Genomic DNA, 114613 nt, shown 5'->3' with positions numbered 1-114613 from the left:
CGGTCAGGTCGACGCGGATCACTTCGTCCCACTGCTCCCAGGTCATCTTCATCATCGTCGCATCGCGGGTGATACCGGCGTTGTTGACCAGGATATCGACCGGACCATGCTCGGCCTCGATCTTGGCGACCGCATCGATGCTCTGCTGATGGTCGCCGACATCCCACTTCTGTACCGCGATGCCGGTCCGGTCGGAAAAGGCGCTCGCTGCATCGTCGTTGCCGCCATAGCTGGCGATCACATGGGCACCCGCATTCTTGAGTGCCAGGCTGATCGCCTCGCCAATCCCACGTGTGCCGCCTGTAACGATTGCGATTCTGCCCATCCATACTCTCCTGTGTTGCCCATGAATCAGGGCTTTCAGGGTCACACTAGGTAGGCGGGGCAATCTAGACAAGGTGACGCTTGCGAAAAGCGAGGAGCCATTACTGAGCCAGAACACCCGTCATTCCCGCGAACGCGGGAATCCCGCTTTTCGTCCAAGGTCTGCGAATGAGCGAGACCCCCGCTTTCGCGGGGGTGACGGCGACGAAGGCATCGCAAAACTCAACGAAAAAGGGCGGCACCATCGGTACCGCCCTTGTTTCTCGTACTCTTGAGTCGCGTTTACTTGGCGCGCAGGCGCACCGGCAGGAACTGCGGCTGTCCCGCACGACGCTGGACGCGCAGCAGCACGGCCTCGCGGTTGGCGGCGCGGGCTTCGGCGATGATCCGGTCGACATCTGCGGGGGCAACGACCGGACGGTTGTTGATCGACAGAATGACATCGCCGCGGCGGATGCCCTTTGTCGCGGCATCGCCCGATGGATCGACCGCAGCCACGACGACACCCTTGAGTTCGGGGGGCACCCCGATCTGTCGCGCGATCTGCGGAGTGAGCTGGGTCAGCGCCATGCCGAGGCCCTGACGCGTCGCCTGTTCGCTATCCTGCTGGTCCTGGTCGGAGAAGTCCTCTGCAGCTTCGGGATTGAAGTTCTGCGCGGCGATTTCGTCCTCACTCGGACGGCGACCGACCGTGGCAGTCACGGTCACGCGCTCGCCGTTGCGGATCAAAACAACCGGAATTCTGCTACCCGGAGCGATATTGGCAACGATGAACGATAGTGTCTGGTCAGGGGTAACATCCTTGCCGTCGATTGTGACGACCACGTCTCCGGCTCGGATCCCGGCCTTTTCTGCAGCTTCACCCGGCTCGACGCGCTGTACGAATTCACCGCGCCGCTTGGGCAAGCCCAGCGATGCTGCCAAATCGTCCGTCAGCGGGTTGATGCCGATGCCCAGATAGCCGCGCTCAATCGCCGTGCCGCTGCGCAGCTTCTCAACGATCGGAGCGGCGACCTCTGCGGGGATCGCAAAGCCGATGCCGACACTGCCGCCAGTGGGCGAGATGATCGCGTTGTTGATGCCGATGACGTTGCCGTTGAGATCGAACATCGGGCCGCCCGAGTTGCCCCGGTTGATCGCAGCATCGGTCTGCAGATAGCGGTCATAGGCGCCGCCCTGGCCGGTGTTGCGATAGACCGCCGAGATGATCCCGGAGGTGACCGTACCGCCCAGGCCGAAGGGATTGCCGATGGCGAGAATCCAGTCGCCAACCCGTGTCTTGGTCGAATCACCAAAGCGCACGAACGGGAAGGGCTTGGTGCCCGAGATCTTGAGCACGGCCAGATCCGACTGGGGATCGCGGCCGATCAGACGCGCGGGGAATTCGGTACCGTCGGGCATCGTCACGGTGATTGATTCGACCGAAGCGTTGCCGTCGGCGGCAACGACGTGATTGTTGGTCACCACATAGCCATCTGCCGAGATGATGAAGCCCGAGCCCAGCGATTGCGCCTCACGCGTGCCGCCACCGCCGGCGCCGCCCTCAGGTGCACCGAACAGGCCGCCGAACGGGGTTCCGGCAAACGGATTGTTGGGAACGCGCACCCGCTGGCGGGTCGAGATGTTGACCACTGCTGGTTGCAGCTGTTCGGTCAGGTCGGCAAAGCTCATCGGCGCGCCGGCGCGGGGGGCGGCGGCCATCATCGCGCTCTGGTCGTTCTGGGCAACCTGCGCGCCCAAAGGCTGACCAGTGGCAAGCACGACGGCGCTGCCACCGATCAAAAGGGCTGATGTCACTGCATAAGCGTATCGCACGTGTGATTCCTCTTCATGTCTAAAGACGCGTCCACCGGCTTCCCCAGCGCGCAGAAAATGCGCAAAACCATGGCGATCCCGGTTTGCAATCTCCGCCTGAACGCAGATTGAATGATGCGGCCCCTTTCAGGGCCACACAGGTTTAGCGATTTCCCCGACCCTGAAATTCGCGCAGATAGTCATTGTTGGGCGACAGGATGATCGAGGTTTCACCCGATCCACCCAAGAACGTCCGCTCATAACTCTGCATGGCACGATAGAATTCATAGAACGATGCATCCTTGCCGAAGCTGTTAGCATAGGTACGCGATGCAGATGCATCGGCCTCCGCACGGATGATTTGTGCATTTTTCTGGCCCTGCGCCGTGATGGTCCGTGCCTCCTGCTCGCGCGCGGTGCGCATCCGCTGGAACGCGCTCTGCAGCGGCGTGCCCTGTGGTAGGTCGGCGCGCTTGATCTGCACATCGACGATCTGCGCACCGTATTGCGAAGCAATCCGGTCAAGTCCCGCCTGGATGCGGTCCATGATGCCGCCACGTTCGGGGCTGAGCAGCGCGGCAAACTGGCGTTTGCCGAGCTCGTTGCGCAACGCCGATCCCAGGATCGGGCGCAGTTCGGCCGCGACGCGCTCGACGCTTCCGGCAGACACATACATCCGTTCGGGATCGACGATCCGGAAGCGGGCATAGGCATCGACTTCAAGCCGCAGCTGATCGGTGGAGAGCACCTGCTGCTGTTCCATTTCGACCGCAATCACGCGCTTATCGACCCAGACGATCTGCTCGGCAAACGGGATCCGCGCGATCAGGCCTGCGCCGGTCTGGCCGAACTCTTCGTTTTCGCGATAGACGTTGAAGGTACGGACCGGCTGGCCGAAGCGGACGATTACGGCCTGCTTGGTTTCGGGGACCACCGCGACAGAACTGGTCAGCGCGATCAGAACCAGCGCGATCAGGCCGAGCAGCAGCATCGGGCGTTGTATCATCGTTCCCATCAGCGGGCCTCCCCTGCGGCAGGCGCAGGTGGCGTAGGCGTTGCCTGTGCCCGCTTGCGCAGCTCCGGCAGCGGCAGATAGGGCGTCACGTTGCCCGGTTCGATGATCGTCTTGTCAAGCTTGGACAGTACCCGCTCCATGGTTTCATAATACATACGCCGACGCGTCACATCGGGCGCCATGCGGTATTCTTCGTAGACCTTGTCGAACGCGGCAGCTTCGCCCTGCGCCGCTGCGGTCAGCTGCTGGGCATAGGCGCGCGCTTCGTTGAGGAAGGTCTGCGCTTCCTGCTGCGCGGCGGACACCGCCTTGAACGCCTCGTTCACGGCTTCGGGCGGATCGGCCTTCTTGATCGCCACACCCTGCACCTGAATGCCCGACCGGTACGAATCGAGCAGCTCCTTCATCCGCTGTTCGACCTTCTGCTCGACCTCGATACGGCCGGGGCCGATCGCATCATCGAGCGTCACTTCGGCCACGCTCGCGCGCATTGCGGCCTCAGCGGCCTCACGGATCGTCGCTTCGGGATCTGCGAGCTGGAACAGGTACAAGGTTGGATCGTTGATTGTCCAACGCACCGAATACGCCAAATCGACCAGATTCTGGTCACCGGTGAGGATCAGGTTTTCCTGCGTGCCTGCTGCGGGGATATCGATCGTGCGGATATTCTGCACATCGACCACCTGGAACGATTCCATCGGCGAAGGCAAGGTCATCGCGATACCCGGCTCGAGTGTTCGCGAATATGACCCGAGGAACGAGACAACGCCGCGCTCTTGTGGGCCAACCCGGTGGATACTGGTCAGAAGCAGCCAGAGCACCAGCACCAAGCCGATCGCGATAGGCACATAGCTTTTGCCATTGGGGCGCCGGGGCAGGCCGCCGAAGCCGCCGCCGCCGCTGCCGCCGCGGCGCTTGAACAGCTCTTCGATATTGGAAGGTTTGCGGCCGCCAGCCGGGCCTGCGCCTGCAGGTTGCCACGGATTGCGCGGGCCACCGCCGTTGCTTCCGTTGTCGCCGCCATTGCTCCCGGTGCCGGATCCGGAATCGCCCGGAGTGCCCGAACCTCCCGATCCACCGCCCCAAGGGCTGTTGTTGGCCATAGTCAAAATGTTGGAAAACCAGCCGGTCAGTCTTGTCATACATCCTTTATAAGACGTGACTCCGATAAAAACAGGGGTTTCATGCGCATCTGTTTTGATGAACCGTGCATTTCGTCTAGGCAGAGCGAGGGCTTGCCGGATGATGGTGCGCCGCATTATGCGCTGGGGCGAGTATGGCAGAGCTGATCGAGATTGAAACCGCTGCAGCCGCAGCAAGCGAAGGCAGGGCGAGCGGTGTGCGGCTGCGCGAGGGCGGTCTGGTGTCGCTGGTGCTTGATGTAGCAGGGCTCGATGGGCTGGCGCGCGACCGGATGGAGATCGCGCTCAAGGGCGCAGTGCTCGCGCTGGAGGGCGTGACCAAGGTCCAGGTGGCGATGACCGCAGAGCGCCGCCCACCTCGTTTGATCGCGATCGGCTCGGGCAAGGGCGGGGTGGGCAAATCCACCTTCTCGGCCAATCTGGCGGTTGCGATGCACCGCGCGGGACGCAAGGTCGGGCTGGTCGATGCGGATATCTATGGCCCCTCGCAGCCCCGGTTGTTCGATTGCGAGGACGTCAAGCCCAGCGCGCGCGGCGAGAAGCTGGTGCCGGTGTCCAATGACTACGGCGTGCCGCTGCTTTCGATGGGCCATATCGTACCTCAGGGTCAGGCGATCGCGTGGCGCGGGCCGATGGCGGGCAAGGCGCTCGACCAGCTGATCAACGCGCACTGGGGCGATGTCACCGACATCATCGTCGATCTGCCGCCCGGAACCGGCGATGTGCAGCTGTCGATGCTGCAGAAGCACAAGCCGGCAGGAGCAGTGATCGTGTCGACACCGCAGGATCTGGCGCTGATGGACGCGGTCCGCGCGATCAGCCTGTTCGAACAGGGCAGCGTGCCGATCATCGGCCTGATCGAGAACATGGCGGGCTATGTCTGCCCGCATTGCGGCGAGCTGTCCGATCCGTTCGGTATCGGCGGAGCAGAGGCTGCGGCCAAATCGATGAGCATCCCGTTCTTGGGCCGTGTCCCGCTCAACATGACGATCCGCCGGTCGAGCGATGCAGGCGTGCCGCCTGCCTCGGGCGAGGGGCTGATATCGGACGGTTTCGCCGCGATCGCCGCACGGATTTCCACGTGGATCGACAACCGCTTTGGTGCCCAGTCCAGCCCCCAGTCCAGCCCCCCGTCCGGCACGCATTCGGGCGGGACAGGCTAACAATATGGTGCAGATCACGCGGCGCGGCCTGCTGATCACTGCGGCCGCGGGTACTGGGCTGACGGTTGCCTGGGCGCTGTGGCCCCGGCGATATGACAATCCGCCCGCGTTGGTGGGGCAAGAGGCGGTGTTCGGCGCATATCTGCGGATTGCGGCGAACGGCACGGTGATCGTCAGCAATCCGCATTGCGAGATGGGGCAGGGGGTCGGCACCGTGCTTGCACAGATCGTCGCCGAAGAGTTGGGCGCCGACTGGCGCACCATCGCGCTTGAGCCCGCGCCGCCGGCACCCGTGTTTGCCAACACCGCGCTGGCGAGTGAATGGGCGCCGTTGCTGCTGCCTCCGGCACCCGCGCTCACGCCCGATGCCAACGACATCCTGATCCGACGCTGGGCCGCGATGCGCGATTTCGTGGTGACCGCCGGCGATACCGAAATCACCGCCTATGAGCCCGGTTATCGCGCTGCCGCTGCGACCGCGCGCTCGCTGCTGTGCCAGGCGGCGGCAGATCGCTGGGGCACGACGGTCGAGGAAACTGATACCCGCGACGGCTTTGTCGTATGGGGCAATGAAAAAGTGCGGTTTGCCGATCTCGCCGCCGAGGCGGTCGATTATCCGGTGCCCGATCCCGCTCCGCTCCGCCCCACGCTGCCGGGCAACATCCGCGTCGAACCGATCGGCGATGCTCCGCCGTTTGCGCGGCTCGACCTGCCCGGCAAGGTCGATGGTAGCGCCACCTTTGCAGGCGATGTGCGCTTGCCCGACATGGTCTACGCCGCAATCCGCCAGGGACCGGTCGATTCGATCGCGCTGGTCAGCGTCGATCGCAAACCTGCAGACGGCGTCACCGGGCTGATCGACATCGTGACAGGCGGTGACTGGGTGGCAGCAGCGGCAACCAGCTGGTGGGCGGCCGACAAGGCGGTCAATCTTTTGCGCCCGCGCTTCCGCCATGGCGCCAGTCGCCGCAGCGGCGATCAGGTCGCCGAACTGCTTGACCAGGCAATCGCGCAAGGGACCGGCTATCGGCTGATGGCGCGTGGCGACACCGATACGAGCTTTGCATCATCCAAAGGCATAGCGGCGGTCTATGCGATCGCCGCCGCGCCGCATGGAACGATCGAGACAGGTGCAGTCACCGCGCGCTTTGCCGACAACCGGCTTGAATTGTGGGTGGCGAGCCAGGCTCCGGCTGCGGCGCGGCGGCGCGCGGCCCAGGCGCTGGATATCGCAATCGCCAATGTGCAGATCTACCCGATGCCCGCAGGCGGCTCGTTCGACCGCAGGCTCGATGACGACCTGGTTGCGCCCGCCGCGATCCTGGCGCGCGACTTGCGCCGCCCGGTGCAGCTGACCCGCTCGCGCCAGGAAGAAGCGGTGCGCGATCCGGTCCGCACACCCGCCAGCGCAAGGCTGGCTGCGGTGATCGATGCACAGGCCAATATCGCGGCGCTCTCGGTCAAGATCGCCTGCCCGCCCACCGCGCGCGAATCGGCGCAGCGATTGTTCAATGATTCGCATGGTCTAACGGCGATCGCCGATACCGCAGGCGAGGCCGATCTGATGGCGGTCGAAGGCGCGATGGTGCCTTACGATATCGCCAACCTTGCGATCGATCATTATCCGGTGCGGATCGATATCCCCACCGGGCGCTGGCGTGGCAATGGCGCGAGCTATGGCGTGTTCGTCACCGAATCGTTCGTCGATGAGCTCGCGGCGCAGGCCCGCCGGGAACCCCTGTCGTACCGGGTACAGATGCTGGGGCAGAACATCCGCCTCGCAAACTGCCTGACCCGGGTGGCGGGGCTGGCCGAATGGGACGGCGGCCTCGACAAAAGCGGCCAGGGCGTTGCCTGCTGCTCATGGAACGGCGCGCATATCGCGGTCATCGCCAGCGCCTCGCGCGGCAGCGGAGGTGGTGGCAGCGGAAGCGCCGGTGACGGTGGGCGCGGCGGCTTTCGGGTCGAGCGTTTATCAGCGGTTGTCGACGCCGGACGCATCATCAATCAAGACATAGCCTTGCAACAGATCGAAGGTGGCATGATATTCGGCCTTGCGATGGCGATGGGGTGCGCCACCGGCTGGTCCGATGGCTATCCCGATGTCCGAACCTTAAGAGCCCTTTCCCTGCCACAACTGGCCGACATACCGGAGATCCGCGTGGACTTTATCGAGAGCCAGGAGCCGCCTGCGGGCCTTGGCGAGATCGGCGTGCCTGCCGTTGCCCCTGCGATTGCCAATGCACTTGCCTCTGCCACCGGCTTGCGCTTCCGCCAGCTTCCCTTGCTGTCAGGTGGCCTGTGAGCGATATCGACATCTCCCGGTCGGGCATGGAACCACCCGTCGATCACCCGCCGATCCTGAAACCGCGGATCGGCGTGCTGCTGATCAACCTAGGGACTCCGGCCGCCCCCACCACCAAGGCGGTACGCGATTATCTGGGCGAGTTCCTCTCCGACAAGCGCGTCGTCGAAATCCCCGCGATCGTCTGGCAGCCTCTGCTGCGCGGCGTCATCCTCAACACCCGCCCGCAGAAATCCGCAGCCGCCTATGCCGAGGTGTGGACCGATCAGGGATCGCCGCTGGCGGTCTATTCCAAGCGGCAGTCCGAGGCGCTGAAGGGGCGGCTGGGCGATGCGGTGCTGGTCGATTACGCCATGCGCTATGGCCAGCCCTCGATCGAATCACGGCTGACCGCGATGAAGGAGGCGGGCTGCGACCGCATCCTGCTCGCGCCGCTATATCCGCAATATTCGGGTGCGACCACCGGCACCGCCAACGACAAGGCATTCGAGGTGCTGCAAGCGATGCGCTGGCAGCCTGCAATCCGCACGCTGCCGCCGTATCACGACGACCCCGCGCATATCGATGCGCTCAAGCGCAACATTGAGCACGCGGTCGCCTCGCTCGATTTCGTGCCCGACAAGATCGTCACCAGCTTTCACGGCATGCCGCTGCGCACGCTGCATCTGGGCGATCCCTATCATTGCCAGTGCCGCAAGACCGCGCGGCTGCTGTCCGAGGCGATGGGGCAGGAGCTCGTCGTCTCGTTCCAGTCGCGCTTTGGCCGTGCCAAATGGCTCGAGCCTGCGACCGACGACACGCTCGAGGCTTTGGGCAAGGCCGGCGTCAAGAAAATCGCGGTCGTCGCGCCGGGCTTCTCGGTCGATTGCCTCGAGACGCTGGAAGAGCTCGCCATCCAGGGCCGCGAGCAGTTCGAGGACGCCGGCGGAGAGAAGTTCGCCTACCTGCCATGCCTCAATGCCAGCGGCGAGGGCATGGACATGCTCGAGACCTTGGTGCGGCGCGAACTGGGCGGGTGGATCTGAGGCGCGGGCCGCTTCTGTTGCATGTGTCACCCAGACCCGCTCAGCCTGAGCCTGTCGAAGGCCACGGGAAATCGTCAGCCGCAAAAACCCGTCGCTTTCCGGCGAAAGCCGGAATCCAGGCCGACCACAGTATGATCTGACTCCTGGACCCCGGCTTTCGCCGGAGAGCGGTGTCGTGATTGGGGGATAAATTCGCGCGGGGCCTTCGACAGGCTCAGGCTGAGCGGAGGTGGGACAGCGGGTCATCAATCTAATTCCCCCCCCCACAGTTTACATCACCCCTCCCTCGACTTGCCCCTCCTCTCGCGGCATACACCGGCGAACACCAACAGCGGGGGAGCCAGCCATGTCCGATATCTTTCTTGGCCTGGGCGGCGGGGAGAAGCAGACGCTGGTGCTGGCCCGTGCCAACCGGCACGGCATGGTCGCAGGCGCGACCGGAACTGGCAAGACGGTGACGCTGCAGGGCATCGCCGAGAGCTTTTCCGCCAAGGGCGTTCCTGTCTTCGTTGCCGATGTGAAGGGCGATCTGGCAGGGATCGCGATGGCGGGCTCGCCCACCCATAAGGCGCATGACAAATTGGTCGCGCGCGCAACAGAGATCGGGCTCGAAGGCTTTGCCTATTCCGATAACCCTGCGATCTTCTGGGACCTGTACGGCGAGCAGGGCCACCCGATCCGCACCACGATCAGCGAGATGGGGCCATTGCTGCTCGCCCGGCTGATGGGATTGAACGACACGCAGGAAGGCGTGCTCAATATCGCCTTCCGCTTTGCGGATGAACAGGGCCTGCTGCTGCTCGATCTGGCCGATCTGCAATCGGTGCTGGCCTACACCGCCGAGAATGCGCGCGAGCTGTCGGCGCGGTTCGGCAATGTTACCAAGGCCAGCGTCGGCACCATCCAGCGACAATTGCTTCAGCTCGAAAGCCAGGGCGCAGCCCAATTTTTCGGCGAACCTGCGCTCGAGATCGACGATTTCCTGTGCTGCGACGACCAGGGACGCGGAATCATCAACGTGCTCGCGGCCGACAAATTGATGCAGAGTCCCAAATTATACGCCACCTTCCTGCTGTGGCTGCTGTCCGAGCTGTTCGAGACGCTTCCCGAGGTTGGCGACCCTGACAAGCCCAAGCTCGTCTTCTTCTTCGACGAGGCGCACCTGCTGTTCGACGATGTGCCCAAGGCGCTGGAGGAGAAGATCGAGCAGGTCGTCCGTTTGATCCGCTCCAAGGGCGTGGGCGTCTATTTCGTGACGCAAAACCCGATCGATATTCCCGAAAAGGTCGCGGGCCAGCTCGGCAACCGGGTGCAGCATGCACTGCGCGCGTTCACCCCGCGCGACCAGAAGGCGATTCGCGCCGCTGCGGATACCTTCCGGATCAATCCCGATCTCGACGTCGAGACCGCGATCACCGAGTTGAAGACGGGCGAAGCTCTGGTCTCGACATTGCTCGAGGACGGATCGCCATCGATCACCCAGCGCACGCTGATCAAGCCGCCGCGCTCGCGGCTGGGGCCGCTGACCCCCAAGGAGCGCGCGATCATCCAGTCGATCTCGCCTTATGATGGCAAATACGACACGCGGATCGAGCGCGAATCGGCAATGGAGGTGCTGGTGCAGAAAGCCGCGGATGCTGCTGCGGTGGCGCAGGAAGTCGAGGCCAAGGGCAAGGCCGAGGTCGCCAGGCAGCCGCGCAAGACGACATCGATCTGGGCCAAGGCGGGCAATGCGGCAGCCGGGGCGGCGGCCGCCTCAGCCGGCGCGGTGCTGGCAGGCGCGCTGACCGGAAAGAAGAGCCGCGCCAAGCCCGGCGCCAGCGCGGCGAGTGCAGCGGCTGGAACGGTTGCAACCGAGATCGGCAAGGCGTTCGGATTTCCTGGGCTGGGGCGATTCGCGCGCAATCTGTTGGGCGGGTTGATGCGGTAGAGGGGAGAAAGGCTGGTTCACGCGAAAACGCGAAGGCGCGAAGGGTCTTTTCGCGGCTCACTGTTCTCCGGCGAAAGCCGGAGCCCAGGAGTTAGGTAGCGCATTCTCGCCTCTGGGCTCCGGCTTTCGCCGGAGAACGGAAATCTCCGCGCCTTCGCGCCTTCGGGTGACACCCATACTGGCGGGGCGGAATACTCAAACGCTTTGGATATAATCCCTCAGCGCGGCGGCCTCGCCTTCGATTTTGTCGATCCGGTATTTTACCAAATCACCGATCGAGACAAAGCCGACCAGGACGTCACCATCGATTACGGGCAAATGGCGGATGCGGCGCCGGGACATCAGCGACAATGCCGACATCACCTGGGTATCGGGGGACACCGTAATCGCGGGTGCGGTCATCGCTTTTTCGACCGGCTGGTCAAGAATATCGGGGCCATCGGAATGCAGCCGATAAACCAGATCGCGCTCGGAAAAGATGCCGACGACCTCGCCATCGCGAACGATCGGCAGCGCACCGATGCGTTTTTCCGCCAGCAGGTTGGCGGCATCGCGCACGGTGGCACTGCAAGTGCATTGATGCACCGCGCCATCGCGTCCGGATAGAATATTGGCAATCGTCATGGCATGCGCCCTCCTAAGCGAGGCTCGGCCCCTTATGGTGTGGCGGCGCAGGGATTTTGAACGCCGCCATGGCGACTCAAGCCTGACGATGGTCCCACGAAATGCTTGGAAAGAAAAGGCATCTCGACCTATATCATTATACATGCCGCGCTTTTCCAATCTCGACGATCCCGATTACGCCCGCTTTGCCTGGGCCCGCTATTGGCGGGTGATGGGCTGGATGGCCGCCGCCACATCGCTTGCGGTGGTCAGCATTTTGGGCGTGCTGTTCCTGCTGCACGGCACGGTCTCGATCCATCTGTATATCGCTGCTGCTTTGGGGATCGGCTTTACCATGCTGCTCACCGCCGCGCTGATGGGGCTGGTGTTCCTTTCCAGCGGAACCGGGCATGACGAATCGATAGACGACGCGCTCGATCCCGACGCTCCGTAATTTCCGCATTGGGGGGTAATGCCATGAACGCGTCTGCTGATCGCCTGACTGAATGCCGCGACCCGGTGCTGCGGGTGGTGCCTGCGCCGGCGGACATCAACTCCAACGGCCATATCTTTGGCGGCTGGGTGCTGGCTCAGATGGATATTGCCGGCGGCATCGTCGCCAGCCGCGAGGTGCAGGGGCCCTGCGCCACCGTCGCGATCGAGACGATGCAGTTCCTCGCGCCGATCCTGCTGCGTGACATCATTTCGGTCTATGCCGAGGTCGAGCGGGTGGGCCGGACCTCGATCGCGATCCGGCTCGACGTGATCGCCACCCGCGATCGCGGCGAACAGGAGGTGCGCGTCACCAGCGGACTGTTCACCTTCGTCGCGCTCGACGACAACCACCGCCCAAGACCGATCGTGCGTCAGGCAACGCTGGTTTGATTGCAGCCCGTTCTCCGGCGTAAGCCGGCGCCTAGGGGCAGGATTGCGCTGTAGCCGCTGTGGATTCCGGCTTTCGCCGGAAAACGGTCAGGCTTCCGCCAGACTTCCCAACAGGTTCCCCACCGTCTGGATCAGCAGGGCGATGTCGGTGTCGCGCGACAGGCGGTGGTCGCCATCCTTGATCAGCAGCAGTTGGACGTCAGCGCTGCGCAGCTGTTTCTGCGTTTCCAGCGCATATTGCCACGGCACATCGGCATCGTTCTGCCCCTGGATCAGCCGCACCGGACAATCGATCGCGATCTCGCCGATCAGCACGCGGTTGCCCTCACCCGACTGCCAGAACTTGCGTGTCGTCACCATCGGTTCGGGGCCGTAGTCGCTGGGCTTTTCCAGCCGACCTTCGGTCAGCAGCGTTATCTTCTCTTCCTGACTGAAGCCCCACATCGTGAAATCGGGCGCAGCGGCGATGCCGGCGATGCCTGCCACCCGCTTGGGCCGGGCGAGTGCGACCAACAGCGCCAGCCAGCCGCCCATCGATGATCCGATCAGCAGAACAGGGCCGTCAACCACGGTATCGATCAATGCCAGTGCATCGTCGCGCCAGTCGGCCAGTCCCTGATCCTCGAAACCACCGCCACTGGCACCACAACCGGCGTAATCGAAGCGCAGCATCGCGAGACCTTCGCGTTCGGCCCAGCCATCAAGCGCGAGCGCCTTTGTACCCGTCATGTCGCTGGCATAGCCGGGCAGAAACACCATCGTCGGAGCAGAAGCACGTGCCTCGCTCGCGCGGCGATGATGATAGACGATCCGCGGCCGATCGGCGCGATCGAGGAAGCTGGTGTTGTGCTGGTTCATGCCGGGCGGCTTAGCCCAGCGCGGCGCTATTCGCCATAGCCCAGCAGGAAGCTATCTACGGCGGCGGCGAAGCGTTCGGGCTGATCGAGCATGATGAAATGGCGGCTGGCGTCGATGCGTTTCAGGCTCACCCGGTTCAGCCCCGCATACGCGTTAGCATAGAGTGCATCGACATAGTCCACCGGCCCCACCACCGAGTCATAGGGGTACAGCACAGTGACCTGCGTGGTGATCCTGCCCAGGTCCGGACGGATATCGGTGAGCAGCACATCATGGAACGCCTGCGCGGTGACACGATGATCAGCGGTGGCGCTCCACGCCATCACCTGCCTGCGCCCGGCCTCGGTTGCCGACATCGTGGCGAGCGTCGGGTCGGCGGGATCTTGCGCGCGCGGTCCGGCAGCGAGCGCCGCCTTGAGCAGTGCATCGGCCTGCGGACGCACCGCATCGACCGTCGCCATCGGCGAGAAGATCAGGCCGATAAACGGCAGGCTGTCCTCGATCAGCACCCGGCCCAGCAGGTCGGGATACCGCGCGGCGATCATCGCGGCGGTCAGACCACCCATCGAGTGGCCGATCACCGCCGGCCTTTTCAGCCCCGCTTCGCGGATGTAGTCGGCAACATCCTCGACGAACGGCTCGAGCACAGGGCCGCTGGCATTGGCTCCCGGATCATCGCCAAAGCCCCGGACCTGGACCAGATGCAGGCGGTAGCGCCCTTGGAGCTGCTCGACCGTCCGGTCCCAGACTGCGCGCGGGCTGGCCAGGCCCGGGATCAGGATGACATCGGGGCCAGTGCCGACGACGGTATCGGTAAACCGTGTCCGATCAACCTGCGCGGATGACGGTGCGGCCGCGCCAGTGCCAGGGGACTGCATCGGATTGGCGAGGGCAGGCGGGTTCAGTGCAGCAGCAAGGGTTGCCGCCACAAGGGCAGCACGCAGCAATTTCTTCATGACAGTCTCCCAGGGTTCAACAACAGGGGCGGGCGCGCGCCGCCGTCATCAATCACGCAGAAAAATCGCCTCGATCGGCAGGTCGAACAGGTCGGCGATTCGGAACGCCAGCGGCAGCGAGGGGTCGTATTTCCCGGTCTCGATCGCGTTGATGCTCTGCCGCGAGATCGCCAGCGCATTGGCAAGGTCGCCCTGCGTCCAGTCCCGCTCGGCGCGCAGCACCTTAAGCCGGTTTTTCATGCGCGCCACCGCACGATCGGCGTGGCAATCCCCAGCATCGCAAACCAGATGGCCCCCATCCATTGCGGGCCGTCGGTGACGACACCAAAGACCTTCAGGAACTGCCAGACTGTCACGATGGCGAGCGTGAGAGCGGTGGCAAGCAGCGTCTGCTTGACGAACAGCAGCCGCTGGTACTCGTCGTCGATCTCGACCAGCAGCCGGAAGATCGCCCAGAACACCCCGACGATGGGAAAGGCACTGATCAAGGCCAGCCCGATCAGCGTCGCCTGGGCGTGGTCGGCCCCGTTGCGGGCGAACAGCAGGCTGCCGGTGAGGATCGCCATGTACGATCCCATGAACAGCATCAACCGCAGGGTATAGCGCCGCATGTAACCGGGCATTCTCTTACGCGGTGTCATTTTAGCGGTCGCTTGCCAGGTGGCAGCTGTCCTGGTCACCGAAGGCGGAGCGGTTGACGATCTGGCCGACCACCAGGCCGACGCACCACATCGGGAAGACATAGAAGATCGCCATCCTTGGGATATCGGCGGCGTACAGCTCCAATATGCCCCACACGCTGGTGACCGCCAGAGTAATGGCTGTGGCGACCAGAAACTTGCGGACCTCGAGCATCCGCAGATATTCATCGTCGAGTTCGATCAGCAGCCGCCCCATCGCCCAGAGCCAACCCAGCACGGCAAGGCCTGGCACCAGAGCCAGGGCGATGGTGAGCACGCTGGCCGGAGCGTTATCCGGGATCATCGCGGTCGCCAGCATGATCGAGGCGAGATACACGAAGGTGATCGGGATGAACCGGCGGATATAGCGCCGCATCGCGGGATGATCCTTGGCGCGCATCGTTCAGCAGGCCTTGCTGCGCAGGCACCGGCCACGCCGCGCGACCGACATCACCGCGAGGATGGGAAGGCCCGTAAACAACGCCTGCGCAGTGCCGTCGGAGATCAGGTCGGCCACGTTCAGCACGGCCACGCCCAAAATGGCAACAGCCCAGCACAGGGCATGGTGATAAGCATTCATGGTCAAGCTCCCTTGATTCGATGTAAAGGAACATTGTCTTCTTCAAGATCAGATGTCAAGCGTCCTTGATAAAAGGATTGGCGTGCTTGTCGCCCAGTTTGCTTCTGCACTCCCGCTTGCGGGAGGGGCAGGTTCAGCTTGCTGAACCGGGGTGGGCCTCGAATTGCCTGCGGCTCAGGCCCACCCCGGCTTCGCCTTCGGCTCAGCCACCACTCCCGCAAGCGGGAGGGGAGAGGGGATTGCACCCGCCCTAGTGACTCGCCCGCCAACCCCCGCTATACCCGGCCCATGGCGAGCATCCGCACCACCCTTGCGACTACCACCACTCCGGGCGACCGGGGGCGGGCAGACGCGGGCTGACTTTCGCGATTGCCAGCCACCCGTGTGCGGGTGGCTTTGGCGTCGGCTCCTCGCACTTCCTCTCATCACCGGCGCTGAAACTTGGCCCCTTTTGGGCTGCGCCGGATTGTGCCATGGCGCAGGAACAAGCGACAAGAAAGACACACGATATGTCCCAGCTTCTGAAGATCAGCCTGCCCGACGGCTCGGTGCGCGAAATGCCGCAAGGATCGACCCCGGCAGATGTGGCTGCCGCGATCGGCCCCGGCCTTGCCAAGGCTGCCATCGCCGCGCGTGTCGATGGCGAGCTGCGCGATATCATGCGGCCGTTCGAGGGGGATGCGCAGCTGGCGCTGGTCACCGCGCGCGACGAGGCTGATGCGCTCGAGCTGGCGCGGCACGACTTTGCACATATTCTCGCCGAAGCGGTGCAGAGCCTGTTTCCTGGCACGCAGATCACCTTCGGCCCCTCGACCGACGATGGCTTCTATTACGACTTTGCGCCTGCCGAACGCCCGTTCACCGACGAGGATCTGCCCGCGATCGAGGCCGAGATGCGCCGCATCATCGCCGCCGATCTGCCGCTCGTGCGCGAGGTGTGGAGCCGCAGCGACCTGATCGAACGCTGGCAGGCGGCAGGCGAAAGCTTCAAGGCCGAATGGGCCGCCGAGCTTCCCGATGACGAAGAGCTGACGGTGTACTGGTCGGGCGAGCCCGGACGTCCCGGTGCGTGGATGGACATGTGCCGCGGCCCGCATCTGGCCTCGACCGGCAAGCTCGACCCCAATGCGTTCAAGCTGACCCGCGTGTCGGGCGCGTACTGGCGCGGCGACCAGCGCAACCCGCAATTGTCGCGGATCTATGGCACCGGATGGCTCAACAAGAAGCAGCTCGATGCGCATCTGGTGCGGCTGGAAGAAGCGGCGAAGCGCGACCACCGCAAGATCGGCGCGGAGATGGACCTGTTCCACCTTCAGGCCGAGGCACACGGATCGGTGTTCTGGCACCCGCGCGGCTTCGTGATCTATCGCGCGCTCGAGGCGTACATGCGCCGCCGTCTGGATGCAGCTGGCTATCTTGAGGTCAAGACCCCGCAGGTGATGGATGCGCGTCAGTGGGAGCAATCGGGCCACTGGGGCAAGTATCGCGAGAACATGTTCGTCATCCCCGACGAGGTGCCCAACACCGAGGACGAGGGCCCGGTGGTGTCGAACGATGCCGCATGGATGGCCTTAAAGCCGATGAACTGCCCCGCGCACGTGCTGATCTTCCGCCAGGGGATCAAGAGCTATCGCGACCTGCCGCTCAGGCTCGCCGAAATGGGCTGCTGCCATCGCAACGAGCCGCACGGCGCGCTGCACGGGCTGATGCGGGTACGCCAGTTCACCCAGGACGATGCGCACATCTTCTGCCGCGAGGACCAATTGGTCGACGAGATCAGCAAATTCTGCGACCTGCTTGATGTGGTCTACAAGGATCTGGGCTTTGGCGATTATGCGATCAAGCTCGCACTGCGCCCCGAAAAGCGGTTCGGCACCGATGAAATGTGGGACTGGTCCGAGCAATCAATGCGCGATGCGGTTGCCGCAACTGGCCGCAACACCGAAGAATGGGGCTGGGAAGAGCTGCCGGGCGAAGGCGCGTTCTATGCGCCCAAGCTCGAGTTCCACTTGACCGACGCGATCGGCCGCACCTGGCAGGTCGGCACGATCCAGACCGACACCGTGCTGCCCGAACGGCTCGATGCGAGCTATATCGCCGAGGACGGCAACCGCCACCGCCCGGTCATGCTGCACCGTGCGATCCTCGGCAGCTACGAGCGATTTATCGGCATCCTGATCGAGCATTATGCCGGCAAGTTCCCGCTGTGGCTCGCGCCGGTGCAGGCGGTGGTTGCAACGATCGTCTCGGACGCGGACGATTATGCGCGCGAGGTTGTTGCGGCGCTGCAGGCGGCAGGGATCCGGGTCGAGGAGGATCTGCGCAACGAGAAGATCAACTACAAGGTGCGCGAGCATTCGGTCGGCCGGGTGCCCAATATCTTGGTCGTCGGCAAGCAGGAGGCCGAAAAGCGCACCGTCGCATTGCGCCGCCTGGGCCAGCAGCAACAGCAGTTCCTGTCGCTCGACGAGGTCGTGGCGATGCTCAAGAACGAGGCGCTGCCGCCCGACCTGAAGGGCTGATCCGTCCGGTCATTCGACGGACTCGAAAGGCCCCCTGTTCCCGAATCGGAACAGGGGGCCTTTTTTGTGCGCCGGGTCTGCCCGGCAACCCAAAGAGAAAGGGCGCGGTGGTCGAAACCACCGCGCCCCATGTGTTTCCCCGTGAAGGATAAATGATCAAAATTTGACGCGAACACCGAACCGGATACCCCACAGCGAACCATTGAGCTGGGTTGGGATGGTCGGCTCACGGAAGGTTGCACCAGCGTTATTGCTATAGAGCAACTGGGTGCAGGGCTGCGACAGATTGGCGGTGCTAGCAGCGTCGCCTGGTGTCTGCAGACAAGTAACGTTGGCTACCGAAACACTGCCTCCGACCTGGCGCAGGGTACCCCAGTCCTTGTCGATGAAGTTCAGCACGTTTTCCATTTCAGCGGAAAGTTCGACTTTGCCGCCGAAAAAGAGCGGAAGCTCTTGACGGATGGCAATATCGACCTTGTGGAACCAGGGGCTCGAAGCAATGTTCTTCGGAGCGATTTGTCCCTGGAAATCGTTCAGCTTGGTATTCTGAACGAACCGCTGGAAGCTATCAAAGTCAAAGTTTGCTGCATAAAGTACGCTGGGATCAGCAGTCCGGCTGCTTACATTGGGTACATAAGCCAGGAAGCGCGAGTTGCTGCCCAAGACACCGAAGACATTCGAACGCACGTTGTTGTTCGCAACGGGATCGGTGACGGTATAGCTGAAGCGACGACCAGAACGACCATTGTAGAACAATTCGAAGCGGGTGTTGTTGTCTCCGAACAACTGGTTGTCGAAGCCAAAGTTGAACCGCACCGCATTGTCACGCTGGAAATCAGATGTGCCATATGCCGAGATGTTGGGGTCGAAGTTTACAGATCCGGTGTAGTTCGAGAATGCCACCGAAGAGTTGCCCGGGTTGCCGTCCTTCACGCGCGAGAAGGTGTAGGCACCGTTCATGAAGAAGCCGGAGCCCCAACGCTTGGAGAAGCGCGCAACGGCGTTCCAGCTGTAACCCCGATCAGCGTTCGTGAGCAGGATATCGAAGTTGTTGCTCGCCTGGACGCCGGGCAGCAGATTGTAGCGAGGGCGGCCATCGGGAAGTGTCCCGTTGGCTACACTGCGAAGATCTGTCCATTCCAGCGCGTCGCGAACCCTCGACCAGATGACGTCAGCTCCAAAGTTCCATCCGTCGCCAAGGCCACCAAGGTCGGCTTCATAGTCAACCGAGCCCGAGACACGCCATTGAGAAATAGGATTGAAGTTTGGATCAAGCGCGTTGGTACGGGCGTTTGAAGCACCGCCTGTCTGCAGACCAGCCAACAGCTGCTGCGGGACGCCGGTCCCACCAGAGACACCATTCAGGCTTGCTGCTGCCAGTGCCTGTACCTGGGGAGCGCTAAGGCCGCTCAAGCCACCAACCGTAAACGTGCCATTAGCCTGACGGGTAACGGTCGCCGTTCCGAGCAGCGGACCAGGAAGCGAATAGTTGTTCGAAATCCAGACGTTGGGGTTACCGCCACCAAAGATACCAGCAGAACCGCGGATCTTCAAACGGTCGGTCGGCTTCCAGTTCACGCCAAAGCGCGGCTGGAACAAGCTGCGACCATTAAGGGTCGATGTGTTGGGAAAGCCGTAACGTGCCAGAAAATCGCTGTTTGCAAACGGACGATCGGGCGTGTCGAACAGGTCATAACGCATGCCAGCAACCACGGTCAGGTTGTCTGCCAGATCGATCGTGTCCATGATCCCAAAGGTCCAGCTGTTGTTCTGGAATTCTGCGGCAACAGTATCAAGACCGCCGCGCAGCGGTGTGGAGATCGACAGCTGGTTGGCGTTGCGTGCCTCAAGATCGGCGATCGAGTCAAAGTAGAACACACCAGAAACACCCTGCGCGAACAGGTTGCGAATGTCCTGACGCCGACGCTCGGCGATCAGCTTGACTGTGTGATTGTTCAAGTTGAGCGTGGCCTGGAATTCCACTGCAAGCGATTGCGCGTCAAGCTCGTTTGCCTGGCGGCTAAAGTCTGGGCCGAAGCGCAGCTGCCGGGTTCCTGCCGAACATGCCGTCGGAATACCCACCGAAGTAGGGTCGAGGCAGACGAGGAATTCACCAAAATCGCGGTTTCCACCGACGGGTTCCTGCAGACGGACATAATCTGCATAGGATACGCGCAGCTGGGTCGAGAAATTGTCGCTCCACTGGTTGTTCGACTGGATGATGCCGAAGTGGTTCGTGGACCCCAGCGTGTAGTTGTTCGACAGCAGGAAAAAGGTTGGGCTTGTTGCGTTGATCGCTCCCACACCGGTCTGGCCCGCAAGCGCGCGGCTTTCATTCCAGATATAGGTTGCGGTGATACGGTGACCGTCAGCGACGTTCCAGTCGAGCTTCGTGACCAACTTGTCATCGCTTTCAACGATGGAGTCCGCCACGCCCAATGTGTCGAAGTTGTAGACGCTCTGTGCAATGCCGCTGATCTGAGCGATCTGGGCATCGGTAATGCCAAGCTGCGACGGCTGCACATCTGCGGGTACAGTTTCGCGGGTGCGCTCATAGGTTACAGCGAAGAACAGCTTGTCCTTGATGATAGGACCGCTGGCTTGCGCGGTGTAAATTTGAGACTCAAACGAGCCGGTCCGGGTCAGATCGTCCGCGCGAGAACCGCGCAGGCTCTGATCCTGATAAAGCGCGCCACCCAGGAAGCTGAAGCGGTTGCTGCCCGACTTCAACTGCGCATTAATCGCGCCGCCCTGGAAGAAGCCTTGCTGAATATCGACGGGTGCAACCTCGACCGAGAATTCTCCGATCGCGTCGAGCGGAACCGGGCCGCGGGTTGATACCAGGCCGCCTGCTTCCAGGCCAAAGGGATCGCCGAACGCAACGCCATCGACGGTGAAGCGGTTAAACCGGTTGTTCTGACCTGCAATGCTGATCGAGTTGTTGGTTGGATCGAGGTTGACCAGGGGGTCGCGGGCGGCAAGATTGCGGATATCGCGGTTGACGTTGGCAACACCCAAAATGTCGCGCGCTGTCAGCACGGTGCCTGCACCCGAATCGAGATCACGCGCAGCGCTCACCGACGATGCAGTCACAACGATGACCGACTGCGACTGAAGTGCCACGGGAACCCGGAAGGCTTGGCCAGCCTGAAGGAAGATATCGGTCACCGACGATTGTTCGAAGCCCGAAGCGTTGACTTCAACGGTGAAAGGACCACCCAGGCGGAGGCCGGAGGTGCTGAAGTTTCCTTGAGCATCGGTGGTGGTCGACGCGACCGTACCCGACGGCGTGTGGATCACGCGGACTTCTGCGCCTGCAAGCGGAGTGCCATCACCGGTGACGGAACCGCGGACCGACGAAGTCGTTTCCTGGGCATGGGCCGGAGCCGCCATGACGGTGGCAAGCGAAAGCGCGGCTGCGCTGGCTGCCAAATAATAACGAATTTGCATGTGTCTGTTCCCCGTTTTTGCCGCCCCGTAGACACCGGCGGCGTTCAGATTGAAGTCATCCCGTTGAGATGACCTGCGCACTAGGGGGCCCTAAGGACAGAAAAGCGAAACCGATGTGAAGGATATATGACACATTTAAGTCGGCATATGACATGAAACGGGTAACCGATTTTCGTATGACCTAAGCTACGGAAATAAAACAGAAAGATAGAGCCTTGTCACAAGCCTGTCGGCTTTGTTCAGCCAGTCATTTCCCGCAGTTTAGGACGTTTTGTTCGCAACTGCGGCATAAATGACACGCCGGCCAACGCGCGGTAACCGGAATATGACACAAGGCAGGTGAGATGATGCGCCGCCGTTCGACTCGAGTGTCGGACAATAGGAAGGATCGATCCCTGCGCTCATGAAAAAGGGCACGAAGGTTAACCCGCGCCCTTTTTTGTGTCTCGTTCGTCTGTTCCTGGCTGCCTGTTTTTGACGGTCTTGCCCTGGCAGCCTGTCAGGCCGGTGGGATCAGGCAGCGTCGCCCGCGCCGACCTTGTCCTTGGCGGCAAACACCTGGATCGGGTCCTTGCGGCCCTCGACCACGTCCTTGTCGACGACGATCTCGGCGACGCCCTTCATGCCGGGCAGTTCGAACATGGTATCAAGCAGCATCGCCTCGACGATCGAGCGCAGGCCGCGCGCGCCGGTCTTGCGCTCGATCGCCTTCTTGGCGATCGCCTCAAGAGCGTCCTCGGTGAAGCTGAGCTCGACATCCTCAAGTTCGAACAGCTTCTGATACTGCTTGATCAGCGCGTTCTTGGGCTCCTTGAGGATCTTGACCAAGGCGTTGATATCCAGGTCCTCAAGCGTCGCAATGACCGGCAGGCGGCCGACGAACTCGGGGATCAGGCCGAACTTGAGCAGATCCTCGGGCTCGGTCTTGGTCAGCATCTCGCCGGTCTTGCGTTCCTCGGGAGCGGCGACGTGCGCGCCGAAGCCGATCGACTTGCCCTGCAGACGGTCACCAATGATCTTTTCCAGACCCGCAAACGCCCCGCCGCAAATGAACAGGATGTTGGTGGTGTCGACCTGCAGGAATTCCTGCTGCGGATGCTTGCGCCCACCTTGCGGCGGAACGCTCGCGGTGGTGCCTTCCATCAGCTTGAGCAACGCCTGCTGTACACCTTCGCCCGAGACGTCGCGGGTGATCGAGGGGTTCTCGGCCTTGCGGCTGATCTTGTCGATCTCATCGATATAGACGATGCCGCGCTGCGCCTTCTCGACATTATAGTCGGATGCCTGGAGCAGCTTGAGGATGATGTTCTCGACATCCTCGCCGACATAGCCCGCCTCGGTCAGCGTAGTTGCATCAGCCATGGTGAAGGGCACGTCGAACGTCTTGGCAAGCGTCTGCGCGAGCAAGGTCTTGCCACAGCCGGTAGGGCCGACGAGCAGGATGTTCGACTTGGCGAGTTCGACCTCGCCGCCACCTTTGCCCGAATGGTTGAGCCGCTTGTAATGGTTGTGCACCGCGACCGATAGCACCCGCTTGGCGCGGTTCTGACCGATCACATAATCGTTGAGGACATCGCAGATTTCCTGCGGAGTCGGAACGCCGCCATCCTTCTTGCCGGCCAGGCCAGCCTTGGATTCCTCGCGGATGATGTCGTTGCACAGTTCTACGCACTCGTCGCAGATGAACACGGTGGGCCCGGCAATCAGCTTGCGGACTTCATGCTGCGATTTTCCGCAGAAAGAGCAATACAGGGTGCTCTTCGAATCGGAACCGCTCAGCTTGGTCATAGCTCTTCCTTCTGTTCCGGCGCCTGGGTGCCCGGAACGTGACGTTTCAGCCTAATGCCAAAAACGCAGAATTCAACACGCAACACCGACCAGACGGGCCGGTGTTGCGTCTAAACTTGCACACGTAAAGGCACAGTCGCACCCTGATATAGGATACGAAACCTGTTAATTCCCTGAATCTTCGGTCGGCGAGGGCCGCTTTTCCATCACATGATCGACCAGGCCGAATTCCTTGGCCTCGTGCGCCTCAAGGAACGTATCGCGGTCCATTGCCTTTTCGATGGTCGCCAGATCCTTGCCGGTGAACTGCACGTACAGGTCGTTCATGCGCTTGCGAATCCGCAGAATCTCGCGCGCCTGAATCTCGATGTCCGATGCCATGCCGCGTGCGCCGCCCGAGGGCTGGTGGACCATGATCCGCGCATTCGACAGCGCGGTGCGCATGCCGGGTTCGCCCGCGGCGAGCAGGAAGCTGCCCATCGATGCGGCCTGGCCGATGCACACGGTGGCCACGCGCGGGCGGATGTACTGCATGGTATCGTAGATCGCCATCCCTGCGGTCACCACGCCGCCGGGCGAGTTGATGTACATCGAGATATCCTTTTTGGGATTCTCCGATTCGAGGAACAGCAATTGCGCCACGATCAGCGAGGCCATGTTGTCCTCGACCTCGCCGGTGACGAACACGATACGCTCGCGCAGCAACCGCGAGAAAATGTCAAAGCTGCGCTCTCCGCGGTTCGACTGCTCGATGACAATCGGAACCAAAGCATCGCGGACGGTATCGAACATAAACGGGCCTTCTTTCTGCTCTTGTATATCAGCCGTCTAAATCGGCCTGTTTGTGCAAGAGTTCAAGCCCCGATGGCGGCGCGGTGGAATATTGAGAGTGGGCCCCTCTCCCCTACCGCCTGCGGGAGGGGTGGACACGCCGCAGGCGGGGCCGGGGTGGGCCTGAATCCAGGGTGGTGCCTTTTCAGGCCCACCCCCGGTCCGGCGAGCCGGGCCTGCCCCTCCCGCAAGCGGGAGGGGAGAGGCAAAGCGTCAGGCCTTCTTGGCAGCAGCCTTCTTCGGAGCGGCCTTCTTGACGGCAGGCTTGGCTTCGGCAGCTTCTGCTGCAGGCTCTTCGGTCTTGGCGGCAGCTTTCTTGGCCGGCGCCTTTTTGGCGGGCTTTTCAGCAGCTTCCGGAGCAGCTTCGGCTTCGGGCGCAGCTTCGGCGTCCGCGTCCTTCTTTACCGCTGCCTTCTTGGGAGCGGCCTTCTTGGCCTTGGGCTTATCGTCGTGCGCGTGATCGTGATCATGGTCGCAATCGGGGCCATGGACGTGACCGCCGCCGGTGCCGACATTGGCCCCAACGTTGGCATCGTCTTCGGCTTCGATCGCAGCTTCGAGTTCCTCGCGGGTCACCTTGCGCTCGGTGATCGTCGCCTTGTCGAACAGGAAGTCGACGACCTTGTCTTCATACAGCGGCGCGCGCAGCTGGGCTGCAGCCATCGGGTCCTTCTGGATGTACTCGGCAAAGCGCTGGCGGTCTTCCTGGCGGTACTGCTGCGCGGCCTGTGCGACCAGCATCTGCATTTCCTGGGCGGACACCTCGACGCCGTTCGACTGGCCGATCTCGGAGAGCAACAGGCCCAGGCGGACGCGGCGGACAGCGATCGAGCGATACTCCTCGCGGTCGCCTTCCATCTCGGCGCGCGCGGCCTCGACGTCTTCTTCCTGTGCGGCTTCCTGCTGGAGCTGCGCCCAGATCTGTTCGAATTCAGCCTCGACCATCGAGGGCGGAACTTCGAAATCATGGTTTGCTGCCAGCTGGTCGAGCAGGCGGCGCTTCATGTGGGTGCGGGTCAGGCCGTTCAGTTCCTGCTCCAGCTGGCCCTTGATCAGGCCGGTCAGCTGCTCGAGGCTTTCGAGGCCAAGCGACTTGGCGAAATCATCGTCGAGCTTGGTTTCGGCAGGCTTCTTCACTTCGCCCACGACGATGTCGAAGGTCGCGTCCTTGCCGGCCAGGTCCTTGGCGCCGTATTCGGCGGGGAAGGTCACGTTGATCACGGCTTCGTCATTGGCCTTGAGGCCGACGAGCTGGTCTTCGAAGCCGGGGATCAGCTGGCCCGATCCGATGACGACGGCCATGCCCTCGCCCTTGCCGCCTTCAAAAGGAACGCCATCGACCTTGCCTTCGAAATCGATCAGAACCTGATCGCCGTCCTTGGCCTTGTAGCTCTTGGCGGCGGTCTCATAGCTCTTCTGGCCATCGGCTATGCGCTGCAGCGCTTCGGTCACGGCAGCGTCGCCGGGCTCGACGGTCAGGCGCTCGAGCGTGATCTGATCGATCGCGGGCGCAGGAACCTGGGGCAGCACTTCGAGCGACATCGTCACTTCGGCGTCCTTGCCGGCCTCATAATCTTCGGCCAGATCGATCGAAGGCTGGATCGCGGGGCGCAGGCCGTTTTCGCGGATCGCCTTGTCGACGCTTTCCTGGATTGACGAATTCAGCGCATCGGCATGAATCGATTCGCCGTGCATCTTGCGAATCAGATTGGCGGGCACCTTGCCGGGGCGGAACCCGGGCATGCGCACCTGCGGCGCAATCTTTTTCACTTCTGCGTCCACCCGCGCTTCCAGATCCTTGGCAGCGATGGTGATGGTATAGGCCCGCTTGAGGCCTTCGTTCAGCGTCTCGACAATCTGCATCGGCTTAAACTCTTGTCTTTCCATGTTTTGAAAGGGTGATCGTTCCCTTTCCCGGCCATCGGAACGATGGTGCGGGCGAAGGGACTTGAACCCCCACATCTTTCGATACCAGAACCTAAATCTGGCGCGTCTACCAGTTTCGCCACGCCCGCGACGCGGTAATCAAGCGCGTGCGTCTAAAGAAGGTTGCCGCAAAGGGCAAGGGGGGCAAATCCGCAGTTTAGCACGATCCAGCCGCATCGGACATGCAACCGCGTGCCCCGCGCGGCGTTGGATTGCTGAAAGGAACTATCTCATGGCCACACGTCCCGAAGATCCTGCCATTCCCGATCCTGACACGATCGAGCCGCAATCCCCTCCCGAAGTTCCGATCAGCGAGCCGCCGATGGAGGACCCTGATCTTCAACCACCCGGGCTTGATCCGCTGCAGCCTGACATCATCGAACCGGGCCGCGGCCCCGACGAGATGCCCGCCCAGATGAGCTGATTGCAGCAAAAGCCCCGGCACAATAATTGACGACCGCGAAACAGACCCCCGCCTTGCACGAGCACGGCGGGGGTTTTGGCACGTTCAGATCAGGGTTTGGGCGCGTCCTGTGGTAGCACCACGAACGACCATGCCTTGTCCTTGACCAGATATTTCGCCGCCAGCGCCTGCATTCTTTCAGGCGTGGTCACGGTATAGTCGGGAAGGATAGTCCGCAGCGCAGATATGCGACGCGGGTCGCGAGTCGCGCCCTGCAACTGGTTGAGCCAGAAGTTGTTGCCCGTGCTTGCACGCGAAACCAATTGACGCAGCGGCTCTGTGGCGCGCGCCAGTTCATCGGCGCTCACCGGAGTCTCGGCCAGATCGGCGGCGATCGCGTTGGCGATGTCGAAGAACTTGCCGACATTCTCGGGCGCAAGCTGACCGATGACCCCGACATAGCCGCCCTTGTCGAACGCCAGCGGCCAGTTGTTGAGCACCTGCGGCGCATAGCTTGCGCCCGCCTGCGCGCGCAGCTGGTCGAACAGGCGGCTGTTGAAGATTGCGGTCAGGATCTCGAGCTGGCGGCTTTCCTGCACGTTGGTGATGCCGCCACCGGTTGGCCAGCCAAGGAACGCTGCGGCCTGGTCGGGTGCACCTTCATGCCGGACCACCACGGGTTCGGCAGTCGGGGCAGGGAACGACATCGTGTCGGGTCCGCTGACCACGGGTACGGCATCGCGCCGCGGCAGCGCTCCAAACGTCTTTTCCAGCGCCGCCAATGCTTCGGGCTTGTCGAAATCACCGAACAGCAGCACTTCGATCGGTCCCTGCGCCAGCAGGGGTTCCCAGGTCGCGCGGAACGCTTCGGGGGTCAGCGCAGCAGCTTCCTGGGGGCTTGGCACCTTCCAGCGCGGATCGCGGTCGCGGGTCAGATAGCTCAGGTCGCGCTCGAGCACCGTCTGCGGTGACATCGAGAAGCTGCGATAGGCAAGCTCGGTTCCCGCCTTGGCGCGGCGGACCGGGTTGGGGTCCCAGCGCGGCTCGGCGAGCTTGGCTGCGAACAGCTTGAGCTGGTCGGCAAGATCGCTGCGGCGCGTATCGGCCGAGAAGGCAAACGCATCGTTCTCGATCTCGAAGCCGAAGCCGATGCGGCGGCCGTTGGTCAGCCGATCAAGCCCTTCCTGGCCGATCTCGCCGACACCGCTTGCCACCAATGCGGCCTGGCCGGACCAGACCAAAGAAGGCTGGTCTGCCGGAAACGCCTGGTAGCCGTTGCCAAAGCGGACCTTGACCATGATCTTGGAGACTTCGGCATCGTTGGGATAAAGGATCGCCTTCACCCCGTTCGAAAGCTCGACCATTTCGATACCCAGCAGCCGGATGTCGGTGGTTGAGGTCACCGTCCCGGGCGCACCCAGATCGGGCAGGTCGTCAAAGGTCACCGCTGCTGCTGCCAGACGGGCAGTTGCATCCGCAGTCACGTCCCGGGTCAAAGCCGTGTTCAGCAGCGTCGTTGCATCGGGCACAGCCTCGGGCGAAATCAGGATCGCGCGGGTCGTGACCCCGGTGAACAGCCGCCGGGTCGATTCGAGCAGACGCTCGGGCGTGTACATATCCTTCATGTCTCGAAACACTTCGAGCGCGGTTTCGGGTGCAGCGATGGTCTCGCGGATATCGACCGCACCGATGACGTCGTCGGCCTGCTTGGACCCCGCTTCGGTCTCGGCGCTTTCGACTCGGACCGCAAGCGCGGCATCGAACTCGGCCATTTCGCGAGCGATTTCCTCGGGCGTGGGCGCAGTGGTCGTGGCGTCGGCCAGTACCCCGCGGACATCGGCGAGCGCGGCCTGCCAATCGTTGCCGATCGGAACGATCGAGACAAAGGTGCCATCGACCGAGCGGCTGACGTCTTCGGCATTGACCTGCGCCTGCAGGAAGCTGCCGCCGCCGCGTGCGCGGCCTTCGAGCCGGCGGTTGATCAATTGGGTCGCGACCAGATCGATCAGCAATTGCTGGTTGTAGGCGATGGTGTCGTTGACCGGCTTCCAAGGCCGCAGGATCCCCATGCTGACCAGATAGGGAAAGCCCGGCTCGACCACTGCCTGTGCCACCGGCTTGGATACATCGGGTTCACCGAAGCCCGGATAAGGTGCCTGCTTGCCGCCGAGCTTCCAGTCGCCGTAATGCGTCTTGATCGATGCCTCGAGCGTTGCCGGATCGACATCGCCCGCGATCACGATCACGGTGTTCTCGGGTCGGTACCAGCGTTGGTGGAACGCGCGCACGGCCTCTGATGTCGCAGCGTTCAGCGTCTCGGGCTTGCCGATCGGCGAGCGTTCAGCAAGCTTTTGTCCGGCAAAGAACAGCTGGCGGGTCGCGTCACCGACGCGCACCTGCGCGCCAGACCGTTCGCGCAGCTCGGCCATCACCACCGGGACTTCCGCAGTCACTGCCTCCTTGGTCAAACCGGGTTCGCGGATCATGCCCGAAAGGATCTTCATGCTCTCGTCGAGCCCGGCCGGGGTCGCGGCGGGCAGATCGAGCTTGTACACGGTGTGCGTCGGGGTCGTCTCGGCGTTGCTGTCGCTGCCGAAGCTGGCGCCCAGCCGCTGCCAGATGCGGATCGCCTCGCCATCGGGGACATATTTCGATCCGCGGAACGTCAGATGCTCGAGCAGATGGGCAAAACCCTGTTCGGGGTCGGCTTCCATCATCGATCCGGCATCGATGCGGACCCGGATCGAAACCTGACCCGGCGGCACGCCGTTGCGGCGCACCGCATAGCGCACGCCATTGCTCAATTCGCCAAAGGTCCAGGCCTTGTCGACCGGGACATTGCTGCCCTTGTACAGCCAGGGGGTCTTTTCGCCTGCTTCCAGATTGGGCGGGCGCAGCGGCTTGCCGTTTTCGTCCTTGCCACTGGCGGCAGGCTCGCCCGGCAACTGGGCAAGCGACGGAACGGTGAGAAGCAGGGAGAGGGCCGCAAGAGCCGCGGCCGCGCGCGCTGGGCGCATCAGGGGAAAGGTCATGCAGCGATGTATAGGCAGCGCAATTCTGACTGACCAGTGAATATGCGGCACGCAGGGCATGCATTCCCGCCCAAATGAAAGCCGCTGGCGGCCCGGCTGAAAGAAAAACTGCCTTGCGAAGGCGTGGTCGCTGCCCCAGATAACCAGCCATGCTGATAGAAACCGAAACCACCCCGAACCCTGCCACGCTGAAGTTCCTTCCGGGCCGCAAGGTCATGGATATGGGCACTCGCGACTTTGCCTCTCCCGAAGAGGCAGCGGCCTCGCCGCTGGCAGAAGCTATATTTGGCTTTGGCGATGTGACGGGGGTTTTCTTCGGCCACAACTTCATTTCGGTGACCGCAGGCCCGGGCGCAGACTGGTCCGGCCTCAAGCCCGATATCCTTTCGGTGCTACTCGACCATTTTTCAGCCGAGATGCCGTTGTTCCGCGCTGCCAGTGCAGCGGGAATCGCGGTTCCGGCCGAAGACGCCGATTGGCCGACCAATCCCGAAGACGAAGACATAGTTGCTCAGATCAAGGAACTGATCGAGACCCGCGTCCGTCCAGCGGTCGCCAACGATGGCGGCGACATCCTCTATCGCGGGTTCGACAAGGGCGTGGTCTATCTGCAGATGCAGGGCGCGTGTTCGGGCTGCCCTTCGTCGAGTGCAACGCTCAAGCACGGCATCGAATCGCTGCTCAAGCATTATGTGCCCGAAGTGATCGAGGTCCGCGCCGCCTGAAGCTTCTGGCTCCGGCCAAGACTACCTATTTGTATCGACACAAGGATTTCATCACGATGACCGCTCCTCTGGATGATGGCGCGCTGGACCAGCTGTTCCGCACCGCGCGCACCTATAACGGCTATACCGACAAGCCCGTTGCGACCGAACAGCTGAACGGCATCTGGGACCTGATGAAGATGGGCCCAACCTCGGCAAACATGCTGCCGGCGCGGCTGGTCTGGTGTGTATCGGACGAGGCCAAGCAGAAGCTTGCTGGCTGCGCGATGGATTCGAACGCCAGCAAGATCATCGCAGCACCTGTCTCGGTGGTGATCGGCATGGACATGGAATTCTACGAACTGCTGCCCGAGCTTTTCCCGCACACCGATGCGCGCAGCTGGTTCACCGGCGAGGGCAAGGAGCAGTTCCGTCGTGATTCCGCCCTGCGCAACTCGTCGTTGCAGGGCGCCTATTTCATCCTCGCGGCACGCGCATTGGGGCTCGATACCGGGCCGATGTCGGGCTTTAATAACGATGCCGTGGATGCTGCGTTTTTTGCCGACCAGCCGAATGTGAAATCGAACTTTATCTCGACGCTGGGCTATGGTGACCGCTCGACGGTGTATGAACGCGGTCCGCGCCCCGGTTTTGACCGCTTCAACACAATCGTCTAGCGCGGATCGGGTATGACGCCCGAACACGACACCCTGCTGGTCATCGACACCGCGACCGAAGCCTGTTCGGTCGCCCTGTTTGCGCGAGGAGCGCTTGTTGCATCCGATCATGCTGTGATGGGCCGGGGGCATGCCGAGCGGCTGGTCCCGATGATCGCGCGGTTGCCAGGCAGAGGCCGCGCCGCTTCAATCCTGGTCAATTGCGGGCCCGGCAGCTTTACCGGCGTGCGCGTCGGGCTGGCGGCTGCGCGTGCGCTCGCGCTGGCCTGGAACGTTCCGGTCAGCGGCTATTCCACGCATGATCTGATCGCTGCGATGGCGCTGGACGCCATGCCCGATATGCCCGGTGTCGATGTCGTGATGACCGGGGGGCATGGTGAGTATTTCGTCCAGTCCTTCGATGCTGCCCGCCAGCCTGCCACAGCTCTCACCTCGCTGGCCCCCGACGCGGCCGCGAATATCTGCGTCCAGGCGCTTGTCGCCGGGTCGATGGCGCAAGCGCTGGTGGCTGCGCGTGGCCATGGCACCGCATTGGCGCTGCTGCCCGATGCGCGCAAAGCGCTGCTGCTCGCACCGTCCGCCCGCGCTCTGCCTGCCGACCCGGTCTATGGACGAGGGGCTGATGCCAAGCCCATGGCGGTTCCAACGCCTGCCAAAGCACACGCGCCTGGCTGACGCGATGACCGGGGATCGTTTCCTGTCTGAACCCCGCCGGCCGTTGCAGCTGATTTCGGGAATGGCTGCCGAAGATGCGCTTGGTCCGGTCATGCAGGTCATGCAGACCGCGTTCGATCCGATGTACGGCGAGGCGTGGAACCACAGCCAGACAAGGTCGATGCTGGCGATCCCGCTGACCCATACGATCATCGCTGAAATGCCGTTGACCACCGATGCTAGCGCTTCGGGAGATCCTGTTGGATTTTCAATGTCGCGGCGCGTGGGGGATGAGGAAGAACTGCTGTTGATTGCAGTGATACCACGATGGCGTCATTCTGGGGCGGGTTCTTCGCTCCTGACCCAAGTTATTGATAATGCGGTGGATGCCGGGGTAAGGCGGATCCTTCTCGAGATGCGAAGCAATAATCCTGCCAGTCGTCTTTACCATAAATTTGGGTTCAGGCAGATCGGCCTGCGCAAAAATTACTATAAAGGGCTAGACTCTCAGTTTTACGATGCTCTGACACTGGAGTTGATATTATAAATAACTTGCATAAAGATTAGTAAGAGATCACCCTGCATTTTGTCGTTCACTGCCACTGACTGGCAACAATGACGTTGACGCCCGCAGGCTGTTCTTGCATACCGCGCACGTTCGGCCAAAGTGCCGGATTATGGGTCGTTAATCAAAACATAGAAACGGGATCACGCAACATGGCGGACACAGATTTTGAAATGCACGAGACGCTGATTACGCTGACAGCGGATATTGTTGCCGCGCATGTCAGCAACAACAGCGTTGCCGTATCGGACATTCCCACCCTGATCGAAAATGTACATCGCGCGCTCAACGGCCTTTCGCCGACTGAAGCCGTCGCCGAAGTCGAGCGCCCCGAACCTGCAGTTTCGGTGCGGGCTTCGATCAAGCCCGACTATATCGTCTGCCTAGAAGACGGTAAAAAGCTCAAGATGCTCAAGCGCCATCTGATGACGCATTACAACATGACCCCCGACGAGTATCGCGCGCGCTGGAACCTTCCTGCCGATTACCCGATGGTCGCTCCCAATTACGCCGCGACCCGTCGTGAACTGGCCAAGAAGATCGGCTTGGGCCGCAAGCCGGGCAAGCGTCCGGTAAAATAAACTGGTTTTACCGCATTGCCTCGGCGGGCGGTTGCAATTGTTGCGATGTACGATAAATTGGCTGGCAGGCGCGGCACTGACCGCGCTGGCCAGCCAGCGTGCTGCATTTGCGCGCAGCTTGGCTGGCATAAACCAGCAACGGCATTCAAAGGGGCAGCATGCGCCAGAAAATAGACTTGGAGGCGCTGTGCGCTGACCGAGGCCTGCGGATCACAGATCAGCGGCGCGTCATCGCCCGTGTTCTGTCGGAAGCTGATGATCATCCCGACGTCGAGCGTCTGCACGAACGTGCCTCGGCGATCGACCCGCGTATTTCGATCGCCACCGTCTATCGCACGGTGCGGTTGTTCGAAGAGGCGGGTATCCTCGACCGGCATGATTTCGGCGATGGGCGCGCGCGCTACGAAGCCGCGCCCGAGGCACATCATGACCATCTGATCGATGTCGAAACCGGCAAGGTCATCGAATTTGTCGATCCCGAGCTTGAGGCATTGCAGAAGCTGATCGCCGAAAAGCTGGGCTATCGGTTGGTCGATCACCGCATGGAGCTGTACGGCGTTTCGATCGATCGCAAAGACGGATAGCACATGAGCGAGGCTGTCGCGCCGCCGCCCCCAGATCAGGCCGTGTCGCCCGCGTCGCCACCCCCGCTTTACCCCGACACGCCCGATATGGCGCATTTGCACTGGCGCGATCCCGGCGTGATCGGGCGGGTACGGCTGGCGGCGCGTGCGGGCATCATCGTGCTTGCCTTAGTGTTATGCGTACCGCTCTATTACATCTGGCGTGTGCTCAGGCTGTCCAATCCGTGGCCCAAATTGTTCCTGCGGCTGGTGGGCCGGGCCTGCGGCGCGCGGGTGCGTATCGTCGGCACACCGCTCAAGCGGGATGTTTTCTATATCTCCAACCACTTGAGCTGGCTCGATATTCCGGTTATCGCGGGGCGCAACGGCAGCAGTTTCGTCGCGCAGGATGGTATCAAGAGCTGGCCAGTGGTCGGCTGGCTGTGCAAGCTCAACAACACCGTTTTCGTGTCGCGCGGCAACCGCATGGGCATCGCCGGGCAGATCAACGAACTACGCGATGCGTTGAGCGAGACCTGGGCAATCACGATCTTTCCCGAAGGCACCACCAGCGATGGCAGCGGGCTGCTGCCGTTCAAGTCGCCGCTGCTGCAGGTGCTCGATCCGCCACCGCCCGGCGTGATGGTGCAGCCGATGTATCTGGATTATGGCACGACTGCGCACGACATCGCCTGGGTGGGGGAAGAGACCGCGCCCAACAACGCGCTCAGACTATTTACCCGCAAGGGCAACTTCGATGTGACGCTGCATTTTCTTGAGCCGTTCAGCCCTGCCGATGTCCCGGGTCGCAAGGCGATCGCAGCCGAAGCGCGCGCGCGGATCGAGTCGGCGCTTTCTGCTTCCTTGGGCCGCGTTCCGGCTGTATAGCCGGTCGCATCCATGAACCAAACCACAGACACTCTTGTCCCCACGTCTTCCGCCCCCGATGCGGAGGGCGGACCCCGCCGCTATTTCGTCACCTCGTTCGGGTGTCAGATGAACGTCTATGATGGCGAACGGATGGGCGAGATGCTGGCTGCGCAGGGGATGGAACAGGCCGACGCGCGCGAAGACGCCGATCTGGTGATCCTCAACACCTGCCATATCCGCGAAAAGGCGGTGGCGCGGGTGTATTCGGATATCGGCAGACTGCGTCGCGAGGACGGCAGCAAGCCGATGATCGCGGTCGCCGGCTGCGTTGCGCAAGCCGAAGGCGAAGAAATCGCCCGGCGCGCGCCCAGCGTCGACATCGTGGTCGGCCCGCAGGCCTATCACCGGCTGCCGCAACTGATCGAGCAGGCGCGTCTCAACCCCAGTGGCAGCAGAACAGCAGCGATCGATACCGATATGCCCGCCGCCACCAAGTTCGGCGCGCTGCCTGCCCGCGCACGCCAGCCCCGCCCCTCGGCATTTCTGACCGTCCAGGAAGGCTGCGACAAGTTCTGCACCTATTGCGTCGTGCCCTATACCCGCGGCGCAGAAATCAGCCGTCCGTTCACCGATCTGGTCGAGGAGGCCAAGGCCCTGGTCGATGGCGGGGTCAGGGAAATCACGCTGCTTGGCCAGAACGTCAACGCCTGGATGGGGGATGACGACAAGGGTCGCAGCCGGGGGCTGGAGGGGCTGATCGCGACGCTGGCGGATATCGCCGGACTTGAGCGGATCCGCTACACCACCAGCCACCCCAATGACATGACCGACGCGCTGATCGCCGCGCATGCCGAAATTCCCCAGCTGATGCCGTATCTGCATCTGCCGGTGCAATCGGGCAGCGACCGCATCTTGAAGGCAATGAACCGCAGCCACGATGCGGCGAGCTATCTTGCGGTCATCGACAAGGTGCGTGCGGCCAAGCCCGATATCGCCTTGTCGGGCGACTTTATCGTCGGCTTTCCCGGCGAGAGCGAAGCGGACTTTCAGGCGACGCTCGATATCGTGCGCGCCGCCAACTACGCCCAGGCCTATAGCTTCAAATATTCGCCGCGCCCCGGCACGCCCGCTGCCGATATGGAGGATCAGATCAGCCCTGAGATCATGGATGAACGGTTGCAGCGCCTGCAGGAATTGCTGGGTGCACAGCAGCATGCCTTCAACGCGGCCACGGTCGGCAAGCGCACCCGAGTGCTGCTCGAGCGGCAGGGGCGCAAACCGGGCCAGCTGATCGGCAAGTCGCCCTGGCTGCAATCGGTGCACGTCATCGATCCGGCTGCAAAGCTTGGTGACCTGATCGATGTCGAGATCATGTCTGCCGGGCCCAACAGCCTGGAAGGCGCAGCCCTCGCACTGGTGACCGCCTGATGGCGCGCAAGCAGGGCGGCGGCAGCGGCGGCGATCGCCGCAGCAGCGATGGCGGTAAGTTCCGCGGCAAGCCCGAGCCGCAGAGCACCAAGCTTTCGCCGGTCTATGGCACCGATTTTCCGTTCAACCGGCCCGAGCCCGCCAACAAGGCACGGATCGGGGTCGAGTTCGATGAGCCGACATTGCTCGGGCCATTGTTCGGCCAGTTCGACAAGAATCTGGTCGCGATCGAAAACCGGCTGGGTGTTTATATCGCTGCGCGCGGCAACCGTATACAGATCGAGGGCGAGGCAGAAAGCGCCGCGCGCGCCCGCGACGTTCTGGTGGGGCTGCACAAAAGGATAGAACAGGGTTTGGATATCGATGAAGGCGCGGTCGAGGCGTTGATCAGCATGTCGGCGGAGCCGACGCTGGAGGGCATCGTGCGCAGCGATGTCGCACAGCCGCCCGGCATCATGATCCGCACCCGCAAGAAGACCATCGTACCGCGCTCGGCGACTCAGACCGCGTATATGCAGTCTCTGGTGCGCGATGACATTATCTTCGCATTGGGCCCGGCAGGTACCGGCAAGACCTATCTGGCGGTCGCGCAGGCGGTCAGCCAGCTGATCACCGGGAGCGTCAACCGGCTGATCCTGTCACGCCCTGCGGTCGAGGCGGGCGAGCGACTGGGCTTTCTGCCTGGCGACATGAAGGAAAAGGTCGATCCGTACCTGCGCCCGCTCTACGACGCGCTGTACGACACATTGCCGGCCGAACAGGTCGAGCGGCGGATCGCCAGCGGCGAGATCGAGATCGCCCCGCTGGCGTTCATGCGCGGGCGTACGCTGGGCGACAGCTTCATCATCCTCGATGAAGCGCAGAACACCACGCCAGCGCAGATGAAGATGTTCCTCACCCGCTTTGGCATGAACAGCCGGATGGTGATCTGCGGTGACCCCAAGCAGGTCGATCTTCCCGGTGGCGTCGGCGCTTCAGGGCTAGCCGACGCGGTGGGCAAGCTCGAGGGCGTCGATGGCATCGGCACGGTGCGCTTTACCGCCGCCGATGTGGTCCGCCACCCGATCGTCGGGCGAATCGTGGAGGCCTATGAGGGCAAGGATGCTTGATTGTTCTCCGGCGAAAGCCGGAGTCCAGGGGCGAAATTGTCCTGCATACGCTCTGGTTTCCGGCTTTCGCCGGAAAGCGGGTCAGGAATTTGGGCAGACATGATTGAAACCGACGTCTCGACCGATCCGCTCTGGCCCGACGACACGGATTGGGAAGCGTTGGCCGCGCGCGCTGTCGATGCAGCCCTGGCGGTCAGCCCCTACGGTTCGTGGGCCAATGCCCGGTTCACGGTCTCGATCAGCGTCCATTTCGGCAGCGATGACGAGGTGCAGGCGCTCAACCGCAGTTTTCGTGACAAGGACAAGTCCACCAACGTGCTGTCGTTCCCGATGGTCGAACCCGACATGCTGGCTGCGCTCGCGAACACCGATGACGGTGAGGTGCTGCTTGGCGACATCATGCTCGCCTACCAGACGTGCATTGCCGAAGCAGCAGAAAAGGGCATCGATGTCGCCGCCCATGCCACCCATCTGCTCGCGCACGGCACGCTGCACCTTGTCGGCTATGACCATATCGACGAGGCGGCTGCGGTGCACATGGAAGAGCTCGAAGTGAAAGCCCTTGCCAATTTGGGGTTAGACAATCCATATTGACGCCGCGTAATGGCATCGGGCTTTTCCACTACATCCAGCAGCGGGGTTAAGATACAGCCAGTCATGGCAGACGGTGACAGTAATGGCGGCGCCAAAGCGTCCGCAAGCGACGAGGGCACGGGACGAATTTGGCGGGGTCTGAAGGCCCTGCTGTTTGGAGAAACCCACGATCAGTCGCTGCGCGCCCAGCTCGAAGAAGCGATCGACGAGCATGAGGATGATGACGATAGCGACGCGTCTTCCGGCAAGGGAGACCTGTCCCGCGTCGAGCGCGAGATGCTGCGCAACCTGCTGCACTTCAGCGAGCACGATGTCGATGACGTCGCGGTGCCGCGAATGAACATCATCGCAATCGACAAGGACGCCAGCTTCGATGCGCTGGTGCAGATCTTCGCCGAGCACGGCCACAGCCGGGTTCCGGTCTATGACGGCTCGCTCGATCACATCGTCGGCATGGTCCACATCAAGGACGTCTTCCCGATCATCGCTACCGATGGCCCGCGCCCCGAAACATGGGACAATCTGATCCGCCAGCCACGCTTTGTTCCCGAAACCATGGGCGTGCTCGATCTGCTCGCCGAAATGCGCCAGACGCGCACCCATCTGGCGATCGTCATCGACGAATATTCGGGCACCGAAGGCCTGGTGACGATCGAGGATCTGGTCGAGGAAATCGTCGGCGATATCGAGGACGAGCACGACGACGAGCCCGAAACGCTGTTCACCCAGTGCGAGGATGGCAGCTGGGACGCCGATGCCCGCGCCGAGCTGGACGATGTCGCCAAGCTGATCGACGCGGCGCTGGGCGAAATCGACGAGGATGTCGATACGCTGGGTGGCCTTGCGTTCATCCTGGCAGGCGAAGTTCCTGCAGCCGGGCGCATCCTCGATCACGCCAGCGGCTGGCGGCTCGAAATCGTCGATGGCGATGACCGGCGCGTCACCCGGATCCGGCTGTTGCCTCCGGCCGAACCGATCGCCGCGCAGGCTTGACCGGGCGCACCGCGCACCCGCTCTGCACACTCTGGCTTTTCCGCGCCGGCGCGCCTAAGGCGGGCCCATCATGGAAATTTCCGATCTTCGCATTGCGCTGTTCAGCGGCAATTACAATTATGTGCGCGATGGCGCGAATCAGGCGCTGAATCGGCTCGTCGGCTGGTTGCTCGAACACGGCGCAAAGGTGCGCGTCTATTCTCCCACCACCAAGACACCCGCGTTCGAGCCTGCCGGCGATCTGGTCAGCCTGCCCTCGATCGCGATTCCCGGACGCAGCGAATACCGCGCGACCACCATCCTGCCGCCGGCGATCAAGAAGGACCTCAATCGGTTCGCGCCCAATATCGTGCATGTCTCCAGCCCCGACAGCGCCGGCCACAGCGCGGTGCGCTGGGCGAAAAAGCATGACCTGCCAATCCTGGGGTCGGTGCACACCCGGTTCGAGACCTATCCGCGCTATTACAACATGGCGTTTCTCGAGCCGGTGCTCGAGGCGATCCTGCGGCGGTTGTATCGCAAGTGCGATGCCATCGTCGCGCCGTCGGATTCGATGGCGCAGGTGCTGCGCGAACAGCGGATGAGCTATGACGTCGGCATCTGGTCGCGCGGCGTCGACAAGCACATCTTCAACCCCCAGGTCCGCGATATGGACTGGCGGCGCAGCCTGGGGCTGACCGACGACGTTCCCGTGATCGGCTTTCTTGGCCGGCTGGTGATGGAAAAGGGGCTCGATGTGTTCTCCGACACCATCGACCGGCTGATCCGCCGCCAGATTCCGCACCAGGTGCTGGTGGTGGGCGAGGGGCCCGCGCGCGGCTGGTTCGAATCGCGGCTGCCCGGCGCGGTGTTCGCTGGCTTTCAGGGTGGGGCCGACCTTGGCCGCGCGGTCGCCAGCATGGATATGTTCTTCAACCCCTCGATCACCGAGACCTTCGGCAACGTGACGCTCGAGGCCATGGCATGCGGACTTCCCGTGGTCGCTGCGCGCGCCACCGGAAGCGAAAGCTTGGTCGAACATGGCGTCACCGGCCAATTGGTCCGCCCCGGTGCGACGGTCGAATTTGCCGATGCGCTTCAGGCCTATTGCGGCGACCCCGCACTTCGCCATACGCATGGGGTTGCAGGGATCAGGCGCAGCGAGAAATACAGCTGGGACCGGATCAACGGCGGACTGGCCGCGACGTACATCCGGCTGATTCGCCAGCGTCAGGCGGGCACCGGCGGCGTGCCGTACCGCGCCATCCGCTAAAAAATCCGGCCCCCGGAGCTACCGAGGGCCGGAACAGCCATCACACCGCGTCGAGCGCCTGTTCGAAGTCTGCGATCAGATCGTCGGGGTCTTCGACGCCGATCGAGATTCGCACCAGATTGTCGGTGATGCCCAGCGCCGCCTTGCGCGCATCGGGCACCGACAGATGGGTCATCGCTGCAGGATGGCTGGCGAGCGTCTCGGTTCCGCCCAGGCTCACTGCCAGCTTGGCGATCACCATCGCATCGAGAAAGCGGAAGCTCTCCGCCTCACCGCCCTTGATGAACAGCGAGAAGGTCGATCCCGCGCCCGAGCAATGCCGGTCGAAGATATCCTGCTGGCGCGCATCGTGGATCATGCCCAGATAGCCCAGCCCTTCGACCTTGGGATGCTGCGCCAGAAATTCGCAGACCTTGGCGGCGTTTTCGCCCGCACGGTTCATTCGCAGTTCGACCGTCTCGAGGCTGCGCATTAGCATCCACGCGGTGTTGGGATCGCAGATCGTGCCGATGGTGTTGCGCAGCGCGCGCACCGGGTCCATCCATCTCTTGGGGCCGGACAGTCCGCCTGCGACCAGATCGCTGTGCCCGCCAACATATTTGGTCAGGCTGTAGACCACGATGTCCGCGCCATGGTGCAGCGGCTGCTGCCACAAAGGCCCCAGGAAGGTGTTGTCGATCGCGATCGGGGTGGGGGTCTCACCGCCCAGCACGGCATCGCGCGATGCTGCCACCGCCTCGATATCGACCAGCGCGTTGGTCGGGTTGGCGGGGCTTTCCAGATAGATCATCGCGACCCGGCCGCCCTGCTTGGCCGCCATGTCCTTGGCCTGTTCGAGCACCATGTCGATTTCCTCTCGGGTCGCGCCTGCGGGGAAATCGAGATAGGTGATACCGAAGCGCGAGAGGATGCGCGCGATCATCGTTTCGGTCGCGGCATAGAGCGGGCCCGAATGGACGATGACATCATTGTTGCTGCAATAGGCGAGCAACAGCGTGGCGATCGCCGACATGCCGCTCGAAAACACCAGCGAATCCTCGGCATCGTCCCAAATGCTGAGGCGATCCTCGAGAATCTCCTGGTTGGGGCCGTTGAAGCGCGAATAGACCAAGCCTTCCGCGCCGCCGGGGCGCTTGCCGGTCAGACCTTCGAAATGGCGCTTGCCCGCCGCCGCATTCTCGAACGCGAAGGTCGAGGTGAGGAAGATCGGCGCCTTCAGCGAACCTTCGGAGAGCACGGGGTCGAAGCCATGACCCATCATCAAGGTGGCGGGCTTGAGCTTCCGTCCGCCCAGAGTCGCCACTTTCGGCTTGGGTTTGCGGCGCGGGGTGGGGGTGGTGATCGGCTTGACAGGGGTGTCGGTCATGGTTGGGTTCCTGCAGTCTGGGCGGGGCTGTTGCCCGTCCCTTGTTATGCTCCCATCATGCCGCACCGCTCAATTGATTACAAAGGAAACCATCCAGATCGTGCCGACCATGAGCGGAACGCCCGCGATATCGAGCATCAGCCCGGCCTTGAGCTGACGCGGCAGCGATATGTTACCACTCGCCCAGGCGATCGCGTTGGGGCCGGTGCCCGATGGCAGCATGAAGCCCCAGCTCGCCGCCATGGCGACCGGCATCGCCAGCAGCACCGGATCGACACCCAGCGTCACGATCAGGCTGGCGACGACGGGCATCACTCCGCTCGCGGTCGCTACGTTGCTGGCGAACTCGGTGACCAACACGACCAGAGCGGTCAAGGCGAGCGCGATAACGATCAGCGGAACGCCCGCGAGCGGCTCGAGCGCGGTGCCGATCCAGCCATCCAGCCCCGATGCGCCGATCCCCGCCGCCAGCGCGAGCCCACCGCCGAACATCATGATCACGTCCCACGGCGCGCGGTTTGCCTCCTTCCACACCAGCATCGGGCGGCCAGTGCCATCGGGCATGATGAACAGGATTATACCCGCGATCACCGCGATGCTGCCGTCGGTCAGCGCGCCTGCGGGCAGCATGTCGCTGAACCAGGGCTGCAGGATCCACGCGATCACGACCAATGCGATCACCGGTACCAGCCGCCGCTCGGGCACGCTCCACTGGTCCTGTCGCGCGATCGCGCTGCGCGCGGCATCGACATCGAAGGGGTGGCTGGCAAGCTTTTGCACCCGCGCCAGGATATAGGCGCTGATCGGGATGCCCAGGATGACGATCGGCATGCCATAGGCCGCCCATTCGGCAAAACCGATCTGCAGGCCCGTGGTCTTCTCCAGCAGCCCTGCGGCGATCGCGTTGGTGGGCGATCCGACCAATGTGCCCAGCCCGCCGACCGAGGCGGCAAAGGCGATCCCCATCATCAGTGCGCCGGGAAGGCCGTCGCTCTCACCTTCGGCCACTCCGCCTGCCAGCAGCACCGCGCTGGCAATCGGCACCATGATCAGTGTGGTCGAGGTGTTCGAGATCAGCAGCGAGAGCGTCGCGGTGGCGATCATGAACGCGAACAGCAATTGCGCCGAGGTGTGCCCCGATCGGTTGACGATCGCGAGCGCGAGGCGCTTGTGTAGCCCCACCCGCTCGATCGCCAGCGCAAGGAACGCCCCGCCGAGGATCAGAAACAGGATCGGCGAGTAATATTCCGCCGCGATGGCATTGGCGCTCATCACCCCGGTGAGCGGCAGGACGACGAAGGGCAGCAATGCGGTGACAGTCAGGGGCACCACCTGCGTCATCCACCATGTCGCCATCCACCACACGAGGCCCGCGGTGCTCCAAGCCTGCGGCTCCATGCCCGCAGGTGCGGGGAGAACAAGCGTTAGCGCGAATCCCGCGATGCCGATGAGAAGGCCCCAGATGGTTTTCAAATCAACTCCAGCACTTGTTTCTCCCCTCCCGCAGGCGGGGAATGCTGCAAAAGCCCTCCCCCTCGATGGGGGAGGGTTGGGTGGGGGTGATCTTTCCGGATTGCGTTAGGGGTGCGCAAATGCACCGCTAACACCCAGACGCGCCATCACCCTCACCGCTGCGAGTAGGCAGCAAGCTGCCAAGTCTCGCTGCCTCTCCCATCAAGGGAGAGGCCAAACATGGTGCCTCACCCATCAAGTGCGATATCATTCCCTCAACCCGATCGCCCCCATCTGCCGTCCGTAATCTGGCTCACCGTGGTGCGTTGCGCGGCGGAAGCTGTAATAGCCCTCCACGTCCGAATAGGTATCGACCCCGCTCATGTGCACCGTGCCGATGCCGCACCCCGCCAACCGTGCCGCGATGAAGCCTTCGAGATCGAATTGGTAATGCCCCGGCTTGCCTTCGCGGAAGAAGCGTTCGTTTTCGGGGTCGGCCTCGCAGAAGCGCTGCAGGAATCCACTGTCGACCTCATAGCTTTTCTGCTGGATGCACGGGCCGATTGCGGCAACGATCCGCCCCCGGTCCGCGCCCAGCCGCTCCATCGCCGCGACGGTCGCCTCGCCGACACCGGCGAATGCCCCTTTCCAGCCCGAATGCGCTGCGCCGATGATCTGCGCCGCTTCGTCGGCGAACAGGATCGGCGGGCAGTCGGCACCAAGCACGCCCAGCAGCAGCCCGGGCCGGTCGGTGACCATCGCATCGGCTTTCGGGCGCGTATCCGTGGGGATCGGCTCGATGACATGGATCACGTCCGCGCTGTGCACCTGGTGCAGCGTCACCAAATCCGCATCGGGGAGGATGGCGTCTGTCGCCAGTCGCCGGTTTTCGCGCACGGCGACCGGATCGTCATCCGACCCCAGCCCGACATTGAGCCCCGCAACCAGCCCGGTGGATACCCCGCCGCGCCGTCCGGTAAAGCCATGCGCCATTGCACCGAGGGCGGGCGAGGTGAGGAGGGGAACCGTCACTACGCTGTTTTCCGGCGAACGCCGGAATCCAGGGCGACGCAGTGCATTCCCGCTACTGGACTCCGGCGTTCGCCGGAGTACGGGATTTGCTTGATCGTGTCACTCAAGGCTCTTCATCACTTGCTCCGTCGTGTCCTTGGACAACCCCGGCTGCGCCAGGATCTGCTCGAGGCAGCCGCGCATCATCGCCGCCCTCGCCTCGTCGAACCGGCGCCAGCGGCCCAGCGGCGCGATGAAGCGCGCGGTGGTCTGCGGGTTTACGGGATCAAGCCGCAGCACCAGATCGGTCAGCAGTCGGTATCCGCGGCCGCTGGCATGGTGGAACTCGGCCTGGTTGGAGACAAACGGCCAGTACAGCGCGCGCACCCGGTTGGGGTTGGTCAGCGTGAAATCCTTGTGCTGGATCAGCTCAAGCGTCTGTTCGTACACCTTGGGGTGCGCCGAGCTGGTCTGCAGCGAGAACCATTTGTCGATGACCAGCGCGTTGCCCTGGTAGCGGTTGTAGAAGCTGTCGAGCGCGCTCTCGCGTTCGTCGCCGGCCATGCTGGCAAGCACCATCATTGCGCCCTGCCGGTCGGTCATGTTGTCCGCACTGGCGAACTGCGCAAACGCGATTTTGCCCGCATCCGGCGCTTCGGAAGACGCGATATAGCCCAGCGCCAGCGATTTGATCTTGCGCGCCCCGCGCGCCTCGCGGCTTAGCGAATAGTGCACGGCGGATGCGCGTTCGTGCACAATCCGCCACTGGTCGAGCAGCCGTGTGCCGATCGCCTTGCGCAATGCGCGGCGGGCGGAATGGATCGCTTCGGGCCGGACGATCAGCATCTGTTCGCCCAGAAACGCCTCGGTCGGAAGGCTCAGGATTTCGGTGCGCATCGAATCGTCGAGCCTTTGGTCGCTGACCAGATCGCCGAACACCGACACGATGTCCTCGAGCCCGGCGGCGCGTTCGGAAGCAGCGCCCTCTTCGCCGATATCGGCGATCAGCCGGTCGATGACCAGCTGCTGCAGCGCCTCGTAGCGCGCGAACGGATCGTCATCGTGCCGCACCAGGAACAACAGGTCGCCGCTGCGTCGCGCGACATCCATCGTCACCGGCGCCGAAAAGCCGCGGTTGATCGAGAGCACCGGCGGGCGCGCAAAGCCGGTGAAGGTCACGCTCTGCTCGGCTTGCGCCAGCATCACCAGCTGCTCGCCGCGATGCGCCTTCATGTCGCGGTCGATCAGCGCAGTACGCAAGGGGATCGGCATCAGCGGCTTGTCAGGCTGGCCCGGCGTGGGCGAGAACCGCTGGCGCAGGTGCAGCGTTGCGGTCGCGCTGTCGGCGTCATGCTCCAGCCGCGCCTGCACCTGCGGGGTGCCCGCCTGTTCGTACCAGTGGCGGAACTGGCCAAGATCGAGCCCCGCACCGTCCTCCATCGCACGGACGAACTGCTCGCAGGTCGCAGCTTCCCCGTCGTGGCGCTGGAAATACAGGTCGCTGCCTGCGCGGAAGCGTTCAGGGCCCGCCATCGTTGCCATCATGCGGATGACTTCGGCGCCCTTGTTGTAGATCGTCGAGGTATAAAAGTTGCTGATCTCCATATAGCTGTCGGGGCGGATCGGGTGCGCGAGCGGCCCTGCATCCTCGGGAAACTGCGTCGCGCGCAGCATCCGCACATCCTCGATCCGCTTGACCGCTTCCGATCCCATATCGGCGGAAAAGCACTGGTCGCGATAGACGGTGAAGCCCTCTTTGAGGCTCAGCTGGAACCAGTCGCGGCAGGTGACGCGGTTGCCCGACCAGTTGTGGAAATATTCGTGCGCGACCACGCCCTCGATCGCGTCGTAATCATAATCGGTCGCGGTATCGGGGTCGGCGAGGATGTAACGCGAATTGAAGATGTTGAGCCCCTTGTTCTCCATCGCCCCCATGTTGAAATCGCTGACCGCGACGATGTTGAATACCGGCAGGTCGTATTCGAGGCCATAGACGCGCTCGTCCCATGCCATCGAGGCCTTGAGCGCCTGCATCGCGTGCGCGGTACGGCCCTCGTCGCCAGCGCGGACGTAGATCGCAAGGTCCACCGGCGCGCCCGACCTGGTGGTGAAATGGTCACGCGTCGCCACCAGATCGCCTGCGACCAAGGCGAACAGATAGCTCGGCTTGGGGTGCGGATCGTGCCAGCGCGCATAATGGCGCCCGTCTTCGAGATCGCCCGAATCGACCAATGCCCCGTTGGCGAGCAGCACCGGGAAGCGCGTCTTGTCGGCGCGCAGCAGCACCTCGTACACCGCCATATTGTCGGGCCGGTCGACGAACGGGATGATCCGGCGGAACCCTTCGGCCTCGCACTGGGTGCACAGCATGCCGTTCGATGCGAACAAGCCCATCAGCTGCGTGTTGGTATCGGGCGCGATCGTCGTGGTCAGGTGCACGGTGGCGGTCGGCGCGGAGATATCGATAGCAATCTGGTCGCCCTCGTGGCGCCAGTTGGCGGCCATGCCATCGATGGTCAGCGTCAGCGGCAGCACGCCATCGCAATCGAGCCTGAGCGGCCGGTCGTGCTCGCCATTGCGCTCGATCTCGAGAGTCGCGGACACTTTCGTGGCGGACAGATCGAGATCGAACTCGAGCGCGACCGTCTTCACCCACCAATCGGGCGGCCGGTAATCGGCACGGCGGATGACCTGGGGCTCGGCCAGGATCGGGGTGGCGGTTGCGGGGTGGATGTCTGCCATATGGGTGACCCTAATGCGGGGGCGGGGCTTTGGCACGAAAAAATCCTCCCCGAGCTTGTCTCGGGGAGGGGGACCGCCGCCCGAGGGGCGGTGGTGGAGGGGAAGCGAGATCGCACTACCACTAAGGGCAGCACGCACCCGCAGCCCCTCCACCCCCCGCTGCGCGGGCGGTCCCCCTCCCCCAGCAAGCTGGGGGAGGATTTGGAAGGGCCGTCCCCAGCAACGACCTTGCATCCCTCTCGCCCAAAGCTACGGTCACCCCATGAACACCCTCTTCATCTTCGGCATGGGCTACACTGCCTCGCACCTCGCCCGGCGATTGTGCGAGCAAGGCTGGCAAGTCCACGGCACCGGGCGCGGCGGGGATGTGGATTTTGCCGATGGCTCAGCGGTACACGCAGCATTGGCCAGCGCGACGCACATCCTCTCAAGCGTGCCCCCCGACCGCGCGACCGGCGCGGACCCGGTGCTCGCCGCCTATGTCGATGCCTTGCGCGCCGCGCCCGCGCGCTGGATCGGATACCTGTCCTCTACCGGCGTCTATGGCGATGCGCGCGGCGCGTGGGTCGATGAAGGCGCGATCGTCGGGACGGGCAGACGCAATGCGCGCACCCAGGCCGATCTCGACTGGCAGGCGCTTGATCCCCCGGGCGATACACACGTGCGAGTGCTGCGGCTGCCCGGCATCTACGGCCCCGGCCGCAGTGCGCTCGACCGGGTGCGCGAAGGCTCGGGCAAGCGCATCGACCTGCCCGATCAGGTGTTCAGCCGGGTGCATGTCGACGATATCGCAGGCGGCGTCATCGCATCGTTCGCCGGACCGCCGGGAGTGTACAATCTGTCGGATGACCTGCCGTGCTCGCAGAACCGGGTGATCGAGGCCGCGTGCCGGTTGCTCGGCGCTCCGCTGCCGCCGATGCAGACCCTCGAACAGGCCAATCTGTCGCCAATGGCGCTGGGATTCTACGCCGAGAACCGCCGGGTCGCGAACGGCAAGGCCAAGCGGCTGCTGGGCTGGGAGTTGCGGTATCCCGATTACGAGGCCGGGCTTGCGGGGATATTGGCGGGGGAACATGAGCACCCATTGGAAAACATCCGCTCAGCCTGAGCCTGTCGAAGGCCTCGCGCACACGGTTGCTAAATCGCTCTACCGTCCTCCGGCGAAAGCCGGAGCCCAGGGGTCAGATCGCGCTGCAGTCGCTCTGGATTCCGGCGTTCGCCGGAAAGCACTGAGCTTTTGATGCTACTCACAGCGCGGGGCCTTCGACAGGCTCAGGCTGAGCGGGGTAGGGAGGCACAGAGGAGTGAAAGACAGCGTCTACTCCGCCGTCAGCGGCCGTGCCAGCAGCGCCGCCACCGCCTCCGCCGCTGCAACCTCCCCTGCGAGCAGCGCGCAGACGGTATCGACGATCGGCATCGCCACGCCGCGTGTCCGCGCAACGCGTTGCAACACCGGTGCGGTGAAAGCGCCTTCGGCGACAGTGGTACGATCGGCGAGAACATCGGCTGCCTTGCGCCCCTCGCCCAGCGCCTTGCCCAGCGAGAAATTGCGCGAGCTCACCGACGAGCAGGTCAGCACCAGATCGCCCAGCCCCGACAGACCCGAAAGCGTTTCGGCCTGCGCGCCGCAGGCGAGGCCAAAGCGGGTCATCTCGGCAAAGCCGCGCGCGATCAGCGCCGCGCGGGCGTTCTGCCCCAGACCCAGCCCCTCGACCACGCCGCACGCGATCGCGAGCACGTTCTTCACCGCGCCGCCGATCTCGGCGCCGGTAATGTCGGTGGTAAAATACGGGCGGAATGCGGGCCGCGCGATCTGCGGTGCGATCCGGTCCCACTGGACATGATCCTCGCACGCCAAAGTCACCGCGGTCGGCTGGCCGGCGGCCACCTCATGCGCGAATGTCGGCCCGGAGAGGACGGCGAGCGGGCGTCCGGGCGCAGCGGCGCGTGCGGCATCGACCATCAGGTCGCCGGTCGCCTCCTCGATGCCCTTGCAGCACAGCACCAGATCGGTGGTTCCGTGCGGCAGTTGCTTGAGGACGCGGCGCATGTGCTGCGCGGGTGTCACCACCAGCAGCAGCGCGCAATCAGCCAGTGCGCCAAGGTCACCCGTAGCGCGGATCGCAGGGTCAAGCGTGGTGCCCGAAAGATAGGCGCTGTTGCTGTGCTGCGTGTTGATGGCTTTGACCACCGCCGGTTCGAACGCCCAGAGCAGAACGTCGCGGCCATCGCTCGCCAGCATCTGTGCCAGCGCGGTGCCCCATGCGCCGCCGCCGATCACGCCGACGGTTGGCTTGTTCTCGCTCATGCCTTCACTCCCGCGCCACGCGCTGCTTCTGCTGCCGGGTCAAGCGGCCAACGCGGTCGCGCGGCAATATCGAGCGGATCGGTCAGCCCCAGCGCAAACCGCTCCGCGCCCGCCCAGCCAATCATCGCGGCATTGTCGGTGCACAGCCACAACGGTGGTGCGACAAAGCCCATGTCGTGGCGCGCGGCCAGCGCCTCGAGCGCCGAGCGGATCGCGCCGTTTGCCGCGACCCCGCCTGCGACCACGAGATGGCTGGCAGGACCGCCCTGGGCGATGGCCTTCTCCAGCCGGTCGATCAAGCAATCCACTACCGCCGCCTGAAAACTCGCGGCGATGTCCTCTGGCCGATAGTTGCCCGATTGCGCCGCGCGCAGCACCGCGCTCTTCAGCCCGGCGAACGAGAAATGCGGCTCTGCGCTTCCCAGCAGCGGCCGGGGCAGCGGAACGGCTCTGGCATCGCCAGTCTTGGCCAGGGCTTCGACCCTGGGCCCCCCGGGATAGCCCAGCCCCAGGATCTTGGCGGTCTTGTCGAACGCCTCGCCCGCCGCATCGTCGATCGTCGTCGCCAGCCGCCGGTATTGGCCGACGCCATCAACCCGCAAAATCTGGCAATGCCCGCCCGAGACGAGCAGCAACAGATAGGGGAATTCAAGGCTCGAATCGGCCAGCCGCGGCGAGAGCGCATGGCCCTCAAGATGATTGACCGCGATCAGCGGCTTGCCCGCTGCCATCGCCAGCGCCTTGGCGGTGACCAGCCCGACCATCACGCCGCCGATCAGCCCGGGGCCTGCGGTTGCGGCGACCGCGTCGACATCGTCCAGCGTCAGTCCGGCATCGTTGAGCGCCGCCTCGATCAGCGGCGTGAGCACCTGCACATGCGCGCGCGCGGCGATTTCGGGCACCACGCCGCCATAGGGGCGGTGCGCGTCTTCCTGGCCTGCCAGCCGGTGGGCGAGGATGCTGCGGTCGGACCCGATCAGCGCGGCCGCGCTTTCATCGCAGCTCGATTCGATGCCGAGGATGATTGCCATGGGGCTTTCCCTTATCGCTATTGGCCGCTAGCACAAGGTGCATGGCAGATACCACGCACACCTTCGCCTCTGAAACACCTGGGGCCTCCGGCGCGTTGCCCGATGGCATCGCCGAGATACTCGCCACCCGCCCGATCCGGCTGGGCACCCGCGCATCGCCGCTGGCGATGGCACAGGCGTACATGACCGCCGCCGCGTTGCGCGCGCGCTGGGGACTGGCCGAGGATCAGGTCGAGCTGTCGCCGGTGGTGGCCAGCGGCGACAAGATCACCGATCGACCGCTCGCCGATGTCGGTGGCAAGGCGCTGTGGACCCGCGAGCTCGACTGGTCGCTGGGTGGCGGTACGATCGATCTGTCGGTGCATTCGATGAAGGATGTCGAGACGATCCGGCCGGAAGCGTTCGTGCTCGCGGCGATGCTGCCGCGCGCGGATGTTCGCGACGTGCTGCTGGGGTCGCCCAGCATCGCTGCGCTGCCGCAAGGCGCGCGCTTCGGCACCAGTTCGCCGCGCCGCGCTGCGCAGATCCGGATGATTCGCCCCGATGTCGTGCCGGTGCTGTTCCGCGGCAATGTCGCCACGCGCATCGGCAAACTGCAGAGCGGCGAGGCGGATGCGACCTTGCTTGCCGCCGCCGGGCTGGACCGGCTGGGCGAGAGGCTGACCGGCATCCCCTCGGTTCGGCTGGAAACCGAGGTCTGGCTGCCTGCACCCTCGCAGGGTGCGGTTGGGATCGAAGTACGCAGGGACGATGCGCCGATGCGCGCGCTGATCGGCGGGATCGACGACGCGCCGACATCAGCCTGCGTGATGGCCGAACGCGCGCTGCTCGAGGCGCTGGGCGGCGACTGCCATTCGGCGATCGCGGCGCTGGCGCGAATCTCGGGCACGACGATCCATCTGCGCGCGGTGCTGTATTCAGAAGACGGTGCGCAGCACGTCGCAGGCGATACAACCTTTGCGGCGAGCGATCCGGGTGCACCCGCGCTGCTTGCAGCTGAACTGCTTGCCAAAGCGCCCGAGACGATCACGCGGCTTTTCAATCCGCGCTGATGGCGGGCTCGCGAATCATCGTTCTTCGCCCGCAGCCCGGCGCGACCGCAACCGCGCAGGCGTTGCGTGCAGCGGGGCACCATCCGCTGGTCACGCCGCTGTTTGTGATCGAGCAGGTCGCGTGGACGCCTGCCGACGCTTCGGCTTATGATGCGTTGCTGGTCGGCAGCGCCAACGTCTTCCGCCATGGTGGCCCTGCGCTGGCGGACCTCAAGGACCTGCCGGTCTATGCGGTGGGCGGCAAGACCTCGCGGATGGCGCTGGACCTGGGGTTTCGGGTGCGCGGCCAGGGAACCGGCGGTCTTGCGGCATTGCTGCCGATGCTGGCCGAGGATGGGCACCTGCATATCCTGCGGCTGGCAGGGGAGGATCATGTCGATCTTCCCGATAGCCGCCTCGCGATCGATACCCGCATCGTTTACCGATCGCGCGCGCTGCCGATGCCCGATACGTTGCGCGACGCGTTGGCCCAGCCTGCCGTCGTGCTTTTGCACTCGGCGCGCGCGGCAGAGCATTTCAGTTCGCTCGTCGATGCGGCACGGTTGGATCGCGGCGCGATCAGCCTTGCGCTGTTTGCCCCGGCTCTGGTCGATGTAGCAGGTGAAGGCTGGGCCGCGGTGCGGGTGGCGGCATCGACCGACGACCGGGCATTGCTGGACGTAGCAAACGCGCTGTGCCAGCATGATGCAAGGTTGCAACAGGCAGACAAGCCGGAGACATGATGAACGCTGATACCACCCGCCCGGGCCGCGCCTCGCATGGGGCCAGCGGCAGGACGCTGCTGATGCTGCTGGTGCTGGCCTTTGTCGGTGGGGCGATCCTGTCGGGCTGGCTGATTACGCGGTCAGGCTGGTTTGGTGATACCACTTCGGCACCAGCGCAGACCGCCCTCGAAAGCAACGTGGTCACGTCCGACCCCGCAAACCCAGCGATTTCGGGCGCACCGGCGCCTATGCCTGGCGGAATGCTGGGTGCGCCGCCTCCGGGTGCGCTCGATGCGCGGGTAGCAGAGCTGGAAAACCGGCTGTCGCTGATCAACGTCCAGGCGCAGGCGGCGTCAGGCAATGCCGGGCGCGCCGAAGGTCTGCTGATCGCCTTTGCCGCGCGCCGTGCGCTCGATCGCGCATCGGCGCTGGGCTATCTGGAAGGGCAGTTGCAGCTACGCTTCGGCGCGGCCCAGCCCAATGCGGTGGGCACGATCGTGCGCGCCGCGCGCAACCCGGTGACCATGGACCAATTGCGCAGCCAGCTCGAGGAGATCGGCCCGTCGATCACATCGGGTGGGGATTCAGGCGAGAGCTTCTGGGATTCGCTGCAGCGCGAGGCCAGCGAGCTGTTCGTGGTCGAGCAGCAGGGCACGGTATCGCAAACCCCGACACAGCGCTTGCAGCGCGCCAAGCGCTATCTTGAGGCCGGGCGCGTCGAGGCCGCCTTGGGCGAGATCGAACGGCTGCCCGGCCGCAACAAGGCGGCAGACTGGATGGGCAAGGCGCGGATGTATGCCGAGGCCAGGCGCGCGCTCGACATCATCGAGAGCGCCGCCATTCTCGAACCGCGCGGACTGCGCGATGCGAGCGGTCTGCCGATCGCGCAGCCATCGCCGATCGCTCCTGCGATACCTGCGAATTGAGCGGATGAGCCATGGCCTGCCGCAGGTCGCCGCGCTGCTTGCGGGTGGCCAATCTCGCCGGATGGAGGGTTTGGACAAGGCGCTGGCGTTGATCGGCGGGGAGCGGATGATCGACCGGGTGCTGTACCGCCTGCGTGCGCAAGTGCCGCAGGTGTTGCTCTGCGCGCCGCATGATTACGGCACCGGCGCCACTGCGGTTGCAGACCTTGCCGATGGGCCTGCAGGACCGGTGGGCGCGATCCGCGCGATGGCGCTGTACCTGGCGGCGCAGGGCGCGGACGGCTTCGTCACCGCGCCGGTCGATGCGCCGTTCGTGCCGTTGGATCTGGTCACCCGGTTGGGCGAGGGTGCACCGGTGGCGATGGCCCAATGCGATGGAACCTGGCAGCCCGCGTTTGCCCTGTGGAACGTGCAGGCGGTGATCATGGCCTTGCCCGCCGATCGATGCGTGCAGAAATGGTCGCTACGGCGGCTGGGAGAGGAACTTGGCGCGGTGCCGGTCGAGTTTGCCGAGGCTGGCGTCCTGACGAACGTCAACACCCCGCAGGAACTCGCCCAGGCGCAGGCGCAAATCGCCAGCGAATCAGCCGGATCGGGCGCAGTGTGAGACACCGCCGAAACGGCTTGGCGCATCGCGCGGGACGCTATATTCAGCCTAGCGAAAGCCGCATGCTGCAAGACGCGGCGCTTTGCTCCGCGGCGAACAATACCAGCGGTGTTGAGAGTGCTTGGCAGGGATGACAGGGGCCGATTGCGCATGGCGGTGAAAGACAAGGGTGGCAGGGCAAAGTCCAAGCCCAAGCCTGCGGGCGGCCCGCGCCTGTGGTTCTGGCGCATCGTCAAGATCGGATCGGCTGCGGCGTTGGTCGGCCTGATCGGGCTGATTGTCGCGGTGGTCACGGTGATGGGATCGCTGCCCAGCTTCCAGGACATGAAATCTTCGCCCAATGGCCAGATGATTCTGGTCCGCGCCGCCGATGGTACCGAGATCATGCAGCTCGGGCCGAGCTTCGGCAACTGGCTGGCGATCGAGGACATCCCCCAGACCATGAAGGACGCGATGATCTCGGTCGAGGACCGGCGTTACGCCTATCACCCGGGCGTCGATCCGATCGGCATCGGCCGCGCGATCTACAATTCGGTCGCAGGCGGCGGCCGGGTGCGCGCGACATCGACGATCACCCAGCAGCTGGCGCGCAACGTCTTCCTCAGCAACAGCCGCTCGTACACCCGCAAGATCCGCGAAGGCGTGCTCGCGCTGGCGCTTGAGCGCAAGTTCTCCAAGGACCAGATCCTCGAGCTCTATCTCAACAAGGTCTATTTCGGCGGCGGTGCTTATGGCGTCGATTCGGCCGCGCGCAAGTTCTTCAACCATGATGCCAGGACGCTGTCGCTGGCTGAATCCGCGATTATTGCCGGGTTGGTCAAGGCACCTTCGCGCTATTCGCCCACCGCCGACACCGAGGCAGCCTTGGGCCGGGCCGGGGTGGTGCTGATGGTCATGCAGGATGTCGGCACGATCACGCCTGCCCAGGCCGCTGAAGCCGATCTCCAAGGCGTCGAGTTCGCACCCGAAAAGGGGCAGAATTCGGTGCGCTATTTCACCGACTGGGCGCTGCCGCAGCTCGATACGCTGATCGAGGATGATGGCCAGCCGATCGTGGTGTGGACCACGCTTGACCTGAACATGCAGCGCGCAGGGACTGCGGCGATCCAGGCCAATGTGCCGCGTGGCGCGCAAGGCGCTCTGGTCTCGCTCGACCGCGATGGCGCGGTGCGCGCGATGGTCGGCGGCACCGACTACGTCACCTCGAACTACAACCGCGCGACCAGCGCATTGCGCCAGCCGGGATCGGCCTGGAAGCTGTTCGTCTATCTCACCGCGCTCGAATCAGGTTATACCCCCGAGGATATCGTCACCGATGCCCCGGTCACCATCGGTGGCTGGACCCCGCGCAACAGCGGCGGCAGCTATGCCGGCGACATCACGCTGCGCACGGCGTTCGCTTATTCCAAGAACACCGTTGCGGCGCGGATCGGCGAGGATGTCGGCACCAGCTCGATCGCCAACATGGCGCGCCGCTTCGGCATCACCACGCCGATCACGACGCTGCCTTCGATGGTGCTGGGATCCTCCGAGGTCCGCGTGATCGACATGGTGCGTGCCTTTGCGGGGGTCAGCTCGGGCGGGGTCGCGATATCGCCTTATGGCATCACCAAGGTCACCACCAGCGATGGTGATGTGCTCTATCAGCACGAAGCGGACATGAGCCAGGTGCTGGTACCGCCGCATGTCACTGCAGGCATGACCGATCTGCTTCAGACCGCAGTCAATGTCGGCACCGGCCGCGCGGCGCAGATCGGGCGCCCGGTGGCTGGCAAGACCGGCACGACCAACAGCAACAAGGACGGCTGGTTCCTGGGCTTTTCAAGCGGCATCACGACGGGCGTGTGGATGGGCCGTGACGATGCCCGCCCGGTCGGCGGACTGCAGGGCGGAACGGCGCCCGCGCGCGCGTTTGCAGCTTACATGAAGGTCGCGGTCGCCAAGCGCAAGGTCGAGCCTTTCGACACCGAGCTGGTGTTGCCCGAATGGCAGCTCGAGCCCGATGACGAGGCCTATTTCGGCTCACCCGACGATGTGGTCTTCATCGACGAGAACGGAAATCCGATCGAGCCGGGTCGTGGCCCTGAAGTCCCCGATCCGTTTGCACCTCCGCCGGTGCAGCTCCCCGAGCGCCTCGACGACAACTTCATCGACCGCGCGTTGGGCCGCGACCAACCGACACAGCGCCCCCAGACACGGCAAGCCGAACCCCGCCCCCCGGTCCGCAGGCCGCCGCCCGGCTCGCAGGACGAGCGCGTTGCGCCGGTGTTGCGGGATGAAGATGATGGCCAGTGAGGGTGTTTCCGGAGCGGTCTGCTTTCGGGAGCGACTGTGAGGGCAGCTAATGGCTGAAACTGGGTGGGAAGCGGACGCTCAGTTTTTCCAATGGCCTGCACGCCACTTTTCAGTCCTGCGCTTTGGTTTTCGGCGTGTCCTAAGCCATTCAAAAAGAACCGGCACGAGCAGGGTGATCGCTAGAATGATGGCCAGACAGCTAATACCTAACCAAGTATAGGCCACTACTTCTGACTGCATAAAAGGCCGGTCATCGAAAGCTATCCCGCTGAAAATCCTTGCCCAGCCTAAAGGGAACAACACGGTTCCAGCTATTGCCCTTCGGCGGAAAGAGATCCACCGAGGCAGCATAAAAAAGGCGGCAATCAAGACCACCGCTCCCGCCCAATTTCCAGTTTCGCTCCAAACCATGGCGACCAGTTTGAACACCGCCCTGAATTTCTGCAATCGGGTCGTCTGCTGAAAGTCAGCTTTTTCATGTCAGTGCTCGATAGCTGCCGCTGCCGCTCAGTGTGGACACTATCAAAAGCTGAGTGAAAGGCCGACGTCCGGCGCGACCTTCTTCGCGTCTTCGCGTCTTCGCGGCTTCGCGTGAGCCAGATTGTTTTCACGCGAAGACGCGAAGACGCGAAGAAATGGCGGGGATGATCCGTGGGCAGCGGAAGTGATTTCGGTCTGCGTGAGGGAGAGCCGCTTGCCTGCGAAGGCAGGCACCCATCTCCTGCCCCCGCACCCTGCACAACCGTCAGGAGATGGGCCCCTGCCTGCGCAGGGGACCGGACTTTGGCCCCGCCTATCAAGCTACAGGGAATAGCGTCGCCCCCCAAACGCAATCCGGCCCGGAAGTTCGCACTTCCGGGCCGGACCGTTTGTCTGCGTCAGGGCGCGTAAGAAGCTTAGTGCTTCACGCCTGCCCACACGTTGCGATACGCCATATAGCCCAGGCCCGTCGCGATGATCAGGAAGATCAGCACGGCCCAGCCGGTCTGGTGGCGCTTTTCCAGCGTGGGCTCTGCGGTCCACACCAGGAAAGCCGACACGTCCTTGGCCATCTGTTCGCGGGTAGCGTTCGTTCCATCGGAGTAAGTGACGATGCCGTCGCTGCCCAGAGGATTGGCCATCGCGATGTTGAGATTGGCAAAGTACGGATTGTAGTTGAGGCCAGGTCCCGGCATCGAGTCAGGGAAGCGCTGGGCGAGTTCGGCCGGTGGCTCCTGATAGCCCAGCAACAGCGAATAGATATACGGTGCTCCGCCGCTGCGAGCCTTGGTGATCAGCGAAAGATCAGGTGGCAGCGCATTGTTGTTGGCAGCACGCGCAGCTGTTTCATTGGCATGCGGTGAAGGGAACGGATCGGTCGGCAGCGATGCGCGCGTTGTGGCTTCACCTGTCGCCGGGTCGATGTCCGGCGTCTGGATTGGCCAGTTTGCTGCGATTGCCTTCACTTCGTCTTCGTTATAGCCAAGCTCGGCCAGGTTACGGAACGAAACCAGCCGCATCGAGTGGCAGGCTGCGCACACTTCCTTGTACACCTGGAAGCCGCGCTGAAGCTGCTGGCGGTCGAACTTGCCCATCGGGCCATCGCTGGCCAGAGTGAGCGCCTTCGGCTTTTCATGGAAGGCATGCTCCGCAGTTTCCTGCGGTGGTTCGCTGATGTAGGCGGCTGCGCCTACACCGAACGAGACGATGAGCCAGCCGGCAAAGAACAGCCCCACCAAAAATGCACCAATACGAATCATGTCGAATGACTTTCCTTATGGGTTCGGGCGTTATTCGGCAGGCTGCAGCACGGGGCCGCCTGCGATGCCGGTGTTGTCCTTGCCGAGCACCGATTCGGTGATCGAGAAGGGCAGGGGCTTGGGCTTTTCGATCTTCGAGATGATCGGCAGGATGATCAGGAAGTGAGCGAAATAATACGCCGAAGCCAGCTGGCTGAGCATCACATACGGTTCTTCAGCCGGCGCACCGCCCAGATAACCGAGCAGCAGCACGTCGAGCAGCAAGACCACGAAGAAGATCTTGAACAGCGGGCGATAGTTGCCCGAACGCACCGGCGAACGGTCCAGCCAGGGCAGGAAGAACAGCAGCAGGATCGATGCAAACATCGCCAGCACGCCCAGCAGCTTGGCAGGAACGATGAAGAAGTCGAAGGTGAAGGCGCGCAGGATCGCGTAGAACGGCCAGAAGTACCATTCGGGAACGATGTGTGCGGGCGTCGAGAGCGGGTTTGCGGGGATGTAGTTGTCCGCATGGCCCAGGAAGTTCGGCGCGAAGAACAGCATCGCGCAGAACAGGATGAGGAACACGCCGAGGCCGAAGCCGTCCTTGGCAGTGTAATAGGGGTGGAACGGCACGGTGTCCGATTCCGACTTCACTTCCACGCCGGTGGGGTTCGACGAACCCGGGATGTGCAGTGCCCAGATGTGCAGGATGATGACGCCTGCGGTCACGAACGGCAGCAGATAGTGCAGCGAGAAGAAGCGGTTGAGCGCGGCGTTATCCGGCGCAAATCCACCCAGCAGCCACTGTTGGATCGGCTCGCCGACCAGCGGGATCGCACCGAACAGACCGGTGATCACCTTGGCACCCCAGAAGCTCATCTGGCCCCAGGGAAGCACATAGCCCATGAAGGCGGTCGCCATCATCAGCAGGAAGATGACCAGGCCAAGCAGCCAGATCATTTCACGCGGTGCCTTGTACGAGCTGAAATACAGCCCGCGGAAGATGTGGATATACACGACGATAAAGAAGAAGCTGGCGCCGTTGGCGTGCGCATAACGCAGCATCCAGCCCCAGTTCACGTTGCGCATGATGTGTTCGGTGGAATCAAAGGCGACCAATGCATTGGGCGCATAGTGCATCGCCATGATGATGCCGGTGACGATCTGCATCACCAGCGCCACCCCGGCGAGCACGCCGAAGTTCCAGAAATAGTTCAGGTTGCGGGGAACCGGGTAGCCGGCGCCGATGGCGCCATAGACCAGACGGGGAAGCGGCAGGCGATCATCCAGCCACTTGGTCAGGTCAGACTTCGGTTCGTAATGCTTGGCCCAGGAAAAGCTCATGATTTATGCTCCTCAACCGATCTTGATGACTGTGTCGGACAGAAACGCGAACTCGGGGACCAACAGGTTGGTCGGCGCCGGGCCTTTGCGGATGCGTCCTGCGGTATCGTAGTGCGAGCCGTGGCAAGGGCAGAAATATCCGCCGAACTCGCCCTTTACCTCGCCTTGGGCCGCACCCAGCGGAACGCAGCCCAGATGGGTGCACACGCCCAGGGTCACCAGCCAGTTGGTCCGGCCTTCGACGGTGCGATCCTGCAGCGACTGCGGATCGCGCAGGCCATCGACCGACACACCTTCTGCGTCCGCCACTTCGGCCGGCGTCAGATTGCGGATGAACACCGGTTGTTTTCGCCAGATGGTTTTGATGGTTTGCCCCGGCGCAACCGCCGACACATCGACCTCGGTCGATGCCTCTGCCAGCACGTCCTTGCTGGGCGCCATCTGCGTGATGAGCGGGATAAGAACCGTCGCAGCGCCGACGCCAGCAAAGCTGACTGCGGCGATGTTGATAAAGTCACGGCGACGCACACCATCGGATTCGATGGCGGCGGTGCCGTCTTGATTCATGGTTACTTGTTCTGCCATGTCGCTAACCTGACCCTCAAGCTATTGAAAAGTTGTTTGATTTTTTCGATGCTGAAAGCGGCATGGCACGGCTATACCCCTGGCCCGTCCGCATAATTGTCGGCCTGATAGACGCAAAACCGTCATTTTGCCAACAACGAAATTGGCGCGCCGCAGCATAGTTTCTATGAATGTTGGCTGATGCAGCACGCAAATTTGATTCAGCCAGCGATCTGCCACGTGACTTGGCCACCGCGCACGTTAAAGCAGCGCCATGCGCATTGCTCTTTTTCAACCCGATATTGCCGGAAACGTGGGTGCCATCTTGCGACTTGCGGCCTGTATGGCGGTTCCGGTCGAGATCATCGAACCGTGCGGCTTCATTTTCGACGACAAGAGGCTCAAGCGCGCGGCGATGGACTATGGTCCGCTCGCCGATATGCGTCGCCACGTCGATTGGCAGGCGTTCCAGACCTTCCGCCACTCGATCGGTGCGCGTCTGATCCTGATGAGCGCGCATGCACCCGCCAGCATTTATCGCACCGAATTTCGGGATACCGACATCCTGATGATGGGCTCCGAAAGCGCGGGTGTCCCGCCGCATGTGCGTGATGCGTGCGATCTTGCCACGACCATACCGATGGCGCCCGGCCTGCGTTCGCTCAACATATCGGTCGCAACCGGGATTGCGCTTGGCGAGGCTCTGCGGCAGACACGACATCTGGGCGATGCATGAATGCATCTTGCCGAACAGGGGAGCGGAATGACCGACTGGACTGAACAGAGAATGGCAGCGCGCGGCTGGTTCGAAAGCCTGCGCGATGCGATCTGTGCCGAATTTACCGCCATCGAGCGCGAAGCGGGCTCGGACGCCGAGTTCGATTATGCTGCATGGAACCGCACCGAAGACGATGGATCGCATGGCGGCGGCGGGGTTCGTGGCCTGATTAAGGGCAAGGTGTTCGAAAAGGCTGGGGTCAACGTCTCCACCGTCGAAGGTCGGTTCAGCGAGGAGTTCGCCAAATCGATCAACGGCGCTGCGCAAGACCCGCGATTCTTCGCGACAGGAATCAGCCTGGTCGCGCATATGGCCAATCCGCACGTTCCTGCGGTGCATATGAACACCCGTTTCCTTGTTACCACCAAGGCCTGGTTCGGCGGGGGAGCCGATCTCAACCCGCCGCTGCCTTACGCGGAAGATACGGACGATTTTCACGCCCGGATGCAGGTGGCTTGCGATGCGCATGATTCATCATATCATGCCAAGTTCAAGGCATGGGCGGACGACTATTTTTTTATTCCCCACCGGGGCGTCCATCGCGGTGTTGGCGGCATCTTCTACGATCATCTCGAATGCACCGATCAGACGACGTTCGATGCCAACTTCGCGTTCACCCAGGATGTCGGCCGGGCGTTTCTTGATATTTTCCCTGCGCTGGTGCGCCGCCGGATGGGTCAGGAATTTACGCCAGCCGAAAAGCACCAGCAATTGGTGTGGCGCGGCCGTTATGCCGAGTTCAACCTGATCCACGATCGCGGAACGCTGTTCGGTCTCAAGACCGGCGGCAATATCGACGCAATCCTGATGAGCCTGCCACCCGAAGCCGTGTGGGATTGATGATGCGATGACCGTTCTGCCGATCGCCACGCACCCGGTCCATCTGGGCCTCGGCGCCAAAGCGGTGCCGCAGCCGCCGATGGATGGCGGTGCGGACTGGTACCAAGCCTATGAGGCGCGCGCGGCTGTTGATGGCATCGAGGGCCGGCTGGTCACCCAGTTCAGCTTCGACGAACCCTGGTCGATGTGGGAAATGCATCCTGCAGGCGACGAGATGGTGCTGTGCATTGCGGGGCGGATGACGCTGCATCAGGAACAGGCGAACGGCACGGTGACCACGCTGGAGCTTGGCCCTGGCGATTACGCGATCAATCCGCCGGGGGTATGGCATACGGCGGATGTCGAAGGCACCGCGACGGCGCTGTTCATCACGGCAGGGGCGGGCACGCAGCATAAGGCGCGGTAACTCTCAAAATCCTCCCCCAGCTCGCTGGGGGAGGGGGATCGTTCGCGGAGCGAATGGTGGAGGGGAAGCGGGGTTGTGCTTCCCTTCGAGATCTGCACGCAGGCGCTTCCCCTCCACCACTTCGTGGTCCCCCTCCCCGAGCAAGCTCGGGGAGGATTGGTGCGGGCCCCCCATTGACAGCCGTCTACCTTGCCGCCAATCGCACGGGCCATGGCCAGCGCATCCGCCTCTCATTCTGACGCCCGTTTCGGGCTCGACCGGCGGGTGACCTTGCTCGGCCCGCTGCCGCTCGATTGCGGCGCGGCGCTCGCGCCGGTCGAGATCGCCTATGAAACCTATGGCAGCCTGAACGCCGACAAGAGCAACGCGGTGCTGATCTGCCATGCGCTGACCGGCGACCAGTATGTCGCCTCGAGCCATCCGATCACCGGCAAGCCGGGCTGGTGGATGCGGCTGGTGGGGACAGGCAAGCCGGTCGATCCGGCGCGCGATTTCATCATCTGCGCCAATGTCATCGGCAGCTGCATGGGCTCGTCTGGCCCCGCGACAGTGAACCCGGCGACGGGGACGCCGTGGGGCATGGACTTTCCGGTACTGTCGATCGCCGACATGGTCCGCGCCCAGGCGCTGCTGTTCGATTATCTGGGAATCGGCACGCTCGCCGCGGTCATCGGCGGATCGATGGGCGGAATGCAGGCGCTGAGCTGGCCGGTGCTGTACCCTGACCGGGTGCGTGCGGCGCTGGTCATCGCCTCGACCGCGCGGCATTCTGCACAGAACATCGCGTTCCACGAGGTTGGACGACAAGCGATCATGGCCGATCCGCGCTGGCGCAAGGGGGCCTATTATGCTGACGGCGACGTCCCCGCATCGGGCCTCGCGGTAGCGCGGATGGCCGCGCACATCACGTACCTCTCCGAAGCGGGCCTAACCGAGAAATTCGGGCGCAGGCTGCAGGCACGAGATGGCGCAGCGGGGGCAGATTGCGACGGAAGCAGCTTCGGCTTCGACGCCGATTTCCAGATCCAGAGCTATCTGCGCCACCAGGGGATCAGCTTTGTCGACCGGTTCGATGCCAACAGCTATCTGTATATCACCCGTGCGATGGATTATTACGACCTGGCGCAACCGCACGACGGCGTGCTGGCGCGCGCGTTCATGGGAACGAAGACGCGGTTTTGCCTGATCAGCTTCGATACCGACTGGCTTTACCCTACCGCTGAATCCCGCCGGATCGTGCATGCGCTCAACGCCGCAGGAGCCGAAGCCAGCTTCGTCGAATTGTCCTCGCCCTTCGGCCATGACGCGTTCCTGCTCGAGTGCCCCGAGATGAACCGCATCGTCGATGGCTTCTTGCGCGCGGGAGCGAACAGGTGACCGCGTTGCGTCCCGACCTGCGAATCATTGCCGACAACATTGATGCAGGATCGCGGGTGCTCGATGTCGGCTGCGGCGATGGCGCGCTGATGGCGGCTCTGCGCGACAGCCGGCAGGTCCGTGCCCGCGGGCTTGAACTTGACCCTGCCAATGTCAGCGCGGCGGTGACTCGCGGACTTTCGGTGATCCAGGGCGATGCCGATACCGACCTTGCCGATTACCCCTCGGGCAGCGTCGATTATGCGATCCTTAGCCAGACCTTGCAGACCACGCGCGCGCCGCATCTGGTGCTCGAGGAGTTGCTGCGGATCGGGCGGCAGGCGTTCGTCAGCTTCCCCAATTTCGCGCACTGGCGGATCCGCATGTCGCTGCTGACCCACGGGCGGATGCCGGTCACCCGGTTGATTCCGGAGGCGTGGTATGAAACCCCCAATATCCACCATGTCACCATAGACGATTTCCGCAGCCTGATCGCCACGCGCGGATGGACCTGCGATGGCGAATGGTTCCTGTCGGGTGACCAGCAGACCTCGCGCGGCATGGCCAACCTGTTGGCGGAACACGCCGTGTTCCTGCTGCGGCGATAACACACACCAAGGGACGTTAGCATCATGCAGATCGCAATCATCGGAGCCGGGCTGGCAGGGCTGTCGGCGGCGAACGCTTTGGTCACGGCGGGCCACACTGTTGGCCTGTTCGACAAGGCGCGTGGCCCGGGCGGACGGATGTCGACCCGGCGTACCGAGACCGAACGCGGACTGGCATTCTTCGACCATGGCGCGCAGTATTTCACCGCGCGCGATCCCGGCTTTGCTGCGGAAGTCGCGCGCTGGGAGGCTGCAGGTTCGGCAGCGCGCTGGCCCGCTGCGGGCGAGGGCGCCTGGGTCGGAACGCCGGGGATGAACGCGATCATCAAGGGCCTGGCGGCAGATCACGCGGTACAGTGGAATTGCCGGATCGAAAGCCTTTCGCGCGAGGGTGCGCTTTGGCGGCTGAAGCATGCGGATGGCACGGAAACGGCCGATGCGGTGATCGTCGCGGTACCCGCCGAACAGGTCGCCGATCTGGTCGCTGCACATCGGGGCGAATGGGCGGAGTTGGCGCAGGCCACCCGGTCGCAGCCATGCTGGACGGTGATGGCCGCCTTCGGCTCGCGGGTCGATTTTGCTGGCGACTGCCTGCGGACCGAAGGCGCGATCGGCTGGGCGGCGCGCAACAGCGCCAAGCCCGGGCGGACGGGCCCGGAAAGCTGGGTGGTGCAGGGCTCGCCCGCCTGGTCGACCGAGCATCTGGAAGACGATGCCGAGACCGTGATCGCACTGCTGCTGGCTGAGCTGGCAGCCGCGCTCGGTTGCGAGCTGCCCGAGACCATCGCGGTGCAGGCCCACCGCTGGCGCTATGCCATGTCGGGATCGGCAGGCCGGACGGCGGTGTGGGATGGGTCTTTGGGTCTGGGGCTCTGCGGCGACTGGCTGGTCGGGCCCCGGATCGAGAGCGCCTGGGTATCCGGCCGGGCGCTCGCTGGTCTGGTTCTCGCGGGCTGATCAGGCTCTAGATCAGGCGGCGGATCAAATCGACGCGCCCGGGGCGATGCTGGCGGCGATAAACAAGGCCGAGGTCATGATGGCAAGGCATGAAGCGAACAGCTGACCCTGGATGCTTTCAAAACCGGCGATAAACATTGGATTTTTCCTGGATGAAACGGGGTTGAAACAGCGGATGATCAGACGATCGTTCCGGGGGCGACGCTGGCTGCGATCAGGATGAACGACGAGACAGCGGCAAGAACGGTGGCGAGGAGGTTCATGGGAATGGTCCTTTCAGAAGAGTGTTGCGGTTCGGGTCGTTGAGATCAGACGATCATGCCGGGAAGAACGCTGGTGGCAATCAGGATGGCCGAGCAGACAGTGGCGAGAGCGGTTGCGAGAATGTTCATGTCGAGGGTCCTTTGCTTTGAATGGGATGTGTGGAGGGGTGAAGGGGCCGAAGTGATCAGACGATCGTGCCGGGAACAACGCTGACGGCGATGAAGAAGCTGGAGCACACGACAGCGAGGGCGGCGGCGAACAGCTGGCTCTGAGCGTTGGTGAAGATGGTCATTTTGATCGTCCTTTCGAATGTTTCTGGTGGTCCCGGTCGGTGTGGCCGGAGATGCCAGGTACATTGCACAGGGCGTGCCAGTTCAAAAAACCATTTTGTTTCAGTGTCTTGAGGGAATCTGCAGATTTCTCGAAGATGAACAGATGCTGACAGTTGGGAAAATTCCCCATTTATCAGGATCGATGTTCAGCCGAACGCCGTGCGGCTCAGCCTGCGTTCTCGATAAGGCCCACGCGCTGCGCCTCAGCCACCATGCGGCGGCTGAAAAAGGGCGAAATGGCAAAGCGGGCCAGGATATCGGGCGCGGGCGTACCCGGGCTTACCCCCACCGATTTCTCCAATTCGGCCCAGGCCGCGCGCGCAGGGGCTGCGCGACCATTGGCGGCCAATGCCAGCGCCTTGGCGAGCAGGAAATTCGGCTGCGTCGCTACCAGCGACGAGTCCGCCCGCATCGCCAGATCGAGCGCGGTATCTGCCTTGCCGTTGATCAGCCGGGTGATCACCAATGATGCGGTCTGGTATCCGCCAGGCTCGCTGTTCATTGCCAGCGCGCGCTCGAGCACCCGTTCGGCACCTTCGGTATCGCCGCATGACAACATAAATGTTCCTGCGATCCCCAGGGTATCGGGCTCGAGCGGATTGCTCTCCACCGCGCGCCGGGCAAACGCAATCGCCCTGGGGCAATTGCCGCGCACCAGGGCGGACCGCGCGACGGCGATCTGGGCGAGCGAGGACCGGCCATCGAACTGCAGCGCAGCTTCAGCGAGCGTGCGCCCGCGATCGGACGGGATCAGGGGAGCCCTGCGGTCGGCGTCTCGGGACGAAAGCGCAAGATACGATAGCGCCTGAAGGAACAATGGCTCGTCCGGATGGATTTCAAGCGATCGCTTGAGGCAGGCCTCGAGCGCGGGCCGAATAGCCCGTTCACGACTCTGGCGGAATGCATCATACTGGATCAGGCAGGGATAGCCCGGGCTCATGGCGCTGCCGATCAGCTTGCGCTGGTGCTGCGCAATCAAGCCGCCAGACCGCGCAATCACCGAAATCCCAGACCCAATCGCCTGCTCGAAGTCGGGCGCTGCCAGCCGGCTATCATCACCGAGCAACTCATGCGACCACAACGTTGCCCCCGTTGCCTGGTGACGAAGCGTCAGGAAGATCATGTTGGGGGTTGCCCCTGCCTGACGTCCTCCGCTGCGCAGCAGAAGCTTGTATTCGCGAGCCATCTGCCGGGTGTCCGGCCTGTCGGAATGCTTGTCCATGCTGACCGCCAGCATTTCGAACCGCTGCAGATGCATCTCTGCAATCTGTGCAGCAGTGTTCAGGTCGTCATTGCCATTATCGGGATAGGTACTGATGGTGACGTGAGCGAGGTGCTGGCGCATGTCGCGCCGCGCCGCTCGCTCTTCGACGTCGGGCATCGCTACCAGCCAGATGACATACAACAGTGCTAACAATACCAGCACAGGCACTGCCCAGATCAGCCACCCAACATCGACGCCTTGCCGCAATACCGGCGGCGTGGGTGGCGGGACGTCAAACGCGGGCGCTGCGGGCGTCGTGACAGGGGGCGCCGGTGCAGCGGAGGCATCCCCGGGTGCCGACCCTATCGCCGGTTCTGTTATAGCGGGATCGGCGGCAGGTGCAGATGGCACCGGCGTGATCGGAACAAGCGCAACGTTATAGTGCCCGACCGGAATGCATATTCGCTGGCGACGACTGGCTTCCTCGGCCGTAAGTGCAGCATAATGCAGGTCCAGCATCTTGCGCAGCCGTCCGACCTGAACCCTGGGATAGCTGTCGCTCTGCGGATCGAAGCTGTCGTCACGGCCCAGCCCTTCGACCGCGATCTGATAGGCCTTCAGACGCTCGCCATTGCCCGCGAGCGTCTGATCGACCAGATATTCAAGAAGCCTGCGCAGCACCGGAGATCGCACGAGTTCGGGTGACTGCATCACCAATGCCAGTTCGCTAAGCAAAGCGATTCTGTCAGGTTGATCGCTCACGTAAATGCAGCCCCTTCAGGGTAACCTGTCGTCAGTCGTTGCGGATGCAGCACCCTGAACCTTATCGTGTCCGCGCTTTTGCAGGTTGGACGATATATAGTGTGATGTAACATTGCAATTGACGTGACATTAAAATGCGGCGGAATGCCAAGAAACGCGGGTTTTCACGGTTACACGTCGTTTCATGTCCCGCTATCCGCGGTTTTTCCGACTGAGGGCTTGGAACCTGCCGGGATCGACCCTATCGAGAAGGCCCATGCATTCATTCCACACCGCACCGCCCCCGCCGGGCGCAAAGCAGCCCGCGATGCGGGAGACGCTCGCGCGCTTTCTGCCCTATCTTTGGCCGCAGGACCGGCCCGACCTGAAGATCCGTATCTGCGGCGCGATGCTGATGGTAGTGCTGGGCAAGGCGGCGGTGCTGTCGATGCCGTTCGCCTACAAGGCCGCGATCGACAGCATGACGATCGGCGGCACGACCATGGCCATGGCGGCGATCGTCGCGGTCCTGGCCTATGGCGCGGCGCGGCTGGGATCGGTGCTGTTCGACAATCTGCGCAACGTGGTGTTTGAACGCGTCGGTCAGGAGGCCACGCGGACGCTGGCGGAAAACGTGTTCGTCCAGCTGCACAGCCTGTCGTTGCGCTTCCATCTCGCGCGGCGCACCGGCGAAGTGACCAAGGTCATCGAACGCGGCACCAAAAGCATCGATGTGATGCTGTATTTCCTGCTGTTCAACATCGCGCCGACGATCCTGGAGCTGGTCGCGGTGCTGGTGATCTTCTGGATCAACTTCGGCGTAGGGCTGGTGCTTGCGACGGTGGCGATGGTGGCGCTGTACATCGGCTTCACCCGCATCGTCACCGACTGGCGCAACCATCTGCGCGAGACGATGAACACGCTCGACGGGCGGCAGCTGGGCCGCGCGGTGGATTCGCTGCTCAATTACGAGACGGTGAAGTATTTCACCGCCGAGGCGCGCGAAGCCAAGCGTTATGGCGATGCGGCGCGGACCTATGCCAACGCCGCGGTCAAATCGGAAAACTCGCTGGCGCTGCTCAACGTGGGCCAGTCGCTGATCACTAACCTGATGATGGCCGGCGCGATGGCCTATACCATCTGGGGGTGGAGCGTCGGCCAGTTCACCGTGGGCGATCTGGTGCTGGTGAACACTTTGCTGATGCAGCTGTTCCGCCCGCTCGATCTGCTGGGCATGGTCTATCGCACCATCCGCCAGGGGCTGGTCGATATGGCCGCGATGTTCGATCTGATCGATACGCCGGCTGAAATCGTCGATATCCCCGGCGCGCCGCCGCTCGACTGCGCCTTGCCTTCGGTCGAGTTCCAGGACGTCAATTTCGGCTATGATGCCGATCGCCAGATCCTGCACAAATTGAGCTTCAAGGTCGAGCCCGGGCAGACGCTGGCGCTGGTCGGGCCGTCGGGCGCGGGCAAATCGACCATAGCGCGGCTGCTGTTCCGCTTCTACGACCCGCAAGGCGGGCGCATCCTGGTCGGCGGGCAGGACATCTCCCAGGTGACGCAAGGCTCGCTGCGCGCGGCGATGGGCATCGTGCCGCAGGATACCGTGCTGTTCAACGATACCATCGGCTACAACATCGGCTATGGCCGCGAGGGTGCGACGCAGGAAGAGATCGTCCGCGCAGCGCATGGCGCGGCGATCGGCACCTTTATCGAGTCGCTGCCCAAGGGCTATGATACCGAAGTCGGTGAACGCGGGCTCAAGCTGTCGGGCGGCGAAAAGCAGCGAGTCGCGATTGCGCGGACCCTGCTCAAGAACCCGCCGCTCGCGATTTTCGACGAGGCGACATCGGCGCTCGATAGCGCCACCGAGGCCGAGATTCTGGGAACGCTCGGTACGCTCGCGCAGGGGCGGACCACGCTGGTGATCGCGCACCGCTTGTCTACGGTCACGCATGCGGATACCATCATCGTGCTGGAGAAGGGGTGCGTTGCCGAGCAGGGGTCGCACCGCGAACTGCTGCGCAAGGGCGGCCTCTATGCAGCAATGTGGGAACGCCAGGCGCTCGAGCGCGAAAAGGAAGAGGCCCAGACCGTATGATGAACCCGGCATGATGAAGCCCGTATGAGAAAACCCGTTGCCCATGCGTTGACACTCGCTGTCGCGATGCTCGCGCTCGCCGGATGCAAGGAACGCAGCCAGGGCAACAGGACCCCGACCCAGATGCCGCCGATTCTGGCATCCCTGTCCGCCGCGCCATCAACCACTGCCCCGCTGACCCAGAAAGACCAGAGCATGTTTACGCCTCTTGCCAACAACATCGATGTCGCGCCCCAAATTTCGCTTGATCAGGTTGCCGCCGCTAAGGCGCAAGGCGTGACGATGATCATCAACAACCGCCCCGATGGCGAAGACCCCTCTGCGCCGCAGGGCGCGGATATCGCCGCAGCCGCCGAGGCTGCAGGCCTCGATTACGTCGCGATCCCGATCACCCATGCCGGTTTCTCGGGTCCGCAGGTCGATGCGATGATTGCCGCGATGGGCAAGGCTGAAGCGAGTGGCGGCAAGGTGCTCGCCTATTGTCGCTCGGGCACGCGCTCGACATTGCTGTGGTCGCTGGCCAAGGCCAAGCAGGGCGGCAATCCCGCCGAACTCAGCAAACTCGCCGCGAACGCCGGCTACGATCTCTCCCCGATCCGCCCGATGCTCGACGCGCTCTCGGGCCGGGTGGAGTGACCTAACAATTCCTCCCCCAGCTTGCTGGGGGAGGGGGACCGCGCTGCGCAGCAGCGTGGTGGAGGGGCAGCGAGGCCAAGCCGCCCCAACAGCCTTTTCACAATCCCGCTTCCCCTCCACCACCGACCTGCGGTCGGTGGTCCCCCTCCCCGAGACAAGCTCGGGGAGGATTGAAACAGCATGGTTAACCCTATCCTAACCATCTCGTGATCAACCTTGCCTATTCGGGGCGACAGACCTTGCTCCGGAAATGCAAGGAGAACGGGGCATGGCGAGCCATCCCAGTGCAGCATCGGGCAATTCATCGGCGGCTTTGACGCTGGCAGAGCTGCGCGAGTTCGCAAGTTTCCCGCCAGGAGCGCAGCGCTATATCAAACGCGCGCTCGATATCGGGCTGGCGCGCGAGGATGCGTTCAAGCGCTGGGCGCGCAACGCCGAGGAAACCGCCTCGATCCGCATGCATTACCTCGTCTATCAGGATCTGAAACTGCTGCGTGGCAACGTTCCCGATGCGCCGCACGAGGACGGTTTCGAACATTTCATGGCACTGCTGGTGCGGCTGGCGGCGTTCGATCTGGCGCAGGGGCGGATCGAGAGCTTCTCGACCTTCCGCTTTCTGTATGAACGCCTGCTGGGCGCAGATGTGCGGCCGTGGCTGCCGTCAGCCTATTGCGCTGCGGCTGCGCTGCCGCAGATCCAGCCCGATCGGCGCAAGATCCTGCTCCAGTCGATCAGCGAGGCTGCGGCGACCGCGCCCGGCTGGTCGCTACGCGCGCCGGTTTTCTTCCCCGAATGGGTCGAATGGGTCAGCGGCGACTCCGCGCATTGAGGGTGTTGCCCTAGACGCAAGGGTTGCACGCACGTCCCTCGACTTCGCTCGGGACAAACGGAAGTGGGGAGTGGCCGACCAAAGGCGGAGTTACGCCTACCTTCCCGAGTTCCCACCTCCCCGAGTTCCCACCTCCCCGAGTTCCCGAGCGAAGTCGAGGGACGTACGCGCCAACCCGAGTCAGTTCGTGCCCACCAAGGCCCCCAGCACAACCCGGCGATAGATCCGCGCCAGCGTATCCAGATCCGCCACCGCCACCGCCTCGTCGAGCTTGTGCATCGTGGCATTACACAGACCGAACTCGACGACCGGGCAGATGCGTGACAAGAAGCGCGCATCCGATGTGCCTCCCGTGGTCGATAGCTCGGTTTCCAGCCCGGTCTCGGCGCGGATCGCGTCCGCGACCATGCCGGACAGTTCGCCCGGTGGCGTCAGGAACGCCTCGCCCGAAATCTTCGCCTCGACACTGCCCCCCATCGCCTCAGCGATTCCGGTGATCAATTCGGTCAGCGACTGGCCGCTGTGCAGATCGTTGAAGCGGATCGAAATCCGCGCTTCGGCGCCGGCGGGGATGACGTTGTGCGCAGGATTGCCCACCGCCAGATCGGTGATCTCGATGTTGCTCGGCTGGAACCAGTCGGTGCCCTCATCAAGCACGAGCCGCTCGATCTCGCCGAGGATCGCGACCAGCTTGGGGATCGGGTTGTCGGCCATGTGCGGATAGGCGACATGCCCTTGCGTACCCGCCACGCGGATCCACATGTTGACCGATCCGCGCCGTCCGATCTTGACCATGTCCCCCAGCCGGGCGACCGATGTCGGTTCGCCTACCAGGCACAGATCGGGCACGGTGCCTTGCTGCTGCATCAGGTCGATCAGCGCGCGGGTGCCGTAGATCGCGGGGCCTTCCTCGTCGCCGGTGATGATCAGGCTGATCGTGCCGACCTCGCGCGGAATTGCGGTGACCGCCGCGACGAAGCTCGCGATCGATCCCTTCATGTCGACCGCGCCGCGCCCGTGCAGAAGGTCTCCGCGCACTTGCGGCACGAACGGATCGCTGGCCCAGCCCTTGCCCGGCGGCACCACATCAAGATGCCCGGCGAACGCGAAATGCCGCCCGGAATCGCCCACCGGCCGGCGGATCGCGTGCAGGTTCTCCACCGGGCCATCGGGCGCCTCGCCGCAGACAAAGCGCGTGACGTCAAAGCCCAAAGGTTTCAGCATGGCCTCAAGGCAATCGAACACCGCGCCGGTAGCGGGGGTGACGCTTTCACAAGCGATCAGGCGGCTGGCAAGCTCGAGTGGCGAGGGCGCGAGCGTGGCGGTGTCTGTAGCGATGTCGGTCATGAGGGCTTTCTTGTTGGCTGTTGCTGCATTAGCATCGCGATATGCCCAAAGTCGACCTGCAAGCCGTGCCTCAGACCAACGCGACAGGATACCCGGCGCACCTCGCCAATGTCGTGCAGCAGCGCTGGTACCGTCGCCTGTCGCCTGCCACGGGCCTCACCGATTTCGGCGCCAGCCATGTCGTGCTGAAACCTGGAGCTTGGTCAGCACAGCGCCACTGGCACGAATGCGAGGACGAACTGCTGGTCATCCTGTCGGGGAGCGCGGTGCTGGTCGATGATATGGGGCGCACGCCGCTGGTGGCAGGCGATGTCGCCGCATTCCCCAAGAACGATGGCAACGGCCACTGCCTGATCAACGAAAGCGACACCGATTGCGTGTTCCTGGTGGTCGGCAGATCCGTCAACGGCCCGTGCCATTATCCCGACGTCGACATGCACGAGAACGGCGGCGGCGACAAACGCCGCAAGGACGGCGCTAAGTTTTGACTGCGATGGCAAGCCCGGCAGGTGATATCCGGGCAGCCACCTGACCCCTCGCGAAACTTTTGATCTGGTAAGGTGCATGGGCAGCGCCCCGAATTTCGGGCGCTCCATCGCGCCTGGTTCTGCTGTGGCGCCCTTCTGACGCCAAAAGTGCTTCCTCGCCATATTGACCCCAAAGCGAAATCGCCTAATAAGCTATTGCGAATCGCTAGCATTAGCATTGAGGGGGATTTTGATGACGCATTGGTTCTGTTCCGCAGCAGTTGTGGCGCTGTGCGCCATCCCGGGTTCTGCAATGGCCGCTCAGGCGAAGGCGCCGCTGATGGCAGATACAGATGCCGTCGATGCCGATGCTGGCAGCGATGGGCGGACGATCGTCGTCTCCGCCACCCGCTCGCCGGTGGCGATCGACGATGTGCCAGCGACAATCTCCGCCAAGAGCGACGAGGAAATCGCCGACGAACTGGCAACCGACATCAAGGATCTGGTGCGGTTCGAGCCCGGCGTCAGCGTCCGCCGCGCGCCTGCACGCTTTGGCGCGGCACTTGCCGGAACGGGCCGCGCGGGCAACGAGGATTTCACCATCCGCGGCATCGGCGGCAACCGGGTGCTGATCCAGGTCGATGGCGTGCGAATCCCGATGGGGTTCAGCTTCGGCGCGCAGACCGTCGGGCGCGGCGATTCGGTCGACATCGGCCTGGTCAAATCGGTCGAGATTCTGCGCGGTCCGGCGTCTGCGCTCTACGGCAGCGATGGTTTGGCCGGCGCGGTCAGCTTCACGCTCAGCGATCCCGAGGACATCCTCAAGGGTCAATCGGTCGCGGGACTGGTGCGCACGCAATATTCGAGCGCGGATGACGAATATGCCCAGACCGCCATTCTCGCCGGGCGCAGCGGCGATCTGTCGGCGCTGATCTCGTACAGTCGGCGCGATTTCCAAGAGCTCGATAACCGGGGCACCAACGACATTCTGGGCGCCAACCGCACAACCCCCAATCCGCAGGACGGCCAAAGCAACGCGGCGACGGCGCGGATCGTCTGGGACCCCGCCGGCGGCCATAAGGTCAGGCTGACCGGCGAGTATCAGGATAATGCGCTGGTCACCGATCTGCTGTCGGGGCGTTCGGCCACGGTCGACAACCTTGTCGCGCGCGACACCGGCAAGCGCTGGCGCGTGGCGGGCGACTGGATGTGGGAGGGCGAAGGCGCGCTGGAGATGGCGCGGGTGAGCGGCTATTGGCAGTCCGCCGACGACCGGCAGTTCACACAGGAAGACCGCACCCCGCTGGCTGATCGCACCCGGCTCAACACCTTTGACAACCGCGTCTACGGCCTGTCCGCAGAAGCGCGTGCCAGCTTTGCCACCGGACCATTGCAGCACAAGATCGTGTTCGGCGCCGATGCCAGCCGGACCCGGCAACAGGGTCTGCGCGATGGCACGGTACCGCCTGCCGGTGAGGTTTTCCCGACCAGCGCGTTCCCTGTGACCGACTACACGCTCGCCGGGGTGTTCATCGGCGACGAGATAAGCGCCGGGCCGCTGACGCTGTTCCCGGCGCTGCGGTTCGATCACTACAAGCTTTCGCCTCAGGCTGATCTGCTGCTGCCGCCAACCTTCGTGACCACGGGTCAATCGGGCGAACGGGTCAGCCCCAAGCTGGGCGCGGTGCTCAAGCTGACCGATGTGGTGCGGCTATTCGCCAATTACGCACAAGGGTTCCGCGCGCCCGAACCCAGCCAGATCAACCAGTTCTTCGAGAATCTGGGGCAGGGCTATACCTCGGCGCCAAACCCCGATCTAGGGCCGGAGCGGAGCGAAAGCTTCGAAGGCGGCATCCGCTTCGTCAGCGACGCGGTGAGCCTCAGCGCCACCGCGTTCACCGCGCGCTACAAGGATTTCATCAGCCAAGAAGTGGTCGGCGGCGGGTTCACGCCCGGCAACCCTGCGATCTTCCAGTTCATCAACCTTGACCGGGTCAAGGTGGAAGGGGTCGAGGCGCGAATGGACCTGCGCGACAGTAACGGCCTCACCGGGCAGCTCGCGATCTCCTATGCCAAGGGCGATGTGATCGATCCAGCCGCAGAGGCGCGCACGCCGCTGGCCACCGTCGATCCGCTGAAACTGGTCGCCGGGATCGGCTGGCGCGACAATGCCGGGCGATTCGGTGGGCAGCTGATCGCCACGCACAGCGCGCGCAAGTCCGATGGACGCAGCTCCGGAGTGTGTACGCCATCGTGCTTCCGCCCCGACGCGTTCACGATCCTCGATGCGACCGCGTTCGTGAACCTGGGACCGGTGACGCTGCGCGCGGGGTTGTTCAACCTGACCAACGCAAAATACGCTTGGTGGGCCGATGTGCGCGGGCTCGCCAGCACCACGACGATTGCCGACGCGTTTACCCAGCCCGGCCGCAACGGTAGTGTTTCGTTGACTTATCGCTTTTGATTCGCAAAACTGTTATCAATTGTTGAAGAGGGGTTCAGACCATGAAAACACGCTTCATTTCGCTTGCCGCCGCCAGTCTGATCGCACTGACATCGGCCGCCGGGTTGGCCCACCCGCCGATTGCCGAGCGACCCGCTGCCGAGGAATCGGCGGCTTTCGAGGCCGACCGCGCCGAAATCCTTGCCATGGCAGGCAATTTCAAGGTGCGCTTCGACATGCAGGAGGCGACACCCTGGATGCCGGGCTACACCCCGCTCGAGCGCAAGATCTCCAGCGGGCATGAGGTCGTCCGTTTGATCGAGGACACCGGCCGCCATATCGTGCTGCAACACATTCTGGTGTCAGAGCACGAGGGCAAGCCGCATATCACCAAGCACTGGCGACAGGACTGGGAGTACGAGCCCGCCAAGGTGCTCGCCTATTCCGATCGCAACGCCTGGACCTGGGAGGACGTGCCCGAAAAGATGCGCCGGGGTCGCTGGTCGCAGACCGTGTGGCAGGTCGACGACAGCCCGCGCTATGCCGGTTGGGGACAGTTCGAGAAGCAGGGCGGCCTCAGCCGCTGGCGCTCCAACTGGACCTGGCGTCCGCTCGCGCGGCGCGACGCAGTTCGCAGCCCGGTGTACGACCGCTATTATGCGATCAATCGCCACCAGACCACGCCCGATGGCTGGGTCCACTGGCAGGACAACATCAAGATGGGGCTGGCCGATGGCACGTTGAAGCCTGTCGTCCAGGAATATGTCCTGAACACCTATACCAAGTTTGATGGCTATAACGTCAAAGCGGCGGACGATTACTGGGCGGCGACCAAGGGCTATTGGGCTGCGGTGCGCTCGGCCTGGGACGCTGTTGCCGTAACCAAGGGTGGCATCGCCATCCAGGAAGAGGCGCAGGCCGGAACCGTGATCAGCGCGCGGCTGCTGACGATGGCGGACGAGGTCATAGACGGCAAGCTCACCGAGGCTGCGGCGATCGGCGAGGCCAAGCGGTTGATCGCCGAAAACACCAAGATGGTCGATGCCAGGCAGGTTGCCAGCGCCAAGAGATGAGTGGCAATCGCCGGATGCGCTGACATGACGCGTCCGTGCGATCCGCCCTCTGTCCGCCATGGCGGAAGCTAACCCCGTCATGGCGGACATCTTTGTGTCTGCGCCCGGATCTGTCCGCCCCGATATCTGCGCCTAGATGGCGGCGTCAGTGCGCCAGCGCTGCCAGCACGTCTTCCAGCCGCGCCGGATCGCCCATCGCGATGACTCGGCCATCGCTGCCCTTGTGCAGCGGATCGCCGTTCCAGTCGCACATATGCCCGCCTGCGCCTTCGACGACAGGGACAAGCGCAGCAAAATCATGCAGTTTCAGCCCGCTCTCGCACACCAGATCGACCGACCCTTGCGCGACCAAGCCATAATTGTAGCAATCGCCGCCCCAGATCAGCCGCCTGGTGTCGCACTGCTTAGCGAGCGCCATGAAGTGCATTGCGTCATGATCGCTGAACAGGTGCGGGCTGGTGGTGGCGAGCACCGCGTCCTCGATCTCCGGGCACAGCCGCGCCCTGACCGGCTTGCCGTTGAAGGTGGTGCCGCGCCCGGTCGCGCCGACCCAGCGCTCGCACCCGATCGGCTGATCGATCACGCCCAGCACCGGCCATTCCTCGGCGATCAGCGCGATCAGCGTGCCGAAGATCGGCCGCCCGGCGATGAAGCTGGTGGTGCCGTCGATTGGATCGAGCACCCAGGTGCGCCCGGTCGACCCTGGCTTTTCGCCATATTCCTCACCGATCACGCCGTCGCGCGGTGCTTCAGCATCGAGGATCGCACGCATCGCAGCTTCGGCGGCGCGGTCGGCTTCAGTCACGGGCGAGGCATCGGCCTTGCGGTCGGTGGTAAAACTGGAGCGATAGAACGGGCGGATCGCCTCGCCTGCGGCTTCTGCCAGCCGCTGCGCCAGCGCGATGTCTTTGCTGTGGATCATGCGTCGATCGCTATCGTTGATAAGGGGTAAAAGCCAGCGTGGTGTTGACGCACCGGGCTCAAAACAACGCGAGCCGTTCGACCTCATCCAGGGTCAACGCGATTCCGAATTGATTGGCCAGCAGCGCCTGCATGGTCTCGCGGGTATCGATCGCGGTTCGCTCGACGCTTTCGCCGCGCTGCACGCTGAACTGGGCGTTGGTAATAGATTTGAGTCCGTCGCGCGTGACCTGGCTGACCAGCACGTTACAGATGAAGCGCGATCGCGGCGAGGTCGCGGTCCAGTGGTTTGACATCGCAATGTCCGCCGCCAGTGCCCTGTCGTCGGTAAAGCTGTACTGGTTGCGGCATTGCCCGGCAAAATGGCGCTCGAGCATCCATCCAAATTCGGCATCGCGCCGCAGCCGGTGATTGGCGCCATCGTTCCCCGGCGCCTCCGCCCCGTCGCGCAGCGGCATCGCGGGAACATGGCCGCCGCCAAAGCCCGCATCGACCAGCCAGCGTTCTCCGTTCAACGCCACTGCCAGCACGATATGGGTGCGCGGTGGCACGTCATCGCCCGGTTCCTGACGAAACCAGACCCGGGCCAACATCGGGACGACGACAAACCCCAATGCTTCGAGCGCGCGGGCGAGAATCTGATTGAGTTCGAAGCAATACCCCCCCCGCGTGCCCGACAGCAGCTTATTGGCAACGATATCCGGCGCAAGGTCTACCCCGCGGCCCAGCCGCGCATCGAGCGCGTCATAAGGAATCGACAGCCTTTGCGCCCAGAGCAGCGCATCGATCCTTGCCAGGTCGATACCGGGCCTGCCCTCCAGACCGACCCGTGCAAGATAGCGATCCAGAAAGCCAGGCAAGGCCGTCGGTCAATCGAACAGGCTGGAGACCGAGCTTTCGTCGGCGATGCGACGCATGGCTTCGCCGATCAGCGCGGCCATCGGCAGGCTGCGGATGCGGTCCGATCCGGTGACCGCATCGGTCGACTGGATCGAATCGGTGATCACCAGTTCCTTGAGCACGCTGTTGTTGACCCGCGCCACCGCGCCGCCCGAAAGGACGCCGTGCGTAACATAGCTGACCACATCGACCGCGCCCGCGTTCTTCAGCGCCTGCGCCGCGTTGCACAGCGTGCCACCCGAATCGACGATGTCGTCGATCAGGATGCAGAAGCGGCCCTCGACATTGCCGATGATGTTCATGACCTCGGATTCGCCCGGACGTTCGCGGCGCTTGTCGACGATGGCGAGCGGGGCGTTGTCGAGCCGCTTGGCCAGCGCGCGTGCGCGTACCACGCCGCCGACATCGGGCGAGACGACCATGAGCTCATGCTCGCCAAAGCGCGCCTGAATGTCCGCCGCCATCACCGGCGCGGCATACAGGTTGTCGGTCGGGATATCGAAAAAGCCCTGGATCTGGCCTGCGTGCAGATCGACAGACAGGACACGGTCGGCGCCGGCGGTGGTGATGAGGTTGGCGACCAATTTGGCCGAAATCGGGGTGCGGGGTCCGGGCTTGCGGTCCTGCCGGGCATAGCCGAAATACGGGATCACGGCGGTGATCCGCCGCGCAGATGCGCGCTTCAGCGCATCGATGCAGATCAGCAGCTCCATCAGGTTGTCGTTGGCGGGGTAGCCGGTCGACTGGACGACGAACACATCCTCTCCGCGGACATTCTCGTGGATTTCGACGAAGATTTCCTCATCGGCAAAACGGCGCACGCTGGCGTCGGTCAGCGGCATTTCCAGATAGGCGGCGATGGCGCGCGCCAGTGGCAGGTTGCTGTTGCCTGAGAGAATTTTCATATGATCGCGTATCCCCGTTGCCGTGATCTGTCCGGGCGCTTTAGCCAGATGGCCGGCAAATCGAAAGATGTAAGTTTGATGAAATACGCATGATGGTCCTGCACGGCAAAACCTGTTGCCGCGTCTGGGGCGTGCCCCTATTCGGATGATCATGACCGACCGGCTATTGATTACCCTCATCCAGTGCGCGCAAACCATGGGCGATATCGCGGGCAATGCCCAAGCCATGCTGGCGGCGCGGCAGGCGGCAGGCGTGTGCGATCTGGTGGTGTTCCCCGAGCTGCAACTGATCGGCTATCCGCCCGAAGACCTCGTGTTGAAGCCCGCGCTGATCGCGCGTGCAGGCGAGCAGCTCGAGCAGATGGCGACGGCGACCGCTGATGGCGGTCCGGCGATGCTGGTGGGATCGGTGTTCGTGCGCGAGGGGCAGCTGTACAACGGCCTTGCGCTGCTCGATGGCGGCGCGATCACTGCGGTGCGGCTCAAGCACGAACTGCCCAATTACGGCACCTTCGATGAAAAGCGCCTGTTCGCCTCGGCCCAGCTGCAGCCGCCGGTTCCTTTCCGCGGGATGATGCTGGGCCTGCCGTTGTGCGAGGACATCTGGTTTCCCAAGGTCTGCGGCCATCTGAAGGCGATGGGCGCCGACATCCTGATCGCGCCGCACGGCAGCCCGTACGAGATCGAGAAGGGCGAAGGGCGGTTGCACAAGGTTGCGCGCGCGCGCGTCGCCGAAACCGGGCTGCCCTTGGTGTTCCTCAACCGCATCGGCGGGCAGGATGAACTGGTGTTCGATGGCGCATCGTTCGTGGTCAATTCCGATGGATCGCTGGCGCATCAGCTGCCCGATTGGGAAGAGGCCATGGTGCTCACCGAGTGGACCCGGGGGGAGCAGGGCTGGCATTGCGCGCCCGGAGAGATCCATGCGCTCGACCCCGCGCCGCAGGATGCCTATCATGCGATGATCATCGGCCTTCGCGACTATGTCGACGCCAACGGTTTTCCCGGCGTGGTGCTGGGGCTGTCAGGCGGGATCGACAGCGCGCTCTCCGCTGCGGTTGCCGTCGATGCGCTGGGGCCTGACCGGGTATGGTGCGTTATGCTGCCCAGCCGCTTTACCAGCCAGGACAGCCTCGACGATGCCGCCGGTTGTGCCGCGATGCTGGGCTGCAGGCTCGACAGCATCCCGATCCAGCCTGCGGTCGAAGCGTTCGATGCGATGCTCGCGGGCAGTTTTGCCGGACGCGAACCCGACCTTGCCGAAGAGAACATCCAGTCGCGGATTCGCGCGGTGACGCTGATGGGGCTCTCCAACAAATTCGGCCATATGCTGCTGACCACTGGCAACAAGAGCGAGATGAGCGTCGGCTATGCCACCATTTATGGTGACATGGCGGGCGGCTACAACGTGCTCAAGGATGCGTACAAGCTCACCGTGTTCGACCTGTCGCGCTGGCGCAACGCCAACAAGCCGCCGCTGGCGCTGGGGCCCCATGGCCCGGTGATGCCCGATCGCGTGATCACCAAGCCGCCCAGCGCAGAGCTGCGCCCCGACCAGCGGGATGACGACAGCCTGCCGCCTTATGAAATCCTCGACCCGATCCTGCACGGCCTGATCGAGGAGGAGCTCAGCGTCGCCGATATCGTCGCGCGCGGCTTCGATCACGACACCGTCGCGCGGATCGAGCGGCTTTTGTACATTGCCGAATACAAGCGCCGCCAGGCTCCGCCTGGGGTCAAGCTGGGCATTCGCAATTTCGGGCGCGACAGGCGTTACCCGATCACTAATCGGTTCCGGACGGCATGATCACTTGCATCGTGTATCGTTACGCGATATATCATGTGCCATGATCATCAGCTTTCGTCACAAGGGCCTGCGGCTGCTTTACGAAACTGGTTCGGCCAAAGGCATTCAGGCTGCTCACAAGGCGAAGTTGCTCAGCATTCTGGCAGCATTGGATGTAGCCCAGGCGCCCAGCGAACTCTCGCTCCCGTCATACCGGCTGCATCCGCTCAAGGGCGATATGGCAGGTCACTGGTCGATATGGGTGAATGGCAACTGGCGAATCACGTTCCGGTTTGTCGGGCCTGATGTTGAACTTGTGGATTATCAGGACTATCATTGAGGCGGATTGAGATGATGAAAACTCCCCCCCACCCAGGAACCATGCTGCGCGATGACGTTATCGTGCCGCTCGGCCTGGGTGTAACCGAAACAGCGCGCAAGCTCGGTATGTCGCGGGTGGCATTGTCGCGCGTTATCAATGGCCGAGCCGCGATCAGCCCTGATCTGGCAATCCGGCTGGAACGCGCAGGCGTGAGCACCGCGCGGTTCTGGATAGGATTGCAGGCGAATTATGATCTTGCCATGGCACTCGAGCACAGCCAACCGGCTGTGGAACCCTTGCAGACAGCTGCCTGAACCAGCCAACGCGAGCTGTGCTTTGCCGTGCAGCCTGCGGCGCTCTCTAACACGATTGTAGGCCATGACCATCACCACCCGTTTCGCCCCTTCGCCCACCGGGCATCTGCACATCGGCAACATCCGTACCGCGTTGCACAACTGGATGTGGGCCAAGAAGACCGGCGGGCGCTTCATCCTGCGGATCGATGACACCGATGCCGAGCGCAGCCGCGAGGAGTATGTCGACGGCATCCGCGCCGATCTGGCCTGGCTGGGGCTCACCCCCGATGCCGAGTATCGCCAGTCGGAGCGCGCGGCGTTGTATGACGCGGCGTTCAATAAACTGCGCGAGGCGGGCCGGGTTTATGCCTGCTACGAAACATCGCAGGAGCTCGATCTCAAGCGCAAGATCGCGCTGGGGCGCGGATTGCCGCCGGTGTACGACCGCGCGGCGCTCGCGCTGACCGATGCCGAACGCGCCGATCTCGAGGCGCAGGGGATCAAGCCGCATTGGCGGTTCAAACTCGACCACGCCGAACCGATCGCCTGGGACGACCTGATCCGGGGAGCGCAGAAGTTCGATGCCGCCAGCCTGTCTGACCCCGTCATCCGCCGCGCCGAGGGCAGCTGGCTGTACATGCTGCCCTCTGCCATCGATGACGTCGATATGCAGATCACCCACGTCGTGCGCGGCGAGGACCATGTCTCGAATACCGCAGTCCAGCTGCAGATGTTCACCGCGCTCGGCAGCACCCCGCCCGCATTTGCGCACGAAGCGCTGCTGGTGGGCGCGGAGGGCAAGCTGTCCAAGCGGCTTGGCTCGCTGGGCGTCGGCGAATTGCGTGAGAAGCACATCCTGCCTCAGGCGATTGTAGCTTTGTTGGCACGGCTGGGGACGTCCGATCCGGTCGAGCCACTGCACGACCGCGCGGCGCTGCTCGACAGCTTCGATTTCGCCCGCTTCGGCCGCGCGCCCGCGCGCTTTGCCGAGGAGGATCTGGAACGGATCAACCGCCAGCTGGTGCATACCGCCGATTTCGCGAGTGTCGCCGACCAGCTGCCGCCACAGGTGGACGAGGCCGCATGGCACGCCATCCGCCCCAATATCGCGCATCTGGGCGAGGTTGCCGATTACTGGCAGGTGATCGAGGGGCCGATCGATGCGCCCGCGCCCGAGGCAGAGGATGCGGCGTTTCTGGCAGAGGCGCGGGCGGCGCTCGAGCCGCTGGCGTTCGGCGCCACCGTCTGGAAGGACTGGACCGAAGTGCTCAAGGCCAGCACCGGGCGTAAGGGCAAGGGGCTGTTCCTGCCGCTGCGCCGCGCGCTCACCGGAATGGACCACGGCCCGGATATGGGTGAATTGCTGCCTTTGATCGGGCGGGAGAGGGCACTCGAGCGTCTGGGCGGCTGAAAACATACCTCGTTCTCCGGCGAAAGCCGGAGTCCAGGGGCGAGTTCGCACTGCTTCCGCTCTGGACTCCGGCTTTCGCCGGAGAACGGCCAGGTGGGGTGAAATACTCGCTTACCCTTCCATAATCCCCTCCCATGCCGCATATGTCAGGCATGACCATGATCGCCACCGCAGACCCCCGCTCGTTCCTCTACCGCCCCGATGCGCTCGACCCCGATGCCGCACAACGCCTCACCCGTGACGCGCTGTCGCGCTGCGATGATGGCGAGCTCTACCTGCAGTACGCCGCGAGCGAGAGCTTCGTGTTCGATGATGGCCGGCTGAAAACCGCCGATTATTCGACCGATTCGGGCTTCGGCCTGCGCGGCGTGTCGGGCGAGATGACCGGCTTTGCGCACGCCAACGACGTCAGCGAAGCCGGCATCCGCCGCGCCGCCGAGACCCTGAAACTGCTCGATCCCGCCAAGGGCGAGGCGGCGCCTCCCCCCCGGCAAAACAACCGCCACCTCTACACCGACGGCAACCCGCTCGAGAGTATCCCGTTCGAGACCAAGATCGCCTTGCTTGAAAAGATCGACGCCGCAGCGCGCGCGCGCGATCCGCGCGTCGCGCAGGTCACCGCGAGCCTGATCGGCAGCTGGTCGGTGATCGAGGTGGTCCGCGCCGATGGCTTCGTCGTCACCGATGTCCGGCCTTTGGTCCGCCTCAACGTCTCGATCGTCGCGCAGAGCGGCGAGCGGCGCGAGGTCGGCAGCTTCGGCATGGGCGGGCGCTATCTGTACGACGGCCTGTTCGACGATGTGACCTGGAACCGCGCGATCGACGAGGCGCTGGCCCAAGCGCTGACCAACCTCGAAAGCATCGCCGCGCCTGCGGGCGAGATGACCGTGCTGCTCGGCCCCGGCTGGCCCGGGATCATCCTGCACGAGGCTATCGGTCATGGGCTTGAGGGCGATTTCAACCGCAAGGGCACCAGCGCGTTTTCGGGCAGGGTCGGCCAGCGCGTCGCCGCCGATGGCGTGACCGTGGTCGACGATGGCTCGATCATGGACCGCCGCGGATCGCTCAGCATCGACGACGAGGGCACGCCCACCCAGGAGAATGTGCTGATCGAAAACGGCATTTTGCGCGGATACATGCAGGATCGGCTCAATGCCCGGCTGATGGGCGTCGCCCCCACCGGCAACGGCCGCCGTCAGTCCTACGCCCACGCTCCGATGCCGCGCATGACCAACACCTTCATGCGCGCCGGCAACGATGACCCAGCCGAACTGCTGTCGCGCGTGAAAAACGGCATCTTCGCCAAGAGCTTTGGCGGCGGGCAGGTCGACATCGTCTCGGGCAAGTTCGTCTTCTCGTGCACCGAGGCGTATCGCGTAGAAAACGGAAAGCTTGGTGCCCCGATCAAGGGCGCCACGCTGATCGGCGACGGCCCCACCGTGCTCACCAAGGTCACCGGCATCGGCAACGACTTCGCGCTCGACGAGGGCGTCGGCATGTGCGGCAAGGGCGGCCAGGGCGTGCCTGCGGGCGTGGGCCAGCCAACGCTGCTGGTCAGCGGGCTGACGGTTGGGGGGACTGGGGGCTAGCCTGCGCGCGGGCAGGGCTTCTCAGCCGCAGGATCATCGGCACCAGCATGTGCGGTGCGGTGAGCACCGACAACGCAATGAAGCTACTGGCAAACACGTCATCGGTGAGCACGGCGCTGCGGTTGGCCAAAAAGATTCCGGCTGCGACCGCTAGTCCGCCCAGCGTCAGCGGGATCACGGTGCCGCCCCATTGGCGCACGCCACGCAACCCCAGCGCGCGCGAGTGATCCGCGAACTGGATCGGCGAGTGCACCAGGCAGAAGAACAGCGCAAAGCCGTGGACCGGTGGCAGCACCAGCATCGCGGCCAGCCCGCAGACTGCTGACAGCGCGCGGTTGCGTTCGCCTGCATGCCACAGCATCCCGGCACCGGCGACCGCCAGCATGACCATCGTGGGTGCGATCAGCACCATCAGATCGACAAGCAGGCGCGCAGCCGTGTCGTTCGAGAGTACCGCAAACAGGCCGGTGAGACTTTCGGAATGCAGCAGTACTGGCGCCGACAGAAAGGCCAGTGCCATCCCGGTGGCGATGAACGGCGATCCGCAGCGCTGCCAGTCTTCGGAAAAGTGCACTGCAGCCATCAGCAGGAAGATGCCCAGACCCCAGGCGGGAGCGATCTGCCAGAGCAGATACATGGCCAGCGCGCAGGCGAGATAAAGCCCGATCAGTGCAGTGCGAGATAGCATCGCCGCGCCATCGGAAGAGCCACGCTGCAGCAGCGCGATGTCGAAGCTGCCATGCGGCATCCCCACCACCATCAGCGTGGCAGACAGCACCGCGATGGCAGCAGCTGTCTGGGGCAGCAGATCAGCAAAGTGCAGGGCGATGGCCAGGCAGGTGAAGACAAGCAGCCAGCCGGGCGCTCCGCGGTCGAGGCGGAGAGGCAAAGGAAGGAAAACGGTCTGAGCCATGACGGAGGTTCATCGGCCGAGCGAACCAGGTGGTTCGATCGGCCGATGACTCAATCTTACTGGGCAACCGCTACGGTAACCGGCTTGGCCGCATCACCATATTCGGCTTCCGACTTCCGCACCGCGATCATGTAGACCAGGATGCCGACGCCAACCTTGGCGACGATATCGGCAATCGTGTAGCCGATCTGCACGCCGGTTTCGACTGCACCACCCGACAGGCTGGTGTAGGGGATCATATAGACGATCGGGTAGAAGCCCCATGACGCGAAGGTCAGCAGGCGCGCCTGCTTGATCAGGCCGCGCGCGCTTTCGGGCTGACGCTCGATCGCATCGCCCAGGCCCTTGAACAGCTCCCAGACGATATAGAGGAACGGAATAGACGAAAGGGTTCCCCAGATCGCACGCGTCGTGTTGTCGTCGGCAACTTCACCGGGATAGCCCAGGATGATCATCAACGCTGCGGCCGAGCCAAGCCGGACCGAAAGCGAGACGGTCTTGCTTTGCGACAGCCGCATCACCAGCACCAGCTCGATCAGCAGCAACGGTACCGTCAGCAGCCAGTCGACATAGCGATAGGCGTCGTTGAACCCGACGCCGCTGGCCGTGATCACGCCATCGGTCAGCGCATATGCCGATGACCAGCTCTCGAAAATGCGGAAATAATGATAGGCCGCAATCGCGGTGACAAGGCCGGTGATGGTCAGCGCGGTCTTGTAGGCCGGGCCGACCTGAGAACGGCCGAACCAGAAGAACAAAGTAGCCGCTGCCATGGCAGCGAAAGTGAATGAAAAGGCGTTGTAGACCAATAAATATTGGCCCGCTGTAATTGTATCCATGCTGGACCCCTGCAAAAATGGCGTTGGACGAACGGTAAAGACATTGTCGTTGCCACGGTGCTTTGCATGTCCTGCCAGCCGGATAGATCCACAGTACCCTGAAGACGACCCGTTATCTTGCGGGACGGCGCCAAGCATATGACCCCGATCCCCCGCATATTGGGTTGTTGCGCAGTTAATTCTATACGGTCTTTAGGCTGTAGTGTCGCTACAACCCCGCTTCGACCGCGATCCGGATGACATCGGCAACGTTGGATGTCCCCAGCCTGGCAAGCAGCGCGGACCGGTGCATCTTGACCGTTTTCTCGCTCAGCGACAGCCGGTAGGCGATCTGCTTGGTGCGGTGCCCGGCGGCGATCTGTTGCAGGATCTGCCGCTGCCTCGGGGTCAGCTTCTTGACGAGATCGACCGCGCGATGATGACGGTTGCTGTTGGGGCCGGCGTCGTCCTCGCGCAGTTCGACCTGAGAGCCCAGGAAATAGGTCAGCGCGCCTTCCGAATCGAACACCGGGGCGACCAGCACGGCGTTCCGGAACGCCGTGCCATCGCGCTTGTAGTTGAGAATTTCGACCAGCACCGGGCGGTGGCGTTGTACCCCGTCGCGGATGCGGTCGGTCAGCCAGGGTTCGGTTGCAGGCCCAGCCAGGAACTTGCAGTTTCGGCCGATGATTTCGGGTGGCTGATAGCCGGTCAACTCGCAGAACGGGGTGTTCACTGCGATGATCGGGTTGTCTGGCAACCGTGGGTTGCTGATCACCGCAGCTATCGGGCTGAGCCGGATCGATGCGATCAATCCGTCAGCCACCGCGTCGAAGGTGGCAGGCATGTCATGGTGCTTTCGGGCTGCCGTCGCTTGGTCGCGGCGTTCGTTGCCCCCCATAACTGGCCTACAGGTCAATGCGTGCCGCTGCAACGCATGAAGCAGCCGCTCCTGCGGCATAATCTGGCACCTGATCTGATCCGCGCAGTCGGATATAAGGACAGCACCGTCATTCCGGACCGTCGAAATCATGCAGATCGTCGGGCGACTGGCTGTAGCCGATGATGTCTCCTGGCTCGCATTCCAGATAGCAGCAGATCGCCGCGAGCGTCGAGAAGCGGATCCCCTTGACCTTGCCCGATTTCAGCAGCGAGAGATTGGATTCGGTGATGCCAATGGCCTCGGCCAGTTCCTTCGACCGCACCTTGCGGCGTGCGAGCATGACGTCGAGGTTGACGATGATCGGCATTAGACGAACCCGTCGAGTTCGTTCTGCTTGCGAAGCGCAGTTTCGATCGCCCAGGTGACCGCATAGCCCGCCAACGCGAGCAGCAGCGGCGTCGCGATATAGGCAAGGTTGACCACGATCTGCAGCGTTGGCCCTGTCGGGGTGCCGGGTGAGAGATAAGATTCGAGCAGCGTCTGGTGAATAGGGCTGGCAAGCGCCCAGATGACCGCCGCGCCCGATGCCCTTTTCAACCATTGCAGCGCCTCGACCAGCGCCCGGCCGCCGGGAGCCCCCAATCGGCGCAGGGCTAGGCCGACACACGCGAGCAGCAGCGCATAAGGCACGCTCACGACCGCTTCGATGGCGGCAAGCCCCAGCCGGACGTCTGGCCGCGCGACATACGCGGCAAATGCGGTTCGCGCCTGTGCCGTCGCCTCGACCTGCAAGCGGATCTCCTGGCTCAGCAGGCTTGCGGGTTTTGCCTCCCACAAGCACCCTTCGCCGCCGCAATAGGGGTATGCGCCCGGTGTAAGGCCTGCAAAGACGATGACGGGCAGCATAACCAAAGCCGCGAACAGGAACAGCGCCCCGATAAGGCGAAACCTGCGCGCCTGGCTTGGCGGCAACCAATATCTGTCCTGCATAATATTCTTTCTGTTTGACAGCAAATTTTTGTCATTATACACGCAAACGGCGGCGCGAGGACAGCCGTTTTGCTTTGAGGTTATCCATGATTCGCATGCAATTTACCGTGCTTGCCGCGGCGTTGACGCTCGCCTCCATTCCCGCCGCCGCACAAACCGAAAGCGGAGGCGGTGAGGATCGTCCCGGTGCGGAACTGGCCGTCGGCGTGCTGCGCCACGGTGCGAACTTTCACCCACTCGGCAGCAGCCTGAGCTTCGATCTGCCACCACTGCCGCCGGGTCAGGTCTATGATGGGATGGAAGAGAACGGTACCGCCGACGTGCAACTGCTCTATCGCACCGCACCACTCGGCTTCGCGCTCAAGCCACGCCTGGCTGCCAAGGCGCAGATCAGTCTGGAGGGACGTACAAGCTTTGCCAGTGTTGGTGCGGAATGGCGACAGCATGTCCTGGGCGGCCGCGTTTATGGTCAGGTTGGCATCGGTCTGACGATACATGATGGCTACCGCTTCACCCCCGACCCGTTCGCGCCTGGCCTGGCGATCGACGAGGCGCGACGGCGCTTCGCCATTTACCAGACCCAGACCTCATTCGGGTCGCGGGTGCTGTTCAACCCCAACGCTTCGGTCGGCGTCCGCCTCAGCCGGAAATGGGCGGCGGAGCTGGTTTGGGAGCATCATAGCCATGCGCAGGTTTTCTCCGACCAGAACCCCGGCATCGACCATGTCGGCCTGCGCTTGGTTCGCAGCTTCGAGGGCAAGCGATAGGCAGGGGTCCGAACGGCCTCCAGATCCGCTGCCCAGGGAGGTCTAGTAAGGATCGGAAGACACGGAAAAGTCGCCGAGAATCGAGACTCGATTGCGTCGTTCCTCGAATTACATACGTTCACGACCACCGCTGCAGCCCCTTCCCCCTTTCCCCTCGCACAACCTTGCGCTAAGGCCAGCCACGACACACCCGATTCAGCATCGGCCCGCCGGTTTCGCGCAGAAAATGGTCGCGCGCGTCCCCAATCCGGCCTTCCGGTGCGAACCGTCACACACTTGGGTGCCGCTGCGGCGCCAGAACACATTGTTACTCTTGGAAGGGACTCCCTATGACCGCTGTTGGACACGACACGCTCGGCACCCGTGCGACCATGGAGGTGGGCGGCAAGTCCATCGCGTATTACTCGCTCGCCAAGGCGGCGGAAAAGCTGGGTGACATTTCGCGGCTGCCGTTCAGCATGAAGGTGCTGCTCGAGAACATGCTGCGCTTCGAAGATGGCGGTTTCACCGTTTCGGTTGCCGATGCGCAGGCGATCGTCGACTGGCAGAAGGACCGCGTGTCGAGCGCCGAGATCCAGTATCGCCCCGCGCGCGTGCTGCTGCAGGATTTCACCGGCGTTCCCTGCGTGGTCGATCTCGCCGCGATGCGCGATGCTATTGCCACGCTGGGCGGTGATACCAGCAAGATCAACCCGCTCGTCCCCGTCCATCTGGTGATCGACCACTCAGTGATGGTCGATGAATTCGGCCACCCCAAGGCGTTCGAACAGAATGTCGAGATCGAATATTACCGCAACGGCGAGCGCTACGACTTTCTGAAGTGGGGTTCCAAGAGCCTCGACAACTTCAAGGCGGTCCCCCCAGGCACCGGTATCTGCCACCAGGTGAACCTTGAGAACATCGCACAGGCGGTGTGGACCAGCACCGACGAGACCGGCGCGACAGTCGCCTATCCCGACACCTGCGTCGGCACCGACAGCCACACCACGATGATCAACGGCCTCGGCGTGCTCGGCTGGGGCGTCGGCGGGATCGAGGCGGAAGCTGCGATGCTCGGCCAGCCGGTCTCGATGCTGATCCCCGAGGTCGTCGGTTTCAAGCTCACCGGATCGCTCAACGAAGGCGTGACCGCGACCGACCTGGTGCTGACCTGCACCAACATGCTGCGTTCGCATGGCGTGGTCGGCCGCTTTGTCGAATATTTCGGCCCGGGCCTGGCTTCGCTCAGCCTCGCCGATCGCGCGACGCTGGCCAACATGGCGCCCGAATATGGCGCGACTTGCGGTTTCTTCGGCATCGACGACAAGACGCTCGATTACATGCGGCTCACCGGCCGCGATGAAGACGCGCTGGCGCTGGTCGAGGCCTATGCCAAGGAGCAGGGCTTCTGGATCCACCCCGATGCCGCCGATCCGGTGTTCACCAGCACGCTCGAGCTCGACCTGTCGACCGTCATTCCCTCGCTCGCCGGCCCCAAGCGCCCGCAGGATCGCGTTGATCTGACCGAGGTTGATGATGTGTTCGCCAAGGACATGGCCGACACCTACAAGCGCGCCAACATGCGCGTCGCGGTCGAGGGCAAGGATTATGACATCGGCGATGGCGACGTGATGATTGCCGCGATCACTTCGTGCACGAACACCTCGAACCCCAGCGTGATGATCGCCGCAGGGCTGGTCGCCAAGAAGGCGAACGAGCTGGGCCTCAAGCCCAAGCCCTGGGTCAAGACTTCGCTGGCACCGGGATCGCAGGTGGTCACCGACTATTTCAACAAGTCGGGCCTGCAGCCGCATCTCGACAATATCGGCTTCAACCTTGTCGGCTATGGCTGCACCACCTGCATCGGCAATTCGGGCCCGCTCGCCGAGCCGATCAGCAAGGCGATCAACGAGAACGGCCTGGTCGCTGCCGCCGTGATCTCGGGCAACCGCAACTTCGAAGGTCGCGTCTCGCCCGACGTGCGCGCCAACTTCCTCGCGAGCCCGCCGCTGGTCGTCGCCTATGCGCTCAAGGGAACGGTGATCGAGGATTTCACCACCACCCCGATCGGCCAGGCGACCGATGGGCACGATGTCTATCTCAAGGACATCTGGCCAACCAACCTTGAGGTCTCGGACACCATCGCGACCTGCATGGACCGCGAAATGTTCCAGGCCCGCTACGCCAACGTCTATCTGGGCGACGAGCATTGGCAGGCGATCAATGTCGAAGGATCGGACACCTACAACTGGCGCGCCGGATCGACCTATGTCGCCAACCCCCCGTATTTCGAGGGCATGAGCATGACCCCCGAACCGGTCAGCGACATCATCGAGGCCAAGCCGCTGGCAATCCTCGGCGATTCGATCACCACCGACCACATTTCGCCCGCAGGCTCGATCAAGGCCGACAGCCCCGCAGGCAAGTGGCTGATGGAGCATCAGGTCGCACGTGCGGACTTCAACAGCTATGGCGCGCGCCGTGGCCATCATGACGTGATGATGCGCGGCACCTTCGCCAACATCCGCATCCGCAACGAAATGGTCCCCGGCATCGAGGGCGGCATGAGCCGCTATGGCCAGGAAGTGATGCCGATCTACGACGTCGCGATGCGGCACAAGGCCGATGGCACGCCTTTGGTGGTGATTGCGGGCAAGGAATACGGCACCGGATCGTCGCGCGACTGGGCGGCCAAGGGCACCAACCTGCTCGGCGTCCGCGCGGTGATCGTCGAAAGCTTCGAGCGTATCCACCGCTCGAACCTCGTCGGCATGGGCGTGCTGCCGCTGCAGTTCCAGGGCGACGATACCCGCGAGACGCTGGGCCTGACCGGTGACGACAGCTTCACTATCGAAGGCGTCGCCGATATCAAGCCGCGCCAGCAGGTCACCGTCAAGGTCACCCGCGCCGATGGCACCACCTTCAACTTCGAGGCGCTGTGCCGGATCGATACCGCCAACGAGCTCGAATACTTCATGAACGGCGGCATCCTGCACTACGTGCTGCGCAAACTGGCTGCATGATCGCGCCTGCCTCAGGATTTCGTGCAAGGGCCGGGGTCGCGCTGATTGGCGCGGCGCTGGCCCTTGCCGGTATTCAAGGGGCGCAGGCGCAACCCGCACCGCAGCTGCCTGCAAGCTCGCAGGATGCTGCGATCATGTGCTTTTATTCCGCGGTATTGACCGGCCGCGGCCAGGCCGAGCCGATGGCCGAGGCGATGTGGTTCCTGTTCGACGCCGCTCGCACCGCGACCGCCGACGCGCCCGATGGCTTCGTCGACAAGGTTGAAGAGCTGGTCGCAGCGCCGCCGCCCAATCTGGATACGCTGGCAACCGATGCCCCGGCAATGCTGCCGCAATGCGCCAACCGCTATCCCCTGATCAGTTCCAGGCGCACGATAACGCTGCCTTCCGATCCATTTGCGCGCGATATGCAGTGCCTCGCGCTGACCATGTACCTGTCCGATATGGCGCAGGGCGACCTCGACGATACCGGGAGCGAGGCCTTCGTGACGCGGCTGCAGGCGCTGGAAACCAAACTGACCGCGCGATTGACCCCGGAGCGGTATCAGGCCGCCGGCCTTTCAGACGAGGCGGCGCGAAACCTGGCGCTGGCGCGTGCGCTGCGTGATGTAAGCCCGATCGGGAATCTGGTGAGCATCCTGACCGTATGCGAGGCGGCGGCGGGCTGATCGAAGCACCGGTCGCGGCGCCGGAAATGGCGCGGGCGGCGCTTGGATCGCTTGACTTTGCCTGCCCCCAAACGTATGCGGCCTGCTTTCGCGGGCTCGGCATCGGCTGTAGCTTGCGGCGAATCGACCACCATCATCACACCCGGTTTTCGGGTCACAGTTTTCAGGAGTGCCGCATGAAGCGCACATTTCAGCCCAGCAACCTTGTGCGCGCTCGTCGTCACGGCTTCCGTCAGCGCACCTCGACCGTCGGTGGTCGCGCCATTCTGCGCGCCCGTCGTGCCCGTGGCCGTAAGCGCCTGAGCGCCTGATCGGGGCTGTGGATCAGTCGGCGCCCGGAGATTCGGGCGTAGCTGCTGATTCATCATTCAGTCTGACCGCATCGACGGGCGCTCCGGATACCTCCGGCGCGCCCGTAGTGCTGCGTCTGCGATCGGATTTTCTCAGCGCCAATGGCGGGCTGCGGGTTGGAACGCCTGCGTTCGTGCTGCTGGTCAAGCAGCGCGGCGATGACAGCGCACAGACGCGCGTCGGCTACACCGTCACCAAGAAGATCGGCAACGCGGTGGTCCGCAACCGAATCAAGCGACGCTTTCGTGCGATGGTACACGAGGTGCTCAAGACCCACGGCTTGCCCGGCGCGGATCATGTGCTGATCGGGCGGGACGAGGCGATGACCCGCGAGTTTGCGGTGATGCAGGCCGATCTGGTGCGCGCGCTCGAACGGGTGCGCGATGGCAAGGCCTCGGCCGATCGCCGCCCGCCGCGCGGCAAGCCCCGGCGGCGGTAAGCGCTCGCGATGAAGCACGTCCTGATCTGGATCGCCAGGGGCTGGCAACTGGGGCCATCACGGATCCTGCCGCCTGCCTGCCGCTATGACCCAAGCTGCTCGGAATACGCCATTCAGGCGCTGAATCGCCATGGTGCGATTAAGGGTGGCTGGCTGGCGACGAAGCGGCTATTGCGCTGTCACCCATGGGGCGGGCACGGCCATGATCCGGTGCCCTGACGCGCACATGAGGCGCCCCCGAATGCATTACCGGAACGAGGTTTGAAGCGTGGAGAATCAGCGTAACGTCATCCTGGCCATCACCCTGATGGCCCTGATTCTGTTCGGATGGCCTTATGCGCTGGAGGTGTTCTATCCAGCGCGTCCAGCGACCGTCGAAGATGTGGCGAACGCGCCGCGCCCCGGTCTCGATCCCGTTGCACCCGGAACCGGCGCCACATCGGGCACCGTCGCCGGCACCGTTCCCGATACCGGGAGCGCCTCCAAGGTCATCCGCAGCCGCACCGCCGTGCTTGCCGACAGCACCCGCGTCACGATCGATGCGCCGCGCGTCGGCGGCTCGATTAACCTCACCGGCGCGCGCCTTGATGACATCGTGCTCAAGGACTACCGCGAGCGGCTCGACAAGGACAGCGACCTTGTCCACCTGTTCTCGCCCGCAGGTACGGCAGACCAGTATTTCGCGCAGTTCGGCTGGATTGGCGAAGGCGTGGCCACCCCGACCAGCCAGACCGTGTGGACCCCGAGCGGCGGCACGCTGACGCCTGCCACCCCGATCACCCTGCGCTGGACCAACCCTGCCGGACAGCGTTTCGAGATCGTCTATGCGATCGATGCCAACTACCTGATCACCGTCACCCAGCGCTTTATCAACTCGGGTGCCACGCCTGCGATCGTCCGGCCGTTGGGCCTGATCAACCGCACCAGTGCGAATGCCGACCCCAGCACCTGGACGGTCCGCAATGGCCCGATCGGCGTGTTCGACGATGTCGCCGATTTCGACGTGCATTATGACGATCTCGACGAAAGCCCCACAAAGCTTGTCGAATATGGCGGCAACATCGACTGGCTGGGCTTTACCGACCACTATTGGCTGTCTGCGCTGATCCCCGCGCCTGGCTCGACCAGCAAGATGGCAGGCAATTTCCGGTCGCTCGGCGGCCAGCTCTATCAGTCCGAACTGCTGTTCGACACCACGGTGGTCGCGCCCGGCAGGATGATCGAGACCAACTCGATGCTGTTTGCCGGTGCCAAGGAAACCGAGCTGCTCGACGATTATGTTGATGCCAAGGATATCAAGCTGCTCGACCGTGCGGTCGACTGGGGCTGGTTCATCTGGTTCGAAAAGCCGATCTTCAAGCTGCTCAACTGGCTGTTCGAGCAGGTCGGCAACTTCGGCGTGGCGATCATCCTGCTCACCATCATCATCCGCGGTCTGATGTACCCCATCGCGCAGCGCCAGTTCGCCTCGATGGCGCAGATGCGCGCGGTGCAGCCCAAGATGAAGGCGCTGCAGGAGCGCTACAAGGACGACAAGCAGAAGCTCCAGACCGAGATGATGGAGCTGTACAAGAAGGAAAAGGTCAATCCGCTCGCCGGATGCCTACCGATGTTCCTGCAGATTCCGGTGTTCTTCGCGCTGTACAAGGTGCTGCTGCTGGCGATCGAAATGCGACATCAGCCATTCGCACTGTGGATCAAGGATCTGTCCGCGCCCGATCCGCTGACCCCGGTCAACCTGTTCGGCCTGCTGCCGTTCGATCCGCCGAGCATGATCGCCATCGGCATCCTGCCGATCATCCTGGGCGTCACGATGTGGCTGCAGTTCAAGCTCAATCCCGCGCCGATGGATCCCGTGCAGCAGCAGGTGTTCTCGATCATGCCGTGGGTGCTGATGTTCGTGATGGCGCCGTTTGCGGCGGGCCTGCAGCTGTACTGGGCGATGTCGAACATCCTGACCATCGCGCAGCAGAAGTGGCTGTACAGCCGCCATCCGCAGCTCAAGGAGCTCGCCGCGCAAGAGGCGGCGGCCAAGGCGGCCAAGGCCGAGAAGGACAAGAGCAAGGCGTGAATGCTGCCACAATTCTCGTCACCCCCGCGCAGGCGGGGGTCCCGCTACCTGTCTTAGCGTTGGCGCAAAAGCGGGATTCCCGCGTGCGCGGGAATGACGAAGGAATGGACGATGACCATGGATGACGAAGCCAAGCCCGCAGTCCACCCGCTGCTACAGGAAGCCAACCGGCTGTTCTCGGGCTCGGTGACGTTCCTCAAATCGGCCCCTGCGCTTGAATTCCTGCCGCCGCCTGCGGTGCCCGAAATCGCGTTTGCGGGGCGTTCGAACGTCGGCAAGTCCTCGCTGCTCAACGCGCTGGTCGGCAGGCGGGCGATCGCGCGTACCTCGGTGACCCCGGGCCGCACGCAAGAGCTGAACTTCTTCGAAGTCGGCGATCCGGTACGCTTCCGCGTGGTTGATATGCCGGGCTATGGCTATGCCAAGGCGCCCAAGGATGTCGTCAAGAAATGGCGGTTCCTGATCAACGACTATCTCCGCGGCCGCGCGGTGCTCAAGCGCACTTTGGTGCTGATCGACAGCCGCCACGGGGTCAAGGAAGTCGATCTCGACGTCATGAAGATGCTCGACGAAGCTGCCGTCAGCTATCGGCTGGTGCTGACCAAGGCCGACAAGATCAAGGCAAGCGATCTGGAAAAGGTCGCTGATGCCACCCGCGCCGAAGCCCGCAAGCACGCCGCCGCCTTCCCCGACGTCATCATCACCTCGTCCGAAAAGCGGATGGGGATTGACGAACTGCGCGGCTTCGTGATGGATTCGATCAGCGAATAGGGTCCGTCAGACACGCTGTTTTCCGGCGAAAGCCGGAACCTAGGGCGACAGCAGTGTGATCTGACTCATGGGCTCCGGCGTGCGCCGGAGAACGAACGCAATTCCGGTGGCATCACGAGGGGCACTTATGAAACTGTACATCGGCAACAAGAACTATTCGAGCTGGTCGCTGCGTGGCTGGCTGGCGTGCAAACAGTCGGGCCTGCCCTTCGAAGAAATCGTCGTGCCCTTGTATGACGATGCCTGGGCCGAGACCCGTCAGCGCGAGGAATTTCAGCCCTCTGCCGGCAAGGTTCCGGTGTTGTGGGATGGCGAAGCGGTGGTGTGGGATTCGCTCGCCATCATCGACTGGTTGGCGGACAAGACCCACCGCGACCGTTTCTGGCCCAAGGACCCGGTCGCCTGCGGCCTTGCCCGTTCGATGGCCGCCGAAATGCATTGCGGTTATCTGGCGCTGCGCCGCGAGTTAAGCATGAACATGCGCGCGCGGCATACCGATGTGCCGGTCAGCCCCGAAGCGCACCAGGACGCGATGCGCATCCTGACTTTGTGGGCAGAGGCGCGCGCGCGCTGGGGGCGGGGCGGGCCTTTCCTGTTCGGCAGCTTCGGCGCGGCCGACATCATGTTCGCGCCTGTCATCAGCCGGTTCGAAACCTATGGCTTTACGCTCCCCGGCTTTGCCCAGGCGTATAGCGATGCGGTGATGGGCCATGAATGGATGGCGCAGTGGACCGAGGCCGCGCTGGCGGAGACGTGGGTGATCGACCGGTTTGAGCGGTAGGAGTTCTCCTGCATTCCTGTACCCAAACTCCGCTCGGCCCGAGCCTGTCGAAGGCCACGCGCGCGTGTTCGAGCTACAGGTAAAGCCGTTCTCCGGCGAAAGCCGGAGCCCAGGGGCGACGTTTTGCTGTAAACACTCTGGATTCCGGCTTTCGCCGGAAAACGATCGCATTGTTTGGCAACCCATAGCGCGGGGCCTTCGACAGGCTCAGGCTGAACGGGAATGGGGTAGGCTCGCGGATGGCTATCCTCACGGCGTCACCACCGCAAAGCCCGAGTCGAACGGCGGGTGGAGCATCAGCCAGCGCAGGAACAGCGCTGAATCGCCGTCGATCTTCATCGCGCCTGATTGCATCAGTTTCGGAAAATCAGTCTCGCCGAGCACGATGGCGTCGAAATCCTTGCGGTTCAATGTGACGGTGGCGTTGGCGTTGGCGAGTGTCGCGCCGTAGCGCGGGATCTCGACATCGCCGTTGACGATGATCCCCAGCGTCTCGTTGGTGTCGGGCAGGATGAAGTTGATCTTTGCCCGCATATTCCCCGATCGCTCGGCGGCGAACCTTGTCGCCAGCGCATCGAAGAACTCGGCCGTCGGAATCGCGCTGATGAAGCTGCGGCTCTGGGTGCTCGCGCCGCTCCGGGGCAGCTCGGTGCCGCGCAACGTTGCCGCGCCTGCCAGATAGTAATTGCGCCACACTGCGGATTCGGCGGCAAAGCCCAGGGCTTCATAGCTGTCGGCCAGCGCCGCCTTGGCTGCGGCATTGGCGGGATCGGCAAATACCAGATGGTTGAGCAGTTCGGCGGCCCAGCGGTGGTTGCCCGCGCCTTGCGCCTTCCGGCCCGCCGCGAGCAGCGCGTCCGCGCCGCCGGCCAGCTCGACATAGCCCTTGGCCGCTGCGACCGGAGGCACCGGGTTGAAATTGGCCGGTATCCCGTCCCACCAGCCGAAATAGCGCTGATAGGTCGCCTTCATGTTGTGGTTGACCGTGCCGTAATAGCCGCGCGAGGCGAACGTCTGTTGCTGCGCGGATGGTTCGGCGATGCCATCGGCGACCTCGTGCAGCGTCATGCCCGCATTGGCGCGGCCCAAGGTGCGGTCGTGGACATAGCGATAGGCATCGCGCTGGTTCTCCAGATAGGCCGCAACGCGCGGCTGGCCCCAGGTCGGCCAGTTGTGTGATGCGATCTGAATCTCGGCGTCATCGCCCCATTTGACTAGCGCGTTGTCGATGATCTTCGACCAACGCAAGGCATCGCGCACCTGCGCGCCGCGCAGCGTCAGGATGTTGTGCAGCGTCTTGACCGAAACCTCGGTGGTGTGCAGCACCTTGAAATCGGGCAGATAGAACAGGAATTCGGCGGGCGCCTCGGTCCCGGCAGCATCCATGAAGTCGAACCGCACGCCATCGATGGTCTTGAGACCGCCTTCCGGCCCGATCAGCATGTTGGGCGCAAGGTAGCCGGTGGTGCCGACCGAAAGCCCGGTTCCCAGACCGTTGTCGACCCGCCCTTCAGCGCTTGGAGCCAGCGCGGTCCCGAACATGTACGCGCTGCGCCGCGTCATCGTGTTGCCCGCGAGCACGTTCTCGCTGACCGCTTCCTCGGCAAAGCCGTGCGGCGCAACGATGGGGATCTTGCGCTTTTTGACCTCATCGGCGGAAATGATGCCGCCGACACCGCCGAAATGATCGGCATGGCTATGGCTGAACAGCACGGCGGAGATCGGGCGCTTGCCGATTTTCGATTCGGTCAGCGCCATCGCGGCAGCGGCGGCCTCTTCGGTGAGCAATGGGTCGATGACGATCCAGCCGGTCTTGCCAGCGATGATCGTCATCACCGCAAGGTCATAGCCGCGCACCTGCCAGATCTTGCCCGGAACGATCTCGAACAATCCATGGATATGGTTGAGCTGGGCGTGGCGCCATAACGAAGGGTGGACACTGGCAGGCGCGGTTTCGGCCTTGAGAAAATCGAACGCGCCGGCATCCCACACCGTCGTGCCATCGGGGGTTCGGATCAGACCGCCGGGGATTTCGGCGATCTTGCCGCGGGTCGCATCTGCCCTGTCGCTGCCGTTATCGGCGGGCAGGCGGGCGAGCACCGCGGCGCGTTCGGCATCGGTCAACTGCGCCTGCGCTGCCATAGGGGTCGCGAGCGCGAGCGCCATCACGCCGGTTTTCCAGATCCGCTTCATCGTCATCCTCCATCCTGATCCTCTGGTGCTGTGGCACCTATCTATTGGCAGTGATGCTGCCATAAGCGATCGTGGATGTCAGCACCTGATCGTGCCCGGCGATGATGAAGCGAGGGCGCCCTTCAGAACAGTATCAGCAGCGCCACGCCCATGATGATGCGATAAACCACGAACACCATCATCGACGCGCGTTTCAGAAAGCGCATCAGGAATGCCATGGTACCAAAGGCTGCCAGGAAGGTCAGTGCACCGGTAATCAGTGCTTCGATCGCCATGTTGCCCCCCGCCTCGAGCAGATCGGGAACGATCAGCACGCCCGCACCCGCAACCGCCGGGATCGACAGCAGAAACGAGAAACGCGCCGCTTCGACGCGGCCGAAGCCCAGTACGCGCGCGGCGGTCATTGTCACGCCCGAGCGTGATGTTCCCGGGACCAGCGCGAGCGCCTGCGCCAGTCCGACGATCACCGCGTCCTTGAGGCCCATGTCCTCATAGCTGCGGTCCGAGCGGCCCAGACGGTCGGCGATGCCCAGCAGCACGCCGTAGATGATCAGGTTGATGGCGACGAGCTGGGTCGAGCGGAACCCCTCGAGATAATCCCCCTGCTTGAGAAAAAGCCCGACCATTACCGCAGGGATGGTGCCCAGGATGATGAACCAGAACAGGCGGCGCTCTGCGGGAGCCTTTCCGATGCCGATGGTCGCAAACCCGCCCCGGGCCAGGCCCCAGACATCGCGGAAGAAATAGGTGATGATCGCCAGCAGCGAGCCGACATGCACCGCGACATCGATCATCGGGCCTTGATCTTCATAGCCGGTCAGAACCGGAAGCAGGATCAGATGGCCCGACGAGGATATCGGCAAGAACTCGGTGACGCCCTGCACGATGGCAATCAGCAACATCTGGATAAAGTCCATGCGCATCAGCTTTCATATGACGTGGCCCGATGTCGCCCGTCGCCTCAGTTTTGGTGAGCGCCCGCGTTTAATGGCAAGCACGGACGCTGTCTCGGGGAAAAAAGGGACCGGTTTGATATGTATATATTCTTCTCTCTGGCGCTGCGTGCGACAAGGAAAGATCGCTCCGGAAATATAGGTATGCATCGCTTACCTACCGGTATAAAAATGCGTGACTCTGGTGGTGTGATGGCCTAAAGCTGCGGCAATCGCGGCGGGCTGATGCCTGTGCCGCTGTATGAACATCTTCGCAACAGGTGGGGCATGGCTGACATTCCGCAACACGGGCACGCGCCCGGACAAGATAAGACGATGGCGCAGGGCGCTGCCATGGCGACCGAGAAGCTGGCGATGCTCAAGTTCGTCGATCTGGGCCAGTCGTATCCGCCCAAGCGTGACGCCGGCGCCCGCGCCGAAGACTTTGACGAGATTTCCGATCGCTTGGATGGCAAGGCCGCGCAGGCCCAGTCGGCGCGCTGCTCGCAATGCGGCGTGCCGTATTGCTCGACGCACTGCCCGTTGCACAACCATATCCCCGACTGGCTGCGGCTGACCGCCGAGGGCCGGTTGCGCGAGGCGTACGAAATGTCGAACCTCACCTCGACCATGCCCGAAATCTGCGGCCGCATCTGCCCGCAGGACCGGCTGTGCGAGGGCAATTGCGTGATCGAATTTTCCGGCCATGGCGCAGTCACCATCGGCTCGGTTGAAAAGTACATCACCGATACCGCCTGGGAGCAGGGCTGGGTCGAGCCGGTCGCGGTCGGGCGTTCGCGCGGCCAGTCGGTCGGCATCATCGGGGCGGGCCCCGCAGGGCTGACGGCGGCGGAATATCTGCGCATGGGCGGCTATGACGTCCATGTCTATGACCGCTATGATCGCGCCGGCGGGTTGCTGACCTATGGCATCCCCGGGTTCAAGCTCGAAAAGGACGTGGTCATGCGCCGCGTTAAAAGGCTCGAGGACGCAGGGATCGTGTTCCACACCGGATTCGATGTCGGCCGCGACGCGAGCATGGAAGATCTGCGCGACAAGCACGACGCGATCCTGATCGCCACCGGGGTGTACAAGGCGCGCGACATCAAGGTGCCCGGCATCGGTGCCGATGGCGTGGTGCCTGCGCTCGATTTTCTCGTCGCCTCAAACCGCAAGGGCTTTGGCGATGAGGTGCCCGATTTCGACAGCGGTGCGCTCAATGCGCAAGGCAAGAATGTCGTCGTGATCGGCGGCGGCGATACCGCGATGGACTGCGTTCGCACCGCCGTCCGCCAGGGCGCGGCGTCGGTCAAATGCCTCTACCGGCGCGACCGGATCAACATGCCCGGATCGCAGCGCGAAGTGCTCAATGCCGAGGAAGAGGGCGTCGAGTTCGTCTGGCTCTCGGGTCCCGTCGCGGTCGAAGGCACGCCGCACGCCCGCGCCGTTCGCGCCAGCCGGATGCGGTTGGGCGCGCCCGATGCCTCGGGACGCAGCGCACCCGAGCCCGATCCCGATAGCGACTTTTCGGTCCCCGCCGATCTGGTGATCAAGGCTTTGGGCTTCGACCCCGAAGATCTGCCAGGCGCATTCGGCTGCGACGATCTCTCGGTCAACCGCTGGGGCACGCTTCGGGTCGACCATCAGTCGATGATGACCAGTCTCGATGGCGTGTTTGCCGCAGGCGATATCGTGCGCGGAGCATCGCTGGTGGTCTGGGCGATCCGCGATGGCCGCGATGTCGCCGAGCATATGCACAAGTATCTGAAAGCCAAGGCACGCACCGCACAGATGATCGCAGCCTGAGGCAGACATGACCGGGCGGACCGGGAGCAGCAAAAGCTCCGGACGCCCGAGAAGAAAGACACGAACGATGACGCACTTTCCCACCCCGGAACACGAACGCCTTGCCCGCGAGGGCATGTACCGCCCCGATTATGAATCCGATGCCTGCGGTGTCGGTCTGGTCGCCGCCACCGATGGCAGGCCCTCGCGGCGCGTCGTCGAAAGTGCGATCGATGCCTTGAAGGCGGTGTGGCATCGCGGCGCGGTCGATGCCGATGGCATGACCGGCGACGGCGCGGGGCTGCATGTCGATCTGCCCGTGCGCTTCTTCGACGATGCGATCGCTGACAGTGGCCACAAGGTGCTGCCCAACAAGCTTGCTGTCGGCATGCTGTTCCTGCCGCGCACCGATCTGCAGGCGCAGGAGACCTGCCGCACGATCGTCGAGAGCGAGATCATCGAGGCGGGTTATACCATTTACGGCTGGCGCCAGGTTCCGGTCGATATTTCGGTGATCGGCGACAAGGCGCAGCGCACCCGCCCCGAGATCGAGCAGATCATGATCGCAGGGCCAATGCCCGACGAGCAGAACGTCGCCGAGTTCGAAAAGCAGCTGTATCTTGTCCGCAGGCGGATCGAGAACAAGGTGATCGCCGCGCAGATCAACGATTTCTACGTCTGCTCGCTGTCGTGCCGATCAATCATCTACAAGGGTCTGTTCCTCGCCGAGAGCCTGTCGGTGTTCTACCCCGACCTCACCGATCTGCGTTTCGAAAGCCGGATCGCGATCTTCCATCAGCGCTATTCGACCAACACCTTCCCGCAGTGGTGGCTGGCGCAGCCTTTCCGCTGCCTGGCGCACAATGGCGAGATCAACACCATCCGCGGCAACAAGAACTGGATGAAGAGCCACGAGATCAAGATGGCGAGCCTGGCGTTCGGTGAGAACAGCGAGGACATCAAGCCGGTGATCCCCGCTGGCGCGTCGGATACCGCCGCGCTCGATGCGGTGTTCGAGGCGATCTGCCGCTCGGGCCGCGAAGCCCCCACCGCCAAGATCATGCTGGTGCCCGAGGCCTGGCAGGGCGACCAGGTGCTGCCGCCAGAGCACAAGGCGATGTACGAATATATGGCCAGCGTCATGGAGCCGTGGGATGGCCCGGCTGCGCTCGCGATGACCGATGGCCGCTGGGCGGTGGCAGGGGTCGATCGCAACGCGCTGCGTCCGCTGCGGTACAGCGTTACCAACGATAACCTGCTCGTGATCGGGTCTGAAACCGGAATGGTCGTGCTGCCCGAAAGCAGCATCGTCGAGAAGGGCCGCCTGGGCCCGGGCCAGATGATCGCGGTCGATCTGCACGAGGGGCGCTTCTACCATGATCGCGCGATCAAGGACCGGATCGCCGCCGAGCAGCCTTATGGCGAGCTGGTCAAGGGCTTCCGCCAACTCTCCGACCTGGCACCGGCCGGTGCGGACAGCCTGCCCGACATGACCCGCGCCGAACTCACCCGGCGGCAGGTCGCAGCCGGCCTCACCATCGAGGACATGGAGACGATCCTCGCGCCGATGGCCGAGGACGCCAAGGAAGCGATCGGATCGATGGGCGATGACACCCCGCTCGCGGTGGTCAGCACCAAGCCGCGCCCGGTCGCGCAGTTCTTCCGACAGAACTTCAGTCAGGTCACCAACCCACCGATCGATTCGTTGCGCGAACGGCATGTGATGAGCCTCAAGACGCGGTTCTCGAACCTCGCCAACATCCTCGAGCAGGACAGCCAGAACGAGCGCGTGCTGGTGCTGGAAACCCCGGTGTTGACCAATGCCGACTGGCTGCGGCTCAAGGCCGATTTCGGATCGAACGTCGCGCAGATCGATTGCGTGTTCGCTGCCGATGGCGGCCCCGAGCAGCTGCGCGCTGCGATCACCCGCATTCGTAACGAGGCCGAACAGGCGGTGCGCGAAGGCAGCACCGAGATTTTCCTGACCGACGAGAGTGCGGACGAGGACCATGTCGGCGTGCCGATGATCCTGGCCGCCGCCGCGGTGCACACGCATCTGGTTCGCAAGGGCCTGCGTGCCTATTCGTCGATCAACGTGCGCTCGGCCGAGTGCCTCGACACCCACCATTTCGCGGTGCTGATCGGCGCAGGCGCGACCACGGTCAACGCGTGGCTGGCCGAGCTTTCGATCGCCGACCGCCAGGCGCGCGGCCTGTGCGGCGACCTGTCGCTCGACACCTGCGTCGCCAATTACCGCAAGGCGATCAACGAGGGTCTGCTCAAGATCATGTCCAAGATGGGCATCGCGGTGATCTCGAGCTACCGCGGCGGTTACAACTTCGAGGCGGTCGGCTTGAGCCGCGCGCTGGTCAACGATCTTTTCCCGGGAATGCCGTCGAAGATCTCGGGCGAGGGCTATGCCTCGCTGCACCTCAACGCCAAGTTGCGGCATGACATGGCGTGGGACAGCAATGTCGCGCGGCTGCCGATCGGCGGCTTCTACAAGCAGCGCGATGGCGGCGAGGCGCATGCCTATTCGGCCGGCCTGATGCATCTGCTGCAGACCGCAGTCGCCAAGGACAGCTATTCGCAATACCTCCAGTTCGCCGAAGGCGTGCGCCAGCTGCCACCGGTGTACCTTCGCGATCTGATGGAGTTCAATTACGCGCCCAAGGCGGTGCCCTTGGACGAAGTCGAGGCGATCACCGAGATCCGCAAGCGCTTCGTGACGCCTGGAATGTCGCTGGGCGCGCTCTCGCCCGAAGCGCATGAAACTCTGGCGATCGCGATGAACCGCATCGGCGCCAAGGCGGTGTCGGGCGAGGGCGGCGAGGCTTCCGAACGCTATTCGCCCCGCTACAATGGCGACAACGCCAACAGCGGCATCAAGCAGATTGCATCGGGCCGCTTCGGCGTCACAGCCGAGTATCTGGGCGCATGCGAGGAGATCGAGATCAAGGTCGCGCAAGGCGCCAAGCCCGGCGAGGGCGGTCAGTTGCCCGGCTTCAAGGTCACCGAATACATCGCCAAATTGCGCCACTCCACTCCTGGGGTGACGTTGATCAGCCCGCCGCCGCACCACGACATCTATTCGATCGAGGATCTGGCGCAGCTGATCTATGATCTCAAGCAGATCAACCCCCACGCGCGGGTGTGTGTCAAGCTTGTCTCTGCTGCGGGTATCGGCACGATCGCGGCGGGTGTCGCCAAGGCGCATGCCGACGTGATTCTGATCTCGGGCAATGTCGGCGGCACCGGGGCATCCCCGCAGACCAGCATCAAATATGCCGGAACGCCGTGGGAAATGGGCCTGTCCGAAGCCAACCAGGTGCTCTCGCTCAACGGCCTGCGTCACCGGGTCAGGTTGCGCACCGATGGTGGGCTCAAGACCGGACGCGATGTCGTGATCGCGGCGATCCTGGGAGCCGAAGAGTTCGGCATCGGCACGCTTTCGCTGGTGGCGATGGGCTGCATCATGGTGCGCCAGTGCCACAGCAACACCTGTCCGGTGGGAATCTGCGTGCAGGACGAACGCCTTCGCGCCAAGTTCACCGGAACACCCGAAAAGGTCATCAACCTGATGACCTTCATCGCCGAGGAAGTGCGCGAAATCCTCGCCCGGCTGGGTTTTCGCAGCCTTGATGAGATCATCGGCCGCACCGATCTGCTGCGCCAGGTCAGTCGCGGCGCCGAGCATCTCGACGATCTCGATCTCAACCCGATCCTCGCCAAGGTCGATGTCGCCAGCGACCAGCGCCGGTTCAACCTCGATACCTGGCGCAATCCGGTGCCCGACAGCCTTGATGCGCTGATCATCAAGGATGCCAAGCCCGTGTTCGACCGGCGCGAGAAGATGCAGCTGACCTACAACGTGCGCAACACCCACCGCGCGGTCGGTACCCGGCTCTCGGCGGAGATCACCCGGATCTATGGCATGAAGGCGCTCGATGAGGGCCATGTCCGCATCCGCCTGCGTGGCTCTGCGGGCCAGTCACTGGGTGCCTTCCTGTGCCAGGGGATCACGCTCGAGGTGTTCGGCGATGCCAACGACTATGTCGGCAAGGGGCTGTCGGGCGGCACGATCATCGTGCGGCCCACGGTCAGCTCGCCCCTGGTCAGTCATGCCAACACGATCATCGGCAACACCGTTCTGTACGGCGCGACCGCAGGCAGGCTGTTTGCAGCAGGCCAGGCGGGCGAGCGTTTTGCAGTGCGCAATTCGGGCGCGCAAGTGGTGGTCGAGGGCTGCGGCGCCAATGGCTGCGAATACATGACCGGCGGCATGGCAGTGATCCTGGGTGAAACTGGAAGCAATTTCGGCGCAGGGATGACCGGCGGCATGGCCTTCGTGCTCGACCGGAACGATCGCTTTTCCGGCCACGCCAACCCTGAATCGATCATCTGGCAACGGATCGACAGCGCCTATTGGGAAGACCGGTTGAAGGGCCTGATCGCAGGCCATATTGAAGGTACCGACAGCCAGTGGGCGCAAGAGATCCTGCGCAACTGGGACCGGTACCTTCCGCAATTCTGGCAGGTCTGCCCCAAGGAAATGCTCACCCGGCTCAGCCACCCGCTCACCGATTCGGTGGCGATGGAGGCGGCGGAGTAAAACGCGCCGCTTCATAAAAACAAAACCCCGCCTGCAACCTTGGGGAAGGGTCGCAGGCGGGGTCCGTTTTAGCCGATGTTACTCAGCCAATAGGCCTTAGCCGGTCGTCGTTCAGAAGTTGAACGCGAGGCCACCGGTGACGCGGGTGGTGTCGAAGCCCAGCGTGTCAGCCGTGACGCGCAGCGCGGTGTTGGTGCCGATCTTGTACTGGGCACCGATTCCGACGAGATAGTCGCCACGGGTGTCATCGAAGCCAGCCGGGGCATTAACGCCAACCGCCTTGCGGACGTTGACATCGACCCACTGATAACCGCCGCGGGCAAAGATCTGGCCGCTGTCGCCGACGCGCACGCCGATCTTGCCGGTCGCGCCATATTCGCGGTCGATGATGCCCGAGCCAAGGTGGAAGTTACCTTCCACACCGGCGACCAGAGGGCCGACGGGAACGTCGACACCAGCGAACAGACCGTAAATCGGGCTGCCATCCTTGCCGAGCGGGTTGTCGCCCAGATCGTGATAGCCGCCCTGCGCGCCGATATAGACTTCGGGTCCAGCAGCTTCCTGCGCCATGACAGGCGCGGAGAGGGCAAAGGGTGCAGCGACAAAAGCTGCAAAGGTTGCGAACCGAATGGGGGTCAGTGTTTTCATTTTTGTGTCCTTCGTTGGACGTCGGTTTTAACGCCGACGGCCCTCCCGGTTAGACCCCGGAGCCGGACTCTAACCTGAACGAAAGATGCTGTCCGTCGATATATTGCTGCGGCTTATCGTAATAAAATGACAATCTGTTCAGGTTCGGACGAATCGCCCCCGCAGGCTGGGTGCCGGTTCCTTTCCACCGGTAAAATCGGAGGCGCTCCGTTCGCGGCGGTGGACGCCTGCCCGTTGCTGGGGCATGGATAATGGCATGTGGCAGTTGTTCCAGTTTCCTTTGTGTCCGTTTTCGCGAAAAGTCCGCCTGCTTCTGGGAGAAAAGGGCGTTGGCTATGAGCTGGTGCGCGAATCACCCTGGGAGCAGCGCGACGAGTTTCTCGACATGAACCCTGCTGGGCGCACACCGGTGATGCGGCATCGCGATCGTGGCCAGACGTTGTGCGACAGTTGGGCGATCTGCGAGTATTTCGAGGAAACCGTCGAGAAGAACCCCATGATCAACGGCTCTGCCGATAACCGCGCCGAAATCCGGCGGTTGGTCGCTTGGTTCGACGAGCAGTTCTTCGGAGATGTCGTGGCCCCGCTGATGCACGAGCGGATGCGCAAGCGGCTGATCTATCGCCAGCCGCCCGACGGCCGGGTGCTGCGCGAGGCGATGCGGCTGGCCAACACGCACCTCGATTACATCGACTATCTGCTTGATCATAACGCGTGGATCGGCGGAGCAACGATGAGCCTGGCGGATCTTTCCGCTGCGGCGCATATCTCGATCGCGGATTATCTGGGGGGAATCGACTGGCTGGCGCACGCCCAGACGGCTGACTGGTATCGAAAGTTCAAATCCCGGCCTTCCTTTCGTCCGTTGCTGGCCGAACGGATGGAAGTGATCAAGCCACCCTCGCATTATGAAGAGGCGGATTTTTGATCAATATCTCCCCTCCCCCAGCGGGAGGGGAGAAGGTTGCCCTCAGGCGCTCAACGCGACATCTCGGGCGATCTGGTAGCGCTTCATCTTTTCGACAAAGGTCGTGCGCTGCAGCATGACGAGGCGGGCGGCGGCGGAAACAACGCCGCCGGTTGATGCGAGTGCTTCGATCAGGACGCGCTTTTCTTCGTTCTGCAGGTGCTCACGCAGGTCCATCGGGCGGGAAAAGCGCGGGGGTGCGGCCATCGGGGTCGGTATCGCAACCACATTTTCGGGCAACTCGACCGCAGCGGGCGCCGCAACGGCCGCGGCCCTTGCTGATCGCGAGGGGCGCAGCAGCATCGTCATCTGGTCAACGCCCACTTCCATACCGCGGAAGAACACGGCAGCGCGCTCGACCAGGTTCTTGAGCTCGCGGACATTGCCCGGCCAGTCGTGCGCCATCAGCAGGGCGAGCGCCTTGTCGGTGAACACCGGAGGGTTGTCGCTCGCAAAACCGCGCGACAGGAAATGCTGGATCAGCATGGGCACGTCCTCGATCCGGTCGGCAAGTGCGGGCAGTTCGATCGGTAGGACGTTGAGGCGGTAAAAAAGGTCAGCGCGGAAGCGGCCATGGGTGATCGCGCTCTCAAGGCACTGGTGGGTCGCAGCAATCAGGCGGACGTCGACGCGGACATCATCGTTGCTGCCGATGCGGCGGACCTTCTGGTCTTCGAGCACGCGCAGCAGGCGGACCTGCATGTCGAGCGGCATCTCGCCGATTTCGTCAAGGAACAGTGTTCCTGCGTTGGCGGCTTCGAAATGACCGATCCGGCGCGCCATTGCGCCGGTGAAGCTGCCCTTTTCATGCCCGAACAGTTCCGATTCGATCAGCTCGCGCGGGATCGCGCCGCTGTTGACCGCGATGAACGGGGCAGCCGCCCGCGTTGAAGCGCGGTGCAGCGCGTGGGCGACCAGTTCCTTGCCGGTGCCCGATGGGCCAGTGATCAGAACGGAAGCACGGGTCTGCGCGGCAAAACGCACCAGCCCACGAATTTCGCGGATCGCGGTGCTGTTGCCCACGATCAGGTCTGCCATTGCCAAGCCGTCCAGCGATTCCATGTGATTTGCCCCCGCATTCATTCCGTGACGGCCGCAACCGCCTATGGTTAACGATTTAGGGGTAATTGGTTAACGATGTGTAAAGCCGTCACCCAAGGTGACAGTTTACGCCAAATTTTTGACACGCGCGCACCCTGCAGTGTCCCAATACGAACCATGGCTTTGGGCCATGCTATGGGCGCGGAAAGTCAGCGCTTCTCGGTAGGGCGCGCCAGCGTGAAGCAATGCTCGAAATCGACATCGGCAGCATCGTCATCGTCGCCGCGCGCCTTTTCGCGCGCGTCGATTGCTTCGCGGGTTTCGATGAAACGCTGGTCGGATTCGTTGCCGCTGAGGCCCTCGTCGCGCATCTCGTCACGCGCCCGCGATTCGAGGACGGCGGCCAGCGTCTTGAGGTCGCGCGCCGATGCCGAATCGCCTTCCTGGGCGCTGACCTCCTCGAACGCGAGTTGCAGGTAAATCGCGCACTGGAGAATCGTTGGAGGGGGCAGCATCGGCACTGCGGCGTCGAGCTTGGCGAGGCATGGGGTCATGATGGCATCAATGACGCCAGCCGGATCGTTCGATTGCGCGGCATCGCCCTGCAACTGTTCGACAATCTGCGTCAGCGCCAGGCCAACGGCATCGTCGTTCGATCCGGTTTCGGTGACGATCCGCTCGGCGGTCATCACGAAATACGAACGCCCCCGGCTGACGAGCGTCGGATACGCCAGCGCAGAGGTCACGCCGCGTGTCTGTTCGGAGGCGATTATCGCAAATGCCGCAGCGCAGGTCAGGTCCTCGCGCTGGGCAGGGGTGAGCGCAGGCGCGGTGATCGGTGCCGGCGCCGGTTCGGGTGCCGGAGCCGGGATGGTGGCGGTTTGCAGGCTCAGCAACAGCAACAGGCTTTTCATGCCGCCGCTTATGGGCATCGGGCCTGCGACTGTCACCTGATTTTGCGGCGCTGTGTGACATCGGCATTGCAACGCCGATTGTCAGGGGATCACCGCACGGGCATAGGCTTGGCGCCATGATCCTACGCTATCCCCGATTGTTCGCGCTGCTCGCCGGCGCCCTTTCTGCCACCGGATTTGTGCCCTTGGGGGCCTGGCCTCTGACATTGGCGGCCTATGCGCTGCTCATCCATCTGATCGCCTTGGCACCCAACCGGCGCAGCGCGTTTGCGCGCGGCTGGTTCTTCGGTGTGGGGCAGTTTTCGGTCGGGCTCAACTGGATCGCGATGGCCTTTACCTATCAGGATACCATGCCGCACTGGCTGGGCTGGATCGCGGTCGTCGGGTTGTCGCTGTATCTGGCGCTGTTCCCAGGGCTGGCCGCGCTCACCGCCCAAATGCTGGTTTCTGGCCGCAAGGGAAGAGACAGTGTGGCGTTTGTCCTCGCGTTCGCGGCATTGTGGCTGGTCACCGAATGGATGCGCGCCTGGGTGTTCACCGGCTTTGCGTGGAACCCGCTGGGGGTAGTCGCGCTTGAGGCGGGCTGGGGTTCGCGGTTGATCGGCACGTATGGCCTGGGCGCTTTGGTGGTGCTGGTGGCAGGTGCGCTGTGGCTGCTGTCGCGGCGACAATGGGTGCCTGCGCTGGCAGTGCTTGCAGGCGTTAGCGCGGTATCGGGTGCCGGCTGGCTCAGCCAGAGGCAGGCCGCAGGGTTCACAGATACCCCGATCACCGTGGTTCAGCCGAACAACGACCAGGGTGACAAATACGACCCGGTCGAGTCCGCACGCAATTTCGCCCGGCTGACCCAGCAGACGCTCGACCGCCAGGCACCGCGGTCACGGATCGTGTTCTGGCCCGAAGCTGCGATCGAGGACTTCCTCGAGGATGGCTACCCCCGCCGCCTCTATTACCCTGAAACCGCGGCAGGTGTTCGCGCGCGCGTCACCCGCTCGATCAACGATGGCGATCTGCTGGTCACAGGTGGCGTAAAGCTCGACTTTGACCGCAACGGACAGACGGTTGCCGCCGCCAACAGCGTTTTTGCGCTGTCGAGCGAGGCGGAAATCCTTGGCAGTTATGACAAGAGCCATCTGGTGCCCGGCGGCGAATATCTGCCGTATGAGGAGATACTGGGGCAATTGGGCCTGTCGCGGCTGGTTCCCGGCACTATCGGTTTCACCCCGGGTCCGGGCGCACAGACACTCGATTTGGGCTCGTTCGGCCAGATGGGGCTGCAGATCTGCTACGAGATCATCTTCTCGGGCAAGGTGGTGGATGCAGCCAACCGTCCCGGGTTCCTGTTCAACCCCAGCAATGATGCGTGGTTCGGTGCCTGGGGTCCGCCGCAGCATCTGGCGCAGGCCAGGCTGCGCGCGCTCGAAGAGGGTATCCCCGTCATCCGGTCTACACCGACGGGCATTTCGGCAGTGATCGATGCCGATGGCCGGGTGCTGGATAGCATCGCGCACCACAACGCCGGGCATATCGATGCAGCACTGCCGCGCGCGCATCCGCCGACGTTGTTTGCGCAGTTTGGCAACATGATGCCACTGATGTTTGCAGCGGCGCTTCTGTTGTTGGCGGTTGCACTGCGTGCATTCCGTCGTTAAGGGCGATCATATAAGGAAATCTTTATATGTGCCTGCCGGGGCGACTGGCGGGCCCCAGTCAAGAAGGCGACCCATGCGCAAGAGCTTCCTCTTTACCTCCGAATCGGTCAGCGAAGGCCATCCCGACAAGGTCGCGGATCAGATTTCCGACGCTGTCGTCGATCTGTTCATGTCCAAGGACCCTTATGCGCGCGTCGCCTGCGAAACGCTGACCACAACCCAGCGCGTGGTACTCGCCGGTGAAATCCGCTGCGAGGGCGTCTACGAAAACGGCGAATGGGCTCCTGGCGCACTCGAAGAGATCGAACAGGCGGTGCGCGCCACCGTCAAGCGGATCGGTTACCAGCAGGACGGCTTCCATTGGGAAACGTTCACCTTCGAAAACCACTTGCACGGCCAGTCTTCGGAAATCGCGCAGGGCGTTGATGCCAAGGACAACAAAGACGAGGGCGCAGGCGACCAGGGCATCATGTTCGGCTATGCCTCGGACGAAACCGAAGACCTGATGCCCGCGACGCTTGATTATGCACACAAGATCCTCGAGCAGCTGGCCCACGACCGTCACAACAAGGTTGTCGATTTTCTCGAGCCCGATGCCAAGAGCCAGGTGACGCTCGCTTATGAAAACGAAAAGCCGGTGCGCGCCACCGCGCTGGTCGTCTCGACCCAGCACGCGCCGGGCTATTTCTGGCACGAAGGCAAGGGCGATGCCGACAAGTACCAGCTGCTGTACGACCATGTCGTCGGCGTGATGCACAAGGTTCTGCCCGAAGGCTTCATCACCGATGAAACCGCGATCTACGTCAACCCGACCGGATCGTTCGAAATCGGCGGCCCTGACGGCGATGCCGGCGTGACCGGCCGCAAGATCATCGTCGACACCTACGGCGGCGCTTCGCCGCACGGTGGCGGCGCGTTCTCGGGCAAGGATCCCACCAAGGTCGATCGCTCGGCCGCTTATATCAGCCGCTACATGGCCAAGAACATCGTCGCTGCGGGGCTTGCGCGCCGCTGCACCATCCAGCTGTCCTACGCCATCGGCATCGCCGAGCCGCTGTCGCTGTATGTCGATACGCATGGCACCGGAACGGTCGCTGATGACAAGATCGAGGCGATCCTGCCGCAGCTCGTGCGTCTGACCCCGCGCGGCATCCGCGAGCATCTGGGCCTCAACAAGCCGATCTACCAGAAGTCGGCGGCATACGGTCACTTCGGCCGCAAGCCGGAAGGCGATTTCTTCCCCTGGGAAAAGACCGACTTGGCCGACAAGCTCAAGGCCGCTTTGGCCTGATCGGGTCGGATCGATACAAAAAGGGCCGGGTCATCGCTGTGATGACCCGGCCCTTTTTTTGTTGTCGTGTCACGGCGGGGTCACTGCCAACTCCCGCTCAGCCTGAGCCTGTCGAAGGCCCCGTGCATTGCTGTCCCGAGTTACCATACCGTTCTCCGGCGAAAGCCGGAGCCGAGGAGTCAGATAGCACTGAAGTCGCCCTGGATTCCGGCTTCCGCCGGAAAACGGGTTCATGCAATCGCCAGCCATATAGCGTGGCCTTCGACAGGCTCAGGCTGAGCGGGGGGGGTGAGATCGACCCGCCCGACCCTTACAACTTGCCGAACTTGGCCTCGAAACCCGCGATATCGCCCTTGGCGAGGAAGCCTGCCTGTTCGATCCAGTTGTCGCGGGTGATGCGGCCCTTGAAGGTACCCAGATATGGATCGACTTCGGCCACATCGGCGGCGGTCCAGGTGGCGATCTGGTCGTAGCGCGAGACGCCGAGTTCGCCGAGCAATGTGTTGAGCTTGGGGCCGATGCCCTTGATCTTGCGCAGGTCATTGGGCTCGCCCACGGCTGCAGCGATGCGCGGCTTGCCGCTGACGGAGGCTTCCTGCGCCTGTGCGGCGATCGCGGCATCGACATCGGCGGTCGAAAGCGGCGCAACCGTCGGGTCCAGCGCAGCACCCATCGTCGCGATGATCGCAGGCGGCGCTTCGAGGGTGGCGTGGTCATCGTGCCCGTGCCCGTGCCCGTGCCCGTGGTCGTGGTCGTCATGCCCGGTGGCGCTGCCGCCACCACGGCGTCCGACCAAAGCCCAGATCACGACCATCGCGACGATCACCAGCGCGGCGATCAGGAAAAAAAGCTGCTGTCCATCCATGGGAAATCGGGGCCTTTCATCAACGTTGCCGCCCGGAACCGGTGCGACGCTGCACCGCCTGTATCGGCTTCATCGATTCATGACCAGTGCCGCAATGCGTTCAGACCGGCACGAGCGCCGCTCAATTGAAGCGGTCGCGCTCCTCGTCGATCTGGTCCTGAAGATCGCGGGCGTCGGCGCAGGCGCGCTCGTTGCCGTTATCGCACTTGCGCCGCGCCTTGTCGCGCTGACGCTGAAGCTTGCCCAGACGCTCTTCGGCCTTGCGCATCGCACGGCCGCGGTTCTCGTCGGCCTCGGACTGGCTGGTGGTGGCCAGATCGATTCCCTTGGAGACGATCTTGACCGGTGCGGTCACGACGGTGCCCACCGCGCTGGCGATGCAGCCGGACAGCACGAGTGGTGCCAGCAGCACGAGCGGGAAAACAGCTTTCATGATAATCGACCCTCCGGCGCGCAAGACCCCCTGCGCGCAGTACCCCTGCTATAGACCGGCTGAGCCGATGCTAAACCGCTAATTGAGCAGGTCCAGCGCGAAGGCGCGAATTTCAGGACCGATGTCCTCGCGGCCCAGCGCGACTGCCAGGTTGGCCTGGACGTATCCTGCCTTCGACCCGCAGTCATAGCGCTGGCCGGCAAAGGTCACCGCGTGGAACGGCTGGGTGCCGATCATCCGCGCCATGGCATCGGTCAGCTGGATCTCGCCGCCTGCGCCCTTGCCCTGGTTTTCGAGCGTGCGCATGACCTCAGGCTGCAGGATATAGCGGCCCGAGATGATCAGGTTGGAGGGTGCAACCTCCACTTTGGGCTTTTCGACCAGGGCGGTCACTTCGGTGATCGCGCCATCCTGGCGCCCAGGGGCGATCACGCCATAGCTCGATACCGATTCGCGCGGCACTTCGAGCACGCTGATCAGGTTGCCGCCCAAGGTCGCATAGGCATCGACCATCTGCTTCATGCAGCCGGGCGAGCCGACCATGAACTCGTCGGGCAGGAAGATCGCAAACGGCTCGTCGCCGACCAGATCGCGCGCGCACCAGATTGCGTGGCCCAGCCCCAACGGCTCCTGCTGGCGGACATAGGCGCAATTGCCCGGACGCAGCCGCGTGGGCTCGAGCACCTTGAGCGACTTGCCGCGCGAAGCCATGGTGTGCTCGAGTTCGTAGGCGATGTCGAAATGATCCTCGATCGCGCTCTTGCCGCGACCGGTGACGAAGATCATCTGCTCGATCCCCGCCTCGCGTGCCTCGTCGACTGCGCACTGGATCAGCGGGCGATCAACGATCGGCAGCATCTCCTTGGGGATGGCCTTGGTGGCGGGCAGAAAACGGGTGCCGAGTCCGGCAACCGGGAACACAGCCTTGCGGATGGGCTTCACGTTGTTTCCTCTACTCTGCACTCCCGACCCCGCCATCAGCCCTTGCAGCGGGTCGGGACGGTGTCAAGCAATGGGCATACTCGCGGACAGCGCGTCCGTTCCGACAGTAGGCGTGTGCACCCGTCTGCTGGGTCAGGCCTTGACGCGGGCGGCAAAGCTCTTGCGCAGCTTCTGCAGCTTAGGCGGGATCACGGCGAGGCAGTACGGATTGCGCTGGCCTTCGCCCGCCCAGTATTCCTGGTGATAGTCTTCGGCCGGATACCAGGTGGTGGGCTCTTCCACGGTGGTGACGATCGGCGAAGGCCAATTGGCGGCGTTGCGGCTCATCGCGGCTTCGGCCTCGACCTGCTGTACGGCGTCGATCGGAAAGATCGCCGAGCGATACTGGGTGCCGACATCGTTGCCCTGGCGGTTGAGCTGGGTCGGGTCATGCGTCGCGAAAAAGATGTCGAGCAGATCGGCATAGCTCAGCTGCTCGGTGTCGAAGGTGACGCGGATCGCCTCGGCATGGCCGGTGGTGCCTGCGCACACCGCCTTGTAGGTCGGGTTCTCGACATGCCCGCCGATATAGCCGCTCTCCACCTTGCTCACCCCGACCACGTCGTTGAACACGGCCTCGGTGCACCAGAAACAGCCTCCGGCGAGGATGGCGGTTTGTTCGGTCATGGGAAATCGTTCCTTTTCAAAATCTCCCCTACCGCTTGCGGGAGGGGTGGCCGAAGGCCGGGGTGGGCATGAACAGAGGGTCGTTCTCCAAGCCCAACCCGGCCCGGGAAGCCGGGCCTGCCCCTCCCGCAAACGGTAGGGGAGAGGGTGTGCGACTTAAATAACGCTGTGTGTTGGCGAAACAAGCACCTCAGACGGCCTCAGGCGTCAGCGCTGCGGATTTCGCATCGCCATCCTTCTCCCCGCCGCGCGCGATCAGCAGGTACATCACCGGGGTGACGATCCGCGACAGCAAGGTGGACGAGATCAGTCCGCCGATGATCACGCTGGCGAGCGGCGCATAAAGCGATCCGCCAAAGATCGCGAGCGGCAGCAGAC

At 63.4% G+C, this 114613-nt stretch carries 103 protein-coding genes and 1 tRNA gene (2 of these 104 cut by a window edge); 57 read left to right on the top strand and 47 right to left on the bottom strand.

What is annotated here, in order from left to right; all coding sequences use genetic code 11:
* The 4 genes from phbB to hflK form a co-directional block, all read right to left on the bottom strand.
* A protein-coding gene (gene phbB / locus IEW00_RS03150) for an acetoacetyl-CoA reductase (protein WP_188512876.1) crosses the window boundary here: on the bottom strand, positions 1 to 325 show its start. The gene continues 398 nt to the left of window position 1, outside the view; only the first 325 of its 723 coding nucleotides appear in the window; its start codon is at positions 323 to 325; its stop codon lies beyond the left edge, outside the window.
* 281 nt (positions 326 to 606) lie between these two features.
* Positions 607 to 2139 carry a Do family serine endopeptidase gene (locus IEW00_RS03145; RefSeq protein WP_188512875.1) on the bottom strand — a complete coding sequence of 511 codons (1533 nt, stop codon included), beginning with the start codon at positions 2137 to 2139 and terminating at the stop codon, positions 607 to 609.
* A 142-nt stretch (positions 2140 to 2281) separates the two neighbouring features.
* Positions 2282 to 3133 (bottom strand): protease modulator HflC, encoded by an 852-nt coding sequence (hflC, locus tag IEW00_RS03140; protein WP_188512874.1) that lies wholly within the window; start codon positions 3131 to 3133, stop codon positions 2282 to 2284.
* Complete coding sequence (gene hflK / locus IEW00_RS03135; protein WP_229736776.1) at positions 3133 to 4275, bottom strand: FtsH protease activity modulator HflK; 1143 nt, start codon at positions 4273 to 4275, stop codon at positions 3133 to 3135. The genes hflC and hflK overlap by 1 nt, the downstream gene beginning before the upstream one ends.
* Before the next feature lie 134 nt (positions 4276 to 4409).
* Between hflK and IEW00_RS03130 the strand changes: the two genes are divergently transcribed.
* The 4 genes from IEW00_RS03130 (at position 4410) to IEW00_RS03115 (ending at position 10698) form a co-directional block, all read left to right on the top strand.
* A complete protein-coding gene (locus tag IEW00_RS03130) occupies positions 4410 to 5438 on the top strand; it encodes an Mrp/NBP35 family ATP-binding protein (protein ID WP_188512873.1) in 1029 nt (342 codons plus the stop codon).
* A gap of 4 nt (positions 5439 to 5442) precedes the next feature.
* Positions 5443 to 7743: a molybdopterin cofactor-binding domain-containing protein gene (locus IEW00_RS03125; protein WP_229736775.1), complete on the top strand. Its 2301-nt coding sequence runs from the start codon at positions 5443 to 5445 to the stop codon at positions 7741 to 7743.
* Positions 7744 to 7769: 26 nt separating this feature from the next.
* Entirely contained in the window at positions 7770 to 8768 is a 999-nt protein-coding gene (gene hemH, locus IEW00_RS03120) for a ferrochelatase (protein ID WP_188513089.1), read from the top strand.
* A 346-nt stretch (positions 8769 to 9114) separates the two neighbouring features.
* Entirely contained in the window at positions 9115 to 10698 is a 1584-nt protein-coding gene (locus tag IEW00_RS03115; protein WP_188512872.1) for a helicase HerA-like domain-containing protein, read from the top strand.
* A 195-nt stretch (positions 10699 to 10893) separates the two neighbouring features.
* On the opposite strand, the gene IEW00_RS03110 is transcribed toward IEW00_RS03115, so the two are convergent.
* Positions 10894 to 11322 (bottom strand): CBS domain-containing protein, encoded by a 429-nt coding sequence (locus tag IEW00_RS03110; protein WP_188513088.1) that lies wholly within the window; start codon positions 11320 to 11322, stop codon positions 10894 to 10896.
* A 142-nt stretch (positions 11323 to 11464) separates the two neighbouring features.
* Here IEW00_RS03110 and IEW00_RS03105 point away from each other — a divergent pair, with 142 nt between their 5' ends.
* Positions 11465 to 11755, top strand: a complete 291-nt coding sequence (locus IEW00_RS03105; RefSeq protein WP_188512871.1) for a hypothetical protein — start codon at positions 11465 to 11467, stop codon at positions 11753 to 11755.
* A 23-nt stretch (positions 11756 to 11778) separates the two neighbouring features.
* Positions 11779 to 12186, top strand: a complete 408-nt coding sequence (locus IEW00_RS03100; RefSeq protein WP_188512870.1) for an acyl-CoA thioesterase — start codon at positions 11779 to 11781, stop codon at positions 12184 to 12186.
* An 87-nt stretch (positions 12187 to 12273) separates the two neighbouring features.
* Here IEW00_RS03100 and IEW00_RS03095 read toward each other — a convergent pair whose 3' ends face one another.
* The 6 genes from IEW00_RS03095 to IEW00_RS03070 are packed head-to-tail and all read right to left on the bottom strand — an operon-like array spanning position 12274 to position 15260.
* Positions 12274 to 13044, bottom strand: coding sequence for an alpha/beta hydrolase (locus IEW00_RS03095; RefSeq protein WP_188512869.1), 771 nt, complete (start codon positions 13042 to 13044; stop codon positions 12274 to 12276).
* 26 nt (positions 13045 to 13070) lie between these two features.
* Positions 13071 to 14000: an alpha/beta fold hydrolase gene (locus IEW00_RS03090; protein ID WP_229736774.1), complete on the bottom strand. Its 930-nt coding sequence runs from the start codon at positions 13998 to 14000 to the stop codon at positions 13071 to 13073.
* Positions 14001 to 14048: 48 nt separating this feature from the next.
* Complete coding sequence (locus IEW00_RS03085) at positions 14049 to 14240, bottom strand: helix-turn-helix transcriptional regulator (RefSeq protein WP_188512868.1); 192 nt, start codon at positions 14238 to 14240, stop codon at positions 14049 to 14051.
* The gene (locus tag IEW00_RS03080; RefSeq protein WP_188512867.1) at positions 14237 to 14623 is read right to left on the bottom strand and encodes a hypothetical protein; all 387 of its coding nucleotides are present in this window, start codon (positions 14621 to 14623) and stop codon (positions 14237 to 14239) included. The genes IEW00_RS03085 and IEW00_RS03080 overlap by 4 nt, the downstream gene beginning before the upstream one ends.
* A 19-nt stretch (positions 14624 to 14642) precedes the next feature.
* Positions 14643 to 15056, bottom strand: coding sequence for a hypothetical protein (locus IEW00_RS03075; protein WP_229736773.1), 414 nt, complete (start codon positions 15054 to 15056; stop codon positions 14643 to 14645).
* A 27-nt stretch (positions 15057 to 15083) separates the two neighbouring features.
* A complete protein-coding gene (locus tag IEW00_RS03070; RefSeq protein ID WP_188512865.1) occupies positions 15084 to 15260 on the bottom strand; it encodes a hypothetical protein in 177 nt (58 codons plus the stop codon).
* A gap of 509 nt (positions 15261 to 15769) precedes the next feature.
* Here IEW00_RS03070 and thrS point away from each other — a divergent pair.
* Entirely contained in the window at positions 15770 to 17782 is a 2013-nt protein-coding gene (gene thrS / locus IEW00_RS03065; RefSeq protein WP_188512864.1) for a threonine--tRNA ligase, read from the top strand.
* A 156-nt stretch (positions 17783 to 17938) separates the two neighbouring features.
* Here thrS and IEW00_RS03060 read toward each other — a convergent pair whose 3' ends face one another.
* From IEW00_RS03060 to IEW00_RS03040, 5 genes are all read right to left on the bottom strand, one after another.
* On the bottom strand, positions 17939 to 21313 hold the full coding sequence (locus IEW00_RS03060) for a TonB-dependent receptor (RefSeq protein WP_229736772.1): 3375 nt from the start codon (positions 21311 to 21313) through the stop codon (positions 17939 to 17941).
* Between the two features lie 432 nt (positions 21314 to 21745).
* Positions 21746 to 23020 (bottom strand): ATP-dependent Clp protease ATP-binding subunit ClpX, encoded by a 1275-nt coding sequence (clpX, locus tag IEW00_RS03055; protein ID WP_188512862.1) that lies wholly within the window; start codon positions 23018 to 23020, stop codon positions 21746 to 21748.
* Positions 23021 to 23185: 165 nt separating this feature from the next.
* The gene (gene clpP / locus IEW00_RS03050; RefSeq protein ID WP_188512861.1) at positions 23186 to 23812 is read right to left on the bottom strand and encodes an ATP-dependent Clp endopeptidase proteolytic subunit ClpP; all 627 of its coding nucleotides are present in this window, start codon (positions 23810 to 23812) and stop codon (positions 23186 to 23188) included.
* Positions 23813 to 24064: 252 nt separating this feature from the next.
* Positions 24065 to 25714 (bottom strand): trigger factor, encoded by a 1650-nt coding sequence (gene tig / locus IEW00_RS03045; protein WP_188513086.1) that lies wholly within the window; start codon positions 25712 to 25714, stop codon positions 24065 to 24067.
* Between the two features lie 67 nt (positions 25715 to 25781).
* A tRNA-Leu gene (locus tag IEW00_RS03040) sits at positions 25782 to 25866 on the bottom strand.
* A gap of 143 nt (positions 25867 to 26009) precedes the next feature.
* Here IEW00_RS03040 and IEW00_RS03035 point away from each other — a divergent pair.
* Complete coding sequence (locus IEW00_RS03035; RefSeq protein WP_188512860.1) at positions 26010 to 26201, top strand: hypothetical protein; 192 nt, start codon at positions 26010 to 26012, stop codon at positions 26199 to 26201.
* Positions 26202 to 26290: 89 nt separating this feature from the next.
* Here IEW00_RS03035 and IEW00_RS03030 read toward each other — a convergent pair whose 3' ends face one another.
* On the bottom strand, positions 26291 to 29212 hold the full coding sequence (locus tag IEW00_RS03030; protein ID WP_188512859.1) for a M16 family metallopeptidase: 2922 nt from the start codon (positions 29210 to 29212) through the stop codon (positions 26291 to 26293).
* A 149-nt stretch (positions 29213 to 29361) separates the two neighbouring features.
* Between IEW00_RS03030 and IEW00_RS03025 the strand changes: the two genes are divergently transcribed.
* The 12 genes from IEW00_RS03025 to IEW00_RS02970 all read left to right on the top strand — a co-directional run bounded on the left by IEW00_RS03025 (position 29362) and on the right by IEW00_RS02970 (position 39202).
* The gene (locus IEW00_RS03025; protein WP_188512858.1) at positions 29362 to 29937 is read left to right on the top strand and encodes a NifU family protein; all 576 of its coding nucleotides are present in this window, start codon (positions 29362 to 29364) and stop codon (positions 29935 to 29937) included.
* Positions 29938 to 29993: 56 nt separating this feature from the next.
* On the top strand, positions 29994 to 30593 hold the full coding sequence (locus IEW00_RS03020) for a malonic semialdehyde reductase (protein WP_188512857.1): 600 nt from the start codon (positions 29994 to 29996) through the stop codon (positions 30591 to 30593).
* A 12-nt stretch (positions 30594 to 30605) separates the two neighbouring features.
* Positions 30606 to 31268, top strand: coding sequence for a tRNA (adenosine(37)-N6)-threonylcarbamoyltransferase complex dimerization subunit type 1 TsaB (tsaB, locus tag IEW00_RS03015; RefSeq protein ID WP_188512856.1), 663 nt, complete (start codon positions 30606 to 30608; stop codon positions 31266 to 31268).
* A gap of 4 nt (positions 31269 to 31272) precedes the next feature.
* The gene (locus tag IEW00_RS03010) at positions 31273 to 31794 is read left to right on the top strand and encodes a GNAT family N-acetyltransferase (protein WP_188512855.1); all 522 of its coding nucleotides are present in this window, start codon (positions 31273 to 31275) and stop codon (positions 31792 to 31794) included.
* A gap of 170 nt (positions 31795 to 31964) precedes the next feature.
* Positions 31965 to 32393: a Ros/MucR family transcriptional regulator gene (locus IEW00_RS03005; RefSeq protein WP_188512854.1), complete on the top strand. Its 429-nt coding sequence runs from the start codon at positions 31965 to 31967 to the stop codon at positions 32391 to 32393.
* Between the two features lie 158 nt (positions 32394 to 32551).
* Positions 32552 to 32977, top strand: a complete 426-nt coding sequence (locus tag IEW00_RS03000) for a Fur family transcriptional regulator (protein ID WP_188512853.1) — start codon at positions 32552 to 32554, stop codon at positions 32975 to 32977.
* A 3-nt stretch (positions 32978 to 32980) separates the two neighbouring features.
* Positions 32981 to 33844 (top strand): lysophospholipid acyltransferase family protein, encoded by an 864-nt coding sequence (locus IEW00_RS02995; protein ID WP_229736771.1) that lies wholly within the window; start codon positions 32981 to 32983, stop codon positions 33842 to 33844.
* Positions 33845 to 33856: 12 nt separating this feature from the next.
* Positions 33857 to 35254, top strand: coding sequence for a tRNA (N6-isopentenyl adenosine(37)-C2)-methylthiotransferase MiaB (miaB, locus tag IEW00_RS02990; protein ID WP_188512852.1), 1398 nt, complete (start codon positions 33857 to 33859; stop codon positions 35252 to 35254).
* A complete protein-coding gene (locus tag IEW00_RS02985; RefSeq protein WP_229736770.1) occupies positions 35254 to 36363 on the top strand; it encodes a PhoH family protein in 1110 nt (369 codons plus the stop codon). Before miaB ends, IEW00_RS02985 begins: the two co-directional genes overlap by 1 nt.
* A 99-nt stretch (positions 36364 to 36462) precedes the next feature.
* Positions 36463 to 36957 (top strand): rRNA maturation RNase YbeY, encoded by a 495-nt coding sequence (ybeY, locus tag IEW00_RS02980; protein WP_188512851.1) that lies wholly within the window; start codon positions 36463 to 36465, stop codon positions 36955 to 36957.
* Positions 36958 to 37020: 63 nt separating this feature from the next.
* Positions 37021 to 37950 carry a hemolysin family protein gene (locus tag IEW00_RS02975; RefSeq protein ID WP_188512850.1) on the top strand — a complete coding sequence of 310 codons (930 nt, stop codon included), beginning with the start codon at positions 37021 to 37023 and terminating at the stop codon, positions 37948 to 37950.
* Between the two features lie 70 nt (positions 37951 to 38020).
* A complete protein-coding gene (locus tag IEW00_RS02970; protein WP_188512849.1) occupies positions 38021 to 39202 on the top strand; it encodes a glycosyltransferase family 4 protein in 1182 nt (393 codons plus the stop codon).
* A gap of 40 nt (positions 39203 to 39242) precedes the next feature.
* On the opposite strand, the gene IEW00_RS02965 is transcribed toward IEW00_RS02970, so the two are convergent.
* From IEW00_RS02965 to pepN, 4 genes are all read right to left on the bottom strand, one after another.
* The gene (locus IEW00_RS02965; protein WP_188512848.1) at positions 39243 to 40568 is read right to left on the bottom strand and encodes a cystathionine gamma-synthase family protein; all 1326 of its coding nucleotides are present in this window, start codon (positions 40566 to 40568) and stop codon (positions 39243 to 39245) included.
* 69 nt (positions 40569 to 40637) lie between these two features.
* Positions 40638 to 42041 (bottom strand): SLC13 family permease, encoded by a 1404-nt coding sequence (locus IEW00_RS02960; protein ID WP_188512847.1) that lies wholly within the window; start codon positions 42039 to 42041, stop codon positions 40638 to 40640.
* 246 nt (positions 42042 to 42287) lie between these two features.
* Positions 42288 to 43013: a peptidoglycan editing factor PgeF gene (pgeF, locus tag IEW00_RS02955; RefSeq protein WP_188513083.1), complete on the bottom strand. Its 726-nt coding sequence runs from the start codon at positions 43011 to 43013 to the stop codon at positions 42288 to 42290.
* A 138-nt stretch (positions 43014 to 43151) separates the two neighbouring features.
* Complete coding sequence (pepN, locus tag IEW00_RS02950) at positions 43152 to 45773, bottom strand: aminopeptidase N (protein ID WP_188512846.1); 2622 nt, start codon at positions 45771 to 45773, stop codon at positions 43152 to 43154.
* Positions 45774 to 46035: 262 nt separating this feature from the next.
* On the opposite strand from pepN, the gene IEW00_RS02945 reads away from it, so the two are divergent.
* The gene (locus IEW00_RS02945) at positions 46036 to 46881 is read left to right on the top strand and encodes an SDR family oxidoreductase (RefSeq protein WP_188512845.1); all 846 of its coding nucleotides are present in this window, start codon (positions 46036 to 46038) and stop codon (positions 46879 to 46881) included.
* 210 nt (positions 46882 to 47091) lie between these two features.
* On the opposite strand, the gene IEW00_RS02940 is transcribed toward IEW00_RS02945, so the two are convergent.
* Together IEW00_RS02940 and tsaD are read right to left on the bottom strand one after the other, a co-directional pair.
* Entirely contained in the window at positions 47092 to 48081 is a 990-nt protein-coding gene (locus IEW00_RS02940) for an NAD(P)H-dependent glycerol-3-phosphate dehydrogenase (RefSeq protein ID WP_188512844.1), read from the bottom strand.
* Positions 48078 to 49112, bottom strand: coding sequence for a tRNA (adenosine(37)-N6)-threonylcarbamoyltransferase complex transferase subunit TsaD (tsaD, locus tag IEW00_RS02935; protein ID WP_188512843.1), 1035 nt, complete (start codon positions 49110 to 49112; stop codon positions 48078 to 48080). Before tsaD ends, IEW00_RS02940 begins: the two co-directional genes overlap by 4 nt.
* Positions 49113 to 49153: 41 nt before the next feature.
* Here tsaD and hemC point away from each other — a divergent pair, with 41 nt between their 5' ends.
* The 5 genes from hemC (at position 49154) to IEW00_RS02910 (ending at position 54696) form a co-directional block, all read left to right on the top strand.
* On the top strand, positions 49154 to 50164 hold the full coding sequence (gene hemC, locus IEW00_RS02930) for a hydroxymethylbilane synthase (protein ID WP_188512842.1): 1011 nt from the start codon (positions 49154 to 49156) through the stop codon (positions 50162 to 50164).
* Positions 50164 to 50886, top strand: coding sequence for a uroporphyrinogen-III synthase (locus tag IEW00_RS02925; RefSeq protein WP_188512841.1), 723 nt, complete (start codon positions 50164 to 50166; stop codon positions 50884 to 50886). The genes hemC and IEW00_RS02925 overlap by 1 nt, the downstream gene beginning before the upstream one ends.
* Positions 50883 to 51794 carry an MICOS complex subunit MIC60 gene (locus IEW00_RS02920; RefSeq protein WP_188512840.1) on the top strand — a complete coding sequence of 304 codons (912 nt, stop codon included), beginning with the start codon at positions 50883 to 50885 and terminating at the stop codon, positions 51792 to 51794. Before IEW00_RS02925 ends, IEW00_RS02920 begins: the two co-directional genes overlap by 4 nt.
* Positions 51795 to 51798: 4 nt before the next feature.
* Complete coding sequence (gene mobA, locus IEW00_RS02915; protein WP_188512839.1) at positions 51799 to 52401, top strand: molybdenum cofactor guanylyltransferase; 603 nt, start codon at positions 51799 to 51801, stop codon at positions 52399 to 52401.
* 150 nt (positions 52402 to 52551) lie between these two features.
* Positions 52552 to 54696, top strand: a complete 2145-nt coding sequence (locus IEW00_RS02910; RefSeq protein ID WP_188512838.1) for a transglycosylase domain-containing protein — start codon at positions 52552 to 52554, stop codon at positions 54694 to 54696.
* Between the two features lie 78 nt (positions 54697 to 54774).
* On the opposite strand, the gene IEW00_RS02905 is transcribed toward IEW00_RS02910, so the two are convergent.
* From IEW00_RS02905 to petA, 4 genes are all read right to left on the bottom strand, one after another.
* Positions 54775 to 55125 (bottom strand): hypothetical protein, encoded by a 351-nt coding sequence (locus IEW00_RS02905; protein ID WP_188512837.1) that lies wholly within the window; start codon positions 55123 to 55125, stop codon positions 54775 to 54777.
* Positions 55126 to 55592: 467 nt separating this feature from the next.
* Positions 55593 to 56435 (bottom strand): cytochrome c1, encoded by an 843-nt coding sequence (locus IEW00_RS02900; RefSeq protein WP_188512836.1) that lies wholly within the window; start codon positions 56433 to 56435, stop codon positions 55593 to 55595.
* A 30-nt stretch (positions 56436 to 56465) separates the two neighbouring features.
* On the bottom strand, positions 56466 to 57761 hold the full coding sequence (locus IEW00_RS02895) for a cytochrome b (RefSeq protein WP_188512835.1): 1296 nt from the start codon (positions 57759 to 57761) through the stop codon (positions 56466 to 56468).
* A 12-nt stretch (positions 57762 to 57773) separates the two neighbouring features.
* Complete coding sequence (gene petA / locus IEW00_RS02890; protein WP_373282561.1) at positions 57774 to 58328, bottom strand: ubiquinol-cytochrome c reductase iron-sulfur subunit; 555 nt, start codon at positions 58326 to 58328, stop codon at positions 57774 to 57776.
* A 271-nt stretch (positions 58329 to 58599) separates the two neighbouring features.
* On the opposite strand from petA, the gene IEW00_RS02885 reads away from it, so the two are divergent.
* From IEW00_RS02885 to IEW00_RS02860, 6 genes are all read left to right on the top strand, one after another.
* On the top strand, positions 58600 to 59061 hold the full coding sequence (locus IEW00_RS02885) for a tRNA (cytidine(34)-2'-O)-methyltransferase (protein WP_188512833.1): 462 nt from the start codon (positions 58600 to 58602) through the stop codon (positions 59059 to 59061).
* Positions 59062 to 59088: 27 nt separating this feature from the next.
* Positions 59089 to 59943 (top strand): oxygen-dependent coproporphyrinogen oxidase, encoded by an 855-nt coding sequence (gene hemF / locus IEW00_RS02880; RefSeq protein ID WP_188512832.1) that lies wholly within the window; start codon positions 59089 to 59091, stop codon positions 59941 to 59943.
* 7 nt (positions 59944 to 59950) lie between these two features.
* Positions 59951 to 60349: a cupin domain-containing protein gene (locus IEW00_RS02875; RefSeq protein WP_188512831.1), complete on the top strand. Its 399-nt coding sequence runs from the start codon at positions 59951 to 59953 to the stop codon at positions 60347 to 60349.
* Positions 60350 to 60559: 210 nt separating this feature from the next.
* Positions 60560 to 61726 (top strand): homoserine O-acetyltransferase MetX, encoded by a 1167-nt coding sequence (metX, locus tag IEW00_RS02870; protein WP_188512830.1) that lies wholly within the window; start codon positions 60560 to 60562, stop codon positions 61724 to 61726.
* Positions 61723 to 62313, top strand: coding sequence for a methionine biosynthesis protein MetW (metW, locus tag IEW00_RS02865; RefSeq protein ID WP_188512829.1), 591 nt, complete (start codon positions 61723 to 61725; stop codon positions 62311 to 62313). The genes metX and metW overlap by 4 nt, the downstream gene beginning before the upstream one ends.
* Before the next feature lie 24 nt (positions 62314 to 62337).
* Positions 62338 to 63270, top strand: coding sequence for an NAD(P)/FAD-dependent oxidoreductase (locus tag IEW00_RS02860; RefSeq protein WP_188512828.1), 933 nt, complete (start codon positions 62338 to 62340; stop codon positions 63268 to 63270).
* Positions 63271 to 64032: 762 nt separating this feature from the next.
* On the opposite strand, the gene IEW00_RS02855 is transcribed toward IEW00_RS02860, so the two are convergent.
* Positions 64033 to 65832, bottom strand: a complete 1800-nt coding sequence (locus IEW00_RS02855; protein ID WP_188512827.1) for a tetratricopeptide repeat protein — start codon at positions 65830 to 65832, stop codon at positions 64033 to 64035.
* A gap of 256 nt (positions 65833 to 66088) precedes the next feature.
* On the opposite strand from IEW00_RS02855, the gene IEW00_RS02850 reads away from it, so the two are divergent.
* From IEW00_RS02850 to IEW00_RS02840, 3 genes are all read left to right on the top strand, one after another.
* Positions 66089 to 67915 carry an ABCB family ABC transporter ATP-binding protein/permease gene (locus tag IEW00_RS02850; RefSeq protein WP_308419308.1) on the top strand — a complete coding sequence of 609 codons (1827 nt, stop codon included), beginning with the start codon at positions 66089 to 66091 and terminating at the stop codon, positions 67913 to 67915.
* Between the two features lie 24 nt (positions 67916 to 67939).
* Positions 67940 to 68551, top strand: coding sequence for a protein tyrosine phosphatase family protein (locus tag IEW00_RS02845; protein ID WP_308419307.1), 612 nt, complete (start codon positions 67940 to 67942; stop codon positions 68549 to 68551).
* Between the two features lie 268 nt (positions 68552 to 68819).
* Positions 68820 to 69380 carry a hypothetical protein gene (locus IEW00_RS02840; protein ID WP_188512826.1) on the top strand — a complete coding sequence of 187 codons (561 nt, stop codon included), beginning with the start codon at positions 68820 to 68822 and terminating at the stop codon, positions 69378 to 69380.
* A 180-nt stretch (positions 69381 to 69560) separates the two neighbouring features.
* Here IEW00_RS02840 and dapE read toward each other — a convergent pair whose 3' ends face one another.
* Positions 69561 to 70727, bottom strand: coding sequence for a succinyl-diaminopimelate desuccinylase (gene dapE, locus IEW00_RS02835; protein ID WP_188512825.1), 1167 nt, complete (start codon positions 70725 to 70727; stop codon positions 69561 to 69563).
* A gap of 41 nt (positions 70728 to 70768) precedes the next feature.
* On the opposite strand from dapE, the gene IEW00_RS02830 reads away from it, so the two are divergent.
* From IEW00_RS02830 to IEW00_RS02820, 3 genes are all read left to right on the top strand, one after another.
* A complete protein-coding gene (locus tag IEW00_RS02830) occupies positions 70769 to 71215 on the top strand; it encodes a cupin domain-containing protein (protein ID WP_188512824.1) in 447 nt (148 codons plus the stop codon).
* 319 nt (positions 71216 to 71534) lie between these two features.
* A complete protein-coding gene (locus IEW00_RS02825; protein WP_229736769.1) occupies positions 71535 to 73658 on the top strand; it encodes a TonB-dependent hemoglobin/transferrin/lactoferrin family receptor in 2124 nt (707 codons plus the stop codon).
* A 41-nt stretch (positions 73659 to 73699) separates the two neighbouring features.
* On the top strand, positions 73700 to 74710 hold the full coding sequence (locus IEW00_RS02820; RefSeq protein ID WP_188512822.1) for a DUF6607 family protein: 1011 nt from the start codon (positions 73700 to 73702) through the stop codon (positions 74708 to 74710).
* Between the two features lie 145 nt (positions 74711 to 74855).
* On the opposite strand, the gene hisN is transcribed toward IEW00_RS02820, so the two are convergent.
* From hisN to IEW00_RS02805, 3 genes are read right to left on the bottom strand one after another with little or no spacing between them, the layout of a single operon-like run.
* A complete protein-coding gene (hisN, locus tag IEW00_RS02815; RefSeq protein WP_188512821.1) occupies positions 74856 to 75632 on the bottom strand; it encodes a histidinol-phosphatase in 777 nt (258 codons plus the stop codon).
* Positions 75633 to 75690: 58 nt separating this feature from the next.
* Positions 75691 to 76491, bottom strand: a complete 801-nt coding sequence (locus IEW00_RS02810) for an arylamine N-acetyltransferase family protein (protein WP_188512820.1) — start codon at positions 76489 to 76491, stop codon at positions 75691 to 75693.
* 9 nt (positions 76492 to 76500) lie between these two features.
* The gene (locus tag IEW00_RS02805; RefSeq protein WP_188512819.1) at positions 76501 to 77436 is read right to left on the bottom strand and encodes a ribose-phosphate pyrophosphokinase; all 936 of its coding nucleotides are present in this window, start codon (positions 77434 to 77436) and stop codon (positions 76501 to 76503) included.
* 151 nt (positions 77437 to 77587) lie between these two features.
* On the opposite strand from IEW00_RS02805, the gene IEW00_RS02800 reads away from it, so the two are divergent.
* The 5 genes from IEW00_RS02800 (at position 77588) to tldD (ending at position 82840) form a co-directional block, all read left to right on the top strand.
* Positions 77588 to 79243 carry an NAD+ synthase gene (locus IEW00_RS02800; RefSeq protein WP_188512818.1) on the top strand — a complete coding sequence of 552 codons (1656 nt, stop codon included), beginning with the start codon at positions 77588 to 77590 and terminating at the stop codon, positions 79241 to 79243.
* A 40-nt stretch (positions 79244 to 79283) separates the two neighbouring features.
* Positions 79284 to 79562 (top strand): type II toxin-antitoxin system RelE/ParE family toxin, encoded by a 279-nt coding sequence (locus IEW00_RS02795; protein WP_188512817.1) that lies wholly within the window; start codon positions 79284 to 79286, stop codon positions 79560 to 79562.
* Positions 79563 to 79573: 11 nt separating this feature from the next.
* Positions 79574 to 79858, top strand: coding sequence for a HigA family addiction module antitoxin (locus tag IEW00_RS02790; protein ID WP_188512816.1), 285 nt, complete (start codon positions 79574 to 79576; stop codon positions 79856 to 79858).
* Positions 79859 to 79922: 64 nt separating this feature from the next.
* Positions 79923 to 81251, top strand: coding sequence for a glutamate--tRNA ligase (gltX, locus tag IEW00_RS02785; protein WP_188512815.1), 1329 nt, complete (start codon positions 79923 to 79925; stop codon positions 81249 to 81251).
* Between the two features lie 143 nt (positions 81252 to 81394).
* Positions 81395 to 82840, top strand: coding sequence for a metalloprotease TldD (gene tldD / locus IEW00_RS02780; RefSeq protein ID WP_373282560.1), 1446 nt, complete (start codon positions 81395 to 81397; stop codon positions 82838 to 82840).
* Here tldD and IEW00_RS02775 read toward each other — a convergent pair.
* From IEW00_RS02775 to IEW00_RS02755, 5 genes are all read right to left on the bottom strand, one after another.
* Positions 82806 to 83753 (bottom strand): Brp/Blh family beta-carotene 15,15'-dioxygenase, encoded by a 948-nt coding sequence (locus IEW00_RS02775; protein WP_188512814.1) that lies wholly within the window; start codon positions 83751 to 83753, stop codon positions 82806 to 82808. The two genes, tldD and IEW00_RS02775, sit on opposite strands and share 35 nt — an antisense overlap.
* A gap of 56 nt (positions 83754 to 83809) precedes the next feature.
* Positions 83810 to 84592: a bacteriorhodopsin-like gene (locus IEW00_RS02770; protein ID WP_188512813.1), complete on the bottom strand. Its 783-nt coding sequence runs from the start codon at positions 84590 to 84592 to the stop codon at positions 83810 to 83812.
* A 208-nt stretch (positions 84593 to 84800) separates the two neighbouring features.
* Entirely contained in the window at positions 84801 to 85418 is a 618-nt protein-coding gene (locus IEW00_RS02765; protein WP_188512812.1) for a LuxR C-terminal-related transcriptional regulator, read from the bottom strand.
* Positions 85419 to 85581: 163 nt separating this feature from the next.
* A complete protein-coding gene (locus tag IEW00_RS02760; RefSeq protein ID WP_188512811.1) occupies positions 85582 to 85821 on the bottom strand; it encodes a helix-turn-helix domain-containing protein in 240 nt (79 codons plus the stop codon).
* Positions 85821 to 86444: a hypothetical protein gene (locus IEW00_RS02755; protein WP_229736767.1), complete on the bottom strand. Its 624-nt coding sequence runs from the start codon at positions 86442 to 86444 to the stop codon at positions 85821 to 85823. The genes IEW00_RS02760 and IEW00_RS02755 overlap by 1 nt, the downstream gene beginning before the upstream one ends.
* Before the next feature lie 86 nt (positions 86445 to 86530).
* On the opposite strand from IEW00_RS02755, the gene IEW00_RS02750 reads away from it, so the two are divergent.
* From IEW00_RS02750 to IEW00_RS02710, 9 genes are all read left to right on the top strand, one after another.
* A complete protein-coding gene (locus IEW00_RS02750; protein ID WP_188512810.1) occupies positions 86531 to 87211 on the top strand; it encodes an acyloxyacyl hydrolase in 681 nt (226 codons plus the stop codon).
* Between the two features lie 329 nt (positions 87212 to 87540).
* Positions 87541 to 90213, top strand: a complete 2673-nt coding sequence (gene acnA, locus IEW00_RS02745) for an aconitate hydratase AcnA (RefSeq protein ID WP_188512809.1) — start codon at positions 87541 to 87543, stop codon at positions 90211 to 90213.
* Positions 90210 to 90881 (top strand): hypothetical protein, encoded by a 672-nt coding sequence (locus IEW00_RS02740; protein WP_188512808.1) that lies wholly within the window; start codon positions 90210 to 90212, stop codon positions 90879 to 90881. The genes acnA and IEW00_RS02740 overlap by 4 nt, the downstream gene beginning before the upstream one ends.
* Positions 90882 to 91057: 176 nt before the next feature.
* A complete protein-coding gene (gene rpmH / locus IEW00_RS02735; protein ID WP_188512807.1) occupies positions 91058 to 91192 on the top strand; it encodes a 50S ribosomal protein L34 in 135 nt (44 codons plus the stop codon).
* A 107-nt stretch (positions 91193 to 91299) separates the two neighbouring features.
* The gene (rnpA, locus tag IEW00_RS02730) at positions 91300 to 91671 is read left to right on the top strand and encodes a ribonuclease P protein component (RefSeq protein ID WP_188512806.1); all 372 of its coding nucleotides are present in this window, start codon (positions 91300 to 91302) and stop codon (positions 91669 to 91671) included.
* A 9-nt stretch (positions 91672 to 91680) separates the two neighbouring features.
* Positions 91681 to 91890 (top strand): membrane protein insertion efficiency factor YidD, encoded by a 210-nt coding sequence (gene yidD, locus IEW00_RS02725; protein WP_188512805.1) that lies wholly within the window; start codon positions 91681 to 91683, stop codon positions 91888 to 91890.
* 49 nt (positions 91891 to 91939) lie between these two features.
* The gene (gene yidC / locus IEW00_RS02720) at positions 91940 to 93742 is read left to right on the top strand and encodes a membrane protein insertase YidC (RefSeq protein WP_188512804.1); all 1803 of its coding nucleotides are present in this window, start codon (positions 91940 to 91942) and stop codon (positions 93740 to 93742) included.
* Positions 93743 to 93853: 111 nt separating this feature from the next.
* The gene (yihA, locus tag IEW00_RS02715) at positions 93854 to 94513 is read left to right on the top strand and encodes a ribosome biogenesis GTP-binding protein YihA/YsxC (protein ID WP_373282559.1); all 660 of its coding nucleotides are present in this window, start codon (positions 93854 to 93856) and stop codon (positions 94511 to 94513) included.
* 127 nt (positions 94514 to 94640) lie between these two features.
* Entirely contained in the window at positions 94641 to 95294 is a 654-nt protein-coding gene (locus tag IEW00_RS02710) for a glutathione S-transferase family protein (protein WP_188512803.1), read from the top strand.
* Between the two features lie 249 nt (positions 95295 to 95543).
* On the opposite strand, the gene IEW00_RS02705 is transcribed toward IEW00_RS02710, so the two are convergent.
* Together IEW00_RS02705 and IEW00_RS02700 are read right to left on the bottom strand one after the other, a co-directional pair.
* Positions 95544 to 97493 (bottom strand): alkyl/aryl-sulfatase, encoded by a 1950-nt coding sequence (locus IEW00_RS02705; RefSeq protein ID WP_188512802.1) that lies wholly within the window; start codon positions 97491 to 97493, stop codon positions 95544 to 95546.
* A gap of 116 nt (positions 97494 to 97609) precedes the next feature.
* Positions 97610 to 98410, bottom strand: a complete 801-nt coding sequence (locus IEW00_RS02700; protein WP_229736766.1) for an undecaprenyl-diphosphate phosphatase — start codon at positions 98408 to 98410, stop codon at positions 97610 to 97612.
* A 384-nt stretch (positions 98411 to 98794) separates the two neighbouring features.
* On the opposite strand from IEW00_RS02700, the gene IEW00_RS02695 reads away from it, so the two are divergent.
* Positions 98795 to 100225 carry an NAD(P)-dependent oxidoreductase gene (locus IEW00_RS02695; protein ID WP_373282574.1) on the top strand — a complete coding sequence of 477 codons (1431 nt, stop codon included), beginning with the start codon at positions 98795 to 98797 and terminating at the stop codon, positions 100223 to 100225.
* 67 nt (positions 100226 to 100292) lie between these two features.
* On the top strand, positions 100293 to 104816 hold the full coding sequence (gene gltB / locus IEW00_RS02690; protein ID WP_188512800.1) for a glutamate synthase large subunit: 4524 nt from the start codon (positions 100293 to 100295) through the stop codon (positions 104814 to 104816).
* Positions 104817 to 104927: 111 nt separating this feature from the next.
* Here the strand turns inward: gltB and IEW00_RS02685 are convergent, their stop codons facing one another.
* Complete coding sequence (locus IEW00_RS02685) at positions 104928 to 105464, bottom strand: outer membrane protein (RefSeq protein ID WP_188512799.1); 537 nt, start codon at positions 105462 to 105464, stop codon at positions 104928 to 104930.
* A 256-nt stretch (positions 105465 to 105720) separates the two neighbouring features.
* Here IEW00_RS02685 and IEW00_RS02680 point away from each other — a divergent pair, with 256 nt between their 5' ends.
* On the top strand, positions 105721 to 106392 hold the full coding sequence (locus IEW00_RS02680) for a glutathione S-transferase family protein (protein WP_188512798.1): 672 nt from the start codon (positions 105721 to 105723) through the stop codon (positions 106390 to 106392).
* A 42-nt stretch (positions 106393 to 106434) separates the two neighbouring features.
* On the opposite strand, the gene IEW00_RS02675 is transcribed toward IEW00_RS02680, so the two are convergent.
* Positions 106435 to 107493 (bottom strand): sigma-54 interaction domain-containing protein, encoded by a 1059-nt coding sequence (locus IEW00_RS02675; RefSeq protein ID WP_229736765.1) that lies wholly within the window; start codon positions 107491 to 107493, stop codon positions 106435 to 106437.
* A 188-nt stretch (positions 107494 to 107681) separates the two neighbouring features.
* The gene (locus IEW00_RS02670; protein WP_188512796.1) at positions 107682 to 108422 is read right to left on the bottom strand and encodes a hypothetical protein; all 741 of its coding nucleotides are present in this window, start codon (positions 108420 to 108422) and stop codon (positions 107682 to 107684) included.
* A gap of 80 nt (positions 108423 to 108502) precedes the next feature.
* Here IEW00_RS02670 and lnt point away from each other — a divergent pair, with 80 nt between their 5' ends.
* Together lnt and metK are read left to right on the top strand one after the other, a co-directional pair.
* Complete coding sequence (gene lnt / locus IEW00_RS02665; protein WP_188512795.1) at positions 108503 to 110038, top strand: apolipoprotein N-acyltransferase; 1536 nt, start codon at positions 108503 to 108505, stop codon at positions 110036 to 110038.
* Positions 110039 to 110111: 73 nt separating this feature from the next.
* Complete coding sequence (gene metK / locus IEW00_RS02660) at positions 110112 to 111329, top strand: methionine adenosyltransferase (RefSeq protein WP_188512794.1); 1218 nt, start codon at positions 110112 to 110114, stop codon at positions 111327 to 111329.
* 310 nt (positions 111330 to 111639) lie between these two features.
* Here the strand turns inward: metK and IEW00_RS02655 are convergent, their stop codons facing one another.
* The 5 genes from IEW00_RS02655 to IEW00_RS02635 form a co-directional block, all read right to left on the bottom strand.
* Positions 111640 to 112194, bottom strand: a complete 555-nt coding sequence (locus tag IEW00_RS02655) for a helix-hairpin-helix domain-containing protein (protein ID WP_188513115.1) — start codon at positions 112192 to 112194, stop codon at positions 111640 to 111642.
* A 121-nt stretch (positions 112195 to 112315) separates the two neighbouring features.
* On the bottom strand, positions 112316 to 112627 hold the full coding sequence (locus IEW00_RS02650; protein WP_188512793.1) for a hypothetical protein: 312 nt from the start codon (positions 112625 to 112627) through the stop codon (positions 112316 to 112318).
* Between the two features lie 78 nt (positions 112628 to 112705).
* Positions 112706 to 113605 (bottom strand): UTP--glucose-1-phosphate uridylyltransferase GalU, encoded by a 900-nt coding sequence (galU, locus tag IEW00_RS02645; RefSeq protein WP_188512792.1) that lies wholly within the window; start codon positions 113603 to 113605, stop codon positions 112706 to 112708.
* Positions 113606 to 113701: 96 nt separating this feature from the next.
* The gene (msrA, locus tag IEW00_RS02640; protein WP_188512791.1) at positions 113702 to 114235 is read right to left on the bottom strand and encodes a peptide-methionine (S)-S-oxide reductase MsrA; all 534 of its coding nucleotides are present in this window, start codon (positions 114233 to 114235) and stop codon (positions 113702 to 113704) included.
* Between the two features lie 190 nt (positions 114236 to 114425).
* Positions 114426 to 114613, bottom strand: partial view of an efflux RND transporter permease subunit gene (locus IEW00_RS02635; RefSeq protein WP_188512790.1) — the 3' portion only. It continues 2893 nt past the right edge of the window; the window shows 188 of its 3081 coding nt (coding positions 2894–3081); its start codon lies beyond the right edge, outside the window; it ends in the stop codon at positions 114426 to 114428.

This window comes from Blastomonas aquatica, assembly GCF_014639875.1.
Classification (GTDB): Bacteria; Pseudomonadota; Alphaproteobacteria; order Sphingomonadales; family Sphingomonadaceae; genus Blastomonas; species Blastomonas aquatica.
Note: the sequence above shows the minus strand (reverse complement) of the source record. Positions and strands in the feature narration are given on the sequence as shown.

What these genes read in the sequence shown, in the direction of transcription:
- IEW00_RS02910 (WP_188512838.1), top strand. Translation starts at nt 52,552, where the DNA reads ATGGCGGTGAAAGACAAGGGTGGCAGGGCAAAGTCCAAGCCCAAGCCT.
- tldD (WP_373282560.1), top strand. Translation starts at nt 81,395, where the DNA reads ATGTCAGGCATGACCATGATCGCCACCGCAGACCCCCGCTCGTTCCTC.
- IEW00_RS03095 (WP_188512869.1), bottom strand. Translation starts at nt 13,044, where the DNA reads ATGAACCAGCACAACACCAGCTTCCTCGATCGCGCCGATCGGCCGCGG.
- IEW00_RS02820 (WP_188512822.1), top strand. Translation starts at nt 73,700, where the DNA reads ATGAAAACACGCTTCATTTCGCTTGCCGCCGCCAGTCTGATCGCACTG.
- IEW00_RS02945 (WP_188512845.1), top strand. Translation starts at nt 46,036, where the DNA reads ATGAACACCCTCTTCATCTTCGGCATGGGCTACACTGCCTCGCACCTC.
- IEW00_RS02995 (WP_229736771.1), top strand. Translation starts at nt 32,981, where the DNA reads ATGAGCGAGGCTGTCGCGCCGCCGCCCCCAGATCAGGCCGTGTCGCCC.
- IEW00_RS03030 (WP_188512859.1), bottom strand. Translation starts at nt 29,212, where the DNA reads ATGACCTTTCCCCTGATGCGCCCAGCGCGCGCGGCCGCGGCTCTTGCG.
- gltB (WP_188512800.1), top strand. Translation starts at nt 100,293, where the DNA reads ATGACGCACTTTCCCACCCCGGAACACGAACGCCTTGCCCGCGAGGGC.
- IEW00_RS02940 (WP_188512844.1), bottom strand. Translation starts at nt 48,081, where the DNA reads ATGAGCGAGAACAAGCCAACCGTCGGCGTGATCGGCGGCGGCGCATGG.
- IEW00_RS02920 (WP_188512840.1), top strand. Translation starts at nt 50,883, where the DNA reads ATGATGAACGCTGATACCACCCGCCCGGGCCGCGCCTCGCATGGGGCC.
- msrA (WP_188512791.1), bottom strand. Translation starts at nt 114,235, where the DNA reads ATGACCGAACAAACCGCCATCCTCGCCGGAGGCTGTTTCTGGTGCACC.
- yihA (WP_373282559.1), top strand. Translation starts at nt 93,854, where the DNA reads ATGACCATGGATGACGAAGCCAAGCCCGCAGTCCACCCGCTGCTACAG.
- IEW00_RS02775 (WP_188512814.1), bottom strand. Translation starts at nt 83,753, where the DNA reads ATGGCTCAGACCGTTTTCCTTCCTTTGCCTCTCCGCCTCGACCGCGGA.
- IEW00_RS03100 (WP_188512870.1), top strand. Translation starts at nt 11,779, where the DNA reads ATGAACGCGTCTGCTGATCGCCTGACTGAATGCCGCGACCCGGTGCTG.
- IEW00_RS02740 (WP_188512808.1), top strand. Translation starts at nt 90,210, where the DNA reads ATGATCGCGCCTGCCTCAGGATTTCGTGCAAGGGCCGGGGTCGCGCTG.
- ybeY (WP_188512851.1), top strand. Translation starts at nt 36,463, where the DNA reads ATGATTGAAACCGACGTCTCGACCGATCCGCTCTGGCCCGACGACACG.
- IEW00_RS03000 (WP_188512853.1), top strand. Translation starts at nt 32,552, where the DNA reads ATGCGCCAGAAAATAGACTTGGAGGCGCTGTGCGCTGACCGAGGCCTG.
- IEW00_RS02895 (WP_188512835.1), bottom strand. Translation starts at nt 57,761, where the DNA reads ATGAGCTTTTCCTGGGCCAAGCATTACGAACCGAAGTCTGACCTGACC.
- hflC (WP_188512874.1), bottom strand. Translation starts at nt 3,133, where the DNA reads ATGGGAACGATGATACAACGCCCGATGCTGCTGCTCGGCCTGATCGCG.
- IEW00_RS03125 (WP_229736775.1), top strand. Translation starts at nt 5,443, where the DNA reads ATGGTGCAGATCACGCGGCGCGGCCTGCTGATCACTGCGGCCGCGGGT.
- hisN (WP_188512821.1), bottom strand. Translation starts at nt 75,632, where the DNA reads ATGATCCACAGCAAAGACATCGCGCTGGCGCAGCGGCTGGCAGAAGCC.
- dapE (WP_188512825.1), bottom strand. Translation starts at nt 70,727, where the DNA reads ATGACCGACATCGCTACAGACACCGCCACGCTCGCGCCCTCGCCACTC.
- pepN (WP_188512846.1), bottom strand. Translation starts at nt 45,773, where the DNA reads ATGGCAGACATCCACCCCGCAACCGCCACCCCGATCCTGGCCGAGCCC.
- IEW00_RS02680 (WP_188512798.1), top strand. Translation starts at nt 105,721, where the DNA reads ATGTGGCAGTTGTTCCAGTTTCCTTTGTGTCCGTTTTCGCGAAAAGTC.
- metX (WP_188512830.1), top strand. Translation starts at nt 60,560, where the DNA reads ATGGCCAGCGCATCCGCCTCTCATTCTGACGCCCGTTTCGGGCTCGAC.
- rpmH (WP_188512807.1), top strand. Translation starts at nt 91,058, where the DNA reads ATGAAGCGCACATTTCAGCCCAGCAACCTTGTGCGCGCTCGTCGTCAC.
- tig (WP_188513086.1), bottom strand. Translation starts at nt 25,714, where the DNA reads ATGCAGATTGTCGAGACGCTGAACGAAGGCCTCAAGCGGGCCTATACC.
- IEW00_RS02900 (WP_188512836.1), bottom strand. Translation starts at nt 56,435, where the DNA reads ATGATTCGTATTGGTGCATTTTTGGTGGGGCTGTTCTTTGCCGGCTGG.
- hflK (WP_229736776.1), bottom strand. Translation starts at nt 4,275, where the DNA reads ATGACAAGACTGACCGGCTGGTTTTCCAACATTTTGACTATGGCCAAC.
- IEW00_RS02975 (WP_188512850.1), top strand. Translation starts at nt 37,021, where the DNA reads ATGGCAGACGGTGACAGTAATGGCGGCGCCAAAGCGTCCGCAAGCGAC.
- IEW00_RS02685 (WP_188512799.1), bottom strand. Translation starts at nt 105,464, where the DNA reads ATGAAAACACTGACCCCCATTCGGTTCGCAACCTTTGCAGCTTTTGTC.
- IEW00_RS02770 (WP_188512813.1), bottom strand. Translation starts at nt 84,592, where the DNA reads ATGGATACAATTACAGCGGGCCAATATTTATTGGTCTACAACGCCTTT.
- IEW00_RS03010 (WP_188512855.1), top strand. Translation starts at nt 31,273, where the DNA reads ATGACCGGGGATCGTTTCCTGTCTGAACCCCGCCGGCCGTTGCAGCTG.
- IEW00_RS03070 (WP_188512865.1), bottom strand. Translation starts at nt 15,260, where the DNA reads ATGAATGCTTATCACCATGCCCTGTGCTGGGCTGTTGCCATTTTGGGC.
- IEW00_RS03080 (WP_188512867.1), bottom strand. Translation starts at nt 14,623, where the DNA reads ATGCCCGGTTACATGCGGCGCTATACCCTGCGGTTGATGCTGTTCATG.
- acnA (WP_188512809.1), top strand. Translation starts at nt 87,541, where the DNA reads ATGACCGCTGTTGGACACGACACGCTCGGCACCCGTGCGACCATGGAG.
- thrS (WP_188512864.1), top strand. Translation starts at nt 15,770, where the DNA reads ATGTCCCAGCTTCTGAAGATCAGCCTGCCCGACGGCTCGGTGCGCGAA.
- hemC (WP_188512842.1), top strand. Translation starts at nt 49,154, where the DNA reads ATGGCAGATACCACGCACACCTTCGCCTCTGAAACACCTGGGGCCTCC.
- IEW00_RS03110 (WP_188513088.1), bottom strand. Translation starts at nt 11,322, where the DNA reads ATGACGATTGCCAATATTCTATCCGGACGCGATGGCGCGGTGCATCAA.
- IEW00_RS02875 (WP_188512831.1), top strand. Translation starts at nt 59,951, where the DNA reads ATGACCGTTCTGCCGATCGCCACGCACCCGGTCCATCTGGGCCTCGGC.
- IEW00_RS03025 (WP_188512858.1), top strand. Translation starts at nt 29,362, where the DNA reads ATGCTGATAGAAACCGAAACCACCCCGAACCCTGCCACGCTGAAGTTC.
- IEW00_RS02805 (WP_188512819.1), bottom strand. Translation starts at nt 77,436, where the DNA reads ATGAAAATTCTCTCAGGCAACAGCAACCTGCCACTGGCGCGCGCCATC.
- IEW00_RS02795 (WP_188512817.1), top strand. Translation starts at nt 79,284, where the DNA reads ATGATCATCAGCTTTCGTCACAAGGGCCTGCGGCTGCTTTACGAAACT.
- pgeF (WP_188513083.1), bottom strand. Translation starts at nt 43,013, where the DNA reads ATGGCGCATGGCTTTACCGGACGGCGCGGCGGGGTATCCACCGGGCTG.
- IEW00_RS02840 (WP_188512826.1), top strand. Translation starts at nt 68,820, where the DNA reads ATGGCGAGCCATCCCAGTGCAGCATCGGGCAATTCATCGGCGGCTTTG.
- IEW00_RS02695 (WP_373282574.1), top strand. Translation starts at nt 98,795, where the DNA reads ATGCTCAAGTTCGTCGATCTGGGCCAGTCGTATCCGCCCAAGCGTGAC.
- IEW00_RS03075 (WP_229736773.1), bottom strand. Translation starts at nt 15,056, where the DNA reads ATGCGGCGCTATATCCGCCGGTTCATCCCGATCACCTTCGTGTATCTC.
- IEW00_RS02830 (WP_188512824.1), top strand. Translation starts at nt 70,769, where the DNA reads ATGCCCAAAGTCGACCTGCAAGCCGTGCCTCAGACCAACGCGACAGGA.
- mobA (WP_188512839.1), top strand. Translation starts at nt 51,799, where the DNA reads ATGAGCCATGGCCTGCCGCAGGTCGCCGCGCTGCTTGCGGGTGGCCAA.
- IEW00_RS03090 (WP_229736774.1), bottom strand. Translation starts at nt 14,000, where the DNA reads ATGAAGAAATTGCTGCGTGCTGCCCTTGTGGCGGCAACCCTTGCTGCT.
- IEW00_RS02850 (WP_308419308.1), top strand. Translation starts at nt 66,089, where the DNA reads ATGCATTCATTCCACACCGCACCGCCCCCGCCGGGCGCAAAGCAGCCC.
- IEW00_RS02650 (WP_188512793.1), bottom strand. Translation starts at nt 112,627, where the DNA reads ATGAAAGCTGTTTTCCCGCTCGTGCTGCTGGCACCACTCGTGCTGTCC.
- IEW00_RS02860 (WP_188512828.1), top strand. Translation starts at nt 62,338, where the DNA reads ATGCAGATCGCAATCATCGGAGCCGGGCTGGCAGGGCTGTCGGCGGCG.
- IEW00_RS02845 (WP_308419307.1), top strand. Translation starts at nt 67,940, where the DNA reads ATGAGAAAACCCGTTGCCCATGCGTTGACACTCGCTGTCGCGATGCTC.
- IEW00_RS02965 (WP_188512848.1), bottom strand. Translation starts at nt 40,568, where the DNA reads ATGACCGACACCCCTGTCAAGCCGATCACCACCCCCACCCCGCGCCGC.
- IEW00_RS02760 (WP_188512811.1), bottom strand. Translation starts at nt 85,821, where the DNA reads ATGCCGATCATCGTCAACCTCGACGTCATGCTCGCACGCCGCAAGGTG.
- clpX (WP_188512862.1), bottom strand. Translation starts at nt 23,020, where the DNA reads ATGACCAAGCTGAGCGGTTCCGATTCGAAGAGCACCCTGTATTGCTCT.
- IEW00_RS02705 (WP_188512802.1), bottom strand. Translation starts at nt 97,493, where the DNA reads ATGACGATGAAGCGGATCTGGAAAACCGGCGTGATGGCGCTCGCGCTC.
- IEW00_RS02800 (WP_188512818.1), top strand. Translation starts at nt 77,588, where the DNA reads ATGACCGACCGGCTATTGATTACCCTCATCCAGTGCGCGCAAACCATG.
- miaB (WP_188512852.1), top strand. Translation starts at nt 33,857, where the DNA reads ATGAACCAAACCACAGACACTCTTGTCCCCACGTCTTCCGCCCCCGAT.
- IEW00_RS02710 (WP_188512803.1), top strand. Translation starts at nt 94,641, where the DNA reads ATGAAACTGTACATCGGCAACAAGAACTATTCGAGCTGGTCGCTGCGT.
- lnt (WP_188512795.1), top strand. Translation starts at nt 108,503, where the DNA reads ATGATCCTACGCTATCCCCGATTGTTCGCGCTGCTCGCCGGCGCCCTT.
- IEW00_RS03115 (WP_188512872.1), top strand. Translation starts at nt 9,115, where the DNA reads ATGTCCGATATCTTTCTTGGCCTGGGCGGCGGGGAGAAGCAGACGCTG.
- galU (WP_188512792.1), bottom strand. Translation starts at nt 113,605, where the DNA reads ATGGCGGGGTCGGGAGTGCAGAGTAGAGGAAACAACGTGAAGCCCATC.
- IEW00_RS03085 (WP_188512868.1), bottom strand. Translation starts at nt 14,240, where the DNA reads ATGAAAAACCGGCTTAAGGTGCTGCGCGCCGAGCGGGACTGGACGCAG.
- IEW00_RS02655 (WP_188513115.1), bottom strand. Translation starts at nt 112,194, where the DNA reads ATGGATGGACAGCAGCTTTTTTTCCTGATCGCCGCGCTGGTGATCGTC.
- yidD (WP_188512805.1), top strand. Translation starts at nt 91,681, where the DNA reads ATGAAGCACGTCCTGATCTGGATCGCCAGGGGCTGGCAACTGGGGCCA.
- IEW00_RS03020 (WP_188512857.1), top strand. Translation starts at nt 29,994, where the DNA reads ATGACCGCTCCTCTGGATGATGGCGCGCTGGACCAGCTGTTCCGCACC.
- gltX (WP_188512815.1), top strand. Translation starts at nt 79,923, where the DNA reads ATGACCATCACCACCCGTTTCGCCCCTTCGCCCACCGGGCATCTGCAC.
- IEW00_RS02790 (WP_188512816.1), top strand. Translation starts at nt 79,574, where the DNA reads ATGATGAAAACTCCCCCCCACCCAGGAACCATGCTGCGCGATGACGTT.
- petA (WP_373282561.1), bottom strand. Translation starts at nt 58,328, where the DNA reads ATGAATCAAGACGGCACCGCCGCCATCGAATCCGATGGTGTGCGTCGC.
- IEW00_RS02755 (WP_229736767.1), bottom strand. Translation starts at nt 86,444, where the DNA reads ATGCAGGACAGATATTGGTTGCCGCCAAGCCAGGCGCGCAGGTTTCGC.
- IEW00_RS03035 (WP_188512860.1), top strand. Translation starts at nt 26,010, where the DNA reads ATGGCCACACGTCCCGAAGATCCTGCCATTCCCGATCCTGACACGATC.
- IEW00_RS02985 (WP_229736770.1), top strand. Translation starts at nt 35,254, where the DNA reads ATGGCGCGCAAGCAGGGCGGCGGCAGCGGCGGCGATCGCCGCAGCAGC.
- IEW00_RS02675 (WP_229736765.1), bottom strand. Translation starts at nt 107,493, where the DNA reads ATGGAATCGCTGGACGGCTTGGCAATGGCAGACCTGATCGTGGGCAAC.
- IEW00_RS02825 (WP_229736769.1), top strand. Translation starts at nt 71,535, where the DNA reads ATGGCAGATACAGATGCCGTCGATGCCGATGCTGGCAGCGATGGGCGG.
- IEW00_RS03005 (WP_188512854.1), top strand. Translation starts at nt 31,965, where the DNA reads ATGGCGGACACAGATTTTGAAATGCACGAGACGCTGATTACGCTGACA.
- tsaD (WP_188512843.1), bottom strand. Translation starts at nt 49,112, where the DNA reads ATGGCAATCATCCTCGGCATCGAATCGAGCTGCGATGAAAGCGCGGCC.
- IEW00_RS02925 (WP_188512841.1), top strand. Translation starts at nt 50,164, where the DNA reads ATGGCGGGCTCGCGAATCATCGTTCTTCGCCCGCAGCCCGGCGCGACC.
- IEW00_RS02750 (WP_188512810.1), top strand. Translation starts at nt 86,531, where the DNA reads ATGATTCGCATGCAATTTACCGTGCTTGCCGCGGCGTTGACGCTCGCC.
- IEW00_RS02700 (WP_229736766.1), bottom strand. Translation starts at nt 98,410, where the DNA reads ATGCGCATGGACTTTATCCAGATGTTGCTGATTGCCATCGTGCAGGGC.
- hemH (WP_188513089.1), top strand. Translation starts at nt 7,770, where the DNA reads ATGGAACCACCCGTCGATCACCCGCCGATCCTGAAACCGCGGATCGGC.
- metK (WP_188512794.1), top strand. Translation starts at nt 110,112, where the DNA reads ATGCGCAAGAGCTTCCTCTTTACCTCCGAATCGGTCAGCGAAGGCCAT.
- IEW00_RS02970 (WP_188512849.1), top strand. Translation starts at nt 38,021, where the DNA reads ATGGAAATTTCCGATCTTCGCATTGCGCTGTTCAGCGGCAATTACAAT.
- IEW00_RS03130 (WP_188512873.1), top strand. Translation starts at nt 4,410, where the DNA reads ATGGCAGAGCTGATCGAGATTGAAACCGCTGCAGCCGCAGCAAGCGAA.
- hemF (WP_188512832.1), top strand. Translation starts at nt 59,089, where the DNA reads ATGACCGACTGGACTGAACAGAGAATGGCAGCGCGCGGCTGGTTCGAA.
- IEW00_RS02765 (WP_188512812.1), bottom strand. Translation starts at nt 85,418, where the DNA reads ATGCCTGCCACCTTCGACGCGGTGGCTGACGGATTGATCGCATCGATC.
- clpP (WP_188512861.1), bottom strand. Translation starts at nt 23,812, where the DNA reads ATGTTCGATACCGTCCGCGATGCTTTGGTTCCGATTGTCATCGAGCAG.
- IEW00_RS03105 (WP_188512871.1), top strand. Translation starts at nt 11,465, where the DNA reads ATGCCGCGCTTTTCCAATCTCGACGATCCCGATTACGCCCGCTTTGCC.
- IEW00_RS02885 (WP_188512833.1), top strand. Translation starts at nt 58,600, where the DNA reads ATGCGCATTGCTCTTTTTCAACCCGATATTGCCGGAAACGTGGGTGCC.
- tsaB (WP_188512856.1), top strand. Translation starts at nt 30,606, where the DNA reads ATGACGCCCGAACACGACACCCTGCTGGTCATCGACACCGCGACCGAA.